Source organism: Bradyrhizobium sp. BR 1433 (assembly GCF_051547665.1).
GTDB classification, from domain to species: Bacteria; Pseudomonadota; Alphaproteobacteria; order Rhizobiales; family Xanthobacteraceae; genus Bradyrhizobium; species Bradyrhizobium australafricanum.
Genome location: NZ_JBPUGG010000001.1, coordinates 57672 through 169039, shown reverse-complemented (window position 1 = coordinate 169039; position 111368 = coordinate 57672). Strand labels below are relative to the sequence as shown.

The window sequence follows — 111368 nt, the reverse complement described above, 5'->3', positions numbered from 1 at the left end:
CTGATCGGCCTTGGCGGCGTCGGCATGATGGGCCTGTCATTCGCGCAGGCGATGTTCAAGCAGCCGATCACGGTTGCCGATCTCAGCCCCGCGGCGCGCGAGACCGCGCTGAAGAACGGCGCGGCGGCCGCCTATGACCCGGCAGAGCCCGATGTCGTCAAGCGCATGCTGAAGGAGAGCGACGGCGGCTTCGACGGCGTCGTCGACTTTGCCGGCAACGAGAAGTCGATGGCGTTTGCGGTGTCGACGGTCGCGCGCGGCGGCAAGATCGTGGTGTCCGGCCTGATGGGCGGCCAGTTCACGCTGCCGATGGTGCAGTGGGTGTACAAGCGCATGACCATCGAAGGCTTCATGGTCGGCACGCTGGCCGAAGGTCAGGAATTGATGGCGCTCGCCCGCGCTAGCAAGATCAAGCCGACGCCGATGAAGGAAGCGCCGATGGCCGACGTCCAGAAATGGATCGACGAGCTGCGCGCCGGCAAGGTCGTCGGACGCATCGTCCTGAAGAACTAGAGCATGATCCGGAAAAGCGTCACGCGGTTTTCCGAAAGATCACGCTGAGACATGACGTCCCGCCGGTGCTGCTACCACCGGCGGGACGCGGCCGCTCCGATGGAACCTGACGGTCGAACCAAGCCATCGTTCGGTTCACGTTCCGCGGCCTCGGGCTCGCCGCAATTGCGGCACGCCGCGAGCCCCAATTAAGCCCTACCCGTTCCGGATTTGCGGCGCATTGCGACCCAACTCTTTGCCGAGATTGGGATCTCCAGCGTTTGCGTTAAAGAGATACCGGGGACGCGTATGTCAAATCGTTCAGCGAAATTCGCTGCGGCGCTTGCCGCCAGCATCCTGGCCGGCGCCAGTTGCAGCGCCATGGCCCAGACCGCCGCCAATACGGCCAATAGCACCAACAGCACGGCGGACACCTGCCTGGCCGCGCCCAAGGGAACCGCGCCTGCGGGAAGCCACTGGTTCTACCATCTCGATCGCAGCAAGAAGAAGTGCTGGTATCTCGGCGAGGCCAAGAACGAGGCCAAGAACAAGGCCGCCAAGACGGCGACGACGAGCACGCAGCAGCCGCCAGCAGCGCCCGATACCACAACGGCCGAGGCGACGCCGCCACAGAGCCAGCCGACGCCGCAGAGCCAGCCCGCGCCGCAGCAGCCGGCGATGCGCAGATCAGTCGCCGATGCCCATGCCGAATGGCCCTCGCCGCAGGTCGCAGCCGTACCTGCGCCAAGCGCCGACGCCAGCCAGGCCGGCGGGACGGCAGCGACGCCCGACCCGGCAGCCACGCCCGCCGGTACCAACGCGCAGTCGTCCGACGTGAACGCCAGATGGCTGGATGCATCGAGCATGGCCGGAACCAACGGAACCCGGCGCGCCGCAGACCAGCCGACCGCGGTCGCGCAGGCAGATGCGACGCCGCAACAAGCGCCGGCGCCTGCCGCCCCCGCCTCGGCCGAAGCGTCCGTGGAGAAGTCACCGTCGTCGACGCAGATGCTGCTGATCGTGATGGTTGGTGCCCTGGCGCTGGCCGGCCTGGTCAGCACGCTGGTGTTCCGGCTGACCCGCACGCGTACGCCGCCTTACGAGACCGAGGATGAGTGGCAGGCGCCGTGGAATTCGCTGCACACCGAGCCGGCGCCCCCGATGGCGGTTGTCAGCCGGGATCGTCCGCTGCGGCTGTCCGAGGCTGCGCCGCGCCGCGCCGAGACGCCCGTTCCGCGCCGTGCGGAGACGCCCGCTCCGCGCCGTGCGGAGACGCCCGCTCCACGCCGCGCCGAGACGCCCGCTCCACGCCGCGCCGAGAAGCCAGCTCCACGTCGCGAGACTACGCGTGATCGGGATCAAAGGGAGCAGGACAACAAGCAGATCGCCGCGATGCTGCAGCGGCTTGCGCGCAGCGCGACGAACTAAGGTCCGCTTAGGAAAAAATGCAAACGTACGTGATGCGCTCGCATCACGTCCGCAACGCGCTACTTCTCGAGCTGACGCTGCAGGCCGCGCACGAATTCGGTAAGGCCGGTGCGGCGCTCGCGCTTGAGGCGCTCGGCCTTCAGGATCGACTGCACCTCGGCAAAGGCATCGTCGACGTTGTGGTTGACGACGATGTAGTCGTATTCCGCCCAATGGCTCAGCTCATGGCTGGCGCGGCTCATCCGTCCGCGGATGACCTCTTCCGAATCCTGCGCCCGGGTATGCAGCCGCCTCTCGAGATCGGCGGCCGACGGCGGCAGGATGAACACCCGCACCACATCGGCGCTGGCTTTCTGGTGGAGCTGTTGCGTGCCCTGCCAGTCGATATCGAACAGAACATCCTGCCCCACCGCTAGGGCGGCCTCGACCGGCGCACGCGGCGTGCCGTAGCGGTTGTCGAATACGGTGGCCCATTCGAGCAGTTCACCGTGCTCGACCATCTTCTCGAACTTCTTCTTGTCGACGAAGAAGTAATCGCGGCCCTCGACCTCGCCCGGCCGCATCGGCCGCGTCGTCGCCGACACCGACATCTTCAGGCCCGGCTCGCGCTCCAGCAGCATGCGAGACAGCGTCGTCTTGCCGGCGCCCGACGGCGACGACAGGACGAACATCAGTCCGCGCCGCTCAACGCCGTCAAAACCCTGCGCCGTCATCATTCACTCCAGATTCTGGACCTGTTCGCGGAACTGCTCGACCACGTTCTTCATTTCAAGCCCGGTGTTGGTCAGCTCGACATCGTTCGACTTCGAGCAGCAGGTGTTTACCTCGCGATTGAATTCCTGGGCGAGGAAGTCGAGCCGGCGCCCGACCGGACCGCCCTTGCCGATCATCTCGCGCGCCTGGGCGACGTGCGAGGCGATGCGGTCGAGTTCCTCGCGGATGTCGGCCTTGGTGGCGATCAGGATCGCCTCCTGGTTCAGGCGGTCGGCATCGAAGCGGTCGGACGTCTCGAGCAGGGCCGCGATCTGCTCGGCCAGCCGCGCCTTGATCGCCTCGGGCTTGCGGCCGGGAGCGGTCTCGGCGCGCCTGGCGAGCCGCTCGACCTCGTCCATCCGCTGCATCAGGATCTGCCCCAGCGCATCGCCCTCGCGGCGGCGCATCTCGACAAGGCTGCCGAGCGCCTGCTCGAAGGCCATCGCCGCCGCCTCGCGCGCCGCCTTGTCCTCGTCCTCGTTGCTCTCGGGCTCGACCACCTCGATGACGCCCTTGATGCCGAGCAGTCCGTCGATGCTCGGCGCCACCGCGTCGATCCGCTGCGCGAGCGTGCCGGCGACCTTCACCACGGCGGCGAGCACGTCCTCATTGATCCGGATCGTCTGCGCCGCGTCGGTGCGCTTGACGCTGAGATTGGCGTAGACCGTGCCGCGCGACAGCAGCTCGCCGGCCCGCTTCTTGGCAAGCGCTTCCAGTTCGTCCCAGCCCGGCGGAAGCCGCAACCGCAGGTCAAAGCCCTTGGCATTGACCGATTTCAGCTCCCACTCGAACGTATAGGGACCGCTTGCGCCATGGCTTCGGGCAAAGCCAGTCATGCTCGACAGCGCCATCGCGTGAACTCTCCAACAGAAGGATATGGGACTCACCCGGAGCCTGCGAGACTCGTGGGGAGCCGGTGCGACCTTAAAACGGATTCCGTGAAAGTGGAATTACGTTCCACCACCGGAAAATGCAGAGCTACAGCATGATCCGGAAAAGTGTGTGGCGGTTTTCCGAAAGATCATGCTCAAACAAGAAGCTAAAGCGCGATGACGATCGCGCTTTAGCGCTGCACCACCGGCGGCGAATTGGTCTGTTGGGCTGCGCCCTGCCGACCGCGCGGCGGCTTCTTTTGATTGGTGGGCTTCGGCGTCGTCGCCGTGGGATTGGTGTCGGCGCCGGGCGTCGCGGCGGCGGGCGCCGGATCATCCGCGGGCTCGACGGTGTCGTTCTGGATCTGCTTTTCCGACGCGCGCAGCTTGGCGACGTTCTTCGCGTGCTGGTCGTAGGTTTCGGTGAAGGCGTGGCCGCCGGTTCCGTCAGCGACGAAGAACAGGTCGCGGGTGCGCGCCGGGTTGGCGGTCGCCTCCAGCGAGGCGCGGCCGGGATTGGCGATCGGTCCGGGCGGCAGGCCGTCGATCACATAGGTGTTGTAGGGCGACGGCTGCGTGATTTCGCTGCGCTTGATCGGACGGCCCAGCGTTCCCTTGCCGCCCACCAGTCCGTAGATGATGGTCGGATCGGACTGCAGCTTCATCCGCTGGCGCAGGCGGTTGACGAACACGGCGGCGACGCGGCTGCGCTCGTCTGCGCGGCCGGTTTCCTTCTCGACGATCGAGGCCAGCGTCACCAGCTGGTCCGGCGATTTCAGCGGCGTGTCGGTGTTGCGGCGCTCCCAGATTTCGGCGAGCACGCGCTTCTGCGCCTGCTGCAGGCGCTGGATCACCTGGTCGCGCGTGGTGCCGCGCGGGAATTTGTAGGTCTCCGGCAGCAGCGTGCCCTCGCGCGGGATCTCGCGCACCGAGCCGGTGAAGATGTCGTTGTCGGAGAGCCGCGTCACGATCTGCTCGGAGGTCAGGCCTTCCGGTATCGTGATGGCGTGCTGCACCACCTTGCCGTCGACGATGGTGGCGATGACGTCGCGCAGGCTGGCATTCTTCTGGAACGAATATTCGCCGGGCTTGAGATCGGAGCTTGCCTTCAGCGCGAACACGCCGCCGATGAAGACCCACGGATTGACGTTGATCACGCCCTCACGCGAGAGCACGTCGGCGATGTCACGCTTGCCGGCGCGCGCCGGGATGTTGACGATCTTGTCTTCCTGCAGCGGTCCCGGCGATTCCAGCGCCTGCTTGCCGTAGTAGTACGTCGCTCCGGCGCCGATCATCAGGATGATCAGGATGGTGAAGATGGCATTGCCGACGATCACGAAGGGATTGCGGGCGCGATCCGAGCGCTTGGGCGGCGGCGGAAGCTGTTCGGGCTCCAGCGCGGCGCGTGGACTCCTCGGTGAAATGGGCGGCCTCTCACTCATCGATGCAAACCAATATCCTGCCGGTTGAATCGTGGCCGGACAAACCCCTGCCCTGCCAATAGCATACGCCCGCTATTCAGGAGTCACCGCGGAATACGGCAAAATGGTGGACTAGTTCTAAAGTCCCGTTCCGATCGAATCGGAACGGGACTTTGGATTCTCTTTTCGACGCGTTTTCTTCACGCGAACCGGCACCCACTTCGCTCGAAAACGCTCTAACGACCTACTAATTGGTCACGCGCTGCACGATCACGGAAGCGTTTGTGCCGCCGAAACCGAAGGAATTGGACAGCGCCACATTGACGTCACGCTTGCGCGACGTATGCGGCACAAGATCGATCGCCGTTTGCACCGACGGATTGTCGAGATTGATGGTCGGCGGCACCACGTTATCGCGAATCGCCAGGATCGCGAAGATCGCCTCGATCGCACCGGCCGCACCGAGCAGATGTCCGGTCGCGGACTTGGTCGACGACATCGAAACCTTCGAGGCCGCATTGCCGAGCAGACGCTCGACCGCGCCGAGCTCGATCTCGTCGCCGACCTGCGTCGAGGTGCCGTGCGCATTGATGTAGTCGAGGTCGGATGCCGCGAGGCCGGCGCGCTTCAGCGCCATGGTCATGCTGCGGAAGCCGCCATTGCCGTCCGGCGGCGGCGAGGTGATGTGGAAGGCATCGCCCGACAGGCCATAGCCGGTGACCTCGGCATAGATCTTCGCGCCGCGGCGCTTCGCGTGCTCGTATTCCTCGAGCACGAGGACGCCGGCGCCCTCGCCCATCACGAAGCCGTCGCGATCCTTGTCGTAGGGCCGCGATGCCTTTTCCGGGGTCTCGTTGAAGCCGGTGGACAGCGCACGCGCCGCGCAGAAGCCGGCGATGCCGATGCGGGAGATCGGCAATTCGGCGCCGCCCGCGACCATCACCTCGGCGTCGCCGAGCGCGATCAGCCGCGCGGCGTCGCCGACCGCATGCGCGCCGGTCGAGCACGCCGTGACCACCGCATGATCGGGCCCCTTCAGGCCGTGCTCGATCGAGACATAGCCGGAGGCCAGATTGATCAGGCGGCCCGGAATGAAGAACGGAGAGACCCTGCGCGGTCCGCGCTCCTTCAGCAGCACCGCAGTCTCGGCAATGCCGGTGAGGCCGCCGATGCCGGAGCCGATCATCGTGCCGGTGGCGAACTGGTCCTCGTCCGACTTCGGATGCCAGTCGGCATCGTCCAGCGCCTGTTTGGCCGCGCACATCGCATAGACGATGAAGTCGTCGACCTTGCGCTGGTCCTTCGGCTCCATCCACTGATCGGGATTGAAGGTGCCGCCAGTGCCGTCGCCGCGCGGAATGTAGCAGGCGACCTGGCTCGGCAGGTCGGACACGTCGAACGTGTCGATCTTCTTGCCGCCGCTGTCTCCGGCGAGGATGCGCGCCCAAGTTGCGTCAACGCCGCAGCCGAGCGGTGTAAGCATGCCCAGCCCCGTGACGACAACTCGTCTCATTTCCACGTCTCCGGCCAGCAATGCGCGGCTGATAATAAGAAGCCGGGGGACCGCTCGATCACGGTCCGTCCGGCCCCGTCAACTTCGCGATCGGCGTCAGCTCTTCGCGTTCTTCTCGAGAAACTTGGTCGCGTCGCCAACGGTCAGAATCGTCTCCGCCGCGTCGTCGGGAATCTCGCAACCGAATTCTTCTTCGAATGCCATCACGAGCTCGACGGTGTCGAGGCTGTCGGCGCCGAGGTCATCGATGAAGCTCGCGCTATCGACCACCTTCTCGGGTTCGACACCAAGGTGCTCGACCACAATCTTCTTAACCCGCTCGCCAATCTCACTCATCGTTCAACCTCGTTGTTCCATTGGACCCGACCCCAAGACGATACGAGCCATCGTGGTCGTCTCGATTACTCAGTCGCGCATAGTCTTGATTCGGCCCGGTCGTAGCCGATTAAAGCCCCGGCGAACGGCAGGCGTCGCCACGCCAATATACAGGGTTTCAAAATCCTGCAATGGCGTTCTTCGCCCATCCACGGGGGCTTCAGCTACCATACTTCCAAAGCCTTGACTACACGCCTGAACCGGCTCCCGAAAACGGCTTTTCGCCGCATTGCGAGAGCCGGCCAGTAGCTCAAATCATAGCCATCCCGCCGTTGACGTGGATCGTCTGTCCGGTGACGTAGGCGGCCTCGTTCGAGGCCAGATAGACCGCCGCGGCGGCGATGTCCTCGGGCGTTCCGAGCCGCGCCGCAGGAACCTTCGCCAGGATGGATTCGCGCTGCTTGTCGTTGAGCGCATCGGTCATCGGCGTCTTGATGAAACCCGGCGCGATGCAATTGGCGGTCACGCCGCGCTTGGCGTATTCGGCGCCCAGCGTCTTGATCAGGCCGATGATGCCGGCCTTCGACGCGGTGTAGTTGCCCTGCCCCGGATTGCCGGTGACGCCGACGATCGAGGTGATCGCGATGATGCGGCCGAAGCGCTTGCGCATCATCAGTTTGGTCGCCGCGCGCGCCAGGCGGAACGTCGCGGTCAGGTTGACCGCGATCACGTCGTCCCAATCCTCGTCGCGCAGCTGCACGAACAGGTTGTCGCGGGTGATGCCGGCGTTGGCGATCAGGATGTCGACCTGCCCCATCGCAGCTTCCGCTGCCGGCACCAGCGCCTCGACGTCATCCTTGCTGGAGAGATTGCACGGCAGGACATGCACGCGCTCGCCGAGCTTGGCCGCAAAGCCGTCCAGCACCTCGCGCCGCGTCCCCGAGATCGCCACCGTCGCGCCCTGCGCATGCAGCGCCTGCGCGATCGCGCCGCCGATGCCGCCGGTTGCACCCGTGACGAGCGCCGTCTTGCCAGTCAGATCAAACATCGAATTCTCCTTCCGGCTGCTTCAAGCCGAAGCTGCGAGCGCGTCCTTGGCCGCAGCGATATCGTTCGGACCGCCGACGGATACGCCGACCGCGCCGTCGGCAATGCGCTTGACGAGGCCGCTCAGCACCTTGCCGGCGCCGATCTCGAAGAACCGCGTCACGCCCTGCCCTGCCATATAGGCAACCGACTCACGCCAGCGCACGGTCCCGGTGACCTGCTCGATCAGGCGGCGGCGGATATCGTCGGGATCGGTGATGGCGGAGGCCAGCACGTTAGAGACGAGCGGCGCCGCGGGCGCCTTGATGGTCACGCCGGACAGCGCCTCTGCCATCGCATCGGCCGCCGGCTGCATCAGCTTGCAATGGAACGGCGCCGACACCGGCAGCAGCATGGCGCGCTTGGCGCCTTTGGTCTTGGCGATTTCGACCGCGCGATCGACGGCGGCCTTGTCGCCGGAGACCACCACCTGGCCGCCGCCATTGTCGTTGGCGGCCTGGCAGACTTGTCCCTGCGCCGCCTCGTTGGCGACCGCCACGGCGGTTTCGTAATCGAGACCGAGCAGTGCGGCCATCGCGCCGACGCCGACCGGCACCGCTTTCTGCATCGCGAGCCCGCGGGTGCGGAGCAGCCGCGCGGTGTCGCTGACGGAGAGGCTTCCGGCGGCGGCCAGCGCCGAATACTCGCCGAGCGAGTGCCCGGCAACGAAGGCCGCGTTGCGGCCGACCGAAAAGCCGGCTTCGCTCTCGAGCACGCGCAATGTGGCGATCGACACCGCCATCAGGGCGGGCTGAGCATTTTCGGTGAGTTGCAATGTCTCGCCGGGGCCATCCCAGATGATCGCGGTCAGCTTCTCGCCCAGCGCGGAATCGACCTCGTCGAACACCGCCTTGGCCGCCGGAAAGGCGTCGGCCAGGGCCTTGCCCATGCCAACCGCCTGCGAGCCCTGCCCGGGAAACGTAAATGCTGCCGTCATCGGCGATCCCTACCTTGTTGAGCGTGATCTCCGCGCAGGCGCTTTACGCCTGCCGCAGGGGAAAACGGTATCCGCGTCGCGCAAAACGCACCACAGCGGGTCCGGGCCAGTCCCTTGCAACCAAGCCTTGGCAACCGGCCCCGGACCGGGCCGTAAGACACTGACGGAGGCGGTGCTGTCAAGCCGCGCCGGAGGAACCCTGGGGATGCCGGTCCGGCTCCGGGCTAGTGTCCCGAATCCGAAGTTCGCATCATTTGCCGCACCTTCGGAGCGAACTTCGGATTCGATAAGGACACTAGCAAACTTATGATTTTAGTGTGCTTTATGAATGCGAAGTTCGTGAAAGTGGCTGCCGCGAAATCGCACGAACTTCGCATTCAGCACACTAGAACCCGCCGGCATTCTGGTCGGCGTTAACCTCGGCGCCGGCCCTCGCCCGGCGTGCGCTGTTGACCAGCTGGCCCGGACGATCCTCGCTGGCGGGCCTGGCGGTCGCCAGCCGCAGCACGGCGGCGTAGCCCGGCTGCACCTCCATCCGATCCGCATAACGGCTTTCGCTGAGGATGCGGTGGACGCGCGGCAGGTTGTAGCAGGGCACGTAGAACAGCAGGTGATGCTCGAGGTGATAGTTCACGTAGTACGGCGCGATGAAGAGACGCTCGAGGACATTGGCCCGCGTGGTGCGGGTGTTGCGCAGGGGATCGGAGCTGTCGGGCACGACGGCGTGTTCGGCAATGTTGCGGATGCGCGTGATCACCATCATCCAGGTCAGCAGCGGCACCAGCCACAACAGCGGATAGGCCCACCACACGCCGGCGGCGGCGAGGCCCGCGAACAGCAGCGCGTTGGTGACGCATTGCGGCCCGAGCTTCTGCCAGAAGTTGGCGGCGCGCCGCGACAACGGCCACTCGTTCGGCCCGATCGCATTGAGCAATTGCGCCTTGCGCTGCTGGTAGCCGGTCTGCCCGGTGATATCGCGGAAGAACTTGCGGCGGTAGCTCAGCTTCGTGATCGGAAACGGCGCCGACAGCACGAGATCGGGATCATCCTCCTGCTGCGTCCGCGCATGATGCTGCAGATGATAGCGGCGATAGCCGCGGGTTTCCGCGAAGATCGGATAGGCGCAGAACCACTGGCTCAGCGTCAGATTGGTCCTCTCGTCCGCCGACAAACAGCCGTGCGCCCCGTCATGCATCAGGATCGCAAGCCCGAGCTGGCGCGAGCCGATGATCGCAACGGCGAGCAGATAGGTCAGCGGATTGGGCCACCACGCGACCAGCGCGATCGCGCCCAGGATCAGCGCCCAGGCATGCACGATCAGGGCTGCGCCCTTCCACGTCGTGCGCTCGCGCACCGCAACCAATTCATCCTCGGTGAGGAAATCGCGGGCTCGCATGCGAAGCGCGGTCATGTGCTTGTCTCGCCGTCCGTTGAGGATGAAGTGTCGTGATCGCCGACCAGGCGCAGCCGCGTCCCGTCATTGGCCGACGTCGAAGTTGATGTCGCCTGCTCGCCGAGCGCGCGCAGCAATTCGCGGCACATCTCGTCGGCAGCGCGGCCCATCGCAAAACCTTCGACGATCACGCCGATCGCGATCGCCCAGAACCGCCGCGAGCTCTCCTCGGGCGCGCGCAGCGAGCGCCAGCCGTGCCGCTCGACCTGGCCCGCATAGGCGCGCGCGCCCTCGCTGTGCAGACGTTCGATGGTGCGCTCGACGAGGGGCGCGAGGTCCTGCCGGCGCCGCGTGAGGGTCAAGGCCTCCGCGAAGAAAGCGACCGTGTCGGTCGCGGTCACGGTCTCGGCCAAAGCGTGGGTGTAGTCGCGCGGGGTGTGGGCATTCAGGGCGGCCTGCTCGGTCGCGCGCGCGAGATAGAGCATGTCGCGGCTAGCCGCTTCGACGAACAGCGCTTCCTTGGTGCGGAAGTAATAGGTGATCTGGCTCGGAAAGGCGTCGGCGGCCGCGGCGATATCGGAGATCGATGTGCCCGATAGCCCGCGCTCCTTGAACAGGCGGCTGGCGGCGTCGAGCAGCAGCGAGCGCATCTTGCGCCCCGCCGACCGCGTCGCGCGGACCGCATGCTTTGGATCGGGCGCAGACATGCCGCTGGCGGTCTCCGAACCCATATCTCGTCCTCCCAAAGATATTTGTATGACATACAAACAAAGAAATCAACGGGAAAACGCCTGAGGTTGCGTCAAACGGGCTGGAGGGTTACGACGCCTCGCACATCCGGGGGCCGAGAACCCTTGCTTTCGCGGCCAAAATCCGTATAAGCGCGCCATTCGTGGGCTCCGGCCGGGAGCTGAACGGACGGTCTCAGCAAACTCACCCGTTGATTTTGATGTGGCAGGGCCAGTCGGCCCGTCGTCCCGTGCTCCCGCCTTCTGAGCAGCTCGAGTCCTTTCCGAAGGTCTCGAAGGGCTTGTCGCCGGAAACCGCGCTAACACAGGAAAGGACAACCATGCCTCTTTACGAGCATGTTTTTCTCGCGCGTCAGGATGCGAGCACCCAGCAGGTGGATGAACTGACGGCCCAGATGACGGGGATCGTCGAACAGGGCGGCGGCAAGGTCACCAAGACCGAGAGCTGGGGCGTGCGTTCCCTCACCTACCGCATGAACAAGAACCGCAAGGCGCATTTCGTGCTGATGAACATCGACGCACCGTCGGCTGTCGTCACCGAGATCGAGCGCCAGGAGCGGATCAACGAAGACGTCATCCGTTACCTCACCGTGCGCGTTGAAGAGCACGAGGAAGGCCCGTCCGCGATGATGCGCAAGGCCGACCGCGATCGCGAGCGCGATGACCGTGGTGGTGGCTTCCGTGGCGACCGCGAAGGCGGCTTCCGTGGCGACCGCGAGGGTGGTTTCCGTGGCGACCGTGGCCCGCGCCGTCCGCGTGAAGAAGAAGCTGCGACCGAGGAGTAATGAATCATGGCTGATGCTGGTGCCCGCCGTCCGTTTTTCCGCCGTCGCAAGTCCTGCCCGTTCACGGGCGCGAATGCGCCGAAGATCGACTACAAGGATTCCAAGCTGCTGATGCGTTACGTCTCCGAGCGCGGCAAGATCGTGCCGAGCCGCATCACGGCCGTGTCCGCCAAGAAGCAGCGTGAGCTCGCCCGCGCCATCAAGCGCGCGCGCTTCCTCGGCTTGCTGCCTTACGTGATCAGGTAATCGTTTCCGGCCGGCGGCATACGTCGCCGGCCGCTCATTCTCATAAGGCTTCCGGGTCGTCCGGTCGCCGATGGTTGGGGTTCTCGAAGCAGGACCCCTAACCGCTCAAAGGGGGCGGGACAGCTGATGATCGGGATACTCATTGTTGCACTTGCCGCCGGCGCCGCGTCGGCGCTGATGTTCGCCTCGATCAGTTCGGGCGCGCTGATCTCGATATTGCTGTTCTATCTCGCATCGCTGCCGATCATGGTGGCGGCGCTCGGCTGGGGTCCCCTCACCGCCGCTATTGGTGGAGTGGGTGCGGCATCCGTGCTCGGCACGATCTTCGGCCTTCCCTACAGCATCGCGTTTGCCATGATGGTCGCCGTACCCGGCTGGTGGCTCGGCCACCTCGCCCTGCTCGGACGGCCGATCGCAGGCGCAGCCGGCGACAGCGCCAAGCAGCAGCCGCCTGCACTTGAACGGCACCCCGTCGGCCGCATCCTGCTCTGGATTGCAGCCTTCGCCATCATCACCACGACCGTCGCACTGCTCACGCTCGGCACCGATACTGACACGATCACCGGCACGCTGCGGCGTGGCCTGCTCAAGATGCTCAGCGCCGGCGAAGCCCAGCCCAGCGGTGACATCGAACGGCTGGTCGACGCGTTGGTGATCTTCGCGCCGCTCGCGGCGACGGTCATCGCCATGGTGACGCTGACGCTGAACCTCTGGCTCGCCGGCAAGATCACGCAAACCTCCGGGCGACTGAACCGGCCGTGGCCGGATTTCCGCACCACGGCGCTTCCCGCCGTGACTTTGGTCGCGCTGCTGGCGGCTGTCGCCGTCAGCTTCATCGGCGGCATGCTTGCGCTGCTGGCGCAGATCGTCACCCGCGGCACTCGTAATCGCCTATGCGCTGGTCGGCTTCGCCGTTCTGCACACCTTGACGCTGTCGCTCACCAATCGCGGCTTCTGGCTCAGTGGCATCTATGCGGTCGTCGTCATGTTCGGCTGGCCGATCGTGGCGATGTTCGCGCTCGGCATCGCCGACGCCGTGTTCGGGCTGCGCCAGCGCTATCTGCAGACAAGACCGCCGCCTTTGCCCACGGCTTGAGATTCGATCCAACCACTTAAACCCGTACTTTGCATCTAAAGGAGAACGAAAATGGAAGTCATTCTGCTCGAACGCGTCGCCAAGCTTGGCCAGATGGGCGAAGTCGTGCGCGTCAAGGACGGGTTCGCCCGCAACTTCCTGCTGAAGCGCGGCAAGGCGTTGCGCGCCACCGAGGCGAACCGCGCCAAGTATGACGGCATGAAGGCCGAGCTCGAGGCCAACAACATCCAGGCCAAGGGCGAAGCCGCCAAGGTCGCCGAGAAGATCGACGGCCGCGACATCGTCATCATCCGCCAGGCCTCCGAATCCGGCCAGCTGTTCGGCTCGGTGACGGTGCGCGACATCGTCGCCGCGCTGGCTGCCGACGGCGTGACGGTGTCGCGCCCGCAGGTCTGGCTCGACTCGCCGATCAAGGTGATCGGCGCGCAGAAGGTGACGATCGCCGTCCACCCCGAGGTCGAGACCAGCGTCACCGTGACGGTCGCCCGCTCCGCCGAAGAGGCCGAGCGGATCAAGCGCGGCGAGGACATCTCGACCCGTCAGGAAGACCAGGACGCTGCCGCCGAGGCGCTCGCCGCCGCCGGCGAATTCTTCGATCCGGAAGCCCAGCACGACGAGGAAGCCGCGCCGGCTCCGGCCGCCGAAGAGAAGTAAGCTTCTCTCCATCGTCCAACCGACTAAACGCTACGAAGCCCGGCCTCGATCAGGCCGGGCTTTGGATTCGTGCCGCCGCCTTGTCGTCGAGCATGGCGATCGACGCCAATGCGGTCGCGGTGTGCTTCTCCTTGCCGTCGATGACGCAGAACACGTCGGCTGCAACGACGGCGACCTGACGTCCCGGCTTGATCACGCGCGCCCGGCAGATCAGACGATCGCCCGAGGCCGGCGACAGCAGGTTCAGCTTGTATTCCGCCGTCAGCGCCGGCTGGCCGCGCGACGTCGCCGCTGCGATCGTGGTGGCGTTGTCGACCAGAAACGCCGTCACTCCGCCGTGAAACAGGCCATGCTGCTGCAACAGCTCCGGCCGGCGGTCGACCGCGAGCGTGCAGGTGCCGCGCGACAGCTCGGCTACCTCGGCACCGACAAGACCCATGAAGCCCTGCCGGCCGACATTGTCGCGAATTCGCGTCGCGATCGGTGCAAAGTCCGGATCGGTCTCGCTCATGAAGTCTCTCCTGTTCGTTCTGGCGCACCCGGCGCCACCACCGCGCGGACCGCGCAGGCGATCAGCGTCTCGACCTGTTCGCGCGGATCGCCGGTATGGCGGCCCGATAGCCAGGCGCGGCAGAAGATCTGCGCCGGCCCGACGATCTGGCTGAAGAACAGCACGGCGCTCATCGGCAGCAATTCGCCGCGCGCGAGCAGTGGCGCGCGCCAGCGCTCGATGCCATCGGTGAGCCGCGAATTCTCGCTGCGCTGCGCGCCGCGCACCTCCTCGCCCCACTCGCTGCGCGAAATCTCGAACAGGAAGCGCGCCTCGCGCCGGTTGCTCACGACCCAATCGAGATGGGCGTGGATCAGCCGCTCAACGCCCTCGCCCGCCCCGCAGCTGGCGTCGACCGAGCTGATGATGGCGGCGTGATAGGCCTGCAGGATTTCCAGGAACAGGGTGCCGGCGAGCGCCTTCTTCGAGGTGAAGAAGTGGAAGAAGCTGCCGTTGGACGCGCGGGCGCGGGAGCGAATCTCGGCCACCGTCGCGCCCTCAAATCCGTCGCGGTCGAACACCGCCAGTCCCGCTGCCAGCAGATCTTCGCGCGCCGTGCTCAAGTCGTCCTCCTGACTAGATTAACACTCTAGAGCACTGCTCTAATGATGGTCAAACAAATACGCCGGACCTTGCGGCCCGGCGTTGGCGATTACTTCGAGGTCGGAGCTTCCGGCGGGCCGGAGCCTGGCGTCGTGGGCGGTGGCGGCGGCGGCGCCGTCGCAGTCACCGGCGGCGCGGCTGGCGCCGGAGCGGGAGATGCGGCTGCTGCTGGCTCGGACGCCGCAGGCGCAGCCGCGGCAGGCGCCGGTGTGACCTGCGGAACCGGATCGGATCGCACGGCAGGCGGCTCGCCGCCGCCATTGCTCTTGGGCGCGTCGACCTTTGCCGTGTCGGGCTCGGCGGCAGGCTTCGCCGGCTTCTCGGCTTCACCCTTGTCATCATGCCGGGTGGATGTCTTGGGGTCTGTCTTGGGCTCGTCGCTGGTCGCCGCGCCCTTGGGCGTCTCCTCGGACTTCGGCTCCTCGACGGGCTTGCCGCGACGGCCGTGCTTCTGACGCGACGGCTTGCCCTCGCCCAAGGCCTGCGGCGTCTGGCCGTCATCCGGCTTCGCGCCTTCCGGCGTCTCGCTCGGGCGGGCCATCCGCTTGCCGCGGTGAGCTGGACGTCCTTCGGGATTCAAGCCATCGCCATCGGGTTTGGCCCCTTCCTGCGGCGCGGCATCCTGGTGCCGTCGGCGGGCCGGACGCTCGGACGGCTGCTCCGGGGACTGGTTCGCCTCCTGCCTGCCTTCCCTACCGCCCTTAGTCCCCTTGGGCTGATCCTTGGCCTGGTAGCGCGGGTCGTTGGCACCATTCGAAATCAGATAGGAGGCAAGCACGCCGGCCATGTCGCTGGACGTCGTGTAGTGCTGGCGCAGGAAGCCCGGCAGCGAACCGGCCGGGACCGATTTCAGCAGGCCGCGCGGGCTCTTGTGGCAAGCTGTGCAGGTGCTTGCGAAGATCTGGGAGGGGCTCTTGCCGGCCTCGAGGTTTTGCGCCTGCGCCGATACGGCTGACAGGCAGCCAATCAGAAGCGCCACCGTCGCCAGACTGAGGGCTCGGCTCAACATTCCTTAAGTCTCCAGATTCCGGAAAAATCGCCGCCAGCGCCTGATGGATCGGCCGCGGCGGTCACCTTTTAGCCGATTATCGCGCGAATGGAAGCGCGCCCATGACGCATCCACGCAATTGTCACATTTTGGAATATCGGCTTTGACCACAACGCTATAGCGCGATCTAATTCCCTGCCTATCTTGAGGTTGGGGACACATTGGAGTGATCAACTCCGGTGGTGTCGGTGTGCAGCTTGCCGTTCCGTTGGTGTTTCGATGGACCGATTGTTGCGATACTTCTTGGGGCGCTTCATCCGCCGCGGTTCGATCACGTTCACGACCGCGAGCGGCGCTCAGTTCACCTGCGGTGACGGCACGGGCGTACCGGTTGCCGTGCGCTTCATGACGCGAGGGGCTGAACTCCGCGTCCTGGTCGATCCCGAGCTTTATCTCGGCGAAGCCTTCATGGACGGCACGTTCGTGGTGGAGCAAGGCACCGTTGCCGACGTGTTGGCGGTGCTTATGGGTCAGGCAGCCATGCTGCCGAACTTTGCCAGGCTGCAGGCCTGGGTACGCTTCCTCGGACGCCGCGCCCAGCAGATCAATGTGCGCGGCCGATCCAGAAGCAATGTCGCCCGTCATTACGATCTCGACGGCCGCCTCTATTCGCTCTTCCTCGACGCGGACAAGCAATACAGCTGCGCCTATTTCGAGACGCCGGACGCGACGCTGGACGATGCCCAGCTCGCCAAGAAGCGTCACCTCGCCGCAAAACTCCTGATCAAGCCCGGGCACCGCATCCTCGACATCGGTTCCGGCTGGGGTGGCCTTGGGCTCTATCTCGCCGAGATGAGCGGCGCCGACGTCACCGGCGTCACGCTGTCGACCGAGCAGCTGCAACTTTCCAACGCCCGGGCGGCGGAGCGGAACCTGGCGCAATCGGCGCGCTTCCTGCTGCAGGACTACCGCGACATCCCCGGGCCGTTCGACCGCATCGTCTCGGTCGGCATGTTCGAGCATGTCGGGGTCGCCTACTATGAAACCTTCTTCGCGCGCTGCGCCGAACTGCTCAGCGACGACGGTGTCATGGTGCTGCATTCGATCGGCCGCTCGACCGGCCCCGACGTCACCAGCCCCTGGATCCGCAAATACATCTTCCCCGGCGGCTACATTCCGGCGCTGTCCGAGGTCATGCCGGCGATCGAGAAGGCCGGATTGCTGATCTGCGACATGGAGATCCTGCGCCTGCACTATGCCGAGACGCTGAAGGCATGGCGCGAGCGCTTCATGGCGCGGCGCGAGGAGGCCGTGCGGCTCTACGACGAGACCTTTGCCCGGATGTGGGAATTCTACCTGGCTGCCTCGGAGATGTCGTTCCGCGTGCAGAATATGATGAACTTCCAGCTCCAGCTCACCAAGCGCCAGGGCATCGTCCCGATAACCCGCGACTATATCGGCGGCGAAGAAGCCCGCCTGCGGCTGAAGGAGGCCGGCGCGGCCAAGCCCCGGCTGCAACTGGCCGGCGAATAGGTCTGAAGGAACGGGTGCGGCGTAGTCGCGCAGGCTGTAGGCCGACCCGCAATGGCCAAAGGTCGGCGCCGGACGCGCCAGATGGGCTGCGGCGGCCGAAATCAAGCTGGCATCGCAGGGAACGTTGCGGACCTCGGGACGCGCCGCCTGCTCCATGGCATCGACAAGCGCCGCCAGCCAGCGGCGATCCATGCCATCTGCCCGGCCAAGCCTTGATCGCGCTGTCTGAAACTCTCGAGTCATCGCCGCCGTATCTTGCCTGAGCGTAGACAACCTGGAATCCGCCGGGTCGTTCCCGCGAACCTGCCGCAAAAAAAGTGCGGCGCATGTGATCTGCTTCACAGAGGTCTGTCCCGGACTGTCGTAGTGGTCCGGAATGACCCGAGAAACACACCAGACGATGCTGGACCCGCAGCGCGATATCGCGACTGACTACGCCCTGATCGCCACTGGCGTGGTGGCCGCCTTGATCGCGCTGGCCTTCCTCATCCTGGTCTGAGAAATCGACGCCAACAGCCGCCTCGCCTCTCCATGGTCCGCTCGCCTGGCAAAAGGTTCAGGCGGCGTCCAATTTTAGCCAACGACCGTGCTGATCGGCCGGCTCCCGCCCGGTTTCGGACAAAACCCCAGTCAAGCGGAATGCATCCGGCTGTTTCGGATTCACACCTCGCGTTGTGTGAATCGTGCATAAGAAACATCCGTCCTTTCGCTTCGTGCCGGGCTGGCGCTTCATCGCCGCCCCACAGCCGAAAATCTCAGTAACGACGAAATCAGAAGAATAAGCTCGTCCATGGCCTTGATTGATTCTGAACGTCCACAAGCTCGCGCCCGACGCCGCATCCCCGGCCTACCGAAGTGCGCCGCACAACATCGAAGCGGAACAGGGCCTGCTGGGCGCGATCCTGGTCAATAACGACGCCTTCTACCGGGTCTCCGATTTCCTGGAGCCGAAGCACTTCTTCGAAACCATCCATCAGCAAATCTATGAGACCGCCGGAAGCCTGATCCGGATGGGCAAGGTCGCGAACCCGGTGACCCTGAAGACGTTCTTGCCGGCCGAGCTCGACATCGGCGGCATGACGGTCGGCCAGTACCTCGCCCGGCTTGCCGCCGAAGCGACCACCATCATCAACGCGCAGGACTACGGACGCACCGTTTACGATCTCAGCCTGCGCCGCAACCTGATCCAGATCGGCGAGGACATCGTCAACGTCGCCTATGACGCGCCGGTCGACTTCGCGCCGCGCGCCCAGATCGAGGATGCCGAGCGGCAGCTCTACGGCCTTGCTGAAACCGGCCGCTATGACGGCGGCTTCCAGCGCTTCGCGCAGGCACTGACGATCGCCGTCGACATGGCGGCGAAGGCGTTCCAGCGCGACGGCAAGCTGTCGGGCATTTCGACCGGTCTGCGCGACCTCGACGCCAAGATGGGCGGCCTGCAGCCGTCCGACCTCATCATCCTCGCCGGCCGTCCCGGCATGGGCAAGACATCGCTCGCCACCAACATCGCCTACAACATCGCCAAAGCCTATGTTCCGGAAGTCCAGGCGGACGGCACCACCAAGGCAGTCAATGGCGGCTGTGTCGGCTTCTTCTCCTGCGAAATGAGCGGCGAACAGCTCGCCACCCGTATTCTCGCCGAGCGCACCGGCATTCCCTCGAGCTCGATCCGTCGCGGCGGCATCTCCGAGCTCGATTTCGAGAAGATCCGCGACTGTTCGATCGAGCTGCAATCGCTGCCCTTCTACGTCGACGAAACCGGCGGTCTCTCGATCTCGCAGCTCACCGCGCGGGCGCGACGGCTCAAGCGCCAGAAGGGCCTCGACCTGATCGTGATCGACTATATCCAGCTGCTGCAGGGCTCGGGCAAACGCGGCAACGACAACCGCGTGCAGGAAATCACCGAGATCACCACCAACCTGAAGGCACTGGCCAAGGAACTGAACGTTCCGATCATCGCGCTGTCGCAGCTGTCGCGTCAGGTCGAAAACCGCGACGACAAGCGGCCGCAGCTGTCCGACCTGCGTGAATCCGGCTCGATCGAGCAGGACGCCGACGTCGTGATCTTCGTCTATCGCGAGGAATACTACCTCGCCAACAAGGAGCCGCGCGCGGGCACGCCGGAATATGAGAAGTGGCAGATGGACATGGACCTTGCCCACGGCAAGGCCGAAGTCATCATCGGCAAGCAGCGACACGGCCCGACCGGCACGGTCGATCTGCACTTCGAGGCCAGCGTCACGCGCTTCGGCGACCTCGCACCCGACGGTCAGGTTCCGGATCACGGCCACTGAGATCCGGCATCGGTCGAACGACGCAGGGCACCCGCGTACAACTGAGCCATGAACATCGTGACTGACGCGAAATCGCAGCTGACATCCGAGGCCAGTTTGCTGGCGGCCCACCCGACCGCCAGCGGTATCCTCACCATCGACCTCGACGCCATCATCGCCAACTGGCGCAAGCTCGAGAAGACCGCGGTGCCGGCCGAATGCGCCGCCGTGGTCAAGGCCAACGCCTATGGCTGCGGCGCCGAGCAGGTTGCGCGGGCGCTGGCCAAGGCCGGCTGCAAGACCTTCTTCGTCGCCAGCGTCGAGGAGGCCGCCGCGGTGCGCGCGGCCGCTCCCGAGGCGACGGTGTATTCGCTCGGCGGCTTCTTCCAGAACACCGGCGACGCCTACGCCAGGATCGACTGCAAGCCGGTGATCGGCGATCTCAACGAGCTCGCCGAATGGGACGTGTTCTGCCGCCGCTCCGGCTGGTCCGGCGGCGCCGGCATCCATATCGACACCGGCATGAACCGGCTGGGGCTCACGGTCAGCGAGGCGCAGGGCATCATCCCGCGGATCAATGCCGGCGACCACGGCATCACGCTGGTCATGAGCCACCTCGCCTCCGCCGAATTGCTCAACAATCCCGCCAACGCCAAGCAGCTTGCGAGCTTCCGCGAGATCGCGAGCCTGTTCACCGGCGTGCCGGCCTCGCTGGCGAATTCTTCCGGCGTGTTTCTCGGCGCGCAATTCCAGTTCGAGATGGTGCGGCCGGGCTGCGCGCTGTATGGCGTCAATCCGACGCCGGAGGCGGACAACCCGATGCAGCAGGTGATCGACCTCAAGGCGCGCATCGTGCAGATCCGCAACATCGACCGCGGCGAGACCGTCGGCTATGGCGGCACCTGGACCGCGCGCCGGCCGACCCGGCTTGCGATCGTCGCCGCCGGCTATGCCGACGGCTATTTCCGCGCCGCCAGCGCCAATGACGGCACCCGCGGCGCCGAGGTCGTGGTCGCCGGCAAGCGCTGCCCGATCGCCGGCCGCGTCTCGATGGACCTGATCGCGGTCGATGTCACCGACCTCGACAAGAATGCCGTGCGGCGCGGCCACATGGTGACGCTGATTGGCGAAGGCATCACGGTCGACGAGGTCGCGCATCATTTCGGCACCATCGGCTACGAGGTGCTGACCAGCCTCGGCCGCCGCTTCGTGCGCATCTACAAGGGCGGCGATGCCGTCGCCGCGAGAAGCGACGCGGTCGCCGAGACGAGCGAGCCGGCTGCCCCGCCCGCAGCCCCGCCAGCCTTGCCAACAGCAGCGCCCGCTGCGCCGCCGCCACTGCCGGCCGCCGAGCCAACGGCGACGTCCACCTGACATGATCAAGGTTCGCGATTGCCGGTGCGCATGAAGATCGCGACCTTCAACATCAACAACGTCAACCGCCGCCTGCCCAACCTGTTGCGCTGGCTCAAGACCGCCAAGCCTGACGTCGTCAGCCTGCAGGAGCTGAAGGCAAGCGACGCCGAGTTTCCCGCGGCCGCGATCGGGCAGGCCGGCTACGGCGCGGTGTGGCAGGGACAGAAGACCTGGAACGGCGTCGCCATCCTCGCGCGCAAGGCTGAGCCGGTGCTGATCCGCACCGCCCTGCCCGGCGATGCCGGCGATCACGAAGCGCGCTACATCGAGGCCGCGGTGCGCGGCATCGTCGTCACCAGCCTCTATCTGCCGAACGGCAATCCGCAGCCCGGACCGAAATTCGATTACAAGCTCGCCTGGTTCAAGCGGCTGCGCGCCCATGCCGCCAAGCTGCTCAAGCAGGACGTCCCGGTGGTGCTCGCCGGCGACTACAATGTCGCGCCGACGCCGTTCGACATCTACCCAACGCGGTCCTGGGACAAGGATGCGCTGATCCAGCCGAAGAGCCGCGCCGCCTTCAAGGCGCTGGTCGATCAGGGCTGGTGCGATGCGATCCGCACCCTGCATCCGGACGATCAGATGTTCACCTTCTGGGACTACAAGCGCCAGCGCTGGCCACGCGATGCAGGCCTGCGGCTCGATCATCTCCTGCTCAGCCCCGCAGTGGCGCCGCGGCTCCTGAAAGCCGGCGTCGACCGCGCCATCCGCGGCGAGGACGGCGCCAGCGATCACGCGCCGGCGTGGGTGGTGTTGAGGTGACGGGTTTGCGTGTCGCGCTCGCGCCACAATCACTCTGTCGTCCCTGCGAAAGCAGGGACCCGTACTCCGCGGCCGATGTTGCGAACGGGACTTGTCGTTCCGGCGATGCGCGATAATCAGCATTCGTGGTTATGGGTCCCTGCGTTCGCAGGGACGACATAAAATGTGTTGCGCGGTCTATCGAGTTATACCACCGCATTCTCGCGACATGATTTGTCCAAGTCTTGCTGCGCTGCGCACGATGGCGTGTCGATGGCTCGGCGGCGCCCTTGCGCCGTCTCGAACCATGAGGTCACACTGAGCCCCTCTCCCGGGACACGCATTCAGCATGGCTCGGGATCACCTCACCGGAGCGCGCAGGTGGGCTTTCTCTTCGTCCTCATCGTCGGCCTGGTCGCCGGCACCATTTCCGGCATCGTCGGCACCGGCTCGTCGATCATGCTGATGCCGGTGCTGGTCTATCAGTACGGACCGAAGCAGGCGGTACCGATCATGGCCGTCGCCGCCGTGATGGCCAATCTGTCGCGCATCCTCGCCTGGTGGCGCGAGGTCGACTGGCGTGCCTGCATCGCCTACTCGATCACCGGCATCCCGGCCGCCGCACTCGGCGCGCGCACCCTGCTCGCGCTGCCCTCGCATGCGGTCGATATCGCGATCGGCGTATTCCTGATCGCGATGGTGCCGGTGCGGCACTGGCTGGCGCGGCACAGGCTGAAGGCCAATCTCTGGCATCTCGCAATCGGCGGCGCTCTCATCGGCTACCTCACCGGCATCGTGGCCTCGACCGGCCCGCTCAGCGTGCCGCTGTTCCTGTTCTACGGTCTCAGCAAGGGCGCGTTCCTCGCCACCGAGGCGGCGAGCTCGCTCGGGCTCTATGTCAGCAAGTCGGTGACGTTCGAGCGCTTCGGCGCACTGACGCCGGACATCGCGCTGAAGGGCCTCATCGCCGGCGCCTCGCTGATGGCCGGCGCCTTCATCGCCAAGCGCTTCGTGCTGCAGCTGAAGCCGGAGTTGTTCCGCCTGATCATGGACGGCATCATGCTGGCGGCGGGCACGGCGCTATTGTGGTCTGCAATGACGCAGTAAAATTCCGACATCGACCAGGCCCTGGGCAAACGGATTTCACCGTGACGAACACCAACATCCTCCCGATGGTGTCGTAATTCTACGGGGCTTTGCGCATCGGGTGGCGTGTACCCCGAAAGAGTTTTGTTGAGCGCTCACCTTCCGTTGTTATCCGGATTGCCATCGTCCGGCCGCTGCGTTTATGACAATCTCATTACTTGCACTTGATCGTTTGCGGAAAAGAACTTTGCTCCAGCAGGCATCACAGGGTTGATCGACGACCCGGATGCGAGTCCCGAGAGTTCAGGCGACACGAGTTCAGCGACACATGGCGTGCAGATCGGGCGCAGAGCCCGGCGCCTGATGTCGCCGATGTCGGCCTGACGAATGCGGGATCGCAAGTCGAAGCATTGGGAGTCGCGGGTCGTCAAAGCCCACGACAGGCGGGAAAGGCAGGCGCGCGATGCGCAAGATGATGATCACGACTGCGGCGATTGTGACGTTCGCCGTTGCCGGCTCGGCGTTGTGGCCGACGGCAAGGCCCGATGTCGCGCAGTTCGGCGACAGCGTCTACGAAACGATCTGGGTCTGGCGAATTCCGGCCTACGCGAACAATCCGTCGTGGCGGGTTCGCTGGAGCTGGAGCGATCCGTTGCGCGCGCAGGCGAGATGCTGCCGCGCTCTGCCGACGAGTTTGACGCCGCGCGAGAATCCGCCGCTGCTGCTGTCGAGGCGGGACCTCCACGTTTGACCGCGCGTACAAGCGAGAGCAGTTCCCTTGCGCGAAGCGCATTTGATTCAAATTCGCGCTGTAGTTGAACTTACTTTTTATCCTTAACCAGAAACCTGATCTTTGATTTACATCTGCAAGATGCGGTTTACCTTGTCTCCGCGAGCACAGCGGATTCAGGGACAACAACAACATGCGCCAACCAAGCCTCACCCTGTGGTTGACGGTTGTTCTGGCGACGCAGGGATTGAGCGTCGCGGCAGACGATACAAGACCGGGACAACCGGGTGCCGTTGCCGCTGCTGACCGCGTTGCATGTTCCCTGCAGCCGAAAAGCGAGGAACCGTCCGATCCGTCGTCGACCTCGGCAATTCCCCACGCCGAAAAATTCGTCGCGCGGGAACATTTCAAGGAGGACATCGCCTCGAGCGCGCCGGTCAGGATTTCCTGGCTGAGGCGCGACCTTCGCGCAGCGCTTCACGAACAAGATCGAGGACGATAGCGGCGGCGCATCGTTGCAGACCTTCATCCTGAGCGCGGCCTCGAGCGACAAGGAGATCCTCGCCAGACTAGGTCAGAGCCACGAGAGCAGGCTGGCCGACGTCTGGTGCGCGTTGAGGCGACAGCCCAGCGGCAGCAACGGCCCGCTGGAAGTCAACGCCAAGCCGAACGTGTTTTACGTCCGCGACAGCGCCGGAGAGCTTGGTGCCGTCGACGTGCTGTGGGGCGGCGTCGGCTGGGAAATCGGCGCAAGTCCGGTCGGCGACAAGCCGCGCTGGCCGGGCGGAACGCGGGTGTTCTCGCGCTGAGCCGGCCCCGCCATCCGGCACTCCGTCTTCGATGGATCGTGCGCGGCGGCCGAACCGTGCTATGCATCGTGCGCGATAGCGCGACTTACCTGCTCCATGGCCAAATCCACCCTCTCCTTCGTCTGCCAGAACTGCGGCGCGGCGTATAATCGCTGGCAGGGCAAGTGCGATTCCTGCGGCGAGTGGAACACGCTGGCCGAGGAAGACACCACAGGCTCGGTGCCGGTCTCGATCCGCAGCAAGCGCAAGGGGCGGACGTTTGCGCTGGAATTGCTGTCCGGCAAGACCCAGGACGCGCCGCGGCTGTCCTCCGGGATGGCCGAGCTCGACCGCGTCACCGGCGGCGGCTTCGTCCGCGGCTCGGTGCTGCTGGTCGGCGGCGATCCCGGCATCGGAAAATCGACGCTGCTGACGCAGGCGACCAGCATGATGGCGCGCGCAGGTCACCGCGCGGTCTATATCTCCGGCGAAGAGGCGGTCGCCCAGGTGCGGCTGCGGGCCGAACGGCTCGGGCTTGCGGACGCTCCGGTGCAGCTGGCTTCGGAAACCTCGGTCGAGGACATCGTCGCGACGCTGTCGGAAGGCGCGGTGCCGCGCCTGATCGTGATCGACTTCGATCCAGACCATGTGGACCGACACGGCGGAATCCGCGCCCGGCACGGTGACCCAGGTCCGCGCCTCGGCGCAGGCCCTCATTCGTTTTGCCAGAAGATGGGTGCCGCGATCATCCTGGTCGGCCATGTGACAAAGGACGGCCAGATCGCCGGTCCCCGCGTGGTCGAGCACATGGTCGATGCGGTGCTGTCGTTCGAGGGCGAAGGCTCGCAGCAGTTCCGCATCCTGCGCTCGGTGAAGAACCGTTTTGGCGCGACCGACGAGATCGGCGTATTCGAGATGACCGGCCTCGGCCTGCGCGAGGTCACCAATCCCTCCGAATTGTTCCTCTCCGAGCGCGAGCTCGGCAGCCCCGGCACGGCGGTGTTCGCCGGCATCGAGGGCACCCGTCCGGTGCCGGTCGAATTGCAGGCGCTGGTGGCGCCGACCTCGCTCGGCACGCCGCGCCGTGCCGTGGTCGGCTGGGATCCGAGCCGGCTGTCGATGGTGCTCGCGGTGCTGGAAGCGCATTGCGGCGTCAAATTGTCCGGACATGACGTCTATCTCAATGTCGCCGGCGGCCTGCGCATCCAGGAGCCGGCCGCGGACCTTGCCGCGGCTGCCGCGCTGGTCTCCTCGCTGGTGAATGCGCCGCTGCCGACGGATGCGGTCTATTTTGGCGAGATTTCGCTGTCGGGCGCGATCCGCCCGGTGGCGCAGACCCCGGCCCGGCTCAAGGAGGCCCTCAAGCTCGGCTTCGCCCGCGCCATCCTGCCCGAATCGGCCCGCGGCGAGAGCGGCGGCGATTCAGGGCTCACCCTCAACAGCGTCGGCAATCTCACCACGCTGGTCGCCGAAATTGCGGCACGCGGAACGCCCCGGGCGGCCGGCGCGACCAGGGCGGCACCGGAGGCCCTGATGCGGCTGAGAAAAATGCCACACCGGCCCGATTCCGTCGCGAGACCAGTTAAAGCGGGCGTGACGTATCAGCCCCCCGCCGCTATACATCCGCCGCGCGGGACAGGTGGCGCTCTGGCCTTGCCGGACGCCCCCAATGCGCCTCAGTTAGGACGGCACCGACTTCGCCGATTCGCGAGAGCCCTTAGCAGCGTAAGCCCTTAACAACGTAAGCCCTTAACAGCGTACCGAAACGTACCAGCGGACCTGACCAGCCGATGCCCATAACGATACTTGATCTCGTCCTGCTCGGCGTGATGCTGATTTCGGGCCTGCTCGCGATGGTGCGCGGCTTCATGCGCGAGATCCTGTCGATCGCGGCCTGGGGCGCCGCCGCTTTGGTCACGCTGTATGCATTCTCGAAGCTTCTGCCGACCGCCAAGACCTATTTCAACAACGACACGGTCGCGGCCGTGGTCGTGGTGGCCGGCGTCTTCATCGGCACGCTGATCGTGGTCTCGATCGTCACGGTGCGGATCTCGGACATGATCCTGGATTCCCGGATCGGCGCGCTCGACCGCACCCTCGGCTTCCTGTTCGGGCTCGCCCGCGGCCTCCTGATCGTGGTCGTGGCGTTCATGTTCTTCACCTGGCTGGTTCCGGACAAGCAGCGGCCCGATTGGGTGACCGGAGCGAAGTCCCGCGTGGTGCTGCAGGGAACCGGGGATTGGCTGATGTCGCTCTTGCCTGACGACCCCGAGAATACCATCTTAAAGAAGTTCAAGAAGAATAAGCCAGACGACGATTCTGCGGCCGATACCAATGATCAGGCGACGCCGGCGTCGGGTGATGGCTACAGCAAACCTGCGCGTGACAGCTTGAAGAAGCTGATCGAGAAACCCGCGGGCCGATAAACTATTTGGGCCCTTACGAGAGGCGATGAACGAGATGCAGACCCCTTCGGATCACACCGACCAAATGGATCTCGACCTCGGCCCGATCGAACTGCAAGACGACCCTAAAAACGACCCTCTCAGATACCACCCCGACCTCGATGGCGACACGCTCCGCGAGGAATGCGGCGTGTTCGGGATCTTCGGCCATCCCGAGGCCGCCGCGATCACCGCACTCGGCCTGCACGCCCTGCAACACCGCGGCCAGGAGGCCGCCGGCATCGTCTCCTTCGACGGCAGCCGCTTCCACAGTGAACGCCGCCTCGGCCTGGTCGGCGACGCCTTCTCCCGCCGCGAGGTGATCGAGCGCCTGCCCGGCAACGCCGCGGTCGGCCATGTCCGCTACTCCACCACTGGCGGCACCATCCTGCGCAACGTGCAGCCGCTGTTCGCCGAGCTCAGCGCCGGCGGCTTTGCGGTCGGCCACAACGGCAACCTCACCAATGGCCTGACCCTGCGCCGCGAGTTGGTCAAGGGCGGCGCCATGATGCAGTCGACCACCGACACCGAGGTGATCCTGCATCTCGTGGCGCAGTCCAAGCGCACCCGCTTCATCGACCGCTTCATCGAGGCGCTGCGCACCATCGAAGGTGCCTATGCGCTGGTCGCGCTGACCAACAAGAAGCTGGTCGGCGCGCGCGACCCGCTCGGCATCCGCCCGCTGGTGCTCGGCGATCTCGACGGTCGTCCGATCCTGACCTCGGAGACCTGCGCGCTCGACATGATCGGCGCCAAATACGTCCGCGACATCGAGCCCGGCGAGATCATCGTGTTCGACGAGCGAGGGGCGCACAGCCACAAGCCGTTCCCGCCGAAGCCGGCCCGGCCCTGCATCTTCGAATACATCTATTTCGCGCGCCCGGACTCGATCGTCGGCGGCCGCTCGGTCTACGACGTGCGCAAGGCGTTCGGCGCCCAGCTGGCGCGCGAGAGCCATCCCGAGGTCGACGTCGTGGTGCCGGTGCCGGATTCCGGCGTGCCCGCCGCGGTCGGCTACAGCCAGTATTCCGGCGTGCCGTTCGAGCTCGGCATCATCCGCAACCACTATGTCGGCCGCACCTTCATCCAGCCGACCCAGAGCGTGCGCGAGCTCGGCGTGCGCATGAAGCATTCGGCCAACCGCGCCGCGATCGAGGGCAAGCGCATCATCCTGATCGACGACAGTCTGGTCCGCGGCACCACCTCGAAGAAGATCGTGCGCATGATGCGCGATGCCGGCGCCCGCGAGGTGCATTTCCGCCTCGCCTCGCCGCCGATCCTCTATCCCGACTATTACGGCATCGACCTGCCGGACCGCGGCGGCCTGCTCGCCGCGACCCATTCGCTCGAGGAGATGCGCGACATCATCGGCGCCGACTCGCTCGCCTTCCTGTCGATCGACGGCATGTACCGCGCGATGGGCTATGAGGGGCGCGACCCGGCAAATCCGAGGTTCGCCGACCATTGCTTCACCGGCGCCTACCCGACCCACCTCACCGACCAGAGCGAAACCGAGGCCCCGCCGCGCCAGCTCTCGCTGCTGGCGGAGGCGAGCTGAGGCGAAGCGTCATCCCGGGGCGATGCGCAGCATCGAACCCGGGATCTCGAAGTTGTCTTGCGTTCTTGCCTCAAATTTCGAGATTCCCCGATGCGCGATTGCGCATCTGAGGTCTGGTCCTTCGGACCATCCCGGAATGACCATGTCTTTTAGCCATGGCCGGGCTTGTCCCGGGCATTTCCGTCTGTAATACCCCGGGCAAACACGCGGACAGACAGACATGACAACACCCCTCGCCTCCCGTATCGCCCTCGTGACCGGCGCCTCGCGCGGCATCGGCTATGCGACCGCGGTCGCACTGGCCAAGGCCGGCGCGCATGTCGTCGCGGTGGCGCGCACGCAAGGCGGGCTGGAAGAGCTCGACGACGAGATCCGCAAGGCCGGCGGCAGCGCCACCCTGGTGCCGCTCTCGCTCACCGATTACGACGGCATCGCGCGGCTCGGCCTCGCGCTGCATGAGCGCCACGGCAAGCTCGACATCCTGGTCGGCAATGCCGGCACCGCAGGGCCGTCGTCGCCGCTCGGCCATATCGAGCTGAAGCCATGGAACGACGTGTTCGCGATCAACGTCACCGCCAACTTCCAGCTGATCCGCTGCATGGACCCGCTGCTGCGCCAATCCGACGCCGGCCGCGCGGTGTTCGTGACGTCGGGCGTGGCCCACAAGGCCAACGCCTATCTCGGCCCCTATGCGGCCTCGAAGGCCGCGCTGGAGGCACTGGTGCGCTCCTGGGCCAACGAGACCGCCAACACAAAGCTCCGCGTCAACCTGTTCAGCCCCGGCCCGATCCGCACCCGGATGCGCGCGCAGGTGTTTCCCGGCGAAGACCCGATGACGCTGGACACGCCCGACATGGCCGCCGAATTCATCGTGCCGATGTGTTCGCCCGCGTGGACCGAGACCGGCAAGCTCTACGACTACAAGGCGCGCACGCTGCGCAGCTTCCAGCCGCCGGCGTGAGCGCGGCTCTCTCTCCGTAGCCCGGATGGAGCGAAGCGCAATCCGGGATAATCTCTACGCGGAGAAACCGGCCCCGGATTTCGCTTCGCTCCATCCGGGCTACGCACCTCCTTGCGATTGACTTCCCCGCCGCCCCACGATTGACTGCCCTTCCCAGCGGGACGCCCGCCAAGAAGAATTTCGGGAGGCAACATGACGCCGACGTTCAATCGCGCGCGCTTCATTCTGTCCGGATTGTTTCTCTCCGCCGGCATCGCATCATCAGCCCTCTTCGCTACACCAACCCCCGCGAGAGCCGGCGACATCCCGACCTTCACCGTGGATGCATCATGGCCGAAGCCGCTGCCGAACAACTGGATCCTCGGCCAGGTCGGCGGCATCACGGTGGATTGGCAGGGCCACATCTGGATGATCCACCGGCCGCGCTCGCTGACCGACGACGAGAAGGGCGCGAGCCTCACTCCGCCGCGCTCGAAATGCTGCGTCTCGGCGCCGCCGGTACTCGAATTCGATGCTGACGGCAATCTGCTGCGGTCCTGGGGCGGTCCGGGTGACGGCTATGAGTGGGTTGGCCGCGAGCACGGTATCGAGGTCGACGAGCGCGGCTTCGTCTGGATCGGCGGCAACGCCGACAATGACAATGCGATCCTCAAGTTCACCCTCGACGGCAAGTTCGTCTCACAGATCGGCTCGATCGCACCGAGCAAGGGGTCGAACGACACCACCCAGCTCGGCAAGCCCGCCGAGACCGCGATCGACAAGGAGGCCAACGAGATCTACGTCGCCGACGGTTACGGCAACCGGCGCGTCATCGTGTTCGATGCCACCACCGGCGCCTACATGCGGCACTGGGGCGCCTATGGCAACAAGCCCGATGACGCCGAGCAGCCGCCCTACGATCCGAAGGCGCAGGTCGCGCAGCAGTTCGGCAATCCCGTGCACTGCGTGAAGATCGCCAATGACGGACTGGTCTATGTTTGCGACCGCATCAACAACCGCATCCAGGTGTTCAAGAAGGACGGCAGCTTCGTGAAGGAGTTCTTCTTCGAGAAGAGCACGCTCGGCAACGGCGCGGTGTGGGACATCGCGCTGTGGCCCGATCCCAAGCAGACCTACCTGCTTTCCGCCGACGGCGAGAACAACGAGATCCGCATCATCAGGCGTGACGACGGCGCGGTGGTCGGCAGCTTCGGCCGCAACGGCCGCAACGCCGGGCAATTCCACTGGGTGCACGCGCTCGCGGTCGACGCCAAGGGCAACGTCTATACCGCCGAGGTCGACACCGGAAAAAGGATCCAGAAATTCAAGCTGACCTCCGACGCGCTCAAGTAAGGGTTTCACCGGATGACGCTTCGACGCAGGCCCACCCGGCTTTAGGCGGATTGCCGCCTCCCCCGGAAAGGGTAAGCGGGAACTTGAGCGACCGGCAAAAAGGCTCCGCAAGAGGGCTGTCCGGGCTTTAGACAGTGGAGGGAATTTCATGACAACGACGTTTGCGCGGCGCTGCGCCGCGCTTCTTGCTTGCGCCGCACTCGGCCTTTCAACTTCTGCGTTCGCGCAGGACAAGACCGTCAAGATCGGCGTGCTGAACGATATGTCGAGCCTCTATGCCGACATCGGCGGCCCGAACTCGGTGGTCGCGATCAAGATGGCCGTCGAGGATTCCGGCCTGCTCAAGAAGGGCTGGAAGATCGACGTCCTCAGTGGCGACCACCAGAACAAGCCCGACGTCGGCGTCAACATCGCTCGGCAATGGGTCGACAACGAGAAGGTCGATGCGATCGCCGACACGCCGAACTCCGGCGTGGCGCTTGCGGTCAACAATCTCGTCAAGGAAAAGAACATCGTCCTGCTGAATTCGGGCGCGGCGACCGCCGACCTCACCGGCAAGGCCTGCACGCCGAACACGATTTCATATACCTACGACACCTACATGCTGGCCAACGGCACCGGCAAGGCCCTGACGAAGGCCGGCGGCGACACCTGGTTCTTCCTGACGGCCGACTATGCATTCGGCCACGCGCTTGAGCGTGACACCACCGCGGTCGTCAACGCCAATGGCGGCAAGGTGCTCGGAAGCGTCAAGCATCCGATCAACACCGCCGATTTCTCGTCGTTCCTGCTGCAGGCCCAATCGTCCAAGGCCAAGGTGGTCGGCCTCGCCAATGCCGGCGGCGACACCACCAACGCGATCAAGCAGGCGGCCGAATTCGGCATCGTTTCCGGCGGCCAAAAGCTCGCGGCGCTGCTGCTGTTCATCAACGACGTGCATTCGCTCGGGTTGAAGACCGCGCAAGGCCTGACGTTCACGGAATCCTTCGATCTGGGACATGAACGATCAGACCCGCGCCTGGTCGAAGCGGTTCGCCGCCCTCGCCAGCAAGAACGCGATGCCGTCGATGACCCAGGCCGGCAACTACGCGATGGTGCTGCACTATCTCAAGGCGATGGAAGCGCTCGGCGGCAATCCGCATGACGGCGCCAAGGTCGTCGCCAAGATGAAGGAATTGCCGACCGACGATCCGCTGTTCGGCAAGGGCCCGCTGCGCGCCGACGGCCGGCGCCTGATTCCGGCCTATCTGTTCGAGGTGAAGAAGCCCGAAGAAGTTCAAATATCCCTGGGACTATTACAAGCTGATCGCCACGATCGCGCCGGAAGACGCCGCAAAGCCGCTTGAGGCCAGCGACTGTCCGCTGCTGAAGAAGTGACCGCGTAGCGGTCATTCCGGGGCGCGCAACGCGCGAACCTCAGATGCGCAATTGCGCATCGGGGAATCTCGAGATTCCCCGAGGCGCGCTTGCGCCCCTGAGGTTCGATGCTGCGCATCGCCCCGGAATGACTTTTTGCACCTTCTTACTTCGCCGCCGACTTCGCCTTGACGGGCGGCGGCAGCGATGCCCATTCCCTGTCGGCGCGCGGGCCGCCGACGTCGCCGGTCAGGCCGACGAGCTGGCCCGGCTGCACGTCCAGCGTCTGCGTCCAGGTCTGGGTCTGGCACAGCAGCTTGAGCAGGCATCCCTTGAGCTTCAGCCGGTCGGACTTGTCGCGCCACAGCGAGACCGCATAGGACTTGCCGTCCTCGGCGTTGTAGATGTCGCCGTCGAACCTGCCCTCCGGCATCAGCTTCAATCCGAGGATCAGCTGATGGCCGAGCAGCGCACGCGTCCGCTTGTCGGGTTCGGGATTGAAGCTGTCGCGGAGCGGCTGGCCGTGTGAATTGAGCGGATCCTTCATCCACACGATGAAGCCGCAGATGCGGTCATGCGCAGGGCCGCAGCGCTCGAGGCGGATGCGTGCGCGGCCGTCTTCGGTCAGCCAGGTGCCGCTGGGATCGGCTGGGGCAATCGTCTCGGCGCGGCCGGTCGAGCCCATCAGCAAGGCAGCGACGAGGCTGCGCAGAAACATGCGAACCAGAAAGTTCATGGTAAAGGACCTTTCAGCGTCGGGATGGTTTGCGGACGCGCGCGGCGCGCGTCACTTCAATTGCGCCATGAAGGCATCGGCACCCTTGTCGATGCCGGCGGTGGCCGCGGCGAGATCGCCGACGCTGGCCTTGATGTCGTAGGCATTGGGATATTGCTTGCTGACATAGGCGCCGAGCAGCCGCGAGGTCGAGCTGTCGAACATCTCGACGGCATAGATGACGGAGCCGGTCATCGTGCCCTCGCCGTCGCGCGCGGCCTGCACGCCGTTGTAGACCGCGCCCGCCAGATCGAAACGCGACAGCGTGCCGAGCACCGGCGTGTTGGCGACCGCGCCGGTCAGCGTCAGCCGCAGGCGGAACGTGTTCGGCCCGCGCGCGTTCACCAGCGTGAAGCGGCCGCGCAGCTTGTCGGCGAAGCGGGTCTGCATGTAGGCAGCGAGCGTCTGCTTGTCCTTCTCGGACATGTCGCCGAATTGATGATCCGCGCCGCGATAGATCACGACCGGATCGATCATCACCTTGTTGTAGCTCCGCCAGTCGACCGGCGGCGCATAGCGATACGGCACACGTCCCGAAGAATTGGACGTATCCGGCGTCATGTAGGCCGACGATGCCACATCCGAATAGGCCACCGGCGTGACGGCGGCACATCCTCCGGCGAGGACGCAAAGCGCCATCGCTCCCAGACCGCGCACGGCGATCGAGCTCTCCATTCCAATCTCCTCATCCGACCCTAAAGCGGAAGAGCAGCTCGGCCGCAGCCGCGTCCGGGGCTAAAAAGTACGGCTGCGGCCGTCACTGCCGACCTGGCTCGCCGTCGCGGGGCGCCGCCAGACCTTGCCTCAGTGCGATCAACCATAAAACCGACCAGTTGGTTTGTAAAGTTGCAATCGCAGGAACCGCGTCAGAAAAATGCGGTGTCGAAATGTCGTGTTAGCTAGCTGGCGAGGCGACTTCGCGAATGGCGGCCGCGCGTTGTCACAAACCCGCGACATCTCGTGTGGTACGGCAGAAATCGCCGGGGTATTTCAGGGGCCCGGTGCCGATCCAACGCCGCCAACCGATCCATATTCCGCTTGGGCGGCGTTGTGCTTTTTGGGCAGCGCGGGATTCAGCCGCGCTTGCGCGCCGATGCGGGCTTTGCCGCGCGCGCGCCGGCCGGAGGCGAAGATGCCGTACGCGCCGCCGTCGTCCTGGACGGCTTTGCTGCCTCCGTCGCGCCCTGCTCCATCGCGGTCCACTTGCTGTCGTCGAGCAAGCGCTCGAACATGCGATCGCGCTCCGCCTCGGTCAGCGACAACATGCCGAACAACGAACTCAGCAGCAGCCCCCGCGCCGCCGCCCAGCGCAGCAGCGCGAGATCGGGATCGCTCGCCTCGGCCTTCATCAGCGCGACCTTCTTGATGTCGACATCGCGCGGCATCGCCATCAATTCGGGACTTCTCGTTCATCGCCGCCAGCAGTGCGAACGCCCCTGCCCGCGGCGTTGAGATCGCCTCCCGCAGCGTCGCGATCTGCGCCGACAGTTCGGGCTGGTCCGTGGTCCCGCGCACCTTTTCGATGTAGCGGTTCGAGAATTCCTCGAAATGCGCCATCTGCTGCTCGAGCAAGGCGCGCAGCACCGCTTCCTTGGTGCGGAACTGATGCATCACGCCGCCCTTGCTGAGCACCGCTCTCGCGCGCAATCGCGTCCAGCGTCAGGCGCCCCGGACCATCGCGCGTCACGATGGTGATCGCGGCGTCGAGTGCGGCGTTGCGGGAGCGTTCCGAGCGGGAAGGATTATCCATGGTGTACTCAGAAAGGAGTTGCTTGAGATCACAGTATCTCAGCGGCTTCGGTCAATCTCAAGCGCTGCATCTGATCCGCGAGGCAGCGCGAACGGCGTCCCCGGAATGGCGGTGTCGCCCTCGGAAGACGCGTCGATCTCGGGAATTGGTCATCGACCTATCCGATCGCTCACGCGCACAAGCGAACCTTCTGCAGCAGGCCATGAAGGAAGCCGTAGGCCATTCGGCCGACGACCCGTTCCCCTCGACCGCGTGCGCGGGCGACGGCCTGCGCCTCGGCATAACTGGCGGCGACAATCGTCCCGTGCCTGCCGCCATCGAGTTTCAGGTCGGTCAGGTAGACAAGGCCGCGCGACGTCAGCAGTGCCGCCTGCGCGGCGCTGAAGCGGGTCAATTCATCGCAGATATCAACGACCTCGTCGGTCACCATGCTGCTCCTGGCAGCGCGCCCCGGAGCGGGGCGCGTCTTCATCCGGTATCAGCTCTTATACAAACCAACCGGATGGTTTGTACATGGACAATATGACGCAATCCGGCATGTGCGGCCGGACGCATCAGCGTGTCGGATCGGCGCGCTCGCATTCGTCCTCGGAGCATCGGCCAGCATTCGGAGCACGCGAGCGATGACACAGCAGAGACAAACGGCGGAAACCGAAATCAGGGCGCTCATCGACGCCTGGACGGACGCCGTCCGCCGACGCGACTATCCCGGCATCTTCGCCCATCACGATCAGGACATCGTGATGTTCGACGTTCCGCCGCCATTGCAGTCACGCGGATTGGATGAATACCGGAAGACGTGGGACTTGTTCTTCAGGTATCACCGCCCATCCTACGCCTTCGATGTCGAGGAGATCGCGATCACGGCCGGCGATGATGTGGCCTTCGCGGTCGCGGTGATGCGGTGCGGGCCACCTGATGCCACGTTCCAGTTCAGGCTGACGATCGGATTGCGCAAGGTCGACGGCGAGTGGCGCGTGACGCACGAGCACCATTCGGTGCCGGCGACGGAATAGAGCGTCTCGTGGTGGATCCGTCGGCGGCCCGCCCTACGCTCTCTTTGCCGCCGTCGCGCGCCAGGCGATGGCGAGCGCGAGCAGCAACAGCGCGCTCGCGAGATAGAACGGCGCGCCGGGCATTTTGAGCGGCACGGTATCGCCGATGAAATACGCAAACGTCAGCGTGAACAGGAACGGGCCGATCAATTCCGACATGCTCTGCACGCTTGATGTCGCGCCCTGCAACTGGCCCTGCTGGTCGGCGGCGACGAGCTGCGTCGTCAGCGCCTGCGTCGCAGCGCCCGAGAGGCCCCACAGCGCCATCACGGGAATGCCGATCCAGAACAGCTGGCCGGTCGGCGCAGCGCCGAAGATCACGAAGCCAAAGGCGCCGCAGACGAGGCCGAGGAACAGCGCGTTGCGCTCGCCGAGGCGCTGCACGATCGGGCCGATCGCCGCGCCCTGCACGATCATGCCGCAGAGGCCGACCAGCGCCAGCGTCGCGCCGACGGTGCCGGTGTCCCAGCCATAGCGATAGGTGGCGTAGAGCACGAACACCGAAGGCAGCACGACATGCGCGAGCTGGCCGAAGAACGTCGCCAGCGACAGGCCGGCGAGCGTCCGGTTCGAGCGCAGGAAATGCAGCGCGCCGATCGGATTGGCGCTCTTCCATTTGAACGGCGCGCGCCGCTCCACGGGCAGCGATTCCGGCAGGATGAACAGGCCATAGAGTCCGTTGACGAAGCTCAAGCCCGCCGCGGCCCAGAACGGCAGCCGCGGATCGATCTCGCCGAGCAGGCCGCCGAGCGCCGGTCCGAGGATGAAGCCGGCGCCGAAGGCGACGCCGATCTTGCCGAACATCGCTGCGCGCTGCTCCGGCGCGGTGACGTCGGCGATATAGGCGAACACGGTCGAGATGCTCGACGAGGTGATGCCCGAGATCGCCCGCCCGATGAACAGCCAGATCAGGTTCGGCGCCAGCGCCATCAGCACATAGTCGGCGGCGAGACCGAAATTCGACAGCAGCACCACCGGCCGGCGGCCGAAGCGATCGGACAGCGCGCCTGATATCGGCGAGCAGACGAACTGCATCAAGGCCCAGATCGAGCCGAACACGCCGAAGATGCGCGCCGCATTTGCGGTGTCGTTGTTGACGAAGCCTTCGATCAGCTTGGGCAGGATCGGGATGATGATCCCGAGCGCGAGCATGTCGAGCAGAAGGGTGATGAAGATGAAGATCACCGCGCCGCTGCGCGGTTGCGCTACAGCAACCGTGTCACCCTCCGACCTTTCGCTCACGACGGCCGTTTGCGCTTGTGGGCGAACGGATTGGCCTTCTCGCGCAGCGTGATCCGGATCGGCGTGCCCGGCAGATCGAACGTCTCGCGCAGCGAGTTGATGAGGTAGCGCAGATAGGATCGCGGGATCGCATCGGCGCGCGAGCAGAACAGCACGAAGCTCGGCGGGCGCGCTTTCACTTGCGTAATGTAGTTCAGCTTCAGCCTGCGGCCCGAGACCGCCGGCGGCGGGTTGGCCTGGATCGCCTGCTCGAACCAGCGATTGAGCGCCGAGGTCGGCAAGCGCCGGTTCCAGACCGCATAGGCCTCCTGGATCGCCGTCATCAGGCGGTCGATGCCCTCGCCCATCAGGCCGGAGACGGCGACGATCGGCGCGCCCTTGACCTGCGGCAGCCAGTGGTCGGCATCAGTGCGCAGCTGCGAGATCTGGTTCGGCTTGCGCTCGACGAGGTCCCATTTGTTGACCGCGAGCACGATGGCGCGGCCTTCGCGCTCGATCAGGTCGGCGATGCGCAGGTCCTGCTCCTCGAACTTGTTCTGCGCGTCCATCATCATCACGACGACTTCGGCAAAGCGCACCGCGCGCAACGCGTCGGCGACCGAGAGCTTCTCCAGCTTCTCCTCGATCCGCGAGCGGCGGCGCAGGCCGGCGGTGTCGAACACCCGGAACTGGCGGCCCTGCCAGGTGATCTCGACCGCGATGGAATCGCGCGTGGTGCCGGCCTCGGGACTGGTCAGCAGCCGCTCCTCGCCGAGCAGATGGTTGATCAGCGTCGACTTGCCGGCATTCGGCCGGCCGACGATGGCAACGCGGATCGGACGCTGCGCGGCCTCTTCCTCGGAGATGTCCTCATCGTCCTCAAGCTCGTCGTCTTCCTCCGGCGTCTCCGGCACCAGAGCGCTCAGCGCCTCGTGGAGGTCGCCCATGCCCTCGCCATGCTCGGCCGAGATCTGCACGGGATCGCCGAGACCGAGCGCGTAGGATTCCATCGCGCCGATTTCGCCATGCTTGCCCTCGGCCTTGTTGGCGACCAGCACCACCGGCTTGTTGGCCTTGCGGGCGAAGTCGGCGAAGGCGCGATCGGTCGGGGTCAGGCCGACGCGGGCGTCGATCACGAACATCAGGGCATCGGCGAGCTCGATCGCGGTCTCGGTCTGCTCCTGCATCCGTGCCGTCAGCGAGCCCTTGGCGCCCTCGTCGAGCCCTGCGGTGTCGATGATGGTGAAGTCGAGATCGTAGAGCCTGGCCTGGCCCTCGCGACGGTCACGCGTGACGCCGGGCTCGTCGTCGACCAGCGCGAGCTTCTGGCCGACCAGCCGGTTGAACAGCGTCGACTTTCCGACATTGGGCCGGCCGATAATGGCGATGGTAAAAGACATGGATCATCCAGGCGCAGTCTGCGACGCGCGGGTCAAGGTGCTGGCAAGAACTACAGCAGGATTGGAAAGCGGTCGAAGCAAATGATGGAGCATCTCTCCCTCTCCCCGTTCTTACGGGGAGAGGGTTGGGGTGAGGGGCCCTCTCCGCGAACACTGCCAGTTGTGAGTTCGTGGAGACTCCCCCTCACCCGGAATTCAAGCTGTGCTTGAATTCCGACCTCTCCCCGCAGGCGGGGCGAGGTGGAATCCCGCTCGCAATTAGCGTGAAAATCCGCCGCTCGGTAGCGGTGCGGGGAAGGCGCCGCCGGATTGTTGCGTGGTCTGGGTCTGCTGGGCCGGCGCCGCGGGCTGTGCCTGCTGGTCGTCGGCGGGCGGCGCGGTGGTGCGGCGGCGGACGATCTTCTTCGGCTTCGGCTCCGGCGGCAGCGCGGCGGGCGCGCCCTCCTCGGCTGCGGCATCGGGAGCAGCCGCCTGATCCGCGGCCGGCGCTGCGCTGCCCTTGGCGTGCTTCTTGGCGCCCTTCGGCGGCTCCGGCGGCGGGGCCGGCTGGGCAGCGGCGGCTGCCGCGGCGTTCTGCTGATCGAGCTGTTCCTGCTGCGAGCCCTTGTACAATTCCTTCGGCACGCCCTGCTCCAGGCCGGGCACGCCTTCGGGGAAGACCGGCTTGCGGTCGCCCTGCAGCTTCTTCTTGGAATCGAGGAAGTCGAGCAGGTCGCTCGGATCGAAATTGGACATGCCGCCACCGCCGCACCCCGCCAGCACGCTGCAAAGCGCTGTCAGAACTGCGGCTGCGATCAGGCGTTGCGAGCGGCGCATGGTCGATCTCTCACTCAAACTCGGGTTTCGCGCCAAGTCAGCTTTTCGCGACCGGCGGCAACAAGGCCTGCAGCGCTTCGGCACGCGAGCGCAGGCTCGGCGGCGTCTCGCCGTCATTGGCAATCTGGTCGAGCCACTGCCGCGCGGCGGTGGCATCGTTGGCGCGCCAGGCCGACAGCGCCAGCAGCTCGCGGGCTGAGTGACGGAACGTCGAGTCCTTCGCCGTTGCCGTGGCCTCGAGCCGTTGCAGCATGTTCGGATAGGTGGTGGTTTCCATCGCGAGCTGCGCGGCACGGATCCGCGCTAGATCCTGCTCGGGACCGCCGACGCTGCGGTCGGCTGCGATCTCGTCATAGAGCTTCGCGGCAGCCGGCTGGTCGCGGGTCGCGACCTCGGCGGCCATGCGCAACCGCGCCAAGGTGCGGTAGCCGGAAGGTGCCTTGGTGATGAGGGCGGCAAACGCGGCCTCGGCCTCGGCGTGCTTGTTCTGATCCGACAGCTCGACGGCGCGATCGAACGCCGCACCGGCCTCGGCGGCCTTCCTGGCCTCGAGATACTGGTAGCCGCGCCAGCCACCGACGCCCGCAACGATCAGGATCGCCAGGGCGATGATAAAGAGCGAGTACTTGTCCCACAGCTTCTTGAGCTGATCGCGACGGACTTCCTCGTCGACTTCGTCAAATAATTCAGACACTTAAGGCTATCCCATCCCCTCGGGACCGCTGCCATCGGTGGGGCCCAGCCCCTACCCGATCCCCACATCGCGGCGGCGTTACCCTAATGGTGTGGCGGAGGCAAGGCAAAGCGAGGCGGATCAAAGTGTTAACGGGGGACGTTTGCGACTTGCCGCAACAGGCCCCCAGCCCGCGCTGCACGTGCCGACCTAAGAGCGAGCTTCGCTCGTCTCGACCCCCCGCAAGCGGGAGAGGTCGACCGAATTCGCGGATGGTACGTCCACGCCTCGCTAGGTGCCTATCGCGGACAGGCTCTCCCTGATCTGGCGCTTGATCACCTTGCCGTTGGCGTTGCGCGGCAGCGGCTCTGCTGTCAGCGCCATGGTCTCCGGCACCTTGTAGTCCGAGAGCCGCTCGGCGCACCAGGCGCGCAGGCTCTCTGCGTTCACTTCCGTGCGGGTCACGATTACGGCGTGCACGCGCTCGCCGAGCACGGGGCACGGCTTGGCGATGATCGCGCTCTCGACCACGGCGGGATGGCCGGCCAGGACCGACTCGACCTCGGCCGAATAGATTTTCAGGCCGCCGCGGTTGATCATGTCCTTCTGGCGATCGAACACACGGACGAAGTTTGCCGCGTCGATCGAGCCGAGATCGCCGGAATGCCAGAAGCCGGCCGTAAAACTCTCCGCAGTCGCCTTCGGATTGTTCCAGTAACCCTTGATGACCGAGGCGCTGCGGATCCAGAGCTCGCCGATCTCGCCGCGCGGCAGTTCGCGGCCGTCAGCGCCCATCACGATGATCTCGGCACCGGGGCACGGCAAACCGACGCTGTCGATATGGGCGGCGGTCAGTTCGCCCGGCATCAGCGTCGAGGGCGACGTGGTCTCGGTCGCGCCGTAGCAATTCGCAAGCTTCAGCCCGGGAATCTTGGCGTCGAGTTTTTCGATGGTTGCGACCGGCATCGGCGCGCCGCCGAAGCCGCCGATCCGCCAGCTCGACAGATCGTAGCTGTCGAAATGCGGCTGCATCAGGCAGAGATTATACATCGCCGGCACCATCACGGTGTAGCTGACACGCTCGCGCGCCGCGACCTTCAGATATTCCGAGGCCTTGAACTCCGGCATGATGATCAGCGCGCCGGCGCAGCGTGCCATGGTGGTGATGTTGGCGACCGCGCCGGTGACATGCGCGAGCGGCACAGCGGCGATCGAGCGATCCGACTTGGTCGAGATTCAAGCACGACACGAACACCATCGAGGAGTGGATGATGTTGCAATGGGCGAGCATGGCGCCCTTGGGCCGGCCCGTGGTGCCCGATGTGTAGAGGATCATCGCGGTGTCCTCTTCCCTCACCTGTGCCGGCGCCTGGGCCGCAACGTTGTCGACGAGACCGGCGAATTGCGACGCGCCGTCGTCGCTGACCGAGATGCGATGCTTGAGGCCGGGAACATCGGCCGCATCAGGGGTGCGGTCGGCGAGCGTGGCCTCATGGACCAGAAGCGTCGCGCCGCAATCGTTCAGCACATAGGCGATCTCGGGCTTCTGCTGGCGCGTCGAGAGCAGCACCGTGACCAACCCGGCATGCGCGGCGGCGAACATCGTCAGCACGAATTCGATGCGGTTGCCGAGCAGGATCGCGACGCGGTCGCCGGGCGCAAGGCCGAGTTTGGCGAAGCCCGCCGCGACAATGGCCGATTTCTCCGCGACCTCGCGCCAGCTCAGGCGCGTCGCGCCGCAGACCAGCGCCTCGCCGTCGCCGTTCTGCGCAACGGCGTCCGCGATCATCCCCCACAGGCTGCCGGGCCGCTCCGGGAAAGCCGGCACGACGCGGTCGCCGAAGCGCGGCTCGAGCCGCATCGGCGGAATTGCGTGCTGCGACCAGTCCATGCGCGCCCCGTCAGCTCTTCTTCATGCCGTAGACGTGCTCCGGCCCCGGGAAGGCGCGGCTCTTCACGTCGCGCGCATAGCCGGCGATCGCCTCCTCGATCATCGGCCCGAGATTGCCGTAGCGGCGCACGAATTTCGGCGCCCGCGGCGACAGGCCGAGCATGTCCTCCAGCACCAGCACCTGGCCGTCGCAGGCCGCGCTGGCGCCGATGCCGATGGTCGGCACCGCGATCGACTGCGTGATCTTGCGCGCCAGCGGCTCGGCGACCGCCTCGACCACGATCGAGAACGCGCCCGCTTCCGCGATCGCCCTGGCGTCGTTTTCAATCGGTGCCCAGGTCTCCTCCTCGCGGCCCTGCGCGCGGAACGAGCCGAGCGTATTGATCGACTGCGGCGTCAGGCCGATATGGCCCATCACCGGAATGCCGCGCTCGGACAGGAACGCCACCGTCTCCGCCATCCGCGCGCCGCCCTCGAGCTTGACCGCGCCACACAGCGTCTCCTTCATGATCCGCACCGCGGATTGAAACGCCTGCTCCTTCGAACCCTCATAGGAACCGAACGGCATGTCCACCACGACGAGCGCAGCTTGCGAGCCGCGCATCACCGCGCGGCCTTGCAGGATCATCATGTCGAGCGTGACCGGCACGGTGGTCTCGAAGCCATGCATGACGTTGCCGAGGGAATCGCCGACCAGGATGGCGTCGCAATGACGGTCGACCAGCGCCGCGGTGTGCGCATGATAGGACGTCAGCATCACGATCGGCTCGCCGTTCTTGCGGGCGCGCAGATCGGGCGCGGTCTTGCGCTTGATGGCGGATTGAACAGACATAGTCAGGCTCCCATGACAGGCACGCCGATCACGACCGGGTGGAACGCAAACGCCAGCGCCAGATAGACGATGACACCGACCGCGATCGCGATCAGGTCGTTGGTTGGGCCGCCCACCGGAATCGGCGGCGCGCCAGCATCCGTGCGGCGCTTCAGCGAGATGCGGTCATAGACCGCCCAGCCGAGAAACGAGCCGAACAGGATGATCGAGCCGAGGTCGCCGTTGGCGAGCAGATGCGCGAACGCCCACAGCTTCACGCCGGCGAGCATCGGATGCTTCAGCGTGGTGTAGATGCGGCCGCGGATATAGGAGGCGACGACGAGGATGACGGCGGGCAGCATCAGCGCGACCGTGATGTGCTTGAGCGCCGTCGGCGGGGTCCAGACGTCGATCCATCCGCTCGCGCGATAATGCGCAAAGCCCCAGATGATCAGCACGAGCCCGGCCGCGGAGGCGAGCGAATAGGCGATCTTGTAGCCGCCCTCGCCCATCGCCTTGATCAGGCCGGCGCGCATCTCGCGCAGGCTTGACAGCACATGGACGCCGAGGAACAGCATGAGACCCAGGATCATGACGAGCAGTCCCACGATGTTCCTCCCCTGATCGAACTAATGCCTTCGCGTATCACCTTCGCCGGGCGGGTGGCAATGCGTCACGCCACAACTCCGTCATTCCGGGATGGCCCGCAGGGCCGGACCCGGAATCTCGAGGTTGCCGGGCGCGCAAGCCAATCCCGGGATTCCGGGTTCGCGCTTCCAGCGCGCCCCGGAATGACGTGTCTCACGGCTTGTTGGCCGATTTGGCCAGCTCCCGGTTGTCGACATAGCGGATCATGATCGGCCGGCCGGCCAGCGCGCCGCCCAATCCGCCGGTGAATTTCAGCGGCAGGCAGGCATCCAGCGAGGCGTTGATCGCGTTGAGGTAGGTGGTGCGGGTGTCGGCCGGGATGCCTCGCGTCGAAAACGTCAGGCGCGGCGCGCCGATCATCTCGCCCGATCGTTTGAAGCTGAAACGCACCGACATCTGCATGCCCGCGCGCGCGTCGTCCGGCGGTGGCGGCGCCCAACAGGCGCGCAGCGCGGCGAACAGATCGCCGATGGTATTGAGATCATGATCCGGCTTGCGGTACTTCTCGGCCTGATCCTGCGGTGGCACGGTCAGGATCGTGAGCTGGAGATTTTCGCCGTACGGATAATCCATCTCGGGCAGGCATGGCCCGTGGTTGAACACGCTGCAATAGGACGGGATGCAAGGCCCTTCGTCGAGCACGCTGCAAGGCGTGTGTGCGAAGGGCGCCGGGTTGGTTTGTTGCCGCTGCTGCGCAGAGGCCGCGCTCGCGAGCGCAAAGGCCGGCACGGCAAAAGCGAGGCAGATGGCGACGCGTCGGAGCATGCAGGCGGACCCAGATTGCGCTCCGGAGAAAATGGGTCCGCGGCCGGACCGCGTCAAGCGGGGCGGCGTTCAATTCCTTGCGCTTTTCCCGCCACAACCCCGCTGTCATCGCCCGGCTCGACCGGGCGATCCAGTATTCCAGAGACAGCAGTGATCAATCGATAGGCCGCGGCGTACTGGGTCCCCCGGTCGAGCCGGGGGACGACACTGCGTCTGCAACACTACGCCTTCTTCTTCACGTCCTTGACGTTGGAGAAGGTGATGCCCTCGGCGCGCTCGCGGGTGTAGCCAAGATAGAACTCGTTCTTGGCCATGAACACGGGATCGCCGTCGACGTCGTCGGCGATGCCGGAGTTGTTGGCGGAGATGAAGGCGTCAAGCTGCTTGCGGTCGTCGGACGAGATCCAGCGCGCCAGCGAGAACTCGGAGATCTCGAACTCGACCGGCAGCGAATATTCCGCGTCGAGCCGCGCCTTCAGCACGTCGAGCTGCAGCGGGCCGACCACGCCGACCAGCGCCGGCGCGCCGTCGCGCGGGCGGAACACCTGCACGACGCCCTCCTCCGACATCTGCTGCAAGGCTTCCTTCAGCTTCTTCGCCTTCATCGCATCGGTCAGCCGGACGCGGCGGACGATCTCCGGCGCGAAGCTCGGTACGCCAACGAAGGTCAGATCCTCCCCCTCGGTCAGGGTGTCGCCGATCCTGAGCGTGCCATGGTTCGGAATGCCGACGACGTCGCCGGCAAAGGCCTCGTCGGCGACCGAGCGGTCCTGCGCGAAGAAGAACTGCGGGCTCGACAGGCTCATGTTCTTGCCGGTGCGTACCAGCTTGGCCTTCATGCCGCGGCTGAGCTTGCCCGAGCACAGCCGGGCGAAGGCGATGCGGTCGCGGTGGTTCGGATCCATGTTGGCCTGGATCTTGAACACGAACGCGCTCATGCGCGGCTCCGATGCCTCGACCTTGCGCAAATCCGAGTCCTGCGCGCGCGGGGCCGGCGCGAACTTGCCGAGGCCTTCCAGCAAATCGCCGACGCCGAAATTGCGCAGCGCGCTGCCGAAATAGACCGGCGTCAGGTGGCCCTCGCGGAACGCCGCGAGCTCGAACGGCTTGCAGGCTTCCGAGGCCAGCGCGAGCTCGTCCTTGACCTCGGCGACGTCGAGATTGGGATTGCGCTTGCCGAGATCGGCGATGTCGATCTGTTCGGTGGCGCCGGTCTTGGCGCCGCCGCCCTCGAGCAGCCGCACGCCGCCATTGACGACGTCATAGGTGCCGAGGAAGTCGCGGCCGCGGCCGACTGGCCAGGTCATCGGCGTGGTGTCGAGCGCCAGCGTCTTCTCGATCTCGTCCAGAAGCTCGAACGTGTCGCGGCTCTCGCGATCCATCTTGTTGATGAAGGTGATGATCGGGATGTCGCGCAGCCGGCACACCTCGAACAGCTTTCGCGTGCGCGCCTCGATGCCTTTCGCGGCGTCGATCACCATGACCGCGGAATCGACCGCGGTCAGCGTGCGATAGGTATCTTCCGAAAAGTCCTCGTGGCCCGGCGTGTCCAAGAGGTTGAACACGAGGTCGTTGAACTCGAAGGTCATCACCGAGGTGACGACCGAGATGCCGCGCTCGCGCTCGATCTTCATCCAGTCCGAGCGCGTGTTGCGCCGCTCACCCTTGGCCTTGACCTGGCCCGCGAGATTGATGGCGCCGCCGAACAGCAGCAGCTTTTCCGTCAGCGTGGTCTTGCCGGCGTCCGGGTGCGAGATGATCGCAAAGGTGCGCCGTCGCGCCACTTCCTCTGAAAGCGGCGAGCGGGACGGCGATTCGGCTGAAACTGAAATGTCGGACATGGCGGGGCATTTGGCAGGGAAAACGGGCGCAATCAAGGGCGTTTTGTCGCAATGCGGAACGGCCGTACCATCCCCATATAGGCACCGGAAGGACGACCTTCTCCTCACCATACCGTCAGCGGGGACGACCCTGCCTTATCTGGAGGGTTCGTGATGGCTTGGACCATTCTGTTCACCGCTGGCCTGCTCGAGATCGGCTGGGCGATCGGGCTGAAATATACTGAAGGTTTCTCGCGGCTGGTGCCGTCGGTGCTGACGCTGGCGGCGATGGCCGGCAGCGTGATCCTGCTCGGCCTCGCGCTGAAGACGCTGCCGATTGGAACCGCCTATGCGGTCTGGACCGGGATCGGCGCGGTCGGCACCGCGGCGCTCGGCATCATCCTGCTCGGTGAACCCGCGACCGCGATGCGGCTCGCCAGCATCGGGCTGATCGTCGCCGGCATCGTCGGGCTGAAGCTGGTCGGCTGATGACTTCCTTCGGACACGTTTTCTTGACGCGAACCGACTTCCACTTCGCTCGAAACCGCTACTTCAGAATCTGCACCGCCCAATAGCTCGCGGCTGCGACCGCGGCCGACGCCGGGATCGTGATCACCCAGGCGTAGACGATCGAGCTCGCCACATTCCAGCGCACGGCGGAGAGCCGCCGTGCCGCGCCGACACCGACGATGGCGCCGGTGATGGTGTGCGTGGTCGATACGGGAACCCCGAGATAGGTCGCGATGAACAGTGTCGCGGCGCCGCCGGTCTCGGCGCAGAAACCCTGCATCGGCGTCAGCTTGGTGATCCGCAGCCCCATGGTGCGGACGATCCGCCAGCCGCCCATCAAGGTGCCCAGCGCCATCGCGCTCTGGCAGGCCAGCACCACCCAGAACGGAATCTCGAAGGTCTCGCCGAGATGGCCCTGGGAATAGAGCAGCACGCCGATGATGCCCATGGTCTTCTGCGCGTCGTTGCCGCCATGGCCGAGCGAATACAGCGACGCCGAGGCGAATTGCAGGATGCGGAAGGCGCGATCGACCGCGAACGGCGTCGAGCGCACCGAGAGCCAGGACACGATCGCGACCAGCACCAGCGCCAGCAGGAAGCCGACCAGCGGCGACAGCACGATCGCGAGCAAGGTCTTGGTGAGCCCGCTCCACACCGCCGCCGAGATGCCCGCCTTCGCCATGCCGGCGCCGACCAGGCCGCCGATCAGCGCGTGCGAGCTCGACGACGGGATGCCCAGCGCCCAGGTGATTACGTTCCAGACGATCGCGCCGACCAGCGCGGCGAAGATCACGGTCGCGTCCACCACCGCCGGGTCGATGATCCCGGTGCCGATCGTGTTGGCGACGTGCAGGCCGAACACTGCGAAGGCGACGAAATTGAAGAAGGCCGCCCAGAACACCGCATATTGCGGCCGCAGCACGCGGGTCGAGACGATGGTCGCGATCGAGTTCGCGGCATCGTGCAGACCGTTCAGGAAGTCGAACAGCAGCGCGACCGCGATCAGGATGGTCAGAATCGGAAGACCCAGCGTGGCGTCCACTTGATGTCCCGCTCTATTGTGCTTTGTTGAGCATGATCGCCGCGCAAACGCTTCGCGTTTGTCGCAGGGAAAACCGCATCACACTTTTCCGGATCATGCTCAGACTTGCTCGATCACGATCGAGTTGATCTCATTGGCGACGTCGTCGAAACGGTCGGCCACCTTCTCGAGATGGTCGTAGATCTCCGCGCCGACGATGAAGTCCATCGTGTTGGCGTTGCGATGCTTCAGGAACAATTCCTTGAGCCCGATATCATGGAGATCGTCGACCCGGCCCTCGAGCTTGGTCAGCTCCTCGGTGATCTGGGTCAGCATCGAGACGTTCTGGCCGATGCCCTGCAGCAAGGGTAGCGCGCGGACCACCAGATTGGCGCATTCCACGATAAGCGTGCCGATCTCGCGCATCGGCGGCTCGAACTCGCGCACCTCGAACAGCATGACCGCCTTGGCGGTCGCCTGCATCTGGTCGACCGCGTCGTCCATCGAGGTGATCAGGTTCTTGATATCGCCGCGATCGAACGGGGTGATGAAGGTGCGGCGAACCGCGGTCAGGACCTCGCGGGTGACGCTATCGGCGTCGTTCTCGAACCGATTGACGCGCTGGCAAAAGACAGGAGTCTCCTCCCCGCCCTTCAGCATGTCCTGCAACGCCAATGCGCATTGCACGGAGGTCCGGGCGTGTCGGGCGAACAGGTCGAAAAACCGCTCTTCCTTGGGCAGGAAGGCGCGAAACCAGCGCAGCATGTCTCAGTTCCATCATTCCGGGACAGCCCTTTTAGCGACTGTCACAGAAGTGTCATAGAGCATCTGACTGGGAAAACACCTGAAACGACCGCCCGAACGGGCGGTCGTCCACCGCTATATCGGCCGAAAATCGCCGAAACCTGCCCTACAGCGACCGCCGCAACAGGTGGGCCAGCTCGCCGACCAGGCCGCGCCGGAACAGCAGCACGCAGGCCACGAAGATCACGCCCTGGATCACCGTCACCCACTGGCCGAAACCGGCGAGATATTGCTGCATGGCGATGATCACGAAGGCGCCGACCACCGGGCCGAAGATGGTGCCGAGACCGCCGACCAGCGTCATCAGCACGATTTCACCGGACATCGACCAGTGCACGTCGGTCAGCGAGGCATTCTGCGCCACGAACACCTTCAGCGAGCCGGCAAAGCCCGCCAGCGTGCCCGACAGGATGAAGGCGAGCAGCTTGTACTGGTCGGTCTTGTAGCCGAGCGAGATCGCACGCGGCTCGTTCTCGCGGATCGACTTCAGCACCTCGCCGAACGGCGAGTTGATGGTGCGGTAGATCAGCAGGAAACCGGCGAGGAAGCCGACCAGCACGACATAGTAAAGCACCAGCGGCTTCGAGAGATCGAAGATGCCGAGCAGGTGGCCTTGCGGAATGCCCTGGATGCCGTCTTCACCATGGGTGAACGGCGCCTGCAAATAGAGGAAGTAAAGCAGCTGCGACAGCGCCAGCGTGATCATCGAGAAATAGATGCCCTGCCGCTTGATCGAGATGTAGCCGGTGACCAGGCCGAGCAAGGCCGCGGCCGCGGTGCCGACCAGGATGCCGAGCTCCGGCGTCAGCCCCCACACCTTCAGCGCGTGGGCCGAGACGTAACCGGCGGTGCCGAGGAACATCGCGTGGCCGAATGACAGCAGGCCGCCATAGCCGATCAGGAGGTTGAAGGCGCAGGCGAGCAGCGCGAAGCACAGCGCCTGCATGACGAAGAACGGATAGATCCCCGTCCACGGCACGATCGCCAGCAGCAGCGCCATCGCGGCGAATACGATCATCTCGTCGCGCATCGCGCGCGGCGTGATCGGAAGTGTATCGTCGGTCAATGCTGACATATCAAGCCGCCCGTCCCGTCAGTCCCGTTGGCTTCACCAGCAACACCACCACCATCAGGACAAACACCACGGTGTTGGAGGCCTCGGGATAAAAATACTTGGTCAGTCCCTCGATCACGCCGAGCGCGAAGCCGGTGATGATCGAGCCCATGATCGAGCCCATGCCGCCGATCACGACCACCGCGAACACCACGATGATGAGATCGGCGCCCATCAGCGGGCGGACCTGGTTGATCGGCGCCGACAGCACGCCGGCAAGCGCGGCAAGACCGACGCCGAGCCCGTAGGTCAGCGTGATCATGCGCGGCACGTTGATGCCGAACGCGCGCACCAGCGTCGGATTCTCGGTCGCGGCGCGCAGGTAGGCGCCGAGCTGCGTTTTCTCGATCAGGAACCAGGTGGCAAGGCACACCACGAGCGAGAAGACGACGACCCAGCCGCGATAGATCGGCAGGAACATGAAGCCGAGATTGACGCCGCCCTTGAGCTGATCCGGGATCGAGTAAGGCAGGCCCGAGGAGCCGAAATAGTTCTGGAACACGCCCTGCACGATCAGCGCGATGCCGAAGGTCAGCAGCAATCCGTAGAGATGATCGAGGCCGGTCAGCCATTGCAGCATGGTCCGCTCGAGGATCATGCCGAAGATGCCGACCACGACGGGTGCGATGATCAGCGCCCACCAGTAATTGATGCCGCCCAGGTTGAGCAGGAAATACGCCACGAAGGCGCCCATCATGTAGAGCGCGCCATGCGCGAAATTGATGATGTTGAGCATGCCGAAGATGACGGCGAGCCCCAGACTGAGCAGCGCGTAGAACGAGCCGTTGATCAGTCCCACCAGAAGCTGTGCGTAGAGAGCCTGCATCGAATGAGCTTTCGCTAGATAGATGAAGCCCGCCGGCCACGCGCATGGCCGGCGGGCATGATCGTCACTTCTTCAGAAGCGCGCAGGCGCTCTTGTCGAGCGGCGTGAAGGCCTGGTTGCCCGGCACGGTGCCGACCAGCTTGTAGAAGTCCCACGGTCCCTTGGACTCCGAAGGCTTCTTCACTTCGAACAGGTAGGCGTCGTGGGTGACGCGGCCGTTGGGCTCGACCTCGCCCTTGCCGAACAGCGGATCGTCGGTCGGGATCGTCTTCATCTTCGCGACCACCTTGGCGCCGTCATGCGGATTGCCGCCGAGCGCTTCCAGCGCCTTGAAGTAATGCATGAGGCCCGCATAGACGCCGGCCTGCACCATGGTCGGGGCGCGCTGTTCTTCATCCGCTCCGAGAAGCGCTTGGAGAAGGCACGGGTCTTGTCGTTGAGGTCCCAGTAGAACGTCTCGGTGAAGTTGAGGCCCTGCGCGGTCTCGAGCCCGATCGCCTTGACGTCGGTGAGGAACAGCAGCAGCGCCGCGAGCTTCTGGCCCCCCTTGACGATGCCGAACTCGGCCGCCTGCTTGATCGAGTTGGTGGTGTCGCCGCCGGCATTGGCGAGACCAATGATCTTGGCCTTGGAAGCCTGAGCCTGCAGCAGGAAGGAGGAGAAGTCAGCGGTGTTGAGCGGATGCTTGACGCCGCCGACCACCTTGCCGCCATTGGCGGTGACGACGGCCGTGGTGTCGCGCTCGAGCGCGGCGCCGAACGCGTAATCCGCGGTGAGGAAGAACCAGGTATCCCTGCCCGCCTTCACCAGCGCCTGGCCGGTGGCGTGGGCGAGCATGTAGGTGTCGTAGGTCCAGTGCACGGTATTCGGCGAGCACTGCGCGTTGGTGAGATCCGAAGTCGCGGCGCCCGAATTGATGTAGACGCCGTTCTTTTCCTTGACGACGTTGTTGACCGCGAGCGCGACGCCGGAATTCGGCACGTCGACGATGGTGTCGACCTTGTCGACGTCGAACCACTGGCGGGCGATGGTGGTGCCGATATCGGGCTTGTTCTGGTGATCGCCGGAGATCAGGTCGATGGTCCAGCCCTTGGCCTTGAGGCCGGAGTCCTCGATCGCCATCTGCGCCGCCAGCGTCGAGCCGGGGCCGGCGAGATCGGCGTAGAGGCCGGACTGATCCGACAGCGCGCCGATCTTGACCGTCTTGTCGAGCTTTTCCTGGGCGGAGGCGACGCTTGCAGCGGACAGCACCATCGCGGTGCCGAGCAAGAGCGCCGAAATCTTGTTCTTCATGTCGTATTCCCTCGTCCTAAATTTTCTGGTTCTGGCGATATCAGACGCCGAGATAGGTATGGAGCTTGTCCATGTTGGCCGACAGCTCCGAATTCGCGAAGCCGTCGATCACCTTGCCGTGCTCGACAATGTAGTAGCGGTCCGCAACGGTCGAGGCGAAACGGAAATTCTGCTCGACCAACAGGATCGTGAATCCCTGCGACTTCAGGCGCGCAATGGTGTGCCCGATCTGCTGGATGATGACCGGCGCCAACCCTTCGGTCGGCTCGTCCAGCATCAGGAAGCGCGCGCCGGTGCGCAGGATGCGCGCGATCGCCAGCATCTGCTGCTCGCCGCCCGAGAGCTTGGTGCCCTGGCTGGTGAGGCGCTCCTTCAGGTTGGGAAACAGCGTGAAGATCTGGTCCAGCGGCAGACCGCCCGGCCGCACCACCGGCGGTAGCAGCAAATTCTCGCGCACATCGAGGCTGGCGAAAATGCCGCGCTCCTCGGGACAGAATGCGATGCCGAGCCGCGCAATCCTGTCCGAGGTGGCGCGGATGATTTCCTGATTGTCGAAGCGGATCGAGCCCGAGCGCTTGCCGATCACGCCCATCACCGACTTCAACGTGGTGGTCTTGCCGGCGCCGTTGCGGCCGAGCAGCGTCACCACCTCGCCGGCCTTCACGTTGAAATTGATGCCGTGAAGGATGTGGGATTCGCCGTACCAGGCCTGCAGATCCTTCACCGTCAGCACATCGGCTCCGGCCGCAGCCACGGGCTTCTCCGCCAGTTTTGCCTCAGCCATGACCCGCTCCCAGATAGGCTTCCTTCACGCGCTCGTCCTTGGAGAGGTCGGCGTAGTTGCCCTCCGCCAGCACCTGCCCGCGCGTCAGCACGGTGATGATGTCGGATAGGTTGGCCACCACCGAGAGGTTATGTTCGACCATCAGGATGGTGTATTTCGCGGAGATCCGCTTGATCAGCGCCGCGATCTTGTCGATGTCCTCGTGGCCCATGCCGGCCATCGGCTCGTCGAGCAGCATCATCTCGGGGTCGAGCGCGAGCGTCGTTGCAATTTCAAGTGCGCGCTTGCGGCCGTACGGCATCTCCACCGCCGGCGTATTGGCGAATTCGCTCAAGCCGACGTCGTTCAGGAGTTCGTGGGCGCGCGGATTGAAGCGGTCGAGCACGCTTTTCGAACGCCAGAAATCGAACGACGAACCGTGCTGCCGCTGCAGCGCCACGCGAACGTTCTCGAGCGCGGTCAGATGCGGAAATACCGCCGAGATCTGAAACGAACGGACCAGCCCGAGGCGCGCCACGTCGGCCGGCGGCATCGCGGTGATGTCGTGGCCCTTGTAGCGAATCTGGCCTGCCGACGGCTTCAGGAATTTGGTCAGCAGATTGAAACAGGTCGTCTTGCCGGCGCCGTTCGGCCCGATCAACGCATGGATACTGCCCCGACGCACTTTCAACGCGACGTCGCGAACGGCGAAGAAACCCGCGAATTCCTTGGTCAATCCGCTGGTTTCGAGGATGAACTCATCGGCCAAATAGATTCCCCCATACGCCATCGCTGCGAAGCCCCTCGCCCGCGTGGCCAGCTTTTTTCGTGTCCGACAGGCGTCCGCTACGTCTTGGAAACCGTCCGGGGCCCGTCGCCTCCGGGCCGGAATATGCCGTCATCTGCGGCGGTTACGCAAGGTGGAAAGCTGTGCACTGCGGCATCAGCGTGACCGGTTCCGGTTGATCCTTAGTCGAATGGCATTTCGGCGCGCTTTGCGCCTCGGGAAAGCGGTCGTTAACGGTGTTTTGCTCCGGACTCGCGCTTTCATAGAATATTTGCGCCTCTCGCCGAAGCTCCGGCCATTGCATGATGAACGGCTAGAGCCTTGCATTTCAAGCGCGCCAATTCTTCGGTCGTCAATTCGAGTGATTTCCCCGGCACGTGGCTGCGACTTTATGCCCGCAGCCAAACCATCCCGCAGATCGATGAACTTGTCTTTGGCCGCATCCCCTTTGTGCCTGAGTTCGGCTAGCCGATGCAATTCCGAAGCGCCGATCCATCGGTGGTCAAATCGATCACGCAGCGGGTGCTGCTGAACGCCTGGCTGCGCGGGCTGCGCCTGCCGGACGCGCTTCCCCTGTTGTGCGACTTCCATACCGAGGGCACCGCCGACGAGCGCGCCGACATGATGAGCTTTGACGTGGTCGGCAGTGGCGAGGCGGCACGTTTCCTGATTACGCAGGAAGGCGCGAGGCTGACGACGGCCTATGGCAACGAGCACATCGAGCCGCCGCTGCGCACCAACCGCTTTCTTGACGATGCGATCGGACCCGAGCGCTACGCAGGAGTGATCCTGTCATATCGTGCTTGCCTCGCGCTCAAGCGTCCAACCTATACAGTTGCGGAGGTCACGGACGCCGACGGCAAGGACGTGTCCTATGAGCGGCTGCTGCTGCCGTTCGGACGCGGCGACACCGTCGAGCACATCATCGGCTCCTACAAGGCGATCAGCATCGAAGGCCGCTTTCGGCTGCACAATCTGATGGGCGTGAAGGCGAAGTCGGTCCCGGTCGTCACCATCAGGGCGGTGATCGACCGCAGGTTCGTGCCCGCGGATCGTCCGGCAAGTCAGGATTCAGTCGAGCTGATCTAGACGCGTCGCGTCACGCGAAGCGGTCACGACATCGCTGGAAGCGCCCTAGCCCTTCTTGCGCGCCTTCGCCGGCACTTCCTTGGCGTAGATGTCCGGCTTGAAGCCGACCACGCGCTTGCCCCCGAGATCGAGCACCGGGCGCTTGATCATCGAGGGCTGCTCGGCCATCAGCGCCAGCGCCTTGCGCTCGTTCAGGCCTTCCTTGTCGGCATCGGGCAGCTTCTTGAAGGTGGTGCCGGCGCGATTGAGCAGTGTCTCCCAGCCGACCTCGTCGCTCCACTGCTTGAGCTTGTCCTTGGCGATCCCGGCGGTCTTGTAGTCGTGGAAATCGTAGGCGACGCCGTGATCGTCGAGCCAGGCGCGCGCCTTCTTCATGGTGTCGCAGTTCTTGATGCCGTAGATGGTGATGGTCAAAGCCGTTCCCCGCATGCGATTGCGGCGGGGAAATTAGCCTCGCGGCAATCCCGGCGCCAGATCGGAGCCATCAGGTCTCCACACCGATATTGCCGGCGTTCAGTGCGCGTAGCGCGTGAAGACGAAATCGTGATCGCTGGCGTGGGCCTCGTGGCAGGCAAAACACGTCTCGTGCTGGGCGGCATCGACCGGCTTGCCGTCGATGAAGCGGCCAAAGCCCCATCCGCCGGTCGATGCATATTTGGCCGCGTCCTTGACCATGACCTGCACGGTGGTCGCCGGCCCCGTGATGAAGGCGCCGTCGAGGCCTGCAACCGGCTTGCGCTTCCAGGCCAGCTTGACCAGCACGGTGCCGTCGGGGAAACGCGCGGCGCCGTCCTGATAGGCCTTCACGGCGGTGGCGTTGCCGAGCACGCTGCGCAGTTCGTCGAGCCCGGTCTCCTCGCCGACCGCGATCAGCTTCCAGTCGCGATAGCCGTCGGGGATTTTCACGCCGAAGATCGGCGATGCCAGTGCGGCGTCATCGGCATGTCCGACGGCAAACGGCAATGACGCGCTGATGCAGGCTGCCGCGATCGCGGCAGCTGCCCATTTCAAAACCTGTCTCATGATCCTCGATCCGCTCCGTCTCAGACCTTGCTGACGTCGATGATGGCCTGGACGAAGGCCTGCGGCGCCTCCTGCGGCAGATTGTGGCCGATGCCGCCGGTCAGGAGCCGATGCTCGTAATGGCCGGAGAACTTCTTGGCATAGGCCGCGGGCTCCGGATGCGGCGCGCCGTTGGCATCGCCCTCCATCGTAATGGTCGGGATCGCGATCACGGGCGCCTGGGCGAGCGTCTTCTCGAACGCGTCGTACTTCGCCTCGCCCTCGGCGAGACCAAGCCGCCAGCGGTAATTGTGGATCACGATATCGACGTGATCAGGATCTCGAAGGCATCAGCGCTGCGGTCGTAGGTGGCGTCGTCGAACTTCCACTGCGGCGACGCCAGCTGCCAGATCAGCTTGTTGAAATCGTGCCGGTTCTTGGCATAGCCCTCGCGGCCGCGCTCGGTCGCGAAATAGAACTGGTACCACCATTGCAGCTCGGCCTTCGGTGGCAGCGGCATCTTGCCGGCCGCCTGGCTGCCGATCAAATAGCCGCTCACCGACACCATGGCCTTGCAGCGCTCGGGCCAGAGCACCGCCATGATGTTGGCGGTGCGCGCGCCCCAATCATAGCCGCCGAGCACGGCCTTCTCGATCTTCAACGCGTCCATCAGCGCGATGACGTCGGCTGAGACCGCGACCGGCTGGCCGCTGCGCATGGTGTCGCTGGAGAGGAAGCGCGTCGTGCCATAGCCGCGCAGATGCGGCACGATCACGCGGTAGCCGGCCTCGGCCAGCGCCGGCGCGACGTCGGCATAGCTGTGGATGTCGTAGGGCCAGCCGTGCAGCAGGATCACCGTGGGACCGGACGCAGGACCCATCTCGACATAACCTGTATCAAGCACGCCGGCACTGATCTGCTTGACGGGACCGATCGAGGTGTGGGCGCCAGCCTTTATCGCAGGCAGCGCCGGTTTGGACTGGGCCTGAGCCGAACCGATGAAGCCGAGCCTGGAGGCGGCAAGGATCCCGCCGGCGATGCCAAGGAAGCGGCGGCGCTGCTGATTGATGGACTGCGACATGGCGATCTCCTTAAGTCTGGTGTCGGAATTGAATATTGCAGAGACCGCCCCCGTTCGCTTTCAGAGGACGTGGATTTGTCCTTCAGACCGTCGTGATTTTGGCTCCACGCAGCCTGTGCTAGGTTCCGCCACGCATTCAGCTGCCGGCCACCGGACCTTCCAATTTGACCTACTACTTCAATGACTTCACCCTCGATTCCGAACGTCGGGAACTGCGCCGTGGCGATGCTCTGGTGGCCGTCGAGCCGCAGGTCTTCGACCTCCTCGAATTCCTGATCCGCGCCCGCGATCGGGTGGTCAGCCGCGACGAGGTGCTGGCCGCGGTCTGGCACGGCCGGATCGTCTCGGAAGCGACGCTGAGCAGCCGGGTCAATGCGGCGCGGACGGCGATCGGCGACAATGGCGAGGAGCAGCGGCTGATCCGCACTCTGCCCCGCAAGGGTCTCCGCTTTGTCGGCGATGTCAGGGAGGACACCGCGCACGATCGTCCGGTTGCAGACAATGCCAGCCCGCCGCGGCCGAGCGAGGGCCCGTCGATCGCGGTGCTGCCCTTCACCAATATGAGCGGCGATCCCGAACAGGATTATTTCGCCGACGGGATCGCCGAGGACATCACCACCGCGCTCGCGCGTTGCAGCCGCCTCACCGTGATCGCGCGCAACTCCGCCTTCACCTACAAGGGCAAGGCGGTCGACATCCGCCAGGTCGGCCGCGATCTCGGCGTCGGCTATGTGCTCGAGGGCAGCGTCCGCCGCGGCGGCGATCGGCTGCGGATCACCGGGCAGCTGATCGACGCCGTCTCCGGCGCGCATCTGTGGGCCGACCGCTTCGATGGCGCCGCCACCGACGTGTTCGACCTGCAGGACCGCATCACCGAGAACGTCGTCGGCGCAATCGAGCCGACCCTGCTTGTCGCGGAAGCCGAGCGGGTGCGGGCAGCGCCGCCCGACAGACTCGACGCCTACGACCTGCTGCTGCGCGCCTATAGCCTGCGTTACGACTTCACGCCCGAGAGCATGGAAGCGGCGCTCGATTGCCTCGACCAGGCGCTGGCGCTCGACCCCGCCTACGCGCCGGCGCTGGCGGCGTCGGCCTATTGTCACGCGATGCGCCATTTCCAGGGCTGGCTCAAGCCGAACGACGCCTACCGGGAACCCGCGGTGGCGCAGGCCTGGCGCGCGGTCGAACTGGCGCCCGGTGACCCGCAGGTGTTGTGGATGGCGGCGTTCGCGATCTGGAGCATGGCCGACGAGATCGAGCCTGCGCGCGACCTGTTCGAGCGGTCGCTTGCGATCAATCCGAACTCGGCGATGGCGCTCGTGCTCGGCGGCTGGATCGAGGCGATGCGCGGTAATCAGAAAGCCGGCCGCGCCATGATCGAGCGCGCGCAACGGCTGAACCCGCGCGACCCGCGCGGCTGGTTCGCCGCCGCGGCGCTGGCGATCTGCGCAGTGCTCGACCGGAATTTTGCCGAAGCAGTGATGTGGGCCGACAAGGCGCTGGCGCAGAACCGCCGCTTCGCGGTGGCGCTGCGCGTCCTGATCGTGGCGCTGGTCAAGACCGGCGACACCGCACGCGCGGCCCAGATCGCGCGCGAGCTGCTCAAGGTCGACCCGGCATTCACGATCTCCGGCTTCCTGTCGCGGATTCCCTTTCCGGTGGAAGCGATGTCCGCGACCTATCGCGAGACGCTGAAGGCGGCCGGCGTCCCGGACTGATGCTGCTCTGGCGGCGCGACGTCATTCACCCGCTGGTTAGGCCAAAATACCTCCATCGACCACCAAGGCATGGCCGACCACAAAGCTTGCCGCCGAACCGCATAACCACAGAACAGCGGCAGCGATTTCTTCAGGTTCACCAAGGCGTCCGATCGGTTCGGCTGCTACGAACGCCTTGACGATCTCTGGATCGTTGTTCCTGGTTACCCGCTTCGCCATCGGAGTATTGCCGATAATGCCCGGGCATACTGCGTTGATACGGATGCCCTTCCCGGCATAATCGAGTGCGGAGGCGCGGGTGAGACCTATCACCCCGAATTTGCTGGCGGAATAGGCGGCGCGCCCTTTGGAGCCCCTCATCCCGCCGATCGACGAGCAGTTGACGATTGCGCCGCTTCCTTGTGCGGTCATGTGGCGAAGCTCCGCCTTCATGCAGTTCCACACACCGCGCAGATTGACATCGATGATGTTGTCAAACTCGGCATCTTCCGTTTCAACCAATGGCGCAGCATCGCAGTTGATGCCCGCATTGTTGAAAGCTGCATCGAGCTTCCCGTAAGTCTCGATCGCCTGCTCGATCATTGCGTTCACCTGGCCCCGATCCGTTACATCGCAGCCGACGGCAAGGACGTCATGACCCGCGGATCGCAGTTCAGCAGCGGCAGTTTCGAGCAACGCTGTGTTGCTGTCTGCAACGACCACGGACGCGCCTGCAACACCAAATGCCCTGGCTGTCGCCAGACCAATGCCACCAGCGGCGCCGGTAACAAGCGCAACCTTTCCTTCGAAGCTCTCTACCATTGCTGACCTTTCAAAATGCTGGATCTCGTCGAATAGGCGGCGTTGCTCAGAGTGACGGAATTGGCTTACTCAGCTTGCTCAGTGTCATCACACGCGTATGCGGGTGATCCAGTATTCCAGAGACGCCGATTGTTGAGCCGAGAGGCTGCGGCGTACTGGATCGCCCGGTCGAGTGCCGGGGATGACAGGTGTAGGGGACAAGGCTCTCTCCACTTGTCGTCCCTGCGAAAGCAGGGACGACGGTGAGGATGAGTCGCAATTCAAGATGTCACACCCGCGGTGTCATCGCCCGGCCGGGCGACGACAACGGTGGGTGAGGACAAAGCTTCGCATCCTCTCAGAGTCCGTCCGCAGTGTGCCTTCGGGAGCGACGCGACGGCGTCCGCGTCACATCGGCGGAGGCGTCGATCATTTCGTCTTTGCGCTGAGCCCTCAACTCACCTTCGATACTGCTCATCGGAGACCTTCTCCATCCAATCCACGTTCTTGCCATTCACTGATTCCTGGATGGCGATATGCGTCATTCCGGTGGTCGTCGAAGCGCCGTGCCAGTGCTTCAGCCCGGGCGGAAACCACACGACGTCGCCTGGACGGACCTCCTCGACGGGCCCGCCCTCGCGCTGCACCCAGCCAAGCCCCGCCGTGATGATCAGCGTTTGCCCGAGCGGATGCGTGTGCCAGGCGGTCCGGGCGCCGGGCTCGAACGTGACTTGGCCGGCGCCGACGCGTGCGGGATCCGGAGCCTGGAACAGAGGGTCGATGCGGACCGATCCGGTGAACCAGTCCGCGGACCCCTTGGCGGCGGGACGAGAGCCGTTTCGTTTGATGTCGATATCCATATCCGAACTCCTTCGCTGCACGTTCGAGGTTTCCGCGCCGGCGCTCGTCGCGGCAAATGCAGCAAACCCGGCACTGGCGACGACGACTTGTCGACGTGAGTACGACATTGCTAGCGGGGCCTTTTCTCGATGACTTCCTTGACCACCGGCGCGGCCGAGAACGCGTTGGGCCAACCCGCATAGAAAGCGAGATGGCCGACGACCTCTCCGGCCTCCTCTTTCGTCAACCCGTTGTCCATCGCCCGGTTCAGATGATAGGTGATCTGGGCGACCTGACCGGTCGCGACCAAGGCGCTGACGGTGACCAGGCTCCTGTCCCGCGGCGCGAGTCCCGGCCTCAGCCAGAGGTCTCGGAACAGCACATCGGTCGTGTACTGCACGAGGCTGGGCGTGATCTGTCCGAATTGCTGCCCGACGCGCGTGGCCCGCTGCGACTCCGCCGCCTCGTCCAGCGGAAGTTGTGGTCCGAAAGCCGACGGCAGTTGATCGGCTCCGATATTGCGGCTCTTGAACACGTCCTTTGTGGCCGGAACGGCCTCGATGGCGTTGGCCCAGCCGGTATAGAATGCAAGATGCGTGATGATCTCCGAGATCTCGGCGGGCTTCACGCCGCTGTCGAGCGCGACATTGAGATAGTACGGCAGTTCGACCGTCTGATCGCGCGCGATCAGAGCGGCGACGGTAACGATGCTCCTGTCGCGCGCCGACAGTCCCGGGCGCTTCCACAGATCGCCGAGCACGACGCCTTTGGCATATTTTTCGAGGACGGGCGCGACGGCGCGAATGTCTTCTGTCGTAGGCATGACCTTGGTTCCTTCCATCCTGGTCGCCGCCGTCTGGGCAAAGGCCTGTGCCACTAGGCAAAGCGTAATGGCGACCGTCGCGAGGGCTCTCATTGGAAACTCTTTCCTGTTGAACATGACCCCGCCCGGCTGAATCCGCGCAAAATGCCCAAGATCGGCATACCCCGCGGTATGGTCCTCAGTGCGCGGTGAAGCCGCCGTCGACCGGCAGGCCTACGCCGATGACAAAACTCGCGGCCGGACTGCATAGCCACAGCACGGCGGCCGCGACCTCCTCGGCCCGGCCGAGGCGGCCGATTGGCTGCTGTTTCATGATTTCGGCCATCGCGTCGGCCTGGCCTTTGAGCATGTCGGCAACCATCGGCGTATCGATTGTGCCGGGGCAGACCGCGTTGATGCGGATACCGCGCGGGGCATATTCGACACCCGCGCTCTTGGTCATTCCGAGCACGGCGTGTTTGGTGCCGTGATAGGCTGCGCGTTGCGGGAGGCCGACGAGACCGCCCAAAGAAGAGCAATTGACGATCGCGCCGCTCCCTTGATCGCGCATCACGCGCAGCTGATGCTTCATGCAGGCCCAGACCCCCCGCTGGTTTACCGCGGTGACACGCTCGAAATGCTCGATCGGCTCCTCGGCGGCATCCGATGGCGGCACTTGGATGCCGGCGTTGTTGAACGCCATGTCGAGCCGTCCGTATTCTGCGACCGCGCGATCGACCATCGCCGCCACCTGCGCCTCGTCGGCGACGTCGCAGGCCAAGCCGATTGCGGTGCCGCCGTCTCGGACGATCCGCTCGGCCTCATCAGCGGCGAGATCGCCGTCCAGGTCGGCCAGCACGACGGAGGCGCCGCTTTCGGCGAACATCCGCGCCGTTGCCAGTCCCATGCCCTTGGCGGCACCGGTGACCAGGGCCACCTGTCCTTTGAAGTCATAGACGGGGTTCATTCAGTTCCTCATTTCATCTTGCAGGATCATTCGATCCGTTCGGTTGTCATGCCGGTTTCAGCGCCTCCGCATCGAAGCTCCTCGGCCAGACACCTGGCACGCCCGCTCTCGTGACGGGTGCCATCGAAAGGCGCTCCCTGCCGCCGCGCGTCGCGCCAACCGGGCTGAACCTAGGTCTTTCGGACGTTAAAGATTAGGTGATAGAACCTGATTGGAATCATTAGTGGAGCTTATGAATGGACCGCGAGAACGCAGGCGACCTCCTCGCATTTCTGGCGGTCGCGAGGGAACGCAGCTTCACCGGCGCGGGAGCCAAGCTCGGCATTTCGCAATCCGCTCTCAGCCAGACCGTCCGCGGCCTGGAGGAACGGCTCGGGGTGAGGCTGCTCAACCGCACCACGCGAAGCGTTGCGCCGACTCCGGCGGGAGAGCGCCTGCTCCGAAGCGTCGGGCCGAAATTTGAGGAAATGGACGCCGAGCTGTCGGCCCTTGGCGAGTTGCGGGAGAAACCGGCCGGCAACATCCGGATCACGGCGACCGAACACGCCGCCGAAGCGATCCTGCTGCCCGCCCTGGCGAAGATCCTGCCGAATTACCCGGACATCAGTGTCGAAGTCATTGTCGACTACGGCCTCGCGAACATCGTTGCGCAGCGATACGACGCTGGCATCCGGCCCGGCGAACTGGTCGCGAAAGACATGATTGCCGTTCGAGTCGGACCGGATTTGCGGTCCGCGGTCGTGGGCGCTCCGTCATATTTTGCCAACCGAAAGAGGCCGCGCACGCCCCAGGATCTCACCAGCCACAACTGCCTGAACCTGCGCCTGCCGACCCATGGCGGGCTCTACGCTTGGGAATTCGAGAAGGACGGCCGTGCGCTCAACGTGCGGGTCGACGGCCAGCTCGTCTTCAACGGCGCAGGACCGCTCTTGCAAGCGGCGTTGAACGGCTTTGGCCTCGCATACCTGATGGAGCGTAACGTGCAGCCCTACATCTCCGACGGACGGCTCGTTCGGGTGCTGTTGGATTGGTGTCCTCCATTTTCCGGATACCACCTGTACTACCCTAGCCGTCGTCAATCTTCACCGGCATTCTCGCTGCTGGTTGACGCTCTTCGGTATCGAGGGAAGTAGGCGGCACTTCTGCTTGTGGGCCTTCGGCGATCTCGCGAGATGACCGCTTTTCCGCCGCTGTGGGGGTTGAGCGCACATCAGCGCCAGCCGCTAATGAGTACACAGCCCGGGCAGTGGCCTTGTAAGCGTGGAGCCACAGCCGGCTTGAAGCGAGCACTACAATCCCGGTGATCTCGCCGCCCAAGCCTTGGTGGCCTGGCAGCTTTCCATCGCTCGCGCGTAGGCAGGGCGTGCCGTCGTGCGGGCGAGATAGTCCCGCTCGGTAGGACCGGGGACGTAGTTGCCGGTTCGCATGCCGAGCAGGAGGGCGTAGCTCACCGAGATATCGGCAGCAGTGAATCGGTCGCCGGCGAGATAGGGGCAATCCGCGAGACGGCGGATAACCCACCCCAGCCGGCTCTCGAAGGTCTCGCGTGCCCAGCACGTAACCCGGGCATCCCGCTCGGCTTCGGGCGCCAGTTGGCGACCGACAATGACGGCGTTCATCGGCCCGGCGAGCCCGGCCTCGCCCAGATGGAGAAATTGCAGATAGGAAGCGAAGGCGGGATCGTCAGGGGCGACGGCAAGCGAACCTGAGCCGTGGCGGGCGAGCAGGTACTCAAGAATCGCGATCGATTCGACCATGATCGTCTCGCCGTCCAGCAGTACGGGAATGAAGCCGGCAGGGTTGATGGCGAGGAAATCGCGATCATTCTCGACTGCGAACAGATCGACCGGGCGCAGCCGATAAGCCAATCCCAATTCCTCGAGCAGCCAGACAACACGGAAGCCGCGACCTTCGCCATAGACGGTGAGCATAGTTGAGCGTTCCTGGATTGGGCTGGATGGACGAACTCGCAGAGGCGAACCGGTCCCGCCACGGACTATCCATGGCGCATTCGTCATCCTACAGTGCGCGCTTCCCACTTTACGGGTTACGTGGAAGCGTCAGTTGCAGAAGCCCGCAAATGCTATATGCGACAGCCTTGGGACGAGCGGACACCTGCGCAATTTCGGAATATTAGAAGAATATCCCTGAGTTGCCCGACGTGTCAAGTTGCTTGGTCGAACGCCGGCCGCCGCCGGCTGCTTTGCATGGGGTTGTTTTCGATATTTTGGCAGCGCCCCCTGTGACCGCCCCATCACTTCATATTGCTCTAGCCCGACCCGCCCGGCTCCAGCGCCTCGCCGAGCTCGAGCGGATGCGCCATCGTCTCGTGCAGCGCCTGCTTGTCGAGCTCGCCTTCCGACAGGCTGATCACGACGCAGGCGACGCCGTTGCCGATCAGGTTGGTGAGCGCACGGCACTCGCTCATGAACTTGTCGATACCGACCAGGATCGCGATCGACTGGATCGGAATGTCGGGCACGATCGACAGCGTTGCGGCGAGCGTGATGAAGCCGGCGCCGGTGACGCCGGACGCGCCCTTCGAGGTGATCATGGCGATGCCCAAAATGCCGAGCTCCTGCCAGATCGTCAGATGCGTGTTGGTGGCCTGCGCCAGGAACAGCGTCGCCAGCGTCATGTAGATGTTGGTGCCGTCGAGATTGAAGCTGTAGCCGGTCGGCACCACGAGGCCGACCACCGAGCGCGAGGCGCCGAGATGCTCCATCTTCTGGATCATCTGCGGCAGCACCGTCTCCGACGACGACGTGCCGAGCACGATCAGGAGCTCGTCCTTGATATAGGCGATGAAGCGGATGATCGAGAAGCCGGCGAGCCGTGCGATGGCGCCCAGCACGATCAGCACGAACAGGATGCTGGTGAGATAGAAGGTCGCGATCAGCGCCGCCAGATTCAATAGCGAGCCGAGGCCGTAGGCGCCGACCGTGAAGGCCATCGCGCCGAATGCGCCGAGCGGCGCGACGCGGACGATGATCCGGATGATGCCGAAGAACATCTTGGCGGCCGTGTCGATCGCTGACGCAATCGGCTCGCCGACCTTGCCCATGAGAGCGATGGCGAAGCCCGAGAGGATCGAGATCAGCAGCACCTGCAACAGGTCGCCGCGCGCGACCGCGCCGAGATAGCTGTCCGGAATGATCGCCATCAGATGGGCGACGATGCCCTGCTCTTTGGCCTGCGTGACGTAGTTGGAGACCGATTTCGGATCGATCGTGGAAGGATCGATATTGAAGCCGTGGCCGGGCTGCAGCAGCTCGCCGACCAGAAGACCGACCGCAAGCGCCACCGTCGACACCGCCTCGAAATAGATCAGGGTCTTCAACCCGACCCGGCCGACGCGCTTGAGATCGCCCATCGAGGAGATGCCGTGCACCACGGTGCAGAAGATCACGGGCGCGATCATCATCTTGATCAGCGCGATGAAGCCGTCGCCCAGCGGCTTCAATTCCTTGCCGAGATTTGGATAGAAATATCCGATCAGGACACCTGCCACGATCGCGATCAGCACCTGGACGTAGAGGATCTTGTACCAGGGCTGATGACGGGGACGGGCAACGGGCTTGATCGCGGCTGTGGTCATGAGGTGCCCCGGCTAGGATGAAATCAACTGGTGATGCCATCTTGGCGGAGCCGCGCGCAAGCGACAATGCCGATTCGCGCCGTCGCGAGCGCACACGAATTTGTCATAGACTGCGGCCGGCTCGCATCGGGAGGCTGGGAATGGAATTCACGGCATTGTTTCTCGCCATCACCATCACCATGCTGGTGGCCTGGCGTGGCCCGCGCCCCGTCGCGATCGGCCTGTTCGCGGTGATCCTGATCGCCTGCGTCGCGACCTTGCTGCACCACGCCACCGACCGTCTCACCTTGTCGTTCTGAGGCCGGCCATGAACGACAAGCAGGCCGTCACCCTCAATGCCGTCGCGCTCTATGGGCTGGCGCTGGTACTGGCGGCCGCCTTTGCCGCGCAGCTGCTGCTCCACGAGCTGCCCTGCCCGCTCTGTCTGTTGCAGCGCATCCTGTTCGCCCTGCTGGCGATCGGGCCGATCCTCAATATCCGCTTCGGGCCACGGCCGAGTCATTATGCGTTGTCGCTGCTGACGGCCGTCGTCGGCGCCACGGTCTCGACCCGGCAGGTGCTGCTGCACATTCTCCCCGGCGACGCCGGTTACGGCTCGGCGCTGCTCGGCTATCATTATTATACGTGGGCGCTGATCGGATTCATCGCCGCGATCGTGCTGCTCGCGGCGATGCTGCTGTTCGACCGCCAGTTCGCGCACCGCGCGGCGCCGGGCAGCTCGCCCGGCAGGTTCGCGCAAGGTGCGGTGTGGCTGGTGGTCGGGCTGACGGCACTGAATGTGCTCTCCACCCTGCTCGAGTGCGGCTTTGCCGCCTGTGCCGACAATCCCATCGCCTATGAGCTGCTGAAGTAGGTTGCTTAGGGCCGCTTCGGAATGTTCAATCCGCGCTCGACTGCCGGCCGCTTGAGACCGCGCTCCAGCCAGGCCGCGACCTGCGTGAACCGGTCGAATTCGACGAGCTCGCGCGCGCCGTAGAAGCCGATCAGATTGCGCACCCAGCCGAGCATCGAGATGTCGGCGATGCTGTATTCATCGTCCATGAACCACTGCCGTCCGGCGAGATGCGGCTCCATCACGCGGAGCAGGCGCCTGGACTCGGCGATGTAGCGCTGCAGCGGCCGCTTGTCCTCGTAATCCTTGCCGGCGAATTTGTGGAAGAACCCGACCTGGCCGAACATCGGCCCGATGCCGCCCATCTGGAAATGCACCCACTGGATCGCCTGATAGCGGCGCGCCGCGTCCGCCGGCAGCAGCTTGCCGGTCTTGTCGGCGAGATATTGCAGGATGGCGCCGGATTCGAACAATGGCAGCGGCTTGCCGCCGGGGCCGTTGGGATCGAGGATCGCCGGGATCTTGCCGTTCGGGTTCAGCGACAGGAACTCTGGCGTCTTCTGGTCATCCTTGTTGAAGTCGACGAGATGGACCTCGTAAGGCAGCCCGATCTCCTCGAGCATGATCGAGACCTTCACGCCGTTCGGCGTCGGCAGCGAATAGAGCTGCAGGCGGTCCGGATGCTGGGCGGGCCAGCGTTTTGTGATGGGAAAGGCAGACAAGTCGGTCATGTCGGCATTCTTTGCACGGTTGTTGCTTTGCAGGGTTGTTGATGGATGGCTAATGTACGGAGCTCAGTGAAAGCCGCAAGGTCTGCAACCGGCCATGAACGATCAACAGACAGGCGCAATGCTCGGCCTCTCCGACGACGAACTCGCAACGCACCCGACCGTGTTCGCGGCTGATGCGCTCGCCGGTCAGGTGGTCATGGTGTCCGGCGGCGCCGGCGGCATCGGCCGCGCCATCGCATGGCTGTTCGCCCGGCTCGGCGCGCATGTCGTGGTCGCAGGCCGCAATGCCGACAGGCTCGACGCACTGGTCGATCATCTCGGCCATCGCGGGCTCAAGGCGTCCGCGCATGTCGCCGACATCAAGGATCCCGACGCGGTCAATGCGATGTTCGAGGCGCTGTGGACCGAGCACGGCCGTGTCGATCATCTCGTCAACAGCGCCGGCGGCCAGTTTCCGCAACCCGCGATCGACGTCTCGATCAAGGGCTGGAATGCGGTCATCAACACCAACCTCAACGGCACGTGGTACATGATGCAGGCCGCGGCGCAGCGCTGGCGCGACCGCAAGCATCCCGGCAGCATCGTCAATATCGTCGTGGTCACGACGCACGGCCTCTACGGCATTGCGCACTCGATCGCGGCGCGCTCCGGTGTGATCGGCCTGTCGCGCGCGCTCGCGGTCGAATGGGCGCCGCTGAACATCCGCATCAACTGCGTCGCGCCCGGCGCGATCGAGACCGAGGGCTGGAACGTTTACAGCGAAGCGGCGCGCGCCGCCTATCCGCGCTCCAATCCGATGATGCGCCCGGGCACGCCTTGGGACATTGCGGAGGCAGCCGTCTACCTCGCCGCGCCCTCCGGCAAGTTCATCACCGGCGAGACGCTGACCGTCGACGGCGGCGGCCAGCATTGGGGCGAGACCTGGACGACCGGCAAGCCCGACTATTTCAGGGGCGGCGAATAACGCCCGCATGCTTGTCGCCAGACGCGCTTCCCTCACTTGCCGTCGTCGAAGCTGACGATGACGGCGGCGTTCGCGATCAGGATCGGGTCGTTGCCGAGATCGGACGGAATCTCAAGCCCGCCCGCGATCGCCTTCACGGTCTTGGTGCCATAGGGCAACTCCTTCGCGACCGCTTCGGTATCGACATCTTCGGGATTCGGCACGGCGATCGTGACGTCGACGAACATGTCGTTGGCGGTCTTGCCGAGCATGCGGAAGAAGCCGAGGCTGGAATGGCGGACGGCGTCCGAGACGGCCCGCTTGGCGGCCTTGGTGGCGTCGCGGCCGTGGACGTCGACGCCCATGCCCATTTCGGTGATACAGCGCACGCGTGTCATGAAGGTTCCTGTTGTCGTTGGCGTGAGAGACCTTCACTCCTTCGGCCCCTGCGCGCGCGGCGTCAAGCCGGGTCCCTCGCCTCGCTTACGCTGTTGTGATCGCCGCGCGCCAGCATCCACGTCGCGAGACCGGCAAGGATCGCCGCGGCCACCACCGTGACGCAGACCGCGCCCCAGCCCCATGCCGAGACCACGGCGCCGACCGCGATCGGACCGGTGACCTGGCCGAAATTGCTGCCCGTCATCAGCAGGCCCATCATGACAGGCACCATCGCCGCCGATCGCGCTGCCGCAGGTGCGGTTGCCAGCAACGTCGCCGGGATCAGGCCGCCGATCGCGGAGAACAAAAGGCACAGCCAGAATGCGCCCCAGCCGCCGAGCACCGGCAGGAAGATTCCGAGCGCGGACGCTCCCATCACGAATGCCGCCACGGCGATCAGCAGGTTGCGGCTGACGCCGCGCGCAAGCAGATGACCGGCGGCGAGATTGCCGACGATGTTGCCGGCCGCAGCCAACGCACTGAGCCCGCCGGCGCCTTGGCTCGACACGCCGAGCCGCTCGGTCAGCAGGATCGGCAGGAAGCTGAACAACGCAAAGAACATCAGGCTGTAGAGCGCAAACAGCACCATCAGAAGCGCCGGGGTGCGGCGCTGTGCCAGCGCGGTGGCTTCCTGCATCAGGCCGCTCCGCGCCGGGCCGGTCCGCGATGCCACTTCAGGCACAATGACGCCGGCGAGCACGAACAGCAGGGCGACAAAGGCAGCACTGGCCCACCAGATCGTGCGCCAGCCATCGAAGATCGGGCCGGCGACCAGCGCCAGCGCGATCCCGAACGGCATCACGCAGCTCCACACCGCCATGGTGACGTCACGTGCGCTGACATCGACGACACGATCGAGCAATGCAGGGGCCGCGACCATCACCAGCAGGAAGCCGAGCCCTTCCAGGAGGCGCGATGCCAGCAGCACCGCGAGCTGTGGCGCGAGCGCGCCCGAGCCTGCCCCCAGCGTGATCGCCGCGAGCCCGCACAGCAGCACCCTGCGCGTGCCAACCGCGGCAATCACCACGCCCGCCGGGACGCTGCCGACAAGGCCCAGGACCGCAAAGATGCCGGCGATGGTTCCGACCGCGGCAAGCTCGATGCCGAGGCTCTGTTGCAGCATCGAGGCGGCAATCGGAACCTTGCCGACTTGCAGCGCTGCGCCGATCCCGCAACCGATCACGATGGCGACCGTGGCCCATCGCTTCGCCTCGCTCTGCTGCATCACGGCCGTCTCGATCGTCATGCGTCCACTCCGCCCTGAGTCAGAGCACAGAGATAGCGTTTCCCGACCATCGACAGGAGTGATATGTTTTGCATCCGATTGATCGATTTCATAGATCATGCTCGACAACCTCACGCTCGATCAGATCCGCACCTTTGTCGCCATCGCCGAGAGCGGCAGCTTTCGCGCCGCCGCGGCCAAACTGGCGCGGGTGCAATCCGCGGTCAGCCATGCCATCGCCAACCTCGAGGCCGAACTCGGGCTCACGCTGTTCGACCGCTCCAGCCATCGCCCGGCGCTGACGGCCGAGGGCAAGGCACTGCTGGGCAACGCGCGCGACCTGCTGCTCCGTGTCGACGCGATGCGGGCGCGGGCGCGTGGCCTGGGCGACGGGGTGGAATCGGAACTCTCGCTCGTCGTCGATACGCTGTTTCCGATCGCCGCCGTCGGCGCGGCGCTGACGGAAATGCGGGCGGCCTATCCGTCCGTCAGCGTGCGGCTCGCGGTCGAACCGATGGGCGGTCCGATCGCTGGCTTGACCGAACGGCGCAGCGCGCTCGCCGTCACGGTCGGCGAGGATTTTCGCGATCCCCGCCTCGCGCTCGATGCGATCTGCGCGGTGCAGATCGTCGCCGTCGCCTCCGCCCGCCATCCACTCGGCCGCCGCGGCCGCAAGAGCGTGGCTGATCTCGCCATCTGCAGATCGTGCTGTCGGATCCGACCCCGCTGTCGGAAGGCCGCAGCTTCGGCGTGCTCTCGCCGCAGATTTGCCGGGTGAGCAATCAGGACACCAAGCACGCCATGATCCTGGCCGGGCTCGGCTGGGGCCGGCTGCCGCTCTGGCAGGTCGCGCGCGACCTGAAGGAGCGCCGCCTGGTGCGGGTCGAAACCGGCGCGCTCGGCCGCAACGCCGCGCTTGCGATGGAGGCCTATCTCGCCCACCGGCTCGATGAACCGCTGGGACCTGCGGCACGTGCATTTGCCGATGCATTGACGCGGATCGCTGCGGGCACGCATGCGCCGAAGATCAGGGCGAAGACGGCGAAGAAACACTGAGCCGCAGCGATCGCTCGCCCGGCCCTGTGGCGGCCGACCGCAAGCGCCTCAGTCCTCGATCTCGCCGCTGCGGATCGCAAGTCGGATGGCCTGCGCTGTCGTGGCGACGCCGAGCCGAAGCCGCGCACGCCGCACATGGTTCTCGACCGTGCGTTCGGACAGGCCGAGCGATGCCGCGATGTCGGCCTGGCGCCGTCCGGCGGAGATCCAGCGCAGCACCTCGCGCTCGCGCGGCGACAGGCTCGACGCACCGTTCGGCTCGTGCGCTTCCATCAGCCCGCGGGCGGCGCGGAAGGCCGCCGCGCCGATCATCGTCAGCGCCGCACGCGTTCGCGGCGACGCATCGATCCGCGTTCCGGCGAAGCTCATCGCGCCTTCGAGGCCGGTGCGCCCGAACACCGGAACCTGCAGCCCATGGAAACCGGGCCCGCGCGGCGTGCGCACCACGCGGTACTTCTCGCCGCGCGCCGACATCACCTTGGTCCAGAAAAACGCCTGGTCCACATCGAGGAAATTGCGCGTCACCGGACAATGCCGGACATAGGTTTCGGCATCGACGGTCACGCCTTTGCCGAACCAGTCGCCTTCGACCCAGTAGATCCGGTCAACCAGGTCCTCACGTGCCGGCGACGCCGAGAACATCACGAACCGGTCGTAGCCGAGCGGCACGCTCGCGGACCGCACCGCCGCCTGGATCGCGGGCAAGCTCTCGCTGCCCTCGATCGCAACCACGGCTTCGACGTAGCGGTCCATGCGGTGCCATCGTGTCGTGCGGAAGGCCGGTCGCGCGCGGCCGAGCGCGTTGAGGATTTTCCCTCAAGCGAGGTCGGCCTGCAAGGCGCGCGACATTGGCCCCCACCAGCGACGGGGCGCGGTTCGCCGCGCCCGCAGGTTGAGCCGCCGCCCGCTCAGCGCCCGCCGAGCGTATCGAGCAGAGCCTTTGCGGCTGCCTTGCCGACATTATTGGCGGCGAAGGGGCTGTCACCGGTGATCAGCTTGCGATCCTGATGGGTCTTGCCGGTGATGTCCTTGTTCAGGATCTCAACCCCGAGCGCCTGCAACTGTTCGCCGAACGCCCAGGTCAGCGCGCCCGGCATGTAGCCGATATCGGGCGTGGTCCGATCGATGGCGTCGGGAAATGCGCAGATCTTGTAGCCCTTGAAGGGATAGTCGCCCTTGGCTTCGCCGACCGCGGACGCCAGCAGCGCCGCCGGGCCATGGCAAAGCGAGATGATGTGCTTGTCGTTATCGAGCGCCCATTTCAGGGCGACCTTCACGTCGGTGCTTTCGGGCAAGCCGATCAGCGCCCCATGGCCGCCGGGAATGAACACCGCGATGTAATCGGAATCCTTGCCGAGCTTGTTTTCGATCACGTCGGAGAGCTTGAGCGGCTGCTTCAGCCTGGCGAGATATTTCTGGTAGATGCTCTCGACCGCGTCGTCCTCCTTCGGAAACGCCCAGAGCTCGAATTTGACCGGATTGCCCGACACGGTCGCGATATCGAATTCGAAGCCCGCCTTGTCGAGGTGATACATCGGCAACAAGGTCTCGACGGGATGGTTGCCGGTCGAGAACATCGTGCCGTTCTGCAACAGCAGATAGCGCTCGTCCGCGGCGATCATCAGAATTTTCCAGCGGCCGCCCCTGTAGGCGTTGGGATAGTCTGCGTCGGAGAGATCCGACTTGGCCGAGGTGAATTGCCCAAGCGAGTAAGGCGACGGAAAGTAAGCATTGTTCTCCGCCGGATCGGGTACGGGACGCTTGTCCTGGGATTGCTCGGACATCGAGATATCCTCTCTCATCGTGTTGCGATCCGGCAAAGGTAAGCACGAGATCCGCGATGAGGAATGAGGGATTTCCCTCAACCCACTTTGCCGAGCATCCCTACCCCCTGCTTCTGCAACACCGTGATGTGCAGGCGGCGGCGGATCTCCATGCCCTGGCGGCGATAGAGCGCGATCGCCGAGACGTTGCTGGTGAAGACGTGCAGGAATGGAATTTCGCCGCGCGCCACGATCTGGCGGGCGACCGCCGACAGCAGCGCCTGCGCGTAGCCACGGCCGCGATGCTCCGGATGCACGCAGACGGCTGTCATCTCGGTGTAGTTCCCCGGCTTCATCCGTTCGCCGGTCATCGCGACCAGTTCACCATTGATGCGGATGCCGAGAAAGCTGCCGAGCTCATGCGTCCGCACGCTGAACGGGCCGGGCTTTGTCAGCTCCGTCAACGCCATCATCGCAGGAACATCGGTAGCGCCGAGCGTGACGATCTCGACGCCGGGCGCAGAATGGTCCGCGGGCACGCCGATCATCTGCTCGCCGGTCTCGGCCAGCAGCACCTTGAACTCCGGCGGCACCGGGACAGGATCGGGCGTGAACAGCACCGCGATGTCAGGTCCCGACAGCAGTGCACCGAGCGCGGCAAAGCTCCTTGGCGACATGTCGACCATGTCGGCGAAGGGTGCGATCGCGAGCGGGAAGCGCCGCGCATCGGTGCCGCCTTCCGCCAGCTCGCGTTGTCTCGTGGTCAGCGCGCTCCAGATTGGGCGATCGAGCGGATGATTGGGCGGGACTTCGGACATGCGGCGCTTCGCTCCTGATTTTCCTCGAACAGAGCAAGAAGCGCCGGCAAAATCCAGCATGGCATGGTGCGGTTGCGGCTCACAATCCCGACAGCCGTCGATCAAGTGATGCCGTCCACCGGGTCAGGCCACCTTCAGGCAGAGCTCGGTGCCACCTTTGAGCGGCAGCGTGATCGACACGAAGCCGTTGTCGGGATCGCGCACGAACTCCAGGAAATCCGCCTCGGCATTGTCGTTCATGACGTAGCCGCCGACGCGCAGTTGCGGCGCCACGATCTCGATCACCTGGCGCGCCAGCGTCGGCCCCTTGTCGCCCGGCCAGCCGTCGATCAGGATGAAGTCGACGGGACTACCAAGATCGCGCAACGTCTTGCGCGCATCGCCCTCGCGGATGTCGGCGTAATCGGCAAGGCCGGCGTCTGCGAGATTGCGCTTCGCCGCTGCGACCTTGGCCGGCACGATCTCCGACCCGATCACGGTGCCGCCGCCATTGTCGCGCATCGCGGCGGCGAAATAGAGCGTCGACATTCCGACCGAGGTCGCGAACTCGGCGACGCGCTGGGCGCGCAGGCCGCGGCACAACAGATAGATCAGCTCGCCCTGCTCCGGGTGGATCGAGAATCCCTGCTCGGCATAGTCGTGCGGGTCGCGGCTGCCGCTCTGCATCGGATTGCCGCGCACGGGCGCCCGGCGGGTGGCCTGCAGGCGCTCGATGACGGCCGTGACGCGGGCATCGCGGATCGCGCTGTGCGGTTCGGCGTTGTACATGAAGGGGCTCCTTTGCGACTGCGTCATTGCTGCAGGATCTCAGCGGCCGCGCGGTCGAGGATCTTTGCGATCCGCCGCGCCTCCGCGGCATCGCAGCCGCGCTTCTGGCGCAGCGCGCTCTTCAGCGCGTGACGGGCGCGGTGCACCTCGTCGGAGGCTTCGCCATCGAGATCGCTCACACCGGCGAAGGCTTCGCGCACCTCCTCCATGCGGCGGCCGATCCGCGACAGCGCCTCGAGAATGGTATCCGCGGTCGCGCGGTTCTCGCCGAGATACGCCCTGCCCTGCTCGGTGATGCTGTAGAGCTTGCGCGCCGCGTCCTGGGTGACGCTGGCATGGCCGATCTCCTCGAGGAATGTCAGCGCCGGATAGATCACGCCCGGGCTCGGGCTGTAGAAGCCGTCCGACCGCTCTTCGATCCTCTTGATCAGCTCGTAGCCGTGCGCCGGCTGCTCGCCGAGCAGCGCCAGGATGACCAGTTGCAGATCCTGCGACGAAAGCCGCCGCGATCCCGGAAAGTCACCGCCGCCACCTCGCCCGAAGAAGCCATGGCCGCCGCGGCCAAAGCGGTGGCCGCCTCGGCCGTGCCGGCCCATGGCGAAGAACCCAAACCGGAAGCCGTCATCGTGCCGGTCGCGAAACATGGATCGTCTCATTCGTGCATTCCTTACTGAAAACATATCTTACGATATATCTACAGATGGAAGGACGACAACCCACATTTTCGTGAAATTTCCGAAATGGGCGGCGACCAGTGCTGGCCAAGGATGGCTGGCTCGGCCCGGGGCTTGCCGACCTTCATGCGGCTGGCCTATGGCTTTGAACGCCTTCCAGTCCTGCGACTCATGCGCCCCAAGACCTTCGAAGCCCATTGTCTGCGCCTGCCCGCCGCCACCAAGGTAGTGCAATGGGAAGGCACGTCGGTGTTCAAAGTCGGCGGCAAGATGTTCGCGCTGGCCGGCGGCTACATCGAAAGCACCGGCGGCTTCATGTTCAAGACCTCGAACATGGCCTATCAGCTACTGATCGAGCAGGGCCTGGCGCGGCCGGCACCGTATCTCGCGCGCGCCAAATGGGTGCAGTTGATGGCGAACAACTCCCTGCCCGACGCCGAGCTCAAGGCCTATCTCGATCAGGCGCATGCGCTCATCGTCGAAAAGTTGACGCGGAAGTCGCGCAAGGCGCTCGGGCTCGACTGATCGGCCAAGCTGCGACGCTATTCAGCCACCCAGCGGCTTGTCGGAATCGCCCGACAGCAATTTCGGAAACAGCTCCTTGAAGGCGAACTTGTCGTCGCCCTTGGCGCGGTCGAAGCGCAGCACGACGTCGAACCGGCTGCCCTCCCATCTGGTCGGCGGGGTGCCCTTGCTGAGCGGGATCAGCGGCAGGATGTCGGAGATGATCGCCCTGTGCTCCCAGCACAGCAGCACGACGCCCTTCAGCGCCAGCACCGCAGGCACCAGCCTCGGCTCATCGCCCTTGCCAAAGCTTTCATTCGGGGTCAGGCCGCGCCGTGCGGCAAGCGGCGAGATCGTCTCGGCCGGACGGCTCGACGGCGGCTGATTGGCCGTGGTGCCCGGTGTCGCGGCATAGATTGCATCGGGCTTGGCATAGTCACCGCCGGTGAGATCGGTGCCGAACAACGCGGTCCACGCGCCCGCACGCTCCCACCCACGGAGCACAAGCGACTCGGTGTCGGAGACGCCATCCGCGGTGAAACCGGGTCCCGGCCAGGAATCGCCCGGCTTCTCGGCATGACGGATGATGAAGAGCGTGAGCGCGTCCATGGGCGGCCTCTCGGGAGAAGATGTGTGGCAGGATCCGGCGTCGGCGACGTCGATCCTATCCCCGATACAGCCTCCGGTTGATGAACCGCATCACAGTTTGCGAAAACTCGCGCGGTACTGCGCCGGCGACACGCCGAGCCGCTCGGTGAACACGATCCGCATCCGGTCGGCCGAACCGAAGCCGCAGTCGAACGCAACCGCCTTCAGCGGCCGATCTGAGCCCTCGAGCAGCCGGCGCGCGGCGTCGACCCGCGCCCGCTCGACGAATTCATGCGGCGTGATCCCGGTCTCCTGCGCAAAGGCGCGGCCGAAATTGCGCACGCTCATGCCGACGGCTTCCGCCAGCGACTGCAGCGTGTGGCGCTCGCCGACATGCTGCATGACATGCGCCTGCGCGCGCGCAATCGGCGAATCCTCATCGACCGGCGCGGTGAGATAGGGACTGAATTGCGACTGCCCGCCCTGGCGCTGCGCCACCACGACCAGCCGCTTGGCCACCGCGACCGCAACCTGCGGCCCGTGCCGCTCGGCGACCAGCGCGAGCCCGAGATCGATCCCCGCGGTCACGCCGGCCGAGGTCATCAGATGTCCGTCGCGAATGTAGATGCGATCGAAGATTACCTCGGCCGCGGGAAAGCGCGCCGCCAGCCGCTGCGCGTTCTGCCAATGCGTCGTCACCTTGTGGCCGTCGAGCAGCCCGGCATGGCCGAGCGCGAAGGCGCCGGTGCAGATCGAACCATAGAGCTCGGCGCGTGCGGGCGCCCCACGCAGCCACTGTGTCAGTTCGGGATTCGGCGCGGCGTCGGGCAATGCCGGCCCGCCCGCCACGAGCAGGATATCGAACTTCTCCTGTGCCTCGGCGAAGCTGAGATCGGCCGATATCTTCATGCCGTTCGACGCGCGGAGCGGTTCGCAGCCGGCACCGACCAGCACGGTCTCATAGCCATCGCCGGCCGGCACAAAGCCGTTCGTCTCCGCGAACACGTCGACGGGACCCGCGACATCGAGCGCCTGAACCCCTTCGTGAATCGCGATCGCGACCCTCTGAACTGCCATACCTTCTCCCTGCCCGCTGGCGCGAAACGACGTCTGGTTGGCCCGATCCGGCGGCGCGCGATCGTTGCGGGATCGGGCCCAAACGGGCGACAAGCACGCCACGGATCGCGCCACCCGGCGATCCGCACACACCGCAGAGACGAGCGCCGGGCTCGCGTGTTCGCACGCCACGGCATCGTCTTGCCACATCGAGGAGCGTCTTGAAATGACCGAGATCATCGCCGGCATCCGCGTACCCGACAGCGCGATGGCCCGCGCCGCCACCCAGCTGGTGCGCGATACCGAGGACGATCTGCTCTACAATCACAGCCGCCGCGTGTACTTCTGGGGCGCGCTGACCGGCAACCGCCGCAAGCTGAAATTCGATCCCGAGCTGCTCTATATCGGCGCCATGTTTCACGACATGGGCTTGACCGCAGCGCACGCGAGCCCCGATCTGCGCTTCGAGGTCGACGGCGCCAACGCCGCGCGCGACTTCCTCAAGGGCTATGGCGTTCCGGAGCGCGACATCGAGGACGTCTGGACCTCGATCGCCCTGCACACCACGCCTGGCGTCCCCGAGCATATGCGTCCGACCATTGCGCTGGTCACCGCCGGCGTCGAGATGGACGTGCTCGGCATCGCCTACGACGATTTCTCGCACGAGCACCGCGACCATGTCTGCGCGCACCATCCGCGCGAGGCGAATTTCAAGGAGAACATCATCGATCATTTCGCCGCCGGCACCATCAGGAAGCCGCTGACGACCTTCGGCAACGTCAAGGCCGACGTGCTGGCGCTGAAGGACATGAACTATACCAGGACGAACTTCTGCTCGATCATCCTCGGCTCGAAATGGCCGACGTAGAGCGAGTCCGTTCGGCTTCCTTCGCGAGGCTGGAGGACGTGCGCTCAATCGGAGAAAAGCGCCTGCACGTCCTCTTCCGTGAGTGCGGCGCCAATGCGTCCTTCGGAATCGAATATGCTGTCGGCCAGCGCGCGTTTACGGGCTTTGAGTTCGTCCATTTTCTCCTCGATCGTACCGGTCGCCACCAGCCGATAGACAAAAACGGGCTTGTCCTGCCCGATGCGATGCGCACGATCGATGGCCTGCTCCTCGACCGCGGGATTCCACCAAGGATCGAAGATGATCACGGTGTCCGCGGCCGTCAGGTTGAGCCCGACACCACCGGCCTTCAGGCTGATCAGGAATAGGTCGGTGGCGCCGTTCTGAAATCCCTCGATCGCGCTCCTGCGGTCCTTCGTCTCACCGGTCAGCACGCTGTACCGGACACCGAGTGCGTCGCAACGCTTGCGGATCAGTGCCAGCATGGAGGTGAACTGCGAGAATACGATGATCTTGCGCCTCTCGCTCAGGAGTTCCTCGATCATCTCCATCAGACGATCGAGTTTTGCAGACGGGCGCTTGACGCCGTCGTCGAGGTTCAGCAGTGCCGGATCGCAGCAGGCCTGACGCATCCTGAGAAGCGCTTCGAGCACGACAATATGAACTCTTGGCCAGACCGCGCTCCCGGATCGCCTTGCGGACCTTCTCCGACATCGACAGGCGGATGGCATCGTAGAGTTCCCGCTGGCCGCCATCCAGGGCGATACTCTCCACGACTTCGCTTTTCGGCGGCAACTCGGCGGCGACCTCCTGCTTGGTACGGCGTAGCAGAAATGGCCTGATGCGGTGCGTCAGCACCCGTGCCCGTCCGGCGTCGGCACGCTTCTCGATCGGCGTCCGCCAGTTGCGCACGAACGCCGCCCGCTCGCCGAGATATCCCGGATTGGCGAAGCTCATGATGGACCAGAGTTCGCCGAGATGATTTTCCATCGGGGTACCGGTCAGGCAGAAGCGATGCCGCGCACGAACGCCCTGGAGCCGCCGCGTCGTCGCCGCGTTGGAGTTCTTGATGGTCTGAGCCTCGTCCAGCACTGCGATGTGCCACTCGCGCGCCAGCAGCACCTCGTGATCGCGCGCGATCAGCGGATAGGTGGTGAGAACAAGATCGTGATCGGAGACCGCTTCGAAACTCTGCCTGCGGTCTGGACCGTGCAGCACGAGAACCTTCAAGCTTGGCGCGAACTTGCGCGCCTCGTTGAACCAGTTCGTCATCAGGCTGGTGGGGGCCACGACGATCGCTGGATCCGTCAGATGACCGCGCGCCTTCTCCAGCGCCAGCAACGCCAGGATCTGAACCGTCTTGCCCAATCCCATGTCGTCGGCGAGCACGCCGCCCAGACCGCTCTCCCTGAGCAGTTCGAGCCAGGCAAGACCCTGCATCTGGTAAGGTCTCAAAACCGCCTTGAAATCGGGCGGCAAGACGGGAACCGGCAATCCGCGGGCGCTGAGCAATCCCGCCATGCGACGAAGATTTTCTGTTCCCCTGAAGACGAATTGATCCGCTTCGAGATCGAGCAGCGGCACGATCTGTGCGCGCGAGAGCCGGATCTTTCCTGACGTATCGACGAACATTTCGCCCAAGGTCAGGCTATGGAGCGCCAGTACGAGCGGAAGGAAGCGATCGGCTGCCATCGCCAGATAGCGGCCGTCAGCCAGCGGCAGGTAGACGCTATCGCCATCGTCCGCGAGTTGCTTGACTGTTCCGGGTGAAAATCCGGGCTGCGATAGCAGCGCCGCCAGGAGCGGGGCAAGGTCGCGGCGTTCGCCGTCGATCTCGATCCCGAGTGCAAGCTCGAACCAGTCGATGCCGCTGCTCTCGAACTCGGCATCGAACACCCCGGATGACGTCGCGAGCCGATACGGGAAGTCGTCGTCGATGAGGATTTCGAAACCGTCCGCCTGCAGAGCGGCTGCATCGACATTGAGGAAGTCGAGCCAATCGGTCGGCTGCACGAACGTCAGATCGTGCGCATGCACGGCGTCTAGCAGCGGGAAAGCCGATCTCGCTTCGACCAGGCCGAGGCTGGCCAGCCGTGCGGTCATTTGCTTCTCTTTGGGCTTGCGTCGTGTGACGACGTAGAGGCTTCCGTCCTGGAACAACTCCACCCGATGCGCGCGTTCCGACCATTTGATTTCGACCGGGCCGTAGCGGAAGCTGAGGCGCGCCACCGGTACGCGGTCGGGCATCCGATCGCCATAATAGTAGGCATGCGCCGCCTTGCGCCCCGACATCAGACGAAGCACGGGCTTTGGATCCGTGTTGATCCTGGTCGCGGCGGCCGCAGGCGCGGGCAGCCAGCCGGAATCCAGGCCCGGCAACTTCTGGCCAAGGCGCTGCGCGACTTGCGCAACATAGGCATGCGGGATGGCTGGAGCGAGCAGAAGCCTGCTGCTCAGACGTTCCGGAAGATTCAACCTGATCGGCCCGATCAACCCAGCGGCTTCGTCGACGTAGACCGGCGGCTCAGCGTTCAGCGCTGTTGCGCCCTCGACGATCAGCAGCGGACCGATCCCGTCCTTGCTGACCTGACGCCATTCGATGCGACCATCGCGCGCCTCGCTCCATCGCAGCGGCGCACCGCTGTGATCGCGCCAGAACGCCCGCCCCGTCGCGACGATCCATTTGAGGACCTCGGCCGAATAAGCGCGTCGGCCGAACATATAGCCGGACCGAAATTCGCTGGACAGCCTGACAAGGATATCGATGTCGGAACCGAGATAATATTTCGGAGCGCGATCGACCGAAAAATCGCTCAAAGATGGCTGTGACACCTTGCTGCCGAACTCGCCGGTCTTCAGGATTTTGACGGATACCAACGACACATCCATGCAGGGTACGCCGCCCCCCGACAACGCGGGCTGCAGGTAGTAGAGCAATCGCTGCGTAACATCGGGCGGGTAGTCCGTATCCCGCACGGACCGGCCGACCGTCTCGATCCATTCCGCGATGTGGTAGGGCAACACCGCCGCTTCAGGTCGCGCCTGCCCATTGCCCGCTAGGCCCCGCGGCTGTTGCGATACGGCACCGGCCGCCTGTGCAGGCGAACGCAACGCCTCAAAGAGCGTCGCGGCAACGTGCTTGCAATTCACGGCCATTGGACAGGTGCAATCGCCGTCGAGGTCGACCAGCCGATCGCCGTCGAACTCCAGCTCGATGTCGACCCGGTAGGGCTTGCGTTCGGTTCCACTCACCCGCGCCTGCACGTGGGTGAGGTCCTCGCTGACCTCCAGCCCGGAAACACGGCCCTGGGCACGGTAAGCAAAGGCCTTGTCCACAGCCGACCGGCTGAAAAAGCCGAGGATGTCCTTCTGTTTCAGTCGCTCGGACAGGTTCGGAACGTCAGACATCAAGGATTGCGGTTTCCATAAGGACGGCGGCCCTGGACCAAACCATCATTAGCAGACGGAATTTGTCGGCCAAACGGCAGCGACCATTGCCTGTCCTGCGTCCACACCTTTGTCGTGGGCCGTGATGCACAGCGGCTGACGAACTTCCGCAGTGAAGGCCTAACTGTTGCGCGCCGGACCGTGGTCAGGCCCGGGATCCCGACCGGCGGCCGCGTGGGAGAGCCGGCCCATGTAATGCGCCCAACCCTTGTCATGGCTCTCGCACTGCGCGGCGTTCGGAAGGCCGCTATGGGTCATGCGGAGCAGCGTGCCGTTGTCCTGCTCCATCAGGTCGATCTCAATCAGGCTCGATCCCGGCGGCACTTCCTCGCTGCCCTCCCAGCCGAAGCTGTAGGCGAGACGATGCACCGGCACGACCTCGCGGAACGCTCCGCGCGCGGCGCGGCTGCGATCACTGCCGAGCCCCTTGAGGAAGTAGAGGCCCCCGGGATGCGTCTCGGTCGCGGCTTCCAGCCCCATCCAGCTCACGATCTTTTGCGGATCGGTCAGAAAGGCGAACACAGTTGCAGCCGGGGCTGCGATCTGGATCTCGCGTTGAACGATGAAGGCTTCAGTCATCGATCCATGCTCCATTGACAGTCGGTGCTCAGGGATAATTCGTGACAAGGGTGGTGCGTCAACCCCATGATGGCGTGATGCAATTGTCCTCGACGTTGAGCTGGCTGGTCGACGCCGCCGCCGAGACCGCGGGCGCGAACCGGTTGTTGGCGGACCTCGGTAGCCACCTTATCACGGATGGCCTGCCCCTTGCCGGCGGCGCTCTGACGCTCGGGGTTCCGCACCCCCTGATTGCAAGACGAACATGGCTGTGGCGTGCCGACAATGGCGAGGTCATCGAAGCGCTCGGATTCGCGCCGGAACAGCCGTTTGCGATGCCCGATATGGTGGGATCCGGCGACGCCGGCCGGCGCTGGCTCGGAACTCTCGCGCCCGGCCCGATCCACGAGGGCACGATTGGAACGCGGCCGGATGGTCCGACCCTCGGCTGGATCGGGACACGCCCGTTCACACTTGCCGAGGCGGATCAATTGCGCGAGGCGGCGCGGTTCATGGCCGCGCCGCTCGCCGCGCTCGCGGCGCGCGCGACACTGACGGCGGCGCTGGAGGCCTATCTCGGCCGGCGCAGCGCGGCGCGCGTGCTGGCATCGCCATTGCGGCGCAATACCGGCGAAACCATCCGGGCCGCACTGCTGTTCGCCGACCTCCGCGGCTTCACCGCCCTGTCGGAAAGCCATCCGCCTGCCGAGGTGATCGCGGCCCTCGATGCCTGGTTCGACCGCATCGCGGGCGCCATCCACGCCTTCGGCGGCGAGGTGTTGAAATTCATCGGCGACGGCCTGCTTGCAATCTTTCCGGTCACGACCAGCGCGCGCAGCGCATCCGAGGCGGCATTGCGCGCGGTGTCGGCGGCGCGCGTCGGCATGGCGCATCTCGATGCAGAGCGACGCAAGCAGGGCTTGCCGCCGTTGCCATTCGGCGCGGCGCTGCATCTCGGCGAGGTGCACTGGGGCAATATCGGCGCCGCCGACCGCCTCGACTTCACCGCGATCGGCGCTGCGGTCAATCTGGTGAGCCGGCTCGAAGGGCTGTGCAAGCCGCTGGAGCAGACCGTGCTGGTTTCGGGCGCCCTCGCCGCCGAGACCGAGACGCCGCTGGTCGCGCTCGGCAGTCATGAATTGCGCGGCATTGCGCGGCCATGCGCGGTCTTCACTTTGCCGGAGGGCTGAGCCGGTCATCTGAACAGGCGCAGCCACGGCGCCAGATGAAATGCGCTCATCAGCGCGTACATCGGGATCATGCCCTGCAATGACAGCGGTCCCTGCATCGCGCCGCAGATCATGTCGGCCGGCGCCATCGCGGCAATCAGCGCCATCACGGCGAAGGTCGGCGCCGCCGCCAGCGACAGAAAGCGCGCCATGATGGGCCCGCGTCCGCTAAGCCGCCCCCTCACCCAATCTTCTCGTGTTTCGAAACCGGTCATCGTTCGATCTCTCTGGAGATGATCCATGTCGTCATGTGCTAGGTTAGGACCGGGCCTCGGAGGGTGAGAGTGACAAGTGTGTCGGGATTCGAATCGGACTCGCTGATAACGGCTGCGGCGCGCGCGCTCGCGGCGGGTGATCCCCTCGGCGCACTGAAACGGGTGGCCCTGCGCGACGATGCGCCGGCGCTGGCGCTGCGCGGCATCGCGATGGCCCGGCTCGGCGATTTCGCCCGCGCCAAGGAGCTGTTGCGGCGCGCAGGCCGCGCCTTCGGTCCGCGCGAAGCCGTCGCGCGGGCGCGCTGCGTGGTGGCGGAGGCCGAGATCGCGCTGGTGTCGCGCGACCTTTCCTTTCCCGGCAAGAGCCTCGCCGCGGCGCGCGCAACGCTTGCGGCACGCGGCGATGCACTCAATGCCGCCCATGCCGGCTATCTCGAAATCCGCCGCCTCCTGCTGATCGGGAGCCTTGATGCGGCCGAGCGCATGCTTGCTGGCCTCGACCCGGCGCCGTTCCCGCCGGCGCTGCGGGTCGGCCATGAACTGGTCGTCGCCGGAATCGCGATGCGGCGATTGCGGACCAAGCCGGCACGCGAAGCGCTGGCCCGCGCGAGAGAAGCCGCGCGCCGCGCCGGCATCGCCGAGCTCGCGGCCGAGGTCGAAAGCACCGCGCACCTGCTGGCCACGCCCGCGGCGCGTCTGATTGCGCGCGGCAGCGAGCGGCCGCTGCTGCTCGAGGAGGTCGAAGCCCTGATGGCGTCGAAGGCGCTCGTCGTCGATGCCTGTCGCTATGTCGTGCGCGATATCGGCACGACGGTCTCGCTGACCCGCCGGCCGGTGCTGTTCGCGCTCGCGCGCGCGCTGGGCGAAGCCTGGCCGCGGGACGTGTCGCGCGGCACGCTGATCGCGCGGGCGTTTCGCGGCAAGCATGCCGATGAATCACACCGGGCGCGGCTGCGGGTCGAGATCGGACGGCTGCGCCGGGCGCTGCGGCCGCTGGCCGACCTCAGCGCGACTCCGGACGGCTTTGTGCTCCAGCCGCATGGCCGGCGCGAGGTGACCGTGCTGGCGCTGCCGGTCGAGGAGGAGCATGCCGCGGTGCTGGCCTTTCTCGCCGACGGCGAGGCCTGGTCGAGCTCGGCGCTGTCGGTCGCGCTGGGGGCGAGCCAGCGCACCGTGCAGCGTGCGCTCGACGCGCTGGCCGCCACCGGCAAGGTGCAGTCGGTTCGGCCGTGCCCGCGCCCGGCGCTGGATGACGCCGCCGGTGCCGGGATTCACGACGACGTTGTTACTCCCTGCCCCGCTGCCGAACGGCTAGCATCAGGGCGCAATCGGAAGCGTTTTCGAGCGAAGCGGATACCGGTTCGCGTGAAGAAAACGCGTCAAAACAGGATTCCGGAGCCTCGATTTCTGAATTCAATCAGAACTGAAGCTTTAGGCGACAGGAGCGCACATGAAAAAGGCCACGGCCGAGATCATCCGGGAATACGGCCCCTTCGACGGCGTCGAGAACGTCGGCGGCGTCAGCTTCGACGGCGAGCAGGTCTGGTTCGCGGCGGGCGATCGCCTGGTCGCCTTCGATCCCGACAGCGGCAACACCACCCGTACCCTCGACATCGCGGCCCATGCCGGCACCGCCTTCGACGGCAAGCACCTCTACCAGATCGCCGAGGACCGCATTCTGAAGATCGAGCCGAACAGCGGGCGCGTGATATCCACCATCCCTTCACCCGGCGGCGGCCGCGACTCGGGCCTCGCCTGGGCGGAGGGCTCGCTGTGGGTCGGCCAGTATCGCGACCGCACCATCGTTCAGATCGATCCGGAAACCGGCAAGGTTCTGCGCACCATCGAAAGCAACCGGTTCGTCACCGGCGTCTCCTGGGTCGATGGCGAACTCTGGCACGGCACCTGGGAAGGCGATGAAAGCGACGTGCGGCGCATCGACCCGCAGACCGGCGAAGTCATGGAAAAGCTGGAGATGCCGCAGGGCGTGTTCGTCTCTGGCCTCGAGTCCGACGGCGCCGACCGCTTCTTCTGCGGAAGCGGCTCCGCCAACAACAAGGTGCGTGCCATCCGGCGACCGAAGCGCAGCCGCACGTGAAGCGATTTGCGATCACTTTTCGGCTAGGGAAAGAATAGAGCGGATCACCTGGCGCTTGTCGTCCGACAAACCCGCGAGCAGCGCCTCGTCGAGATGCTGTTCTCGGATGAGCCGTGCGAAGACAAGCGGGAGCTGCGAGTATCGATAGTCGAACATCTCATCGAGCCCCCTCCTTTGCTGGTGCAGATACTCGCCAACTTCCCACATCTCCGACGGCGTCGCTGCCGCAACGGCCCTGCTCTTGAATTCGACCATCACCTTGGCGAGTGCGCACTCCACCGCCGAATCATAGGCCTTGCGCGCAATCTTCTTTTCGGCCGGGGACCATTGGAGATCACGGTACATAGTGGGCTCTCATGCGCCTGACGTCGTGCCAACAGTCATGGCATTCAGCCGTGGACGCCCGACCGATGCAATGACACCACCAACGTTGCCCCTTTGGACGCCGCTCGGCAAGACCAATGCGTCTGTCCGAGCGGCGCGCGCGTGACGGAGTTCAAACCTCATGCCGGCGCAGGCACCGCCGTGGGCCGCGCCGCCGGCATCGGGCGGAAGGTCATCATGATCAGGAACGCGCCGATACCCACCGCCCAGGAGCCGACATAGAGCCACGTGTAGCTCGCAAAGGTGTCGTAGATCAGGCCGCCGGCGAGCGGTCCGGTCGCCATGCCGAGGCTGCCGGCCATCGCGGTGCCGCCGATCACCGTACCCATCATCCGCAGCGGGAAGTTCTCGCGGATCAGCACGGAATACAGCGGCATGGTGCCGGCATAGATGAAGCCGAAGATCGCGGCCACCGCGTAGAATGCGGCAAGTTCGCGCACGAAGACGTAGCCGAGCGCGCCGAACGCCTGCGCCAGCAAGCCGAGCACAAGCACGCGCTTGGCGCCAAAACGGTCGCCGAGCAGGCCGAAGGCGATGCGGCCGCCCATCCCGGCGAGCCCTTCCACGCTGTAGATCGTCACCGCAGCAACCATCGGAATGCCACAGGTGACCGCGTAACTCACGGTATGGATGATCGGGCCCGAATGGGTGGCGCAGCAGAAAAAATTGGTCGCGATCAGGATGATGAATTGCGGCGAGCGCAGCGCCTGCGCCAGCGACATCGGCGGTTCGCCGTTTTCGGAGACCGCTTCAGCGTGGCCGCCCTGCAGCGCCGGCGGGCGGCGCACCAGGAACGAGACCGGGATCATGATCGCGCCGACCACGCCCGAGACGATCAGCATCGCGGTGCGCCAGTCGTGGTGGGAGATCAGCCAGGCCGCAAGCGGCGACATCGTCATCGGCGCCATGCCCATGCCGGCCGACACCAGCGAGACGGCGAGGCTTCGATGGGTGTCGAACCAGCCGGTGACGCAGGCCATCATCGGGGCGAAGATCGCTGCCGTTGCCGCGCCGACCAGCGCGCCGAACACGAATTGAAAGGCCAGCAGTGACGGCGCCTGGCTGGCCAGCGCGAGGCTTGCCGCCAGCACGACCGATCCGGTCAGCACCACCGGGAGCGGCCCGAAGCGGTCGGACAACGTGCCCAGATCATGCTGGTGAAGGCCATCGCGAGGAAGCCGATCGTCATCGCGCTGGAAATGCCGGTCACCGACCAGCCGGTCTCGCGCGCCATAGGCTGGAGGAACACCGGCAGCGAAAACATGCCGCCGATCGCGACGCAGCCGAGCAGGCCGCCGGCCGCGACGATCACCCAGCGGTAGGTTGAATTGCTCATTCCGGAACTCCTATGCAGCTCGTTCTGGCTGCAAGACGAACGGACCGGAGTGGAACCGACAGCCGGCGCGCCCGCCAGCTCACTTTTTTGCGAGCGTGGCGTCTGGCGCGGCTACCGAGATATTCCTTCTGGTCAGCGGCCAGCCAGACTGCACCCCGGCTTCGGTGCGATCTCGCCGAGTGCTCGCACCTGCACGAGTTCCGAACCCTGCGTCCTGGCAATGAACATGTTCATCGCCGCGTGATGATCCTGACCGAGCGCGACAGGGCCGGTCGGCGACGGAATGGCGAGGCCCGCCATCGCGTCGATGATCGCCTCCTTGTCGAGCTTGCCGGCCTTCTCGGCCGCCGCCTTCAGCGCGATCAGCGTGTTGTAATGCGTCATCACATAGTTCGACACCGCGACACCCGGCTCCGCGGCGGCGTGGGCCTTCGCGACGAACGCCTTGACGGCCGGATCCTCGCTCGCCGCGACCGCCGGCACCACGGTCACCATGTTCTGCCCCTTGCCGCGGAAGATGCCGAGGTCGACCTCGGACAGTCCGAGGAATGCCACGGTGATGTCCTTTAGCAATCCGGCCTCGTCGGCCTGCCGGATGAAATCCATCCCGTCGCCCTTCAGCGCGAACAACAGCACCTTGGCCTTGCTCGCCGCGACCTCCTTGATCAGCGGTGAAAAGTCGGTCTCCGTCCCCAGCGTGTATTTGGTCGCGACCACCTTGCCGCCGAGCTTCTCGATCAAGGGCTGCGCGATGTCGAACATCTGGTGCGGCCAGACCCGGTCGGCGCCGAGCAGGAAGTAGGTGTTGCCGAAAGTCCGGGTCATGTAGGGCAGCAGCTGGCCGAGCTCCTGGTTCGGCACCGCGCCGAACGAAAACAGATAGCGGCTGCACTTGCCGCCCTCGTAGTTGGTGGCGTAAAGCAGCGGCGTCTTCGAGCTCTCGGCAATCGGCACCAGCGCATTCAGGTTTTGCGACGTGATCGGACCGACCACCGCCAGCACGCCCTTCTCGACCAGCGAGCGCATCGCGTCAGCGGCCGAACCCGGCCGTGTCTTGTCGTCGACATAGATAACCTCGACCGGTCGGCCGAGGATGCCGCCCGCCGCGTTGATATCCCTGGCGGCGAGTTCGAGCCCAAGTTTCGCCTGCTGGCCATAAAGCTCGACGCCGCCGGAAAACGGCAGCACCGCACCGACGCGGATCGGTTCGCCGGATTCCGCTGCGCGCGAAGGCTGCAGCACCGCGGCGCAGACTAGCAGCGCGAGCGTCGTGCAGGTGATCGAGCGTGATGCCATGTGCGTCGTCCCTTCAAGCTTGATACAACCATGCTTGATCGAGGTTATCGGCGCGGCACTGAAGAATTCGTCAAGCGCGCCCCCATTTGCGTCACATTCGAGGCTATGCTCACTCCGCGCGTCGAGACATTTCCGCGCGCCTTCTTCCCCAAGATTTCTGGCCTATCCGGCAACCTGCGTTCGCGGAGTGCTCGATCATGCGGTGCGACGATTGATGAAAGGACACCCTTTGCAAAACCGCTTCGTCCTGATCTCCGGCTGCTCCGGCGGCGGAAAATCGACTCTGCTGGCTGAACTAGCCGCGCGTGGCTACCAGGTGGTCGAGGAGCCCGGCCGCCGTATCATCGCCGATGAGCTCGCGTCCGGCGGCAACGCCCTGCCCTGGGTCGATACGGCGACCTTCCTGCGGCGCGCCATTGACGTCGCGCTGCAAGATATGGAGATGGCCAAGATCCATTCCGGATGGGTGTTCTTCGACCGCGGCCTCGTCGACGCGGCATCGGCGCTGGAGGCATTGACAGGCGAGCCGATGCTGCCGCCGATCTGCGCCGCACTGCGCTACCACCGGCGTGTGTTCATGACACCGCCATGGCCCGAGATCTACGTCACCGATGCGGAGCGGCGGCACACCTTCGAGATAGCGGCAGCGGAGCATCGGCGGCTGATGGAGACGCTTCCGACGCTCGGCTACGACGTCATCAGCCTGCCGAAGATATCGCCCGCAGAGCGGGCCGACTTCGTGCTCACGACGCTCGGCGGCTGCGTCCTACCCAAGGCCTGATCAGGCCGTCACTCCGCGGCCTCGCGATGCGGAACGCCCTGCTCGACATCGAGCTGCAAGATGTCGTTGAAGCGATTGAAGGCACCGCACAGCGCGATCCGCCAGGTCAGCTCGACGATCTGCTCTTCCGAGAAGTGTTCGCGCAGGCGTGCGAAGACCTCGTCGCGGGTCTTGTTCCAGTTGTTGGTGACGGCGATCGCATACTCGACCACGAGCTTGTCGAGCGCATCGAGCTCGGGATGATCCTGATAGTCGAGCAGCCGTTCGGCGCCCGCTTCCGAAACTCCCTGGATCGCGAGCTTCGGCGCATGGTGCGACACGCAATAATCGCACTTGTTGAGCAGCGACACCGTTACCAGCGCGAGCTCGAGATGCCGCTTCGAGACCACCGCCTCGTCGGCGAGATCGACCAGCAGCGACCACATGTGCTTGAAGATCGGCGGGCGCTGCGCCATGACGCCGGCCTGGTTCTCGAACGCGCCATAGGTGGTCATCTTGTCCCACAGCGGCTTGAGCTCGCTCGGCAGGTCGTTCCTGGTCTTGATTGACACGCGTGACATGGATTGCCTCGGATCGGAAATTGAACCAATGCAGCCTTCCCCGCTTCGCCTGATACCGCAAGCCGCAGGGCGGCATGGCAGGCGTCACGCTGGCCGCAATCCGCGGCGCGGTCCGGCAAGCGGAGCGACTGTCGGTTCAGAACGACGTCCCGCCTCCGAACCGGAACTCCTGCACGATGTCGTATTTACCCTTCGTGATCGGCACGGCGTAATCGAACCGCAGCGGGCCGAACGGCGAGGCCCAGATCAGGCCGACACCGACCGAGGTTCGCACCACGTTCCCATCGTCGTATTGAAGGCCGCATTTGCAAGCAGCCGTATTCACCTCGCCGGTTGCGGCCCACGACGTCGGGCCTTGATAACCCCAGAGCGAGCCGGCGTCCGCATAGACGGCCCCCTTCAGCCCAACCTCGGAGGGCAGGAACCAGAACGGCATCTGCAGCTCCATCGACGCGCCCCAATATTTGGTGCCGCCGAGCGCGTCTCCGACTGCGCCAAGGCTCGCATAGGTGATGTCACGCGGGCCGATGCCGTTGGCTGCAAAGCCGCGCACGAGGTTCGGCCCCATCTGGAAATGGTCCAGCATGCGCAGATCATTGTCGCCGATCTTGGTGAGCAGGCCGCCCTGCAGGTGGATCAGTCCGACCAGGTCGGACACCAGCGGCGTATAGTATTTTGCGTCGACCGCGCTCTTCAGATACGTCACGTCGCCGCCGACGCCGGCAAAATCCTGCTTGAAGTCGATCAGCAGGCCGTCCGTCGGGTTCTTGTTGTTGTCGAGGGTGTTGTAGCTCAGCGTGTAGCCGATCTGCGAGGTCCAGGTCGCCCCTGCTGCCAACTCCTTGCGCACCGGCAAGGTGGATTCTCCGTCGCCATAGCAGCCATACCCATAGAGCCCTGACGAGACCGAGTTCGTGGGATCGACGCCGCCAAGCACACTCTGGATGTAGGCAGGCGTCGGGTTGAACGCGAGCGACGGGTTGGACGGATTGTTATTGCAGTTCGCGTAGGCGCTATCGAGCGAGATTTCCTGCTGATAGAGCGAGTATCGCAACTGGAGGGTCAGGTCTTCGCGCAAGGCCAGGCCGAGCCGCGGCGAGAACCCGATCGTCTTCACGCCATAGGTCGTGTAATCCGTCGGCAATTGCTCCTTGTAATACGCATCGAGCCCGAGCGCGACGCGATAGTCGAGCAAATACGGTTCGACAAAGGACAGCGACAGGCCGCGTGAGTACTGGCCGTAGCTGACCGTCGCCTTGGCGAACAGGCCGCGGCCGAGCAGATTTCGCTCCGAGATGCTGACCTCGGCAAGCGCGCCGTCCGTCGTGGAATAACCGCCCGACACGGAGAAATCGCCGGTCGATTTTTCCTCCAGATCGACAACCAACACCACGCGATCGCTCGTCGAGCCGGGCTCGGTGGTGATCTTGACGGTCTTGAAGTAATCCAGATTCTTCAGCCGCCGCTCGGCGCGATCGACCAGCGCACGATTATATGCATCGCCCTCGGAGAGATCGAACTCGCGCCGGATCACGTAGTCTCGGGTGCGGCCGTTGCCGCGAATGTCGATCCGCTCGATATAGGTGCGCGGCCTCTCCTCCACGCGAAACACGATCCCCACCGTGTGGGCCTCGAAATTCCGGGCGCCGTCCGGACGGACCACTGCGAAGGCGTAACCGCGGCGCGACGCTTCGATCTGCATGTCCTCGACCGACTTCTCGACCGCCTCGACATTGTAGAGCGAGCCTTCGGCGACGCGCGACAATGAACGCAGCGTCGTCGGATCGAAGCCCGCAATGTTCGAGCGGAAACCGACCGTCGCAACGCGGTACTGCTGCCCCTCATCGATCTTGAACGTCACCTGAAAGCCCTTGCGCTCCGGATCATATTCGGCGAGTGCAGCCACGACCTGGACGTCCGCGTAGCCGTGCTTCAGGTAGAAGCGGCGGATCAGGTCACGATCGGCCTCGACCCGATCCGGGTCATAGATGTCGGCGTTGCCGAGAAAGCTCAGGAAGTTCGTCTCATGGGTCTTGATCACGTCCTTCAGGCGCGCCGCCGAAAAACTGTTGTTGCCGATGAACTCGATGGTCTTGATGCCGGTCTTCGCTCCCTCATCGACGGTGAAAACGAGATCGACGCGGTTGCTCGAGCGTTCGATGATCTCCGGCGTGACGTGCACGTCGTAGCGGCCTGAGCGCCGGTAAATCTCCGCGATCCGCAGTGCATCCGACTGCACCATCGGCCGCGACAGGGTACCCCGCGGCTTGGACTGCATTTCGGCCGAGAGCTGCTCGTCCTTGATCTTTTTGTTGCCCTCGAACGCGACGCGGTCGATCACTGGATTCTCGATCACGGAAACGACGATCCTGCCGCCCGCCTGATTGATCTTGACGTCCTGGAACAACCCGGTCCCGACCAGCTCCTTGAGGGCGTCGTCGATGGCAGCTTGATCGAGATGGCCGCCGGGCCCCGGCCTGAAATAGGAGCGGATGGTCTCCGCCTCTACCCTCCGGTTGCCTTCGACCGTGATCGCATCAAGCGATTGGGCCGCCACCGGAGCCGACAATGGCCATATCACCGGCGTTCCCGGGATCGAAAAGCCCGACAGCACGATCGCCGCGACAAAGCCCCGCCACGTCTTCATTCCACACCTCGCGAACAACAAGCCCGTTGTGACGGGATGGTGATGGCTGCGGTGTGGCTGCAGGGTTGCGGAATTATTTCCAGTGGTTTGGGACTGTGAGCGCGATGCGACGCAGCCAGCATCGCGAATTGTTTCGGGCTGCGAGCGACGCTTACAGTTCAGAAACACTATGCTTACGAAAAGGCGCAATGCCGCCCACAAGCGACGCGTATGCTGGTCAATTGGTGGCTGAGCGCGCTGGAACGCGCGCCAATGACGTTATGATGAGGACCCAGTCGCGGATCATGCTTGCAAACACTCCAAAGATCCTGATCGTCGAAGACGATCTGCAGACCAGAGACCTGATTGCCCGCTACCTGCGCGACCAATCCTGCCTGGTGGCCACGGCCTCGAATGGCAGGGAAATGGATCGTTACCTTGCCGGGCATTCGCTCGATCTCGTCGTTCTCGATCTGATGCTGCCCGGAGAGGATGGACTGACCCTGTGTCGCCGCCTGCGCGGCGACTCGACGATCCCGATCATCATGCTCACGGCGAAAGGCGAGGACCTCGACCGGATCCTCGGGCTCGAGATGGGCGCGGATGATTATCTCGCCAAGCCGTTCAATCCGCGCGAGCTGCTGGCGCGGATCAACGCGGTGCTGCGCCGCCAGGCCCAGGCAGGCCTTGCCGGGCGCTCGGGCCAGAGCGCCGCCCGCCTGCGCTTCCAGGACTGGACCATCGATCTTCGCCTGCGCGAATTGCGCGATCCCGACGGCGCCCAGGTCCCGCTGACCAGCGCGGAGTTCGACCTGCTGCAGGTGTTCTGCGAGCGGCCGGGCCGGATCCTGACGCGGGATGGCCTCTTGACCATGACGCGCAGCCGGCCGGCCAGTCCGTTCGGGCGCAGCATCGACGTCTTGGTCAGCCGGCTTCGCCGCAAGCTCGATACGAGCGAAGGATCGTCGGTGATCCGGACGGTGCGCACCGGCGGCTACATCTTCACGCCGCATGTGGAGGACGCATGAGCTGGACCCGCAGGATTGCCGCGCTTTTCAGCTTCCACCGGATCAGTGGCCAGATCGCCGCGCTGATCCTGCTGTCGCTGGTGCTCATCCATGCGCTGATCGGGCTTTATTTCGTCAGCCAGAAGCCGAGATCGTTCGCGGACAGGCCGATCCATCAGTTCCAGCTGGTTGCCAAGCTTCTGGCCGAGGCCCCTGCGGCCGATCGCGCAACGCTGTTGCGCGCGGCCGATCGAGCCTTTCCTCGCCTGCACCTCACATTGCGCGACGCAGGTCCGGGCTCGTCTGACGGTGCTTCGTCAGAGCCGCCCGGCGTCGACGATATCGACGAGTTTTCCTCGAAGACCGCGCCGGCGGCGGCTCGGTTGCCGGACGGAGTCCTGTTCGAAGCGACGATCGGCCCGACGAAAATGCCGCCGTTCTTCGGCGGATTCTGGGTCAGCACGTTCCTGTTCCTGTTCGTCAGCGTCACGCTGCTCGGCGTGTGGGCCGGCCGCGCGCTCAGCGCGCCGCTGTCCGCGTTCGCCCGCGCCGCCGAGAATTTCAGCATCAGCCAGGCGGACGCGCCGCTGCCGGAGACCGGCCCGGAGGAAATCCGCGCCGCAGCGGTCGCGCTCGATCGTATGCGCGAACGCATCACCACCTTGATGAATGACCGCACGCGCATGCTCGCCGCCATCAGTCACGACCTGCGCACACCGATCACCCGGCTGCGGCTCAGGTCCGAATATATCGAAAACGATGCCCAGCGCGCGGAGACCCTGCGCGACCTCGACCAGATGCAGGCCATGCTGGAATCCGTGCTGTCATTCCTGAGCGGCGGCAGCGCGGCGAAGCCGACGCTTGTGAACGTCGCTGCGCTGCTGCAGACGATCTGCGAGCAATTCTCCGATTGCGGTCATGTCGTGCGCTACGAGGGCCCGACCAGGGCTTCGCTCCTGATCCGCCCGAGCGAGATCAGCCGCACCGTGACCAACCTGGTGGAGAACGCCCTGAGGTTCCGCAGCGAAGTCGATATCCGGCTGACCGCGTCAACCGATAGGGTCACTATCGATGTCTCGGACGACGGTCCGGGGATTCCAGAGCACCGCCGGGCCGAAATGCTGAAGCCGTTCGTCCGCGGCGACGAGGCGCGCACCATGGACGAGAAGAGTGGGTTCGGACTTGGCCTTTCGATCGCGCAGGCCATGGTGTGCGGACATGGCGGCGAGCTGTCGCTGCACGACAACACGCAGCACGGCCTTCTTGTCCGCATCAAATTGCCGGGGCCCGTGCACCTCGGATCGGATCGAAGCGGGACGAGCGCGTCGCGACCCGTACTTCCTGAGCTCGTGTCCGGTTAAAGCAAGATTCAGAATCGCTTGCCCCTGCCACCCGGCCGCTTTTGATCAGACCCAGCCTGCTTCAGTCCGTCCGGCGCGGCGCGGATACAGCGCGTTACAATTCGGCGCGCAGGATCAGCCCTTCTTCGGATCGGCGCGCGTGTTGCGCAGCAGATTGTCGCGCAGCCTCGCGACGGTCTTCTGCACGACGGGAAATTCGTCTCCGAGCCCGGTGGCTTCGACTAGGGACACATTGATGTCCTTGTCGAGCAGGCGCCGGCCCGCCGCCGTCAGGCTCACGCGAACCTGCCGCTCATCGGCGGGATCTCTGACGCGGCTGATATAGCCGCTCTGCTCCAGCTTCTTGAGGATCGGCGTCAGCGTGTTGGATTCCAGAAACAGCTTCTCGCCGAGCGCGCTGACGGTCTGCTGATCCTCTTCCGACAGCGCCACCATGGCGATGTATTGGGTGTAGGTCAGGCCGACCGCATCCAGGATCGACTTGTAGGCGCGGCCGAAGGCCAGATTAGCCGAATAGACCGCAAAGCACAGAAAATTCGAGAGTTTTCGGCCCTTGGTCTCGGCCTTGGAGGTGCGGGTCACGGGCGTCTCCGGAGTTTGTGATGTCGCGATCCATATAAATCGTATCCGATTAAATCGGAAGTGCTTGACACGATCAAGCCTGAAGCCTATTTCGACGCGTACACGATTAGATCGGACACGATCTATATTCATCCCAAAGGAGCTCGCCATGACCGCCAATGCAAAGGTTCTCGTCACTGGAAAGACCCACGTCACCGCCGGCCCGAACGGCGCCGCCCGCTCGCGCGACGGCTTCCTCGACGTCAAGCTGCCGCAGCCGCACCCCGCCGCGGAAAACCTGTTCGCGGCCGCCTGGTCGGCCTGCTACATCGGCGCGATCCAGCTCGCCGCCGGTCAGCGCAAGGTCAAGCTCGCGAGCGAGCCCGAGGTCGACGCCGAGATCGATCTGAACCAGGCCGGCAGCGCCTTCTTCCTGAGCGCCCGCCTCAACGTCCACGTCCCCGGCGTCGAGCGCGAGGTCGCGCAGGAGCTGATCGAAGCCGCGCACGGCATCTGCCCCTACTCCAAGGCGGTCCACGGCAACATCGATGTCACGACCACCCTCGTCTGAAACGAGCACATGACGATCTCCGACGCGGGCCGGCCGCTTGCCGGCTCGCGGTCGGGCAAGTCCAGAAGACTGGAGTTCAAGATGACCAGCAAGCTGATGAAGGCAACGCGCCTGCTCGCAAGGACGGCCTTGTTCACCGCCAGCCTCCTGACCATACCGAGCGCACAGGCGCAGCAACCGACCGGTTTCACGCGAACCGACCTGCAGCGCCACGACCTCAGCGTCGGCGGGCATGAAGCCGTGCAGGTGCGGGTCGACATCGCGCCGGGCAAGGCCTTCGGCCGCCACACGCATCCGGGCGAAGAAATCATCTACGTGCTCGCCGGCACCCTCGAATACGACGTCGACGGCAGGCCGCCGGCGAGGCTGAAGGCCGGCGACGTGCTGTTCATTCCCGCCGGCACGGTCCATGCGGCGAGGAATGTCAGCGACGTCACCGCCAGCGAGCTTGCGACTTACATCGTCGAGAAGGACAAGCCGCTGCTGACCCTCGTGAAGTGACCGGTACCGCCTGCCCGCCCCGGCGCCTGGGCAGGCACGGCGACATCGTGTTCACTTCGTGCCGTGAGCCTCGGCCTGCCGCACCGGCCGCGCATTGAAGATCAGGAAGCTGAGCGCGGCCATGATCCACACCCCGATGCCGCCATAGAGCATCACCCAGCCGAAGCCGCTCGCGAGTGCCCGATGCACGACCGGGCCGGTCAGCTCCGGCGCGGCTGCGACGTCGCCGGCCGCGATCCGCTCGCCGATCGCGCGAAGTTGCGCGCCGTCCAGCGCCGGTAGCACCGCCTTCAGATGCGCCAGCACGCCGCTTGCCAGGATGAAGCCCATCAGCGCGATGTTGACCGAAAGCGAAACCATCCGCGCGCTCATGTCGATGCCCGAGGCCATGCCGGCGCGGTCGCTCGAGACCGAGCCGGTCGTCGTGTTGGTGACCGGCGTGTTGGTGATGCCGAGGCCAATTCCGGCGAGCAGGCAGCCGGGCAGCATCGTCAGCCAGTCCGGCTGCGCGGCGGCGCTGGCGAATTTCATCAGCATGAATCCGGCGCCGATCGTGAACAGCCCCACCGGAATGATCAGTCCGGGCTGATAGCGCAGCGACAGTCGTTCGGCGAACGGCGGCATCACCAGCGTCGGCAGCGTGTAGGCAAGCAAGGCAAGTCCCGCGGACACGCTGTCATAGCCGAGGCCTGCATGAAACCAGATCGGCAGATAGATCATGAAAGGCCAGTAGCTGAGGTTCATCGCCGCCGAGCCGACGATCGAACCGGAGAAAGCCGGGATCCGAAAGACAGAGAAATCGAACATCGGCCGCCGGCTGATTCTCTCGGCAACCAGGAACGCGGCGAAGCTCGCCGCGGAGACGCCGAGGATCGCAAGCCCCTTCAAGCTGACGAAGCCGAGATCCGGCCCCTGCGTGATGTAGAAGGCGAGGCAGAACACCGCGACCGACATCGTCACGATACCGGCGACGTCGAGGCTGCTGGCCTTTGGGTCCCTCGATTCATGCACACCGCCGATCGTGAGCACGAACGCCGCGGCCGCGAACAGCACGTGGACGAGGAACACCCACTCCCAGCTCAGCACCGCGACAACGGCGCCGCCGATGATCGGGCCGAAGCCGAGGCCGATGCCGAAGATGACGCCCCACCAGCCCCAGGCGACGGCGCGCACCCGGCCGCCCTGGAATTCGTGCGAGAGCACGGCGATCTGGCAGATCAAGAGCGCGCCGCCGCTGAGGCCCTGCGGGAACCGGGCGAAGATCAGCATTTCGACGCTCGAGGCAATGCCGCAGATCAGCGAGGTGATGCCGAACGCCGCGATCGCGACCAGGAAGATGCGCTTGCGTCCATAGCGGTCCGCGACCGTCCCGATCGCCATCAGCACCGTGGTGACCGCGATCGTGTAGGCGTTCATGATCCATTGCAGCGCCTTGAAGTCGGCATGCAGCACCCGCTCCAGCGTCGGCAGGATCGCGGGGATGCTGGAAATCTCCAATCCGAACATCAGGCAGGCAAGGCATACGGCAGACAGCACGACAGCGCCGCGGCGGCTCAGTTCAGTAGACATGATCAGGCCTTTTGTTGTGGCAAACCAACGGAGTACCGCACGCTGTTGCCAGGGTGCTGGCAGCAGCGTCGGTCGATCGACTCACGATGTATTGAGGCAGCAGCGGCAGGAATCGGGTGGCCACGGCGCTTCACAACGCAAAGCTAGTCATGGCTTGAGCATTGGTGAATTGGATGACTAGATATTTCAGAGACAACAAATCCGGATGACTGACATGACCACGCTCGACGTCGACGCCGTGAAGACATTCGTGACCATCGCCGATCTCAAGAGCTTTACGCGCGCCGCTGAAGCGCTTGGCACCACGCAGGGCGCGATCAGCGTCAAGTTGAAGCGGCTGGAAAGCCAGCTCGGCCACAGGCTGATCGAACGGACACCGCGCCTGGTGCGCCTGTCGGCGGAGGGCGCAGCTTTCCTCACCCCGGCGCAGGAATTGCTCGGCGCGCATGATCGCGCCGTCGCGGCGTTGTCGCCCGTGCGCCCGCGTCGCTTCTCGCTCGGCATTGCCACCCATGTCGGAGGCGCGGAGGTTCCGACCTTGCTGGCGCGGCTGCATGCGCACGACCCGGCGCTCACCATCGAAGTAAGGCTCGAGGATTCCCGCGACCTGCTCGATGCCTTCGATCGCGGCGAGATCGATGCCGCCATCATCCGCCGCGAGGACGACCGCCGTGGCGGCGAGATGCTGGCGACGGATCACTATGGCTGGTTCGCCACGCCGGACTTCGTCCATCGCGCGGGCGAGTCGCTGCGGCTCGCCGCCTCCTCGCCGTCCTGCGGCGTGCTCAACATCGCGACGCGCGCGCTGGCGGCGGCGAGCATCCCGTGGACGGAAAGCTTCCTGGGCTGTGGGTCCTTTGCTGTCGCCGATGCGGTCGCCGCAGGCCTCGCTACCTCGGTGTTCTCCCGCCGGCTCGCCCGGCCGGGACGATCGAGGTCAGCGGGCGGCTCGGCCTGCCTGCCCTGCCGCCGTCCGAGATCATGCTGCTGTCGGCGCTGTCAGATGCAAAATCACGCGCGGTGCTGAAGACGATCGTCGCTGCCTTTCGCGAGCATCATCGGATGCCTGCCAATCGCGCGGCAGAGGACATCCATACCGTCACGGAAGTTGTCGGCTCCTGAACGATCTGTGCGCCGGCCGGCTAGTGTGCTGAATGCGAAGTTCGTGCGATTTCGCGGCAGCCACTTTCACGAACTTCGCATTCAGCACAATAAAATCATAAGTTTGCTAGTGTCCTTATCGAATCCGAAGTTCGCTCCGAAGGTGCGGCAAATGATGCGAACTTCGGATTCGGGACACTAGCGACGCGCGCTTCCGGCGCGCTTTCCCTCGAACAACGCACGCTCCGAGGTGAGCGCCCTGGCGAGAAAATCGAGCGTCGCGCGGATGCGCGCGGTGCGCTTGAGATCGTCATGGGTCAATAGCCACAGCGCCGAGCGCGGCTCCGCCAGTGCTTTCGGCGTCAGGCGGCGCAGCGTGGGCACGAGGTCGCCGACATAGCAGGGCAGCAGGGCAAGCCCCAGTCCCGCCGCCGCGGCATCGCGCAGCGCCGGAAGCGCATCGACCCGGCAGACGGTCCGCGCCGAACGCAGGTTCTCGCGCATCCAGCCGGCGATGACGGTCCCCGCCAGCGCATCGTCGAGCCCGATCCAGTCGTGCACCGACAAATTCCTGTCGACGCGGCGGGCGAGATAGGCGCGCGATCCGTAGACCGCATGGGCAATATCGGCAATGCGCCGTCCGACCAGCAGTTCGGATGGCGCCGGTGTCGGCCGGATCGCGATCTCGGCCTCGCGGCGCGTCAGGTTCGCCATCGCATTCGAGAAGATGATTTCCGGCTGGATCTCTGGATGCGCGGCGCGCATCGCCGGCAGATGCCGCATCAGCACCGCGCCGAGCGTGTCCGTCGTCGTGATCCGCACCGGTCCCGACGGCCTGAGGTCCCGTCCCGCCAGCTTGCGCTCGAGCGCAAGCACCTCGTCCTCGAGCCGGGCTGCCGAAGCCGCCGCGATCTCGCCGGCCGGTGTCGGCGCGTAGCCGTCGCGGAAACGCTCGAACAGCCGCGTTCCGATCGCATCCTCGATCGTGCCGAGGCGGCGAAACACGGTGGAATGCGTGACGCCGAGCCGGCGCGCCGCCCCCGAGAGGCTGCCTTCCCGCGCGACCGCGAGGACAAGGCGAAGGTCATTCCAGTCAAGCGGGCTGTTCATTTTTGCAAACTCAATTGGCAGAGTTGGCGAATACCTTATCACGGACAAACAGGCCATCCTCCCGAAAAGTTCGGCCGACGGGCGCACCTCGTGTGCCGCGTTGGCAACGCAGAGGAGCTGGCAGGTGACAAGCGAGACCACCGAGACGTTGCAATTGCACGCCGCGCGGCCGGCGACGGTCGACCCGCGGCGATGGCTGGCGCTGCCGGTGCTGCTCACCGGCGCCTTCCTGCCGATCCTCGATTTCAATGTCGTCAACCTCGCACTCCCCGCTATTCGCGACAATCTCGGCGCCAGCCCGAGCGAGGTGCAGTTCGTCATCTCGGCCTATGCCGCGACCTATGCCGTGTTCCTGATCACCGGCGGCAGGCTCGGCGATCTCCTGGGGCGGCGACGGATGTTCCTGACCGGCGTCGCCGGCTTCACGATCGCATCCGTGCTGTGCGGCATCGCGTGGTCACCGGCCATGCTGGTCACCGGACGGATTCTGCAGGGCCTCACCGCCACCGTGATGGCGCCGCAGGTGCTTGCCTCGATCCGCGTGCTGTTTCCGGCGGCCGAACAGGGCCGCGCGCTTGGCTTCTATGGCGCGACCTTCGGCCTTGCCAATATCTGCGGCCAGCTGCTGGGCGGCGTGCTCGTCTCGGCGCATCCGTTCGGACTGGCCTGGCAGGCGATCTTCCTGATCAACGTGCCGATCGGCCTCGCCGCCTTCGTCGGCGGCCTGCTGTTCTTGACCGACTCGCGCGCCGCGCACGCGCAGCGGCTCGACGTCGGCGGCGTCATCCTGCTGTCGCTCACGCTCGGCCTCCTGGTCTATCCGCTGATCGAGGGCCGGGAATCCGGCTGGCCTATCTGGATCGTCGCGATGCTGCTGGCATCTCCGCTGATGCTCGCCGCTTTCGTCCGGTTCGAGGCGCGCCTCGAAGCCCGTGGCGGCGACCCGCTGGTCGCGCTGCATCTGCTGCGCAACAGCGATTTCGTGATCGGGCTGGTGATGGCGCTCGCCTTCTACATGCTGTCGTCGTTCTATTTGACCTTCGCGGTCTACCTGCAAAATGGGCTGCACCAATCTCCGCTGGAAGCCGGCCTTGCCACCCTGCCCTTTGCCGCCGGCTTCTTCGTCAGCTCGCTGGTATCATCACTGGTGATGCAATGGCTCGGTGCCCGCACGCTGACGCTGGGCTTTGCGCTCCAGGTTGTCGGCTTCGGTGTCGTGATGCTGTCGGTCGGCGGTGCGCTTCCGCAAAGCCTCGAATTCGGTCTGATCTGCGGCGGGCTTGGCTTCGGCACCGTGATGCCCTCGGTGATCAAGGCCGTGATCGGCAGCATCGATCCGCGCCATGCCGGGCTGGCATCGGGCATGATGATCTCGACCTTCCAGATCGGCGCCGCACTCGGCGTCGCGATCATCGGCGGCGTCTTCTACAGCCTGCTCGGGCCGCATCCGCAGGCCGACGACTACGCGCACGCCTTCACGATCGCGCTCGGCTGCAATGTCGCGCTGCTGGCGCTCGGCGGCTGGCTGTCGCTGTGGCTGCCGCGCGAGCCAACGGCGGGTTGAGATCGACACCGCCGACGCGGCTATTGCTTCGCGGCCGCGAGCGGCGGCGGAAACAGCAGCTTGAGCAGGATGGCGGCAAGCAGCGTCACCAGGGCGAGACCGGTGGAGAGATAGAGCGCGCTCGCATCGCCGAACCGGTCGATCACGATTGCATAGATCAGCGGCGCCGCCGCCGGCAGGATGAAGCTCGGGACAATGAGCCGGCCGACCAGCGTGCCATAGCTGCGATGATCGAACAGGATGAGCGGCAGCGTCCCCCTGGTGATGGTCAGAATGCCGTTGCACGCGCCGTAGAGCAGCGCAAACGCGACCCCCATCTCCCGCGCCGATCCGCTGAACAGGCCGGCGATGAAGGAGAGCGGCATGATCAGGCAGGCCATCAGGTTGAGCACGAGCGGATCGAGCCGTCCGCCGAACAGGACTTCGCAGAGACGCGCGGCGGATTGCCCGATCCCCCGCAGCGTTGCGATCCAGACCGCAACAGTGACGGTGAGCCCGAGGCCGGTGAGCACCGCGATCATGTGCGCGGACATGCCGGCGTTCAGGAAGTTCGCGCCGGTCATAATCACGGCATAGAGCCCGCTCGCAGCCGCAAGCTGCCGTCGCCCCGCCGCGCGCGGTTGCCTCGATGCCACCGCAGCAGAGCCCGGCACGCCGGCAAATCGCTGGTTCGGAATCAGCAGATGCAGCGGGATCGTCAATAGCGCAATGCCGGCATAGGCCAGCACCGCGATGCGCCAGCCGAAATGGTCCGAGAGCGTATGGCCGAGCGGCCAGAACACGGTGGCGGCCAAGCCACCAAGCAAGGTGATCCCGGACATCGCACGGCGCGCCTCCGGCCCGCCGATCCGGGCCAGCGCCGCGAAGGCGGCATCGTACAGCGTCAACCGCATACCGAGGCCAAGAACGATCCAGGATGCGGAATAGCTGCCGATCTGGTGCGAGAGCGCGAGACCGGCGCAGCCGAGCGCGTTGATCACCGCGCCCGCGACCATGACCTGCCGGCCACCGCTTCTGTCCACCCACCTGCCCGCAAGGGGCGACGTCACCCCCATGACCAAGAGCGCCGCGGCAAATCCGCCGTAGACGATGTCGCGGCTCCAGCCGAGATCCGCGGCGATCTGCTCGCCGAACCCGCCGACCAGATAGTAGGTCGCGCCCCACGAGATCAGTTGAGCCAGCCCGAGGGCAATCACGACCCGGCGTGCGATCACCGGGCCGTTTCCCTGTCTGACGGAAGCGTGGAAGCGCCGGGCCCCAGCGGCCGCTGCATCAGCACGGTGTCGACCCATTGTCCGAGCTTGAAGCCCACCGACCTCAGCGTCCCCACCATCTCGAAGCCCATGCGACGGTGCAGCGCGATCGATCCGGCGTTGCCGCTGTTGCCGATCACGGCGATCATTTGCCGCCACGGTCCCTCCTCCGATCGTTCGATCAGCGCCCGCAGCAGCGCCGCGCCGATGTGGCGGCCACGCAGGGCTTCCGACACGTAGACCGAGTCTTCAATGGTGTTGCGATAGGCCGGCCGTGGCCGGTACGCCGTCGCGTAGGAGTAGCCGGCCACCCGTCCGTCGATATCGGCCACGAGATACGGCAGCCCCGCGGCCAGCACGGCGGCACGGCGCCCGAGCATCTCGTCGAGTGTCGGTGGCACTTCCTCGAAGGTCGCCAGCCCGTTGAGCACGTGGTGCGCGTAGATGCGCTGCACCTCCGCCATGTCGACCTCTGTGGCGTCGCGGATCACGGTGTCTTCGTTGTCTCTCATCCTTGCCTCGTCTAGCGGCATCATGCCTGTGCTTCGACGGCGCGTCGGTGCACGCTGCGGGCACCACGGGCTCATCTCGACATCGCTGCGCGACAGTCCGACATCCGCCAGCAGGCGATCATCGAGCTCGCGCAGCGCCTGCCGGCGGCGGATGCGCGAATGCGGCGAGACCGCAAGATAGCGCCCAGCTCGACGATGACACCGCCATTGGACTTGAGGCCGGACAATGCCTGCTCCCGGTCTGCCGAAGCCGTCGCTTGCCGGACTATGCGCCCCGGCGTTATATAAGTGAAGCTTTGACAGCTTATGCGCGGCATAAGAGATACTTTGATGAAGAACCTCAACCTCGATTATCTCGAAAGCTTCGCTGTCGTGATCGACTGCGGCAGCTTCTCGGCGGCGGCCGAGCGGTTGCAACTCACGCAGCCCGCGGTGAGTCTGCAGGTGCGCCAGCTCGAGCGCAGCCTGAATGCGACCTTGATCGAGCGGGTCGGACGCAAGGCCAGACCGACCGCCGCCGGCGTCGCGCTGCTCTCCCATGCGCATCAGATCAATGCGGCGGTGGCGTCGGCGGTCGACGCCGTTGCACAGCAGACGACCGGAACGGCAGGCCGCGTGCGGCTCGGCACCGGCGCGACCGCCTGCATCTTCCTGCTGCCGCCGATCCTGAAGGAGCTGCGCGCCGCGCTGCCCTCGCTGGAGATCACGGTCACGACCGGCAACACCGCGGAGATCGCAAGGGCGGTCGAGGACAACACCATCGACATCGCGCTCGTCACGCTGCCGGTGTCGGGACGCAGCTTCGAGATCACGCCGGTCATGAACGACGAGTTCGTGCTGATCGCGCCCCGCGACATGCAACTGCCGGCGCGGATCACGCCGGAGGTGCTGGCGACCAGGCCGGTGCTGCTGTTCGAGCCGGGCGGCAACACCAGGCGCACCGCGGACGAGTGGCTGGCCCGCGGCGGCGTGTCCTTGAAGCCGTTGATGTCGCTCGGCAGCGTCGAGGCGATCAAGGAGATGGTGCGCGCCGGGCTGGGCTGTGCGGTGCTGCCCGGCATGGCCGTCCCCGCCAGGACCAAGCAGCGCGACCTGGTCGTCCGGTCGCTGTCACCAAAGCTCTACCGCCGGCTCGCGGTGGTGATCCGCCGCGACAAGCGCCTCGATCGCGGGCTGCGGCAGACCTTGTCGGCGCTGAAGGCACTCTCGGCCAAGGACAATGGCCGCTAGAGCGTCGAGCGAGGTGGACGCCGGTCCGTGTCAAGAAAGCAGGCAAGACAAGGCGCGAGAGCTTCGGTTCTGATCCAATCAAAACCAAAGCTCTCGGAGCACGCCGCGCGTGCGCCCTGCGCTACCCCTTACGTCGCCTTGCGCTCCTGCTCCGCGATCTTGCGGAACGCGGCCTCGCCGGCATCGGTCACCGCCGCCCATTTTGCGTTCGGCGTGGCCTCGGCGTCGTAATTGTCGTGCCAGTTCCACCATTTGTAGGTCGCGCCCTGCGGATAACCCTTCGGCGAGTCCTCCCAGAGTTCCTGGCGGCCGAGCGGCGTGATGTCGAGATAGCTCCACACCGTACCCATCGCCTCGTCGCCGCGGCTGTTGACGAAATAGGTGCGGAAGATACGCTCGCCGTCGCGGATGAAGACGTTGTGGCCGTGCCACTCGGCGACGCCGAAGTCGGCGTCAAAACTGTCGGTGATCGTGTACCACGGCATGTCCCACTCCATCCGCGTCTTCAGCCGCGCGATGTCGGCCTGCGGCGCGCGCGAGGCGTAAGCCAGCGTGGTGTCGCGCCGGTTCAGATGGGAGAGGTGACTGACCTGATCGGCGCCGAGCGAACAGCCGCGGCAGCCATGGTCCGGCCAGCCGAACACGCCGGGCTCGAAGAAGGCGCGGTAGATGATGAGCTGCCGGCGGCCCTCGAACAGGTCGAGCAGGCTCGCCTTGCCGTTCGGTCCTTCGAAGACATACGGCTTCTCGACCGCCATCCAGGGCATCCGCCGCCGCTCCGCCGCAAGCGCGTCGCGTGCCCGCACCTGGGCCTTTTCCTTCACCAGCATCTCCAGGCGCGCCGCCTCCCACGCCTCCCGTGACACCACCGGCGGCGTCTGCATCGCCGTCAGTCCGCCGCGATCGTTTTCAGCTGATTTATTCATGATGGTCTCTCCATCTCCGATTTGGACGAACTCCGCTCCCCGAGCGCGGTTCCAGCGCCGGCAGCCGTTCGTCATTGGCCATGCCGCAATCTGGCTCGGCAGCGCTAGCGAGCGGGAGTGACAAGTGTGTCGGGATTTTTCGCGCAGGTGGTCAGACCGCATCACCATATTTGTGATATGCTTGCACTTTGCAATTAACTATGCGAACCTCGCCGGCATGAAGCAAAGCGCTGCCCCCGCGTCCGATGATGGCCTCAAGCTAAGCGCCTGGCTGCCTTACCGCCTGTTCCTGGTCGCAGCGCAGGTCGCCCGCCCGCTCGAGCGCTTCTACGGCGAGACGTTCGGATTGAGCCAGGCGGGCTGGCGCATCCTCGCCGTCATCGCCGAGCGCGACGCGGCCAACGCCTCCGAGATCGGCCGCGCCTGCGCGCTCGATCCGTTCGCGGTCAGCCGCGGCATCGGCCAGCTCACAGAGCTCGGCTTCGCGGTGCGACGCTCCGGCAAGTCCGACCGGCGCTTCGCCGCCGTCAGCATCACCCGCAGCGGCCGGGCCGCGTTCAACCGGATCGCCGCACTCGGCAGCGCGATCGAAGCGCGGCTGCTGGCGCGGCTGTCGGAGAGCGAACGCGCCACGCTCGATTCCGCCCTCACCCGGCTTGAGGGAGAAAGCGCGCGGATCGACGCCGACGGCTGGCGTGCACTGCGCGATGACGCCGGCGCGCCATGACGGCCCTGCTGTTCGCAGTGACCGCGCTGCTCTGGGGCGGCGGCGCGCTGGCAACGGCAATGCAGGCCGGCGTGACGCCCGCGCCGTGGTCGGTCGCGCTGCGCATGGTGCTCGCGGGCGTCATCCTGCTCGGCTACGGCCGGATGCGCGGCGTGCCGCTCGCGATCCCGCGCAAGGACCGGCCGGCGGTCGCGTTGCAGAGCCTGTTGTTCTTCGCCATTGCCTTCATCGCCTTCTATGAGGCGACCGCACGCATGCCGAGCGGGCTTGCCGCACTCGTGCTGTCGACATCGTCGCTATTCGCGGCCGTGATCGCGCGTGCCGTGCTCGGTGTGCCGATCTCTCCCGGATTCGTGTGGGGCGCGCTGTGCGGCATCCTCGGACTGGCGATCATCTTCCTGCCTGGCGCCGCCGCGCACGGCGCCGCGCCGCTTGCGGGATTCGCCTGGGCGCTCACCGCGGCCATCGCAACCGGCGCCGGGACAACGGTCGGTGCGCGCAACCAGCGCGCCGGACTGCCTGTCGTCTCCGTGCTCGGCTGGGGCGCGTTCGTCGGCGCGGTGGCGAGCGCGCTGTGGGCCGTCGCGACGGGCACGCCGTTTGCAGCCGACATCTCGCCCTCCTACGTGGCGAGCTTCCTCTATCTCGCGATCGCCGCGTCCTGCATCACCTTCATGCTCTATTTCGAGCTGGTGCGCCGGCTCGGTCCCGGCCGCGCGGCCTATACGCTCGCGCTGGTGCCGCTCGTCGCGCTCGTGCTGTCGGCGCTGTTCGAGCACCTTGCGCTGGGTTGGCCGGTGCTCGCCGGCGCCGTCGCGATCCTCGCCGGCAACGTCCTGGTGCTGGCGCGCGATTGACCGGCTCGTCGGCGCACGCAAGAGGCATGCGGCAAGTTGTCCCCGCCGGCGATCGCCGGCCGGTCAACCTCTTATTTCCCGATCGCATTAATCGGACGTTGTCCGGCTCGCATATAAAGAAGCAACCCGGGCCGACGAGGCGGCTTCGCAGGGTTACCAGATCGTGAATTCCATCCGCAGAATCGGCAACACCGACTACTTCGCAATCCAGGTCGACGGCCAGGATGACTGGATCATGCGTCCTGCCCTCGGCAGGCGGCCCGCGCGAAATGCCGGGCTGCTGCCGGACGGCATCGCGTGGTTCTTCAACACCGACGCGGGATTCGTCTTCTATGATCTTGCGCGTCGCCAACTCGTCGATCGGCTGCAAACGCCCTGGGCGCGCGGACACGGCGGAAAGGACGCGCGCGACGACTATCTGAGTTACGGATTTCTCCAGAGCAAGGATGGCCGGTTCGTCTATCTCCTGCTTTATCACGCCGCGAACGCGACTGACCTGCATGTCATCGACCTCGAGCGCAGGGCGATCGTCCGCTCGGTTCTGGACATGCCGAGCGGCAACTCGCTGTGCCCGCCGGTTCTGGACCAGGCTGGCCGGATTCTGGTTTCGGCGTTCCGGCATGACAAGGGAATTATCGCGCTGCTGCTGCGCATCGATCCGCAGACCGGCCATCACGAGGTGTCGAGCTGTGAGGGATCGCGGGCGGGGTCGTTCCTGATCCGCTCGAGCCCATGCGGCCGCTATTGGTTGCGCGCCGACAACTCCCGCCTTCCAATGCTCACCGAGGAGGCCTCGCTCGTCTCGCGAATGCTGGGCAGAGACACCACAGCGCAGCGGGAGTATTTCAGCTTTGCGGTCGAGATCTGGCAGGCGTTTCCGCTGCGGCGGTTGCATTCCGTCGCGCCGATGTGGATGCAGGCGGATGGGCTGCCCGACAACGGCCACATCGACTACGACCGGCGCAAGCAAGGATTGCCGCCACAGCGCGGCGGGATCTACCGCAAGGTGTCGCAGTTGCTGGATCAGGAGGGCTCGCTCACGACCAACCGGATCAGCGCGACATCGCATCCCGATCTGTGGCCGGATCCGAACGGCCACTACGCCAATGTCAGCAGCAATCTGCGCGACTTCGAACTCTCCGAGCGCGACGTGATCGGCTGGCAACCCGATAGCCAGGCCGTCTGGTTGAAGCGGCAAGACTTCGTCGCCTGTGTCGGCGTGGACGGTACGGTCTCGCCCAAGATCATGCTGGAACGGTTCGGGATGGACAGCCGCCCCTGGCTGGCCAACGCTCGCGGTTGGTCCGAGGCGACGCCCCTGCCGGACCGTCGCCTCGATATGCGGTTCACGGAGGGGATGGTGACGGTCTCCGGCGTACCGGGCGATCCGGTGCACCGCATCCGGGTCGTGCCCGTAACCGAGGATCATTTCAGGCCGGCGTCGCCCGAGCCGCCGCAAGAGACGGACAAGGATGCTGCGCTCACCAAGAAGGCCGAGGCGCTCGCCAAGCGGTACAGCACCTACACCGTCGACCTCGCTTCGATGAGCGAGCCCGATTGCATCGCGGCCATCGATGCGCTCACGGCGCAAATCGGCCCCGACATCAACGAGCGCCCTCACGACAACCACCTGCAGGCAGTGTTCCGTTGCGATGGCAAGCGGCTCAACGAGAAGAAGTTCTTCTCGCATGTTGCGAAGCACTACCCCGGCGCCGCGCCTGCGATCCGAAGGCTGATCGACGCGGTATGCGCGCACATCGGACCGCATGCCAACGCCTGGTACGACCCTTACGGAGACGAGATTCCGACCGCACTGTTCGGCTACGCCGCATGGTGCCTCGCGCGCCTGGACAAAACGAGCAACGATGTCGTGCTGCGCTACTACGGGCTGGTCGATACCGATCACGAGAACTTCTTTTTCGAGAAGATCGCTCCGTTGATGCTGGAGAACGCAGGCGACGCGAGTGCTCGCCTGGAGCTCGCCGAACAATTCTATTTCGGCGATCTCGGCAATGCCATCGATCACTCGGCGCTCTGGCGAATGGCGAAGATGGCCGAGCATGCGGCGAGCCTGATGACGGCGCAGCAGTACGCGGCGCGATTGCTGGCGCGCGCAGCCGCGACCTCCGCCGCGCGATCGAAGTCGGAGTTCGGGTATCATTGTTTCGACAACCTCGCGCGGTTCCTGACCGATCCTTCGCAATGGGAAGCAGATCTGCTGCGAGAACTCCGGGAAGCGGCGAGCGATCTCGCGCCCCGGTAGCGCCGCGGCAGATGAAAATATCGCGCCGGCATGTCACATTCGCCGTTCCTCGTTCGTCATGATGTCGTCAACCAACCCAGGGAAACCGACCATGACTGTCAGACTTGATCCGCTCGCCGCCGCCCCCAAGATCATGAAGATCTGGTTCGACGCGTCGGTCACGATCTCCTCCAGCCTCGAGCCGAAGCTCGCCGAGCTCGTGAAGATCCGCGCCTCGGAGATCAACGGCTGCGCCAACTGCATCAACTTGCACACGACATTCGCCCGCGATGAGGGTGAGACCGAGCAGCGGATCTACCTGCTGTCGGCCTGGCACGAAGCGCCCTGCTACACCGATCGCGAGCGCGCCGCGCTGGGCTGGACCGAAGCCCTGACGCGGATCTGCGAGCAGCATACCCATGTCGCGGCCTACGAGGCGCTGAAGGCGCATTTCACGCCGGAGGAGCAGGTCAAGGTGACCTTGCTGATCAACATCATCAACGGCTGGAACCGGATCGCGGTCGGCTTTGGCGGCTTCGTCGATCCGCACGTGATCAAGGCCAGGATGGCGGCGGCGTGACCACGGAAATGGCACGGGACGACGCAGCGGCTGACTTCGCGCCGCTGCGTCCCAGGCTGATGCGCGTCGCCTATCGCATGGCCTCTGCGCTGGGCGGCAGGGCTTCATTCGGTCCGGATCGCCGGCCGATTGACGTGGCGACGATATCTGACTAAAGTCAGATATATGCTCGACCCCGTTTCCCGCGTCCGTCGCTTCAACCGTGCCGTGACCTCCGCCGTCGGCGCGCTCGACACCTCGTTCCTCGGGCGCGGTCGGCCGCTCGGCGCGGCGCGCGTGCTGAACGCGATCGGGCACGGCCGCGCCGATGTCGGCGAGATCAGGGACTATCTCGGGCTCGATTCCGGCCTGATGAGCCGTCTGCTGCGCAGCCTTGAGGACGAAGAACTGATCGAGACCACGGCGCATGGCGACGACGCGCGCCGCCGCATCGCACGGCTGACGGCCGCGGGCAAGCGCGAGTTCAACGCCTATGAGGCGATCTCCAACCGGCAGGCCAAGGACTTTCTCGCCCACCACAGCCAACGCGAGGCGCTGCTTGCGGCGATGGACCTGATCGCCTCGGCGCTCGGCCGCGACGGCACCGCCCTCGATGAGATGGATCCGCGCAGCGACGAGGCGCGCTATTGCCTCGGCGAATATTACGCCGAGCTGGCGCGGCGGTTCGAGAAAGGCTTTGACGTCAAGCTGTCGCGCGACCCCGAGGCCAAGGATATGGTGCGGCCGCGCGGCACGTTCATCGTGGCGATGTCGGACGGGCTGCCGATCGGCTGCGTCGGGCTGAAGGGCAGCGGCGGCGAGTTCGCCGAGATCAAGCGGCTCTGGGTCGCACCCGGCGCGCGCGGTCTCGGCCTCGGCCGCCGCCTGATGGACGCGGCCGAACGCGCCGCGCGCGAGCTCGGCATCGCGGTGCTGCGGCTCGACACCAACAGCGCGCTGCCGGAAGCCGGCCAGCTCTACCGCCGGACGGGCTGGACCGAGATCCCGCGCTTCAACGACGACCCCTACCCCGATCTGTTCTTCGAAAAGCACCTCTGAACGGCGCGCCGCACGCGGCGCCCGCATCAGCATGTTGTCCGGCGCGATGCGCTGGCCTAAGACACGGGCATGACCATTCGCCCCATCGTGCGCTATCCAGATCCGCGCCTTGCACTGCCGGCCGGGCCGGTGACCGTGTTCGACGAGGCGCTGCGCGAACTGGCGAAGGACCTGCTCGAGACCATGCGCGCGGCGCCGGGCATCGGCATCACCGCGCCGCATATCGGTGTGTCCCTGCGCGTCGTTGTGCTCGAGCTCGATGCCATCGAGGGGCCGCGGACCTATGTCAATCCGGAGATCATCCGGACCTCGCCCGAGATGATCCTGCACAAGGAGGGCAGCGTCTCGATGCCCGGCGTCAATGACGAGGTCGAGCGCCATGCGCGGGTCCGCATCCGCTATCAGGATCTCGACGGCAACGTGCAGACCGAAGAGTCCGACGGCCTGCGCGCGGTGTGCCATCAGCACGAGATCGATCAGCTCGACGGCGTGTTCTGGATCAGGCGGCTGTCCCGCATCAAGCGGGAGCGCCTGATCAAGCGCTACGACAAAATCTCGCGGACGTGATCGTAGCCCGCATGAGCGAAGCGACATGCGGGACAAGCCGCGATCAGCAGACGGAAAGGCCCCGGATATCGCTGCGCTCATCCGGGCTACGCGTCTTGCGCGAGCGAACCAACCTGCCTTCGTTCTACCCTCCCGCCATCAGATCCTTGGCCAGCGCCATGTAGGCCGGCAGCGTTACGGGGTCGTTGGCGGCGTTGCCGGCGGCCGGGTGCGAGGCGTAGCGCGCGATCACCATCTCGGCCTTCGGATCGATATAGAGACCCTGGCCATAAACGCCGCGCGCCATGAAGGCGCCGTGCGCATTGTGCGTCACCCACCATTGATTGCGGTAGGACGCCCCTGGCAATGTGGTGTAGCCGGCTGGCTTGAATTTCTCGGGATCGCCGCCGCGCGCGATGTCCTCGACCACTTGAGACGGGACGATCTGGCGGCCGTTGAAGCGGCCGTGGTTGCGGATCGTCTCGCCGAAGCGGGCAAGATCGCGCAGCGTTGTCGACAATCCGCCGCCGCCGCTTTCGGTGCCGATGCGGTCGACGTGATAATGCGCATCCTCCTCGGCGCCCATCGGCGCCCAGATCCGCTCGGAGAGCAGGTCCGACAAG

Annotated in this window: 106 protein-coding genes and 11 pseudogenes (2 of these 117 cut by a window edge); 49 read left to right on the top strand and 68 right to left on the bottom strand. The window is 65.3% G+C overall.

The genetic code is table 11. The annotated features are described in order from the left end of the window. Both ACSKB9_RS00850 and ACSKB9_RS00845 read left to right on the top strand, forming a co-directional pair. A protein-coding gene (locus ACSKB9_RS00850) for an alcohol dehydrogenase (RefSeq protein ID WP_438071149.1) crosses the window boundary here: on the top strand, window positions 1-513 show its 3' portion. 546 nt of this gene lie to the left of the window's left edge; 513 of the gene's 1059 nt are visible here — the last part of the coding sequence; the start codon falls outside the window, past its left edge; its stop codon occupies window positions 511-513. A 288-nt stretch (window positions 514-801) separates the two neighbouring features. After that, window positions 802-1920 (top strand): hypothetical protein, encoded by a 1119-nt coding sequence (locus ACSKB9_RS00845; protein ID WP_438071147.1) that lies wholly within the window; start codon window positions 802-804, stop codon window positions 1918-1920. A 59-nt stretch (window positions 1921-1979) separates the two neighbouring features. Here the strand turns inward: ACSKB9_RS00845 and gmk are convergent, their stop codons facing one another. The 9 genes from gmk to ACSKB9_RS00800 form a co-directional block, all read right to left on the bottom strand. After that, on the bottom strand, window positions 1980-2633 hold the full coding sequence (gmk, locus tag ACSKB9_RS00840) for a guanylate kinase (protein WP_229162328.1): 654 nt from the start codon (window positions 2631-2633) through the stop codon (window positions 1980-1982). Between the two features lie 3 nt (window positions 2634-2636). Further along, a complete protein-coding gene (locus ACSKB9_RS00835) occupies window positions 2637-3524 on the bottom strand; it encodes a YicC/YloC family endoribonuclease (RefSeq protein WP_438071145.1) in 888 nt (295 codons plus the stop codon). Window positions 3525-3736: 212 nt separating this feature from the next. Beyond that, window positions 3737-4987 (bottom strand): endolytic transglycosylase MltG, encoded by a 1251-nt coding sequence (gene mltG / locus ACSKB9_RS00830; RefSeq protein WP_076831963.1) that lies wholly within the window; start codon window positions 4985-4987, stop codon window positions 3737-3739. A gap of 226 nt (window positions 4988-5213) precedes the next feature. Continuing rightward, window positions 5214-6479, bottom strand: coding sequence for a beta-ketoacyl-ACP synthase II (gene fabF / locus ACSKB9_RS00825; RefSeq protein WP_438071143.1), 1266 nt, complete (start codon window positions 6477-6479; stop codon window positions 5214-5216). A gap of 96 nt (window positions 6480-6575) precedes the next feature. After that, complete coding sequence (locus ACSKB9_RS00820) at window positions 6576-6815, bottom strand: acyl carrier protein (protein WP_002716125.1); 240 nt, start codon at window positions 6813-6815, stop codon at window positions 6576-6578. 289 nt (window positions 6816-7104) lie between these two features. Continuing rightward, window positions 7105-7842 (bottom strand): 3-oxoacyl-[acyl-carrier-protein] reductase, encoded by a 738-nt coding sequence (gene fabG / locus ACSKB9_RS00815; protein WP_076831958.1) that lies wholly within the window; start codon window positions 7840-7842, stop codon window positions 7105-7107. A gap of 21 nt (window positions 7843-7863) precedes the next feature. Beyond that, window positions 7864-8817, bottom strand: a complete 954-nt coding sequence (fabD, locus tag ACSKB9_RS00810; protein WP_438071141.1) for an ACP S-malonyltransferase — start codon at window positions 8815-8817, stop codon at window positions 7864-7866. A 385-nt stretch (window positions 8818-9202) separates the two neighbouring features. Beyond that, the gene (locus ACSKB9_RS00805) at window positions 9203-10228 is read right to left on the bottom strand and encodes a fatty acid desaturase family protein (RefSeq protein WP_438071140.1); all 1026 of its coding nucleotides are present in this window, start codon (window positions 10226-10228) and stop codon (window positions 9203-9205) included. Then, complete coding sequence (locus ACSKB9_RS00800) at window positions 10225-10941, bottom strand: TetR/AcrR family transcriptional regulator C-terminal domain-containing protein (RefSeq protein WP_316399298.1); 717 nt, start codon at window positions 10939-10941, stop codon at window positions 10225-10227. The genes ACSKB9_RS00805 and ACSKB9_RS00800 overlap by 4 nt, the downstream gene beginning before the upstream one ends. A 338-nt stretch (window positions 10942-11279) precedes the next feature. Here ACSKB9_RS00800 and rpsF point away from each other — a divergent pair, with 338 nt between their 5' ends. The 4 genes and pseudogenes from rpsF (at window position 11280) to rplI (ending at window position 13740) form a co-directional block, all read left to right on the top strand. Continuing rightward, window positions 11280-11744, top strand: coding sequence for a 30S ribosomal protein S6 (gene rpsF / locus ACSKB9_RS00795; RefSeq protein WP_029083529.1), 465 nt, complete (start codon window positions 11280-11282; stop codon window positions 11742-11744). Between the two features lie 6 nt (window positions 11745-11750). Further along, on the top strand, window positions 11751-11990 hold the full coding sequence (gene rpsR / locus ACSKB9_RS00790) for a 30S ribosomal protein S18 (protein ID WP_016844287.1): 240 nt from the start codon (window positions 11751-11753) through the stop codon (window positions 11988-11990). A gap of 126 nt (window positions 11991-12116) precedes the next feature. Continuing rightward, window positions 12117-13086, top strand: a pseudogene (locus ACSKB9_RS00785) (hypothetical protein). A gap of 51 nt (window positions 13087-13137) precedes the next feature. Next, window positions 13138-13740, top strand: coding sequence for a 50S ribosomal protein L9 (rplI, locus tag ACSKB9_RS00780; protein ID WP_057019875.1), 603 nt, complete (start codon window positions 13138-13140; stop codon window positions 13738-13740). 49 nt (window positions 13741-13789) lie between these two features. On the opposite strand, the gene ACSKB9_RS00775 is transcribed toward rplI, so the two are convergent. The 3 genes from ACSKB9_RS00775 to ACSKB9_RS00765 form a co-directional block, all read right to left on the bottom strand. Next, the gene (locus tag ACSKB9_RS00775) at window positions 13790-14251 is read right to left on the bottom strand and encodes a PaaI family thioesterase (protein WP_028344793.1); all 462 of its coding nucleotides are present in this window, start codon (window positions 14249-14251) and stop codon (window positions 13790-13792) included. Continuing rightward, complete coding sequence (locus tag ACSKB9_RS00770; RefSeq protein ID WP_057019874.1) at window positions 14248-14853, bottom strand: TetR/AcrR family transcriptional regulator; 606 nt, start codon at window positions 14851-14853, stop codon at window positions 14248-14250. Before ACSKB9_RS00770 ends, ACSKB9_RS00775 begins: the two co-directional genes overlap by 4 nt. Before the next feature lie 89 nt (window positions 14854-14942). Continuing rightward, window positions 14943-15902 (bottom strand): hypothetical protein, encoded by a 960-nt coding sequence (locus ACSKB9_RS00765; RefSeq protein ID WP_438071136.1) that lies wholly within the window; start codon window positions 15900-15902, stop codon window positions 14943-14945. 258 nt (window positions 15903-16160) lie between these two features. Between ACSKB9_RS00765 and ACSKB9_RS00760 the strand changes: the two genes are divergently transcribed. From ACSKB9_RS00760 to ACSKB9_RS00695, 14 genes and pseudogenes are all read left to right on the top strand, one after another. Then, window positions 16161-17414: a class I SAM-dependent methyltransferase gene (locus tag ACSKB9_RS00760; protein WP_438071134.1), complete on the top strand. Its 1254-nt coding sequence runs from the start codon at window positions 16161-16163 to the stop codon at window positions 17412-17414. 376 nt (window positions 17415-17790) lie between these two features. Next, window positions 17791-17913, top strand: coding sequence for a hypothetical protein (locus ACSKB9_RS00755; protein ID WP_256520498.1), 123 nt, complete (start codon window positions 17791-17793; stop codon window positions 17911-17913). Between the two features lie 291 nt (window positions 17914-18204). Then, window positions 18205-19708 (top strand): annotated as a pseudogene (locus tag ACSKB9_RS00750) (replicative DNA helicase). 48 nt (window positions 19709-19756) lie between these two features. Continuing rightward, window positions 19757-21061, top strand: a complete 1305-nt coding sequence (gene alr, locus ACSKB9_RS00745; protein WP_438071132.1) for an alanine racemase — start codon at window positions 19757-19759, stop codon at window positions 21059-21061. Between the two features lie 30 nt (window positions 21062-21091). Next, the gene (locus ACSKB9_RS00740; RefSeq protein ID WP_438080010.1) at window positions 21092-21862 is read left to right on the top strand and encodes an exodeoxyribonuclease III; all 771 of its coding nucleotides are present in this window, start codon (window positions 21092-21094) and stop codon (window positions 21860-21862) included. A 360-nt stretch (window positions 21863-22222) separates the two neighbouring features. Then, the gene (locus tag ACSKB9_RS00735; RefSeq protein ID WP_438071130.1) at window positions 22223-22948 is read left to right on the top strand and encodes a sulfite exporter TauE/SafE family protein; all 726 of its coding nucleotides are present in this window, start codon (window positions 22223-22225) and stop codon (window positions 22946-22948) included. A 442-nt stretch (window positions 22949-23390) separates the two neighbouring features. Then, the gene (locus ACSKB9_RS00730) at window positions 23391-23678 is read left to right on the top strand and encodes a hypothetical protein (protein ID WP_050386652.1); all 288 of its coding nucleotides are present in this window, start codon (window positions 23391-23393) and stop codon (window positions 23676-23678) included. Window positions 23679-24172: 494 nt separating this feature from the next. Then, window positions 24173-24466, top strand: a complete 294-nt coding sequence (locus ACSKB9_RS00725) for a hypothetical protein (RefSeq protein WP_438071129.1) — start codon at window positions 24173-24175, stop codon at window positions 24464-24466. A gap of 96 nt (window positions 24467-24562) precedes the next feature. Further along, entirely contained in the window at window positions 24563-26182 is a 1620-nt protein-coding gene (gene radA / locus ACSKB9_RS00720; RefSeq protein WP_438071127.1) for a DNA repair protein RadA, read from the top strand. Window positions 26183-26235: 53 nt separating this feature from the next. Continuing rightward, entirely contained in the window at window positions 26236-26871 is a 636-nt protein-coding gene (locus ACSKB9_RS00715) for a CvpA family protein (protein WP_026192677.1), read from the top strand. A gap of 25 nt (window positions 26872-26896) precedes the next feature. Then, a complete protein-coding gene (purF, locus tag ACSKB9_RS00710; protein ID WP_438071125.1) occupies window positions 26897-28447 on the top strand; it encodes an amidophosphoribosyltransferase in 1551 nt (516 codons plus the stop codon). Between the two features lie 220 nt (window positions 28448-28667). Beyond that, window positions 28668-29408 carry an SDR family NAD(P)-dependent oxidoreductase gene (locus ACSKB9_RS00705; protein ID WP_316399380.1) on the top strand — a complete coding sequence of 247 codons (741 nt, stop codon included), beginning with the start codon at window positions 28668-28670 and terminating at the stop codon, window positions 29406-29408. A gap of 192 nt (window positions 29409-29600) precedes the next feature. Next, the gene (locus ACSKB9_RS00700) at window positions 29601-30740 is read left to right on the top strand and encodes a hypothetical protein (protein WP_438071124.1); all 1140 of its coding nucleotides are present in this window, start codon (window positions 29601-29603) and stop codon (window positions 30738-30740) included. 148 nt (window positions 30741-30888) lie between these two features. Then, a pseudogene (locus ACSKB9_RS00695) lies at window positions 30889-32117 on the top strand (ABC transporter substrate-binding protein). Window positions 32118-32262: 145 nt separating this feature from the next. Here the strand turns inward: ACSKB9_RS00695 and ACSKB9_RS00690 are convergent. From ACSKB9_RS00690 to ACSKB9_RS00675, 4 genes are all read right to left on the bottom strand, one after another. Next, complete coding sequence (locus tag ACSKB9_RS00690; protein WP_438071122.1) at window positions 32263-32832, bottom strand: DUF2147 domain-containing protein; 570 nt, start codon at window positions 32830-32832, stop codon at window positions 32263-32265. Window positions 32833-32883: 51 nt separating this feature from the next. Further along, window positions 32884-33546 carry a DUF3313 domain-containing protein gene (locus tag ACSKB9_RS00685; protein WP_438071120.1) on the bottom strand — a complete coding sequence of 221 codons (663 nt, stop codon included), beginning with the start codon at window positions 33544-33546 and terminating at the stop codon, window positions 32884-32886. A gap of 398 nt (window positions 33547-33944) precedes the next feature. Beyond that, on the bottom strand, window positions 33945-34262 hold the full coding sequence (locus tag ACSKB9_RS00680; protein ID WP_438071119.1) for a hypothetical protein: 318 nt from the start codon (window positions 34260-34262) through the stop codon (window positions 33945-33947). A 528-nt stretch (window positions 34263-34790) separates the two neighbouring features. After that, window positions 34791-35051, bottom strand: a complete 261-nt coding sequence (locus ACSKB9_RS00675) for a hypothetical protein (protein ID WP_438071117.1) — start codon at window positions 35049-35051, stop codon at window positions 34791-34793. Window positions 35052-35244: 193 nt separating this feature from the next. Here ACSKB9_RS00675 and ACSKB9_RS00670 point away from each other — a divergent pair, with 193 nt between their 5' ends. After that, window positions 35245-35637 carry a YybH family protein gene (locus ACSKB9_RS00670; RefSeq protein ID WP_438071116.1) on the top strand — a complete coding sequence of 131 codons (393 nt, stop codon included), beginning with the start codon at window positions 35245-35247 and terminating at the stop codon, window positions 35635-35637. A 33-nt stretch (window positions 35638-35670) separates the two neighbouring features. On the opposite strand, the gene ACSKB9_RS00665 is transcribed toward ACSKB9_RS00670, so the two are convergent. The 9 genes and pseudogenes from ACSKB9_RS00665 to ACSKB9_RS00625 all read right to left on the bottom strand — a co-directional run bounded on the left by ACSKB9_RS00665 (window position 35671) and on the right by ACSKB9_RS00625 (window position 45742). After that, on the bottom strand, window positions 35671-36918 hold the full coding sequence (locus ACSKB9_RS00665) for an MFS transporter (protein WP_438071115.1): 1248 nt from the start codon (window positions 36916-36918) through the stop codon (window positions 35671-35673). Beyond that, a complete protein-coding gene (gene der / locus ACSKB9_RS00660; RefSeq protein WP_018271263.1) occupies window positions 36915-38297 on the bottom strand; it encodes a ribosome biogenesis GTPase Der in 1383 nt (460 codons plus the stop codon). The genes ACSKB9_RS00665 and der overlap by 4 nt, the downstream gene beginning before the upstream one ends. A 258-nt stretch (window positions 38298-38555) precedes the next feature. Beyond that, window positions 38556-39113 carry a hypothetical protein gene (locus ACSKB9_RS00655; protein ID WP_225159102.1) on the bottom strand — a complete coding sequence of 186 codons (558 nt, stop codon included), beginning with the start codon at window positions 39111-39113 and terminating at the stop codon, window positions 38556-38558. A 37-nt stretch (window positions 39114-39150) separates the two neighbouring features. Further along, on the bottom strand, window positions 39151-39807 hold the full coding sequence (locus ACSKB9_RS00650; RefSeq protein ID WP_168855618.1) for a tetratricopeptide repeat protein: 657 nt from the start codon (window positions 39805-39807) through the stop codon (window positions 39151-39153). Window positions 39808-40077: 270 nt separating this feature from the next. Continuing rightward, a pseudogene (locus tag ACSKB9_RS00645) lies at window positions 40078-41677 on the bottom strand (class I adenylate-forming enzyme family protein). Between the two features lie 10 nt (window positions 41678-41687). Continuing rightward, window positions 41688-42509: a 3-methyl-2-oxobutanoate hydroxymethyltransferase gene (gene panB / locus ACSKB9_RS00640; RefSeq protein ID WP_016839889.1), complete on the bottom strand. Its 822-nt coding sequence runs from the start codon at window positions 42507-42509 to the stop codon at window positions 41688-41690. A 2-nt stretch (window positions 42510-42511) separates the two neighbouring features. Beyond that, window positions 42512-43096: an NnrU family protein gene (locus tag ACSKB9_RS00635; RefSeq protein ID WP_438071111.1), complete on the bottom strand. Its 585-nt coding sequence runs from the start codon at window positions 43094-43096 to the stop codon at window positions 42512-42514. A 193-nt stretch (window positions 43097-43289) separates the two neighbouring features. Beyond that, a complete protein-coding gene (locus tag ACSKB9_RS00630) occupies window positions 43290-43901 on the bottom strand; it encodes a hypothetical protein (protein WP_225159105.1) in 612 nt (203 codons plus the stop codon). Window positions 43902-44122: 221 nt separating this feature from the next. Then, a complete protein-coding gene (locus ACSKB9_RS00625; RefSeq protein WP_028335130.1) occupies window positions 44123-45742 on the bottom strand; it encodes a peptide chain release factor 3 in 1620 nt (539 codons plus the stop codon). Window positions 45743-45895: 153 nt separating this feature from the next. On the opposite strand from ACSKB9_RS00625, the gene sugE reads away from it, so the two are divergent. Further along, on the top strand, window positions 45896-46210 hold the full coding sequence (gene sugE / locus ACSKB9_RS00620; RefSeq protein ID WP_016839884.1) for a quaternary ammonium compound efflux SMR transporter SugE: 315 nt from the start codon (window positions 45896-45898) through the stop codon (window positions 46208-46210). Between the two features lie 58 nt (window positions 46211-46268). Here sugE and ACSKB9_RS00615 read toward each other — a convergent pair whose 3' ends face one another. The 7 genes and pseudogenes from ACSKB9_RS00615 to ACSKB9_RS00585 all read right to left on the bottom strand — a co-directional run bounded on the left by ACSKB9_RS00615 (window position 46269) and on the right by ACSKB9_RS00585 (window position 52821). After that, window positions 46269-47273 carry an anion permease gene (locus tag ACSKB9_RS00615; protein ID WP_438071109.1) on the bottom strand — a complete coding sequence of 335 codons (1005 nt, stop codon included), beginning with the start codon at window positions 47271-47273 and terminating at the stop codon, window positions 46269-46271. Between the two features lie 99 nt (window positions 47274-47372). Further along, a complete protein-coding gene (locus ACSKB9_RS00610) occupies window positions 47373-48017 on the bottom strand; it encodes a DUF47 domain-containing protein (protein ID WP_438071108.1) in 645 nt (214 codons plus the stop codon). Between the two features lie 145 nt (window positions 48018-48162). Then, window positions 48163-49131: a branched-chain amino acid ABC transporter permease gene (locus ACSKB9_RS00605; RefSeq protein WP_057019845.1), complete on the bottom strand. Its 969-nt coding sequence runs from the start codon at window positions 49129-49131 to the stop codon at window positions 48163-48165. Window position 49132: 1 nt separating this feature from the next. Beyond that, the gene (locus ACSKB9_RS00600) at window positions 49133-49996 is read right to left on the bottom strand and encodes a branched-chain amino acid ABC transporter permease (RefSeq protein WP_028335126.1); all 864 of its coding nucleotides are present in this window, start codon (window positions 49994-49996) and stop codon (window positions 49133-49135) included. A gap of 64 nt (window positions 49997-50060) precedes the next feature. After that, window positions 50061-51289, bottom strand: a pseudogene (locus ACSKB9_RS00595) (ABC transporter substrate-binding protein). Window positions 51290-51329: 40 nt separating this feature from the next. After that, complete coding sequence (locus ACSKB9_RS00590) at window positions 51330-52073, bottom strand: ABC transporter ATP-binding protein (RefSeq protein ID WP_018271255.1); 744 nt, start codon at window positions 52071-52073, stop codon at window positions 51330-51332. After that, on the bottom strand, window positions 52066-52821 hold the full coding sequence (locus tag ACSKB9_RS00585) for an ABC transporter ATP-binding protein (RefSeq protein WP_016839877.1): 756 nt from the start codon (window positions 52819-52821) through the stop codon (window positions 52066-52068). The genes ACSKB9_RS00590 and ACSKB9_RS00585 overlap by 8 nt, the downstream gene beginning before the upstream one ends. A 339-nt stretch (window positions 52822-53160) precedes the next feature. On the opposite strand from ACSKB9_RS00585, the gene ACSKB9_RS00580 reads away from it, so the two are divergent. Both ACSKB9_RS00580 and ACSKB9_RS00575 read left to right on the top strand, forming a co-directional pair. Beyond that, window positions 53161-53307 carry a hypothetical protein gene (locus ACSKB9_RS00580; protein WP_438071104.1) on the top strand — a complete coding sequence of 49 codons (147 nt, stop codon included), beginning with the start codon at window positions 53161-53163 and terminating at the stop codon, window positions 53305-53307. Window positions 53308-53310: 3 nt separating this feature from the next. Next, complete coding sequence (locus ACSKB9_RS00575; protein WP_438071102.1) at window positions 53311-53928, top strand: hypothetical protein; 618 nt, start codon at window positions 53311-53313, stop codon at window positions 53926-53928. A 45-nt stretch (window positions 53929-53973) separates the two neighbouring features. Here the strand turns inward: ACSKB9_RS00575 and ACSKB9_RS00570 are convergent, their stop codons facing one another. The 3 genes and pseudogenes from ACSKB9_RS00570 to ACSKB9_RS00560 form a co-directional block, all read right to left on the bottom strand. Further along, window positions 53974-54342 carry an ArsC family reductase gene (locus ACSKB9_RS00570; RefSeq protein ID WP_085967190.1) on the bottom strand — a complete coding sequence of 123 codons (369 nt, stop codon included), beginning with the start codon at window positions 54340-54342 and terminating at the stop codon, window positions 53974-53976. Between the two features lie 99 nt (window positions 54343-54441). Continuing rightward, window positions 54442-54951 (bottom strand): cytochrome P460 family protein, encoded by a 510-nt coding sequence (locus ACSKB9_RS00565; RefSeq protein WP_438071100.1) that lies wholly within the window; start codon window positions 54949-54951, stop codon window positions 54442-54444. Between the two features lie 20 nt (window positions 54952-54971). Continuing rightward, window positions 54972-56011: pseudogene (locus ACSKB9_RS00560) on the bottom strand (alpha/beta fold hydrolase). Between the two features lie 164 nt (window positions 56012-56175). On the opposite strand from ACSKB9_RS00560, the gene ACSKB9_RS00555 reads away from it, so the two are divergent. Continuing rightward, a complete protein-coding gene (locus tag ACSKB9_RS00555; protein WP_438071098.1) occupies window positions 56176-57729 on the top strand; it encodes a winged helix-turn-helix domain-containing tetratricopeptide repeat protein in 1554 nt (517 codons plus the stop codon). Between the two features lie 36 nt (window positions 57730-57765). Here the strand turns inward: ACSKB9_RS00555 and ACSKB9_RS00550 are convergent, their stop codons facing one another. The 4 genes from ACSKB9_RS00550 to ACSKB9_RS00535 form a co-directional block, all read right to left on the bottom strand. After that, entirely contained in the window at window positions 57766-58530 is a 765-nt protein-coding gene (locus tag ACSKB9_RS00550) for an SDR family NAD(P)-dependent oxidoreductase (protein WP_438071096.1), read from the bottom strand. 437 nt (window positions 58531-58967) lie between these two features. Continuing rightward, entirely contained in the window at window positions 58968-59363 is a 396-nt protein-coding gene (locus ACSKB9_RS00545; RefSeq protein ID WP_057020050.1) for a (R)-mandelonitrile lyase, read from the bottom strand. A gap of 116 nt (window positions 59364-59479) precedes the next feature. Beyond that, window positions 59480-60265: a carboxymuconolactone decarboxylase family protein gene (locus ACSKB9_RS00540; protein ID WP_438080008.1), complete on the bottom strand. Its 786-nt coding sequence runs from the start codon at window positions 60263-60265 to the stop codon at window positions 59480-59482. A gap of 85 nt (window positions 60266-60350) precedes the next feature. Further along, the gene (locus ACSKB9_RS00535) at window positions 60351-61118 is read right to left on the bottom strand and encodes an SDR family oxidoreductase (RefSeq protein ID WP_225641144.1); all 768 of its coding nucleotides are present in this window, start codon (window positions 61116-61118) and stop codon (window positions 60351-60353) included. A 236-nt stretch (window positions 61119-61354) separates the two neighbouring features. Between ACSKB9_RS00535 and ACSKB9_RS00530 the strand changes: the two genes are divergently transcribed. Continuing rightward, on the top strand, window positions 61355-62251 hold the full coding sequence (locus tag ACSKB9_RS00530) for a LysR family transcriptional regulator (RefSeq protein ID WP_438071094.1): 897 nt from the start codon (window positions 61355-61357) through the stop codon (window positions 62249-62251). A gap of 156 nt (window positions 62252-62407) precedes the next feature. On the opposite strand, the gene ACSKB9_RS00525 is transcribed toward ACSKB9_RS00530, so the two are convergent. Together ACSKB9_RS00525 and ACSKB9_RS00520 are read right to left on the bottom strand one after the other, a co-directional pair. After that, a complete protein-coding gene (locus ACSKB9_RS00525; protein ID WP_438071092.1) occupies window positions 62408-63049 on the bottom strand; it encodes a glutathione S-transferase family protein in 642 nt (213 codons plus the stop codon). A gap of 338 nt (window positions 63050-63387) precedes the next feature. Further along, a complete protein-coding gene (locus ACSKB9_RS00520) occupies window positions 63388-64716 on the bottom strand; it encodes a dicarboxylate/amino acid:cation symporter (protein ID WP_438071090.1) in 1329 nt (442 codons plus the stop codon). Window positions 64717-64856: 140 nt separating this feature from the next. On the opposite strand from ACSKB9_RS00520, the gene ACSKB9_RS00515 reads away from it, so the two are divergent. Together ACSKB9_RS00515 and ACSKB9_RS00510 are read left to right on the top strand one after the other, a co-directional pair. After that, complete coding sequence (locus ACSKB9_RS00515; protein ID WP_199805335.1) at window positions 64857-65015, top strand: DUF5993 family protein; 159 nt, start codon at window positions 64857-64859, stop codon at window positions 65013-65015. An 8-nt stretch (window positions 65016-65023) separates the two neighbouring features. Beyond that, entirely contained in the window at window positions 65024-65569 is a 546-nt protein-coding gene (locus ACSKB9_RS00510) for a disulfide bond formation protein B (protein ID WP_438071088.1), read from the top strand. Between the two features lie 5 nt (window positions 65570-65574). Here ACSKB9_RS00510 and ACSKB9_RS00505 read toward each other — a convergent pair whose 3' ends face one another. Next, entirely contained in the window at window positions 65575-66279 is a 705-nt protein-coding gene (locus ACSKB9_RS00505) for a glutathione S-transferase family protein (RefSeq protein ID WP_438071086.1), read from the bottom strand. 94 nt (window positions 66280-66373) lie between these two features. Here ACSKB9_RS00505 and ACSKB9_RS00500 point away from each other — a divergent pair, with 94 nt between their 5' ends. After that, window positions 66374-67243, top strand: coding sequence for an SDR family oxidoreductase (locus ACSKB9_RS00500; protein ID WP_438071085.1), 870 nt, complete (start codon window positions 66374-66376; stop codon window positions 67241-67243). Between the two features lie 32 nt (window positions 67244-67275). On the opposite strand, the gene ACSKB9_RS00495 is transcribed toward ACSKB9_RS00500, so the two are convergent. Together ACSKB9_RS00495 and ACSKB9_RS00490 are read right to left on the bottom strand one after the other, a co-directional pair. Further along, complete coding sequence (locus tag ACSKB9_RS00495; RefSeq protein ID WP_438071083.1) at window positions 67276-67620, bottom strand: Lin0512 family protein; 345 nt, start codon at window positions 67618-67620, stop codon at window positions 67276-67278. A 62-nt stretch (window positions 67621-67682) separates the two neighbouring features. Beyond that, on the bottom strand, window positions 67683-68906 hold the full coding sequence (locus ACSKB9_RS00490) for an MFS transporter (RefSeq protein WP_438071081.1): 1224 nt from the start codon (window positions 68904-68906) through the stop codon (window positions 67683-67685). Window positions 68907-69003: 97 nt separating this feature from the next. Between ACSKB9_RS00490 and ACSKB9_RS00485 the strand changes: the two are divergent. Continuing rightward, a pseudogene (locus tag ACSKB9_RS00485) lies at window positions 69004-69941 on the top strand (LysR family transcriptional regulator). A 48-nt stretch (window positions 69942-69989) separates the two neighbouring features. On the opposite strand, the gene ACSKB9_RS00480 reads toward ACSKB9_RS00485, so the two are convergent. The 5 genes from ACSKB9_RS00480 to ACSKB9_RS00460 all read right to left on the bottom strand — a co-directional run bounded on the left by ACSKB9_RS00480 (window position 69990) and on the right by ACSKB9_RS00460 (window position 73946). Further along, on the bottom strand, window positions 69990-70694 hold the full coding sequence (locus ACSKB9_RS00480) for a PA1136 family autoinducer-binding transcriptional regulator (protein WP_438071079.1): 705 nt from the start codon (window positions 70692-70694) through the stop codon (window positions 69990-69992). 155 nt (window positions 70695-70849) lie between these two features. Next, window positions 70850-71725, bottom strand: coding sequence for a glyoxalase III HchA (gene hchA, locus ACSKB9_RS00475; RefSeq protein WP_438071077.1), 876 nt, complete (start codon window positions 71723-71725; stop codon window positions 70850-70852). Window positions 71726-71802: 77 nt separating this feature from the next. Then, window positions 71803-72522 (bottom strand): GNAT family N-acetyltransferase, encoded by a 720-nt coding sequence (locus ACSKB9_RS00470; protein ID WP_438071075.1) that lies wholly within the window; start codon window positions 72520-72522, stop codon window positions 71803-71805. 123 nt (window positions 72523-72645) lie between these two features. Then, a complete protein-coding gene (locus tag ACSKB9_RS00465; RefSeq protein ID WP_438071073.1) occupies window positions 72646-73290 on the bottom strand; it encodes an O-methyltransferase in 645 nt (214 codons plus the stop codon). Between the two features lie 23 nt (window positions 73291-73313). Continuing rightward, the gene (locus ACSKB9_RS00460) at window positions 73314-73946 is read right to left on the bottom strand and encodes a PadR family transcriptional regulator (protein ID WP_438071071.1); all 633 of its coding nucleotides are present in this window, start codon (window positions 73944-73946) and stop codon (window positions 73314-73316) included. A 189-nt stretch (window positions 73947-74135) separates the two neighbouring features. On the opposite strand from ACSKB9_RS00460, the gene ACSKB9_RS00455 reads away from it, so the two are divergent. After that, a complete protein-coding gene (locus ACSKB9_RS00455) occupies window positions 74136-74489 on the top strand; it encodes an MmcQ/YjbR family DNA-binding protein (protein WP_438080007.1) in 354 nt (117 codons plus the stop codon). 21 nt (window positions 74490-74510) lie between these two features. Here the strand turns inward: ACSKB9_RS00455 and ACSKB9_RS00450 are convergent, their stop codons facing one another. Further along, complete coding sequence (locus ACSKB9_RS00450; RefSeq protein ID WP_438071069.1) at window positions 74511-75077, bottom strand: histidine phosphatase family protein; 567 nt, start codon at window positions 75075-75077, stop codon at window positions 74511-74513. Window positions 75078-75167: 90 nt separating this feature from the next. Beyond that, complete coding sequence (locus ACSKB9_RS00445) at window positions 75168-76133, bottom strand: GlxA family transcriptional regulator (RefSeq protein ID WP_438071068.1); 966 nt, start codon at window positions 76131-76133, stop codon at window positions 75168-75170. A gap of 205 nt (window positions 76134-76338) precedes the next feature. Between ACSKB9_RS00445 and ACSKB9_RS00440 the strand changes: the two genes are divergently transcribed. Continuing rightward, on the top strand, window positions 76339-76980 hold the full coding sequence (locus tag ACSKB9_RS00440; RefSeq protein ID WP_438071066.1) for an HD domain-containing protein: 642 nt from the start codon (window positions 76339-76341) through the stop codon (window positions 76978-76980). 44 nt (window positions 76981-77024) lie between these two features. Here ACSKB9_RS00440 and ACSKB9_RS00435 read toward each other — a convergent pair whose 3' ends face one another. The 3 genes from ACSKB9_RS00435 to ACSKB9_RS00425 form a co-directional block, all read right to left on the bottom strand. Next, on the bottom strand, window positions 77025-77468 hold the full coding sequence (locus tag ACSKB9_RS00435; RefSeq protein ID WP_438080005.1) for a DEAD/DEAH box helicase: 444 nt from the start codon (window positions 77466-77468) through the stop codon (window positions 77025-77027). Continuing rightward, window positions 77380-80367, bottom strand: coding sequence for an SNF2-related protein (locus ACSKB9_RS00430; protein WP_438071064.1), 2988 nt, complete (start codon window positions 80365-80367; stop codon window positions 77380-77382). The genes ACSKB9_RS00435 and ACSKB9_RS00430 overlap by 89 nt, the downstream gene beginning before the upstream one ends. A gap of 159 nt (window positions 80368-80526) precedes the next feature. Next, window positions 80527-80985: an SRPBCC family protein gene (locus tag ACSKB9_RS00425; RefSeq protein ID WP_438071063.1), complete on the bottom strand. Its 459-nt coding sequence runs from the start codon at window positions 80983-80985 to the stop codon at window positions 80527-80529. Window positions 80986-81062: 77 nt separating this feature from the next. Between ACSKB9_RS00425 and ACSKB9_RS00420 the strand changes: the two genes are divergently transcribed. After that, entirely contained in the window at window positions 81063-82154 is a 1092-nt protein-coding gene (locus ACSKB9_RS00420) for an adenylate/guanylate cyclase domain-containing protein (protein WP_438080003.1), read from the top strand. Between the two features lie 5 nt (window positions 82155-82159). Here ACSKB9_RS00420 and ACSKB9_RS00415 read toward each other — a convergent pair whose 3' ends face one another. Next, a complete protein-coding gene (locus ACSKB9_RS00415; protein WP_438071061.1) occupies window positions 82160-82345 on the bottom strand; it encodes a hypothetical protein in 186 nt (61 codons plus the stop codon). A 141-nt stretch (window positions 82346-82486) separates the two neighbouring features. On the opposite strand from ACSKB9_RS00415, the pseudogene ACSKB9_RS00410 reads away from it, so the two are divergent. Continuing rightward, window positions 82487-83723: pseudogene (locus tag ACSKB9_RS00410) on the top strand (helix-turn-helix domain-containing protein). 135 nt (window positions 83724-83858) lie between these two features. Continuing rightward, window positions 83859-84506 carry a Vgb family protein gene (locus tag ACSKB9_RS00405; protein ID WP_168855640.1) on the top strand — a complete coding sequence of 216 codons (648 nt, stop codon included), beginning with the start codon at window positions 83859-83861 and terminating at the stop codon, window positions 84504-84506. Window positions 84507-84518: 12 nt separating this feature from the next. Here ACSKB9_RS00405 and ACSKB9_RS00400 read toward each other — a convergent pair whose 3' ends face one another. The 3 genes and pseudogenes from ACSKB9_RS00400 to ACSKB9_RS00390 all read right to left on the bottom strand — a co-directional run bounded on the left by ACSKB9_RS00400 (window position 84519) and on the right by ACSKB9_RS00390 (window position 87522). Next, the gene (locus tag ACSKB9_RS00400) at window positions 84519-84851 is read right to left on the bottom strand and encodes a hypothetical protein (RefSeq protein WP_438071059.1); all 333 of its coding nucleotides are present in this window, start codon (window positions 84849-84851) and stop codon (window positions 84519-84521) included. A gap of 158 nt (window positions 84852-85009) precedes the next feature. After that, window positions 85010-86226, bottom strand: a pseudogene (locus tag ACSKB9_RS00395) (MFS transporter). Window positions 86227-86358: 132 nt separating this feature from the next. Beyond that, window positions 86359-87522 carry an ABC transporter substrate-binding protein gene (locus ACSKB9_RS00390; RefSeq protein ID WP_438071058.1) on the bottom strand — a complete coding sequence of 388 codons (1164 nt, stop codon included), beginning with the start codon at window positions 87520-87522 and terminating at the stop codon, window positions 86359-86361. A 214-nt stretch (window positions 87523-87736) separates the two neighbouring features. Here ACSKB9_RS00390 and ACSKB9_RS00385 point away from each other — a divergent pair, with 214 nt between their 5' ends. Continuing rightward, window positions 87737-88303: an AAA family ATPase gene (locus tag ACSKB9_RS00385; protein ID WP_438071057.1), complete on the top strand. Its 567-nt coding sequence runs from the start codon at window positions 87737-87739 to the stop codon at window positions 88301-88303. An 8-nt stretch (window positions 88304-88311) separates the two neighbouring features. On the opposite strand, the gene ACSKB9_RS00380 is transcribed toward ACSKB9_RS00385, so the two are convergent. After that, window positions 88312-88863, bottom strand: a complete 552-nt coding sequence (locus tag ACSKB9_RS00380; RefSeq protein ID WP_438071055.1) for a carboxymuconolactone decarboxylase family protein — start codon at window positions 88861-88863, stop codon at window positions 88312-88314. A 136-nt stretch (window positions 88864-88999) separates the two neighbouring features. Further along, window positions 89000-91510, bottom strand: a complete 2511-nt coding sequence (gene bamA / locus ACSKB9_RS00375) for an outer membrane protein assembly factor BamA (RefSeq protein ID WP_438071053.1) — start codon at window positions 91508-91510, stop codon at window positions 89000-89002. Between the two features lie 284 nt (window positions 91511-91794). On the opposite strand from bamA, the gene ACSKB9_RS00370 reads away from it, so the two are divergent. After that, window positions 91795-92517 (top strand): response regulator, encoded by a 723-nt coding sequence (locus ACSKB9_RS00370; protein ID WP_026192667.1) that lies wholly within the window; start codon window positions 91795-91797, stop codon window positions 92515-92517. Further along, a complete protein-coding gene (locus ACSKB9_RS00365; protein WP_438071051.1) occupies window positions 92514-93857 on the top strand; it encodes an ATP-binding protein in 1344 nt (447 codons plus the stop codon). The genes ACSKB9_RS00370 and ACSKB9_RS00365 overlap by 4 nt, the downstream gene beginning before the upstream one ends. Window positions 93858-93971: 114 nt before the next feature. Here ACSKB9_RS00365 and ACSKB9_RS00360 read toward each other — a convergent pair whose 3' ends face one another. Then, window positions 93972-94469 (bottom strand): MarR family winged helix-turn-helix transcriptional regulator, encoded by a 498-nt coding sequence (locus ACSKB9_RS00360; protein WP_438080001.1) that lies wholly within the window; start codon window positions 94467-94469, stop codon window positions 93972-93974. Between the two features lie 118 nt (window positions 94470-94587). Here ACSKB9_RS00360 and ACSKB9_RS00355 point away from each other — a divergent pair, with 118 nt between their 5' ends. Then, window positions 94588-94989 carry an Ohr family peroxiredoxin gene (locus ACSKB9_RS00355; protein WP_057019809.1) on the top strand — a complete coding sequence of 134 codons (402 nt, stop codon included), beginning with the start codon at window positions 94588-94590 and terminating at the stop codon, window positions 94987-94989. 96 nt (window positions 94990-95085) lie between these two features. Continuing rightward, on the top strand, window positions 95086-95490 hold the full coding sequence (locus ACSKB9_RS00350) for a cupin domain-containing protein (protein ID WP_438079999.1): 405 nt from the start codon (window positions 95086-95088) through the stop codon (window positions 95488-95490). 51 nt (window positions 95491-95541) lie between these two features. Here the strand turns inward: ACSKB9_RS00350 and ACSKB9_RS00345 are convergent, their stop codons facing one another. Next, a complete protein-coding gene (locus ACSKB9_RS00345; protein ID WP_438071049.1) occupies window positions 95542-97059 on the bottom strand; it encodes an MFS transporter in 1518 nt (505 codons plus the stop codon). A 214-nt stretch (window positions 97060-97273) separates the two neighbouring features. Here ACSKB9_RS00345 and ACSKB9_RS00340 point away from each other — a divergent pair. Next, a pseudogene (locus tag ACSKB9_RS00340) lies at window positions 97274-98181 on the top strand (LysR family transcriptional regulator). A 177-nt stretch (window positions 98182-98358) separates the two neighbouring features. On the opposite strand, the gene ACSKB9_RS00335 reads toward ACSKB9_RS00340, so the two are convergent. Further along, window positions 98359-99270, bottom strand: coding sequence for a LysR family transcriptional regulator (locus ACSKB9_RS00335; RefSeq protein WP_438071047.1), 912 nt, complete (start codon window positions 99268-99270; stop codon window positions 98359-98361). Between the two features lie 124 nt (window positions 99271-99394). On the opposite strand from ACSKB9_RS00335, the gene ACSKB9_RS00330 reads away from it, so the two are divergent. Then, on the top strand, window positions 99395-100834 hold the full coding sequence (locus tag ACSKB9_RS00330) for an MFS transporter (RefSeq protein WP_438071045.1): 1440 nt from the start codon (window positions 99395-99397) through the stop codon (window positions 100832-100834). Window positions 100835-100854: 20 nt separating this feature from the next. Here ACSKB9_RS00330 and ACSKB9_RS00325 read toward each other — a convergent pair whose 3' ends face one another. From ACSKB9_RS00325 to ACSKB9_RS00315, 3 genes and pseudogenes are all read right to left on the bottom strand, one after another. Next, window positions 100855-102048 carry an MFS transporter gene (locus ACSKB9_RS00325; protein ID WP_438071044.1) on the bottom strand — a complete coding sequence of 398 codons (1194 nt, stop codon included), beginning with the start codon at window positions 102046-102048 and terminating at the stop codon, window positions 100855-100857. Beyond that, on the bottom strand, window positions 102045-102599 hold the full coding sequence (locus tag ACSKB9_RS00320; protein ID WP_438079997.1) for an N-acetyltransferase family protein: 555 nt from the start codon (window positions 102597-102599) through the stop codon (window positions 102045-102047). Before ACSKB9_RS00320 ends, ACSKB9_RS00325 begins: the two co-directional genes overlap by 4 nt. Before the next feature lie 111 nt (window positions 102600-102710). Further along, window positions 102711-103016, bottom strand: a pseudogene (locus ACSKB9_RS00315) (hypothetical protein); the annotation flags it as partial. Between ACSKB9_RS00315 and ACSKB9_RS00310 the strand changes: the two are divergent. After that, window positions 102930-103829, top strand: coding sequence for a LysR family transcriptional regulator (locus tag ACSKB9_RS00310; RefSeq protein WP_438071042.1), 900 nt, complete (start codon window positions 102930-102932; stop codon window positions 103827-103829). The pseudogene ACSKB9_RS00315 and the gene ACSKB9_RS00310 sit on opposite strands and share 87 nt — an antisense overlap. Window positions 103830-103957: 128 nt before the next feature. Here the strand turns inward: ACSKB9_RS00310 and ACSKB9_RS00305 are convergent, their stop codons facing one another. Further along, window positions 103958-104755, bottom strand: a complete 798-nt coding sequence (locus tag ACSKB9_RS00305; RefSeq protein ID WP_438071041.1) for a DUF899 domain-containing protein — start codon at window positions 104753-104755, stop codon at window positions 103958-103960. Between the two features lie 217 nt (window positions 104756-104972). On the opposite strand from ACSKB9_RS00305, the gene ACSKB9_RS00300 reads away from it, so the two are divergent. The 6 genes from ACSKB9_RS00300 (at window position 104973) to ACSKB9_RS00275 (ending at window position 110766) form a co-directional block, all read left to right on the top strand. After that, a complete protein-coding gene (locus tag ACSKB9_RS00300; protein WP_438071039.1) occupies window positions 104973-105482 on the top strand; it encodes a MarR family winged helix-turn-helix transcriptional regulator in 510 nt (169 codons plus the stop codon). Beyond that, the gene (locus ACSKB9_RS00295) at window positions 105479-106339 is read left to right on the top strand and encodes a DMT family transporter (protein ID WP_438071037.1); all 861 of its coding nucleotides are present in this window, start codon (window positions 105479-105481) and stop codon (window positions 106337-106339) included. The genes ACSKB9_RS00300 and ACSKB9_RS00295 overlap by 4 nt, the downstream gene beginning before the upstream one ends. A gap of 748 nt (window positions 106340-107087) precedes the next feature. Beyond that, a complete protein-coding gene (locus ACSKB9_RS00290; protein ID WP_438071035.1) occupies window positions 107088-108602 on the top strand; it encodes a hypothetical protein in 1515 nt (504 codons plus the stop codon). Window positions 108603-108693: 91 nt separating this feature from the next. After that, complete coding sequence (locus ACSKB9_RS00285) at window positions 108694-109161, top strand: carboxymuconolactone decarboxylase family protein (RefSeq protein ID WP_438071033.1); 468 nt, start codon at window positions 108694-108696, stop codon at window positions 109159-109161. Window positions 109162-109326: 165 nt separating this feature from the next. Beyond that, a complete protein-coding gene (locus ACSKB9_RS00280) occupies window positions 109327-110199 on the top strand; it encodes a bifunctional helix-turn-helix transcriptional regulator/GNAT family N-acetyltransferase (protein WP_438071031.1) in 873 nt (290 codons plus the stop codon). A 69-nt stretch (window positions 110200-110268) separates the two neighbouring features. Continuing rightward, on the top strand, window positions 110269-110766 hold the full coding sequence (locus ACSKB9_RS00275) for a peptide deformylase (RefSeq protein WP_438071029.1): 498 nt from the start codon (window positions 110269-110271) through the stop codon (window positions 110764-110766). A 124-nt stretch (window positions 110767-110890) separates the two neighbouring features. On the opposite strand, the gene ACSKB9_RS00270 is transcribed toward ACSKB9_RS00275, so the two are convergent. After that, window positions 110891-111368: the final stretch of a serine hydrolase domain-containing protein gene (locus ACSKB9_RS00270; protein ID WP_438071028.1), read on the bottom strand. Its footprint extends 785 nt past the window's final position; only the last 478 of its 1263 coding nucleotides appear in the window; its start codon lies beyond the right edge, outside the window; the stop codon is at window positions 110891-110893.

What these genes read in the sequence shown, in the direction of transcription:
- ACSKB9_RS00845 (WP_438071147.1), top strand. Translation starts at nt 802, where the DNA reads ATGTCAAATCGTTCAGCGAAATTCGCTGCGGCGCTTGCCGCCAGCATC.
- gmk (WP_229162328.1), bottom strand. Translation starts at nt 2,633, where the DNA reads ATGACGGCGCAGGGTTTTGACGGCGTTGAGCGGCGCGGACTGATGTTC.
- ACSKB9_RS00835 (WP_438071145.1), bottom strand. Translation starts at nt 3,524, where the DNA reads ATGGCGCTGTCGAGCATGACTGGCTTTGCCCGAAGCCATGGCGCAAGC.
- mltG (WP_076831963.1), bottom strand. Translation starts at nt 4,987, where the DNA reads ATGAGTGAGAGGCCGCCCATTTCACCGAGGAGTCCACGCGCCGCGCTG.
- fabF (WP_438071143.1), bottom strand. Translation starts at nt 6,479, where the DNA reads ATGAGACGAGTTGTCGTCACGGGGCTGGGCATGCTTACACCGCTCGGC.
- ACSKB9_RS00820 (WP_002716125.1), bottom strand. Translation starts at nt 6,815, where the DNA reads ATGAGTGAGATTGGCGAGCGGGTTAAGAAGATTGTGGTCGAGCACCTT.
- fabG (WP_076831958.1), bottom strand. Translation starts at nt 7,842, where the DNA reads ATGTTTGATCTGACTGGCAAGACGGCGCTCGTCACGGGTGCAACCGGC.
- fabD (WP_438071141.1), bottom strand. Translation starts at nt 8,817, where the DNA reads ATGACGGCAGCATTTACGTTTCCCGGGCAGGGCTCGCAGGCGGTTGGC.
- ACSKB9_RS00805 (WP_438071140.1), bottom strand. Translation starts at nt 10,228, where the DNA reads ATGACCGCGCTTCGCATGCGAGCCCGCGATTTCCTCACCGAGGATGAA.
- ACSKB9_RS00800 (WP_316399298.1), bottom strand. Translation starts at nt 10,941, where the DNA reads ATGGGTTCGGAGACCGCCAGCGGCATGTCTGCGCCCGATCCAAAGCAT.
- rpsF (WP_029083529.1), top strand. Translation starts at nt 11,280, where the DNA reads ATGCCTCTTTACGAGCATGTTTTTCTCGCGCGTCAGGATGCGAGCACC.
- rpsR (WP_016844287.1), top strand. Translation starts at nt 11,751, where the DNA reads ATGGCTGATGCTGGTGCCCGCCGTCCGTTTTTCCGCCGTCGCAAGTCC.
- rplI (WP_057019875.1), top strand. Translation starts at nt 13,138, where the DNA reads ATGGAAGTCATTCTGCTCGAACGCGTCGCCAAGCTTGGCCAGATGGGC.
- ACSKB9_RS00775 (WP_028344793.1), bottom strand. Translation starts at nt 14,251, where the DNA reads ATGAGCGAGACCGATCCGGACTTTGCACCGATCGCGACGCGAATTCGC.
- ACSKB9_RS00765 (WP_438071136.1), bottom strand. Translation starts at nt 15,902, where the DNA reads ATGTTGAGCCGAGCCCTCAGTCTGGCGACGGTGGCGCTTCTGATTGGC.
- ACSKB9_RS00760 (WP_438071134.1), top strand. Translation starts at nt 16,161, where the DNA reads ATGGACCGATTGTTGCGATACTTCTTGGGGCGCTTCATCCGCCGCGGT.
- ACSKB9_RS00755 (WP_256520498.1), top strand. Translation starts at nt 17,791, where the DNA reads ATGACCCGAGAAACACACCAGACGATGCTGGACCCGCAGCGCGATATC.
- alr (WP_438071132.1), top strand. Translation starts at nt 19,757, where the DNA reads ATGAACATCGTGACTGACGCGAAATCGCAGCTGACATCCGAGGCCAGT.
- ACSKB9_RS00740 (WP_438080010.1), top strand. Translation starts at nt 21,092, where the DNA reads ATGAAGATCGCGACCTTCAACATCAACAACGTCAACCGCCGCCTGCCC.
- ACSKB9_RS00730 (WP_050386652.1), top strand. Translation starts at nt 23,391, where the DNA reads ATGCGCAAGATGATGATCACGACTGCGGCGATTGTGACGTTCGCCGTT.
- radA (WP_438071127.1), top strand. Translation starts at nt 24,563, where the DNA reads ATGGCCAAATCCACCCTCTCCTTCGTCTGCCAGAACTGCGGCGCGGCG.
- ACSKB9_RS00715 (WP_026192677.1), top strand. Translation starts at nt 26,236, where the DNA reads ATGCCCATAACGATACTTGATCTCGTCCTGCTCGGCGTGATGCTGATT.
- purF (WP_438071125.1), top strand. Translation starts at nt 26,897, where the DNA reads ATGAACGAGATGCAGACCCCTTCGGATCACACCGACCAAATGGATCTC.
- ACSKB9_RS00705 (WP_316399380.1), top strand. Translation starts at nt 28,668, where the DNA reads ATGACAACACCCCTCGCCTCCCGTATCGCCCTCGTGACCGGCGCCTCG.
- ACSKB9_RS00700 (WP_438071124.1), top strand. Translation starts at nt 29,601, where the DNA reads ATGACGCCGACGTTCAATCGCGCGCGCTTCATTCTGTCCGGATTGTTT.
- ACSKB9_RS00690 (WP_438071122.1), bottom strand. Translation starts at nt 32,832, where the DNA reads ATGAACTTTCTGGTTCGCATGTTTCTGCGCAGCCTCGTCGCTGCCTTG.
- ACSKB9_RS00685 (WP_438071120.1), bottom strand. Translation starts at nt 33,546, where the DNA reads ATGGAGAGCTCGATCGCCGTGCGCGGTCTGGGAGCGATGGCGCTTTGC.
- ACSKB9_RS00680 (WP_438071119.1), bottom strand. Translation starts at nt 34,262, where the DNA reads ATGGCGATGCCGCGCGATGTCGACATCAAGAAGGTCGCGCTGATGAAG.
- ACSKB9_RS00675 (WP_438071117.1), bottom strand. Translation starts at nt 35,051, where the DNA reads ATGGTGACCGACGAGGTCGTTGATATCTGCGATGAATTGACCCGCTTC.
- ACSKB9_RS00670 (WP_438071116.1), top strand. Translation starts at nt 35,245, where the DNA reads ATGACACAGCAGAGACAAACGGCGGAAACCGAAATCAGGGCGCTCATC.
- der (WP_018271263.1), bottom strand. Translation starts at nt 38,297, where the DNA reads ATGTCTTTTACCATCGCCATTATCGGCCGGCCCAATGTCGGAAAGTCG.
- ACSKB9_RS00655 (WP_225159102.1), bottom strand. Translation starts at nt 39,113, where the DNA reads ATGCGCCGCTCGCAACGCCTGATCGCAGCCGCAGTTCTGACAGCGCTT.
- panB (WP_016839889.1), bottom strand. Translation starts at nt 42,509, where the DNA reads ATGTCTGTTCAATCCGCCATCAAGCGCAAGACCGCGCCCGATCTGCGC.
- ACSKB9_RS00630 (WP_225159105.1), bottom strand. Translation starts at nt 43,901, where the DNA reads ATGCTCCGACGCGTCGCCATCTGCCTCGCTTTTGCCGTGCCGGCCTTT.
- ACSKB9_RS00625 (WP_028335130.1), bottom strand. Translation starts at nt 45,742, where the DNA reads ATGTCCGACATTTCAGTTTCAGCCGAATCGCCGTCCCGCTCGCCGCTT.
- sugE (WP_016839884.1), top strand. Translation starts at nt 45,896, where the DNA reads ATGGCTTGGACCATTCTGTTCACCGCTGGCCTGCTCGAGATCGGCTGG.
- ACSKB9_RS00610 (WP_438071108.1), bottom strand. Translation starts at nt 48,017, where the DNA reads ATGCTGCGCTGGTTTCGCGCCTTCCTGCCCAAGGAAGAGCGGTTTTTC.
- ACSKB9_RS00605 (WP_057019845.1), bottom strand. Translation starts at nt 49,131, where the DNA reads ATGTCAGCATTGACCGACGATACACTTCCGATCACGCCGCGCGCGATG.
- ACSKB9_RS00600 (WP_028335126.1), bottom strand. Translation starts at nt 49,996, where the DNA reads ATGCAGGCTCTCTACGCACAGCTTCTGGTGGGACTGATCAACGGCTCG.
- ACSKB9_RS00590 (WP_018271255.1), bottom strand. Translation starts at nt 52,073, where the DNA reads ATGGCTGAGGCAAAACTGGCGGAGAAGCCCGTGGCTGCGGCCGGAGCC.
- ACSKB9_RS00575 (WP_438071102.1), top strand. Translation starts at nt 53,311, where the DNA reads ATGCAATTCCGAAGCGCCGATCCATCGGTGGTCAAATCGATCACGCAG.
- ACSKB9_RS00565 (WP_438071100.1), bottom strand. Translation starts at nt 54,951, where the DNA reads ATGAGACAGGTTTTGAAATGGGCAGCTGCCGCGATCGCGGCAGCCTGC.
- ACSKB9_RS00550 (WP_438071096.1), bottom strand. Translation starts at nt 58,530, where the DNA reads ATGGTAGAGAGCTTCGAAGGAAAGGTTGCGCTTGTTACCGGCGCCGCT.
- ACSKB9_RS00540 (WP_438080008.1), bottom strand. Translation starts at nt 60,265, where the DNA reads ATGAGAGCCCTCGCGACGGTCGCCATTACGCTTTGCCTAGTGGCACAG.
- ACSKB9_RS00535 (WP_225641144.1), bottom strand. Translation starts at nt 61,118, where the DNA reads ATGAACCCCGTCTATGACTTCAAAGGACAGGTGGCCCTGGTCACCGGT.
- ACSKB9_RS00530 (WP_438071094.1), top strand. Translation starts at nt 61,355, where the DNA reads ATGGACCGCGAGAACGCAGGCGACCTCCTCGCATTTCTGGCGGTCGCG.
- ACSKB9_RS00525 (WP_438071092.1), bottom strand. Translation starts at nt 63,049, where the DNA reads ATGCTCACCGTCTATGGCGAAGGTCGCGGCTTCCGTGTTGTCTGGCTG.
- ACSKB9_RS00520 (WP_438071090.1), bottom strand. Translation starts at nt 64,716, where the DNA reads ATGACCACAGCCGCGATCAAGCCCGTTGCCCGTCCCCGTCATCAGCCC.
- ACSKB9_RS00515 (WP_199805335.1), top strand. Translation starts at nt 64,857, where the DNA reads ATGGAATTCACGGCATTGTTTCTCGCCATCACCATCACCATGCTGGTG.
- ACSKB9_RS00510 (WP_438071088.1), top strand. Translation starts at nt 65,024, where the DNA reads ATGAACGACAAGCAGGCCGTCACCCTCAATGCCGTCGCGCTCTATGGG.
- ACSKB9_RS00505 (WP_438071086.1), bottom strand. Translation starts at nt 66,279, where the DNA reads ATGACCGACTTGTCTGCCTTTCCCATCACAAAACGCTGGCCCGCCCAG.
- ACSKB9_RS00500 (WP_438071085.1), top strand. Translation starts at nt 66,374, where the DNA reads ATGAACGATCAACAGACAGGCGCAATGCTCGGCCTCTCCGACGACGAA.
- ACSKB9_RS00495 (WP_438071083.1), bottom strand. Translation starts at nt 67,620, where the DNA reads ATGACACGCGTGCGCTGTATCACCGAAATGGGCATGGGCGTCGACGTC.
- ACSKB9_RS00490 (WP_438071081.1), bottom strand. Translation starts at nt 68,906, where the DNA reads ATGACGATCGAGACGGCCGTGATGCAGCAGAGCGAGGCGAAGCGATGG.
- ACSKB9_RS00480 (WP_438071079.1), bottom strand. Translation starts at nt 70,694, where the DNA reads ATGGACCGCTACGTCGAAGCCGTGGTTGCGATCGAGGGCAGCGAGAGC.
- hchA (WP_438071077.1), bottom strand. Translation starts at nt 71,725, where the DNA reads ATGTCCGAGCAATCCCAGGACAAGCGTCCCGTACCCGATCCGGCGGAG.
- ACSKB9_RS00470 (WP_438071075.1), bottom strand. Translation starts at nt 72,522, where the DNA reads ATGTCCGAAGTCCCGCCCAATCATCCGCTCGATCGCCCAATCTGGAGC.
- ACSKB9_RS00465 (WP_438071073.1), bottom strand. Translation starts at nt 73,290, where the DNA reads ATGTACAACGCCGAACCGCACAGCGCGATCCGCGATGCCCGCGTCACG.
- ACSKB9_RS00460 (WP_438071071.1), bottom strand. Translation starts at nt 73,946, where the DNA reads ATGAGACGATCCATGTTTCGCGACCGGCACGATGACGGCTTCCGGTTT.
- ACSKB9_RS00455 (WP_438080007.1), top strand. Translation starts at nt 74,136, where the DNA reads ATGCGCCCCAAGACCTTCGAAGCCCATTGTCTGCGCCTGCCCGCCGCC.
- ACSKB9_RS00450 (WP_438071069.1), bottom strand. Translation starts at nt 75,077, where the DNA reads ATGGACGCGCTCACGCTCTTCATCATCCGTCATGCCGAGAAGCCGGGC.
- ACSKB9_RS00445 (WP_438071068.1), bottom strand. Translation starts at nt 76,133, where the DNA reads ATGGCAGTTCAGAGGGTCGCGATCGCGATTCACGAAGGGGTTCAGGCG.
- ACSKB9_RS00440 (WP_438071066.1), top strand. Translation starts at nt 76,339, where the DNA reads ATGACCGAGATCATCGCCGGCATCCGCGTACCCGACAGCGCGATGGCC.
- ACSKB9_RS00430 (WP_438071064.1), bottom strand. Translation starts at nt 80,367, where the DNA reads ATGTCTGACGTTCCGAACCTGTCCGAGCGACTGAAACAGAAGGACATC.
- ACSKB9_RS00425 (WP_438071063.1), bottom strand. Translation starts at nt 80,985, where the DNA reads ATGACTGAAGCCTTCATCGTTCAACGCGAGATCCAGATCGCAGCCCCG.
- ACSKB9_RS00420 (WP_438080003.1), top strand. Translation starts at nt 81,063, where the DNA reads ATGCAATTGTCCTCGACGTTGAGCTGGCTGGTCGACGCCGCCGCCGAG.
- ACSKB9_RS00415 (WP_438071061.1), bottom strand. Translation starts at nt 82,345, where the DNA reads ATGGCGCGCTTTCTGTCGCTGGCGGCGGCGCCGACCTTCGCCGTGATG.
- ACSKB9_RS00405 (WP_168855640.1), top strand. Translation starts at nt 83,859, where the DNA reads ATGAAAAAGGCCACGGCCGAGATCATCCGGGAATACGGCCCCTTCGAC.
- ACSKB9_RS00400 (WP_438071059.1), bottom strand. Translation starts at nt 84,851, where the DNA reads ATGTACCGTGATCTCCAATGGTCCCCGGCCGAAAAGAAGATTGCGCGC.
- ACSKB9_RS00390 (WP_438071058.1), bottom strand. Translation starts at nt 87,522, where the DNA reads ATGGCATCACGCTCGATCACCTGCACGACGCTCGCGCTGCTAGTCTGC.
- ACSKB9_RS00385 (WP_438071057.1), top strand. Translation starts at nt 87,737, where the DNA reads ATGAAAGGACACCCTTTGCAAAACCGCTTCGTCCTGATCTCCGGCTGC.
- ACSKB9_RS00380 (WP_438071055.1), bottom strand. Translation starts at nt 88,863, where the DNA reads ATGTCACGCGTGTCAATCAAGACCAGGAACGACCTGCCGAGCGAGCTC.
- bamA (WP_438071053.1), bottom strand. Translation starts at nt 91,510, where the DNA reads ATGAAGACGTGGCGGGGCTTTGTCGCGGCGATCGTGCTGTCGGGCTTT.
- ACSKB9_RS00370 (WP_026192667.1), top strand. Translation starts at nt 91,795, where the DNA reads ATGCTTGCAAACACTCCAAAGATCCTGATCGTCGAAGACGATCTGCAG.
- ACSKB9_RS00365 (WP_438071051.1), top strand. Translation starts at nt 92,514, where the DNA reads ATGAGCTGGACCCGCAGGATTGCCGCGCTTTTCAGCTTCCACCGGATC.
- ACSKB9_RS00355 (WP_057019809.1), top strand. Translation starts at nt 94,588, where the DNA reads ATGACCGCCAATGCAAAGGTTCTCGTCACTGGAAAGACCCACGTCACC.
- ACSKB9_RS00350 (WP_438079999.1), top strand. Translation starts at nt 95,086, where the DNA reads ATGAAGGCAACGCGCCTGCTCGCAAGGACGGCCTTGTTCACCGCCAGC.
- ACSKB9_RS00345 (WP_438071049.1), bottom strand. Translation starts at nt 97,059, where the DNA reads ATGTCTACTGAACTGAGCCGCCGCGGCGCTGTCGTGCTGTCTGCCGTA.
- ACSKB9_RS00335 (WP_438071047.1), bottom strand. Translation starts at nt 99,270, where the DNA reads ATGAACAGCCCGCTTGACTGGAATGACCTTCGCCTTGTCCTCGCGGTC.
- ACSKB9_RS00320 (WP_438079997.1), bottom strand. Translation starts at nt 102,599, where the DNA reads ATGAGAGACAACGAAGACACCGTGATCCGCGACGCCACAGAGGTCGAC.
- ACSKB9_RS00310 (WP_438071042.1), top strand. Translation starts at nt 102,930, where the DNA reads ATGAAGAACCTCAACCTCGATTATCTCGAAAGCTTCGCTGTCGTGATC.
- ACSKB9_RS00305 (WP_438071041.1), bottom strand. Translation starts at nt 104,755, where the DNA reads ATGAATAAATCAGCTGAAAACGATCGCGGCGGACTGACGGCGATGCAG.
- ACSKB9_RS00300 (WP_438071039.1), top strand. Translation starts at nt 104,973, where the DNA reads ATGAAGCAAAGCGCTGCCCCCGCGTCCGATGATGGCCTCAAGCTAAGC.
- ACSKB9_RS00295 (WP_438071037.1), top strand. Translation starts at nt 105,479, where the DNA reads ATGACGGCCCTGCTGTTCGCAGTGACCGCGCTGCTCTGGGGCGGCGGC.
- ACSKB9_RS00285 (WP_438071033.1), top strand. Translation starts at nt 108,694, where the DNA reads ATGACTGTCAGACTTGATCCGCTCGCCGCCGCCCCCAAGATCATGAAG.
- ACSKB9_RS00280 (WP_438071031.1), top strand. Translation starts at nt 109,327, where the DNA reads ATGCTCGACCCCGTTTCCCGCGTCCGTCGCTTCAACCGTGCCGTGACC.
- ACSKB9_RS00275 (WP_438071029.1), top strand. Translation starts at nt 110,269, where the DNA reads ATGACCATTCGCCCCATCGTGCGCTATCCAGATCCGCGCCTTGCACTG.